The sequence below is a fragment of the Streptomyces sp. NPDC097595 genome (assembly GCF_044761525.1).
In the GTDB taxonomy this organism is placed as follows: Bacteria; Actinomycetota; Actinomycetes; order Streptomycetales; family Streptomycetaceae; genus Streptomyces; species Streptomyces drozdowiczii_A.
Genome location: NZ_JBIWCN010000019.1, coordinates 57,084 through 169,655, shown reverse-complemented (window position 1 = coordinate 169,655; position 112,572 = coordinate 57,084). Strand labels below are relative to the sequence as shown.

At 71.0% G+C, this 112,572-nt stretch carries 101 protein-coding genes, 4 tRNA genes and 4 pseudogenes (2 of these 109 running past the window's edge); 53 read left to right on the top strand and 56 right to left on the bottom strand.

Going from position 1 to position 112,572, the window contains the following annotated elements; genetic code table 11:
- Together ACIQZN_RS26990 and ACIQZN_RS26985 are read left to right on the top strand one after the other, a co-directional pair.
- A protein-coding gene (locus ACIQZN_RS26990) for a helix-turn-helix domain-containing protein (protein ID WP_403998892.1) crosses the window boundary here: on the top strand, positions 1 to 648 show its 3' portion. It extends 471 nt beyond the left edge of the window; only the last 648 of its 1,119 coding nucleotides appear in the window; its start codon lies beyond the left edge, outside the window; the stop codon is at positions 646 to 648.
- A 12-nt stretch (positions 649 to 660) separates the two neighbouring features.
- Positions 661 to 1,242 (top strand): HD family hydrolase, encoded by a 582-nt coding sequence (locus ACIQZN_RS26985; RefSeq protein ID WP_403998889.1) that lies wholly within the window; start codon positions 661 to 663, stop codon positions 1,240 to 1,242.
- A 474-nt stretch (positions 1,243 to 1,716) separates the two neighbouring features.
- Here the strand turns inward: ACIQZN_RS26985 and ACIQZN_RS26980 are convergent, their stop codons facing one another.
- On the bottom strand, positions 1,717 to 3,501 hold the full coding sequence (locus ACIQZN_RS26980; protein ID WP_403998886.1) for an AAA family ATPase: 1,785 nt from the start codon (positions 3,499 to 3,501) through the stop codon (positions 1,717 to 1,719).
- A 33-nt stretch (positions 3,502 to 3,534) separates the two neighbouring features.
- Positions 3,535 to 4,184, bottom strand: a pseudogene (locus tag ACIQZN_RS26975) (class I SAM-dependent methyltransferase); the annotation flags it as partial.
- A 2-nt stretch (positions 4,185 to 4,186) separates the two neighbouring features.
- On the opposite strand from ACIQZN_RS26975, the pseudogene ACIQZN_RS26970 reads away from it, so the two are divergent.
- The 4 genes and pseudogenes from ACIQZN_RS26970 to ACIQZN_RS26955 all read left to right on the top strand — a co-directional run.
- Positions 4,187 to 5,100 (top strand): annotated as a pseudogene (locus ACIQZN_RS26970) (hypothetical protein); the annotation flags it as partial.
- Positions 5,101 to 5,530: 430 nt separating this feature from the next.
- Positions 5,531 to 5,728, top strand: coding sequence for a helix-turn-helix domain-containing protein (locus tag ACIQZN_RS26965; RefSeq protein WP_403998883.1), 198 nt, complete (start codon positions 5,531 to 5,533; stop codon positions 5,726 to 5,728).
- Entirely contained in the window at positions 5,728 to 6,870 is a 1,143-nt protein-coding gene (locus ACIQZN_RS26960; protein ID WP_403998880.1) for a tyrosine-type recombinase/integrase, read from the top strand. The genes ACIQZN_RS26965 and ACIQZN_RS26960 overlap by 1 nt, the downstream gene beginning before the upstream one ends.
- A 146-nt stretch (positions 6,871 to 7,016) precedes the next feature.
- Positions 7,017 to 7,976 (top strand): hypothetical protein, encoded by a 960-nt coding sequence (locus ACIQZN_RS26955; protein ID WP_403998877.1) that lies wholly within the window; start codon positions 7,017 to 7,019, stop codon positions 7,974 to 7,976.
- Between the two features lie 197 nt (positions 7,977 to 8,173).
- Here ACIQZN_RS26955 and ACIQZN_RS26950 read toward each other — a convergent pair.
- Positions 8,174 to 8,248 (bottom strand) — tRNA-Val (locus ACIQZN_RS26950).
- A gap of 173 nt (positions 8,249 to 8,421) precedes the next feature.
- Here ACIQZN_RS26950 and ACIQZN_RS26945 point away from each other — a divergent pair.
- The 3 genes from ACIQZN_RS26945 (at position 8,422) to ACIQZN_RS26935 (ending at position 11,111) form a co-directional block, all read left to right on the top strand.
- Positions 8,422 to 9,189, top strand: a complete 768-nt coding sequence (locus ACIQZN_RS26945) for a DUF4097 family beta strand repeat-containing protein (protein ID WP_403998874.1) — start codon at positions 8,422 to 8,424, stop codon at positions 9,187 to 9,189.
- A gap of 107 nt (positions 9,190 to 9,296) precedes the next feature.
- Positions 9,297 to 10,811, top strand: a complete 1,515-nt coding sequence (locus ACIQZN_RS26940) for a hypothetical protein (RefSeq protein WP_403998871.1) — start codon at positions 9,297 to 9,299, stop codon at positions 10,809 to 10,811.
- Positions 10,812 to 10,886: 75 nt separating this feature from the next.
- Positions 10,887 to 11,111 (top strand): zinc ribbon domain-containing protein, encoded by a 225-nt coding sequence (locus tag ACIQZN_RS26935; protein WP_403998868.1) that lies wholly within the window; start codon positions 10,887 to 10,889, stop codon positions 11,109 to 11,111.
- Between the two features lie 52 nt (positions 11,112 to 11,163).
- Here ACIQZN_RS26935 and ACIQZN_RS26930 read toward each other — a convergent pair whose 3' ends face one another.
- From ACIQZN_RS26930 to ACIQZN_RS26915, 4 genes are all read right to left on the bottom strand, one after another.
- Entirely contained in the window at positions 11,164 to 11,823 is a 660-nt protein-coding gene (locus ACIQZN_RS26930; RefSeq protein WP_403998865.1) for an O-methyltransferase, read from the bottom strand.
- Between the two features lie 28 nt (positions 11,824 to 11,851).
- Positions 11,852 to 12,679, bottom strand: coding sequence for an HAD family hydrolase (locus ACIQZN_RS26925; RefSeq protein ID WP_403998863.1), 828 nt, complete (start codon positions 12,677 to 12,679; stop codon positions 11,852 to 11,854).
- A complete protein-coding gene (locus tag ACIQZN_RS26920) occupies positions 12,676 to 15,153 on the bottom strand; it encodes a phosphoribosyltransferase (protein ID WP_403998860.1) in 2,478 nt (825 codons plus the stop codon). Before ACIQZN_RS26920 ends, ACIQZN_RS26925 begins: the two co-directional genes overlap by 4 nt.
- 66 nt (positions 15,154 to 15,219) lie before the next feature.
- Complete coding sequence (locus ACIQZN_RS26915) at positions 15,220 to 16,383, bottom strand: HpcH/HpaI aldolase/citrate lyase family protein (protein ID WP_403998857.1); 1,164 nt, start codon at positions 16,381 to 16,383, stop codon at positions 15,220 to 15,222.
- 220 nt (positions 16,384 to 16,603) lie between these two features.
- Here ACIQZN_RS26915 and ACIQZN_RS26910 point away from each other — a divergent pair, with 220 nt between their 5' ends.
- Positions 16,604 to 17,416 (top strand): TerD family protein, encoded by an 813-nt coding sequence (locus ACIQZN_RS26910; protein WP_403998854.1) that lies wholly within the window; start codon positions 16,604 to 16,606, stop codon positions 17,414 to 17,416.
- A 6-nt stretch (positions 17,417 to 17,422) separates the two neighbouring features.
- On the opposite strand, the gene ACIQZN_RS26905 is transcribed toward ACIQZN_RS26910, so the two are convergent.
- The 6 genes from ACIQZN_RS26905 to ACIQZN_RS26880 all read right to left on the bottom strand — a co-directional run bounded on the left by ACIQZN_RS26905 (position 17,423) and on the right by ACIQZN_RS26880 (position 22,105).
- On the bottom strand, positions 17,423 to 18,157 hold the full coding sequence (locus tag ACIQZN_RS26905; RefSeq protein WP_328900031.1) for a Tellurium resistance: 735 nt from the start codon (positions 18,155 to 18,157) through the stop codon (positions 17,423 to 17,425).
- 154 nt (positions 18,158 to 18,311) lie between these two features.
- On the bottom strand, positions 18,312 to 19,439 hold the full coding sequence (locus ACIQZN_RS26900) for a DUF475 domain-containing protein (RefSeq protein ID WP_018103348.1): 1,128 nt from the start codon (positions 19,437 to 19,439) through the stop codon (positions 18,312 to 18,314).
- Positions 19,440 to 19,509: 70 nt separating this feature from the next.
- A complete protein-coding gene (locus ACIQZN_RS26895) occupies positions 19,510 to 20,085 on the bottom strand; it encodes a TerD family protein (protein ID WP_018103347.1) in 576 nt (191 codons plus the stop codon).
- A gap of 158 nt (positions 20,086 to 20,243) precedes the next feature.
- Positions 20,244 to 20,819 carry a TerD family protein gene (locus ACIQZN_RS26890; RefSeq protein ID WP_026171553.1) on the bottom strand — a complete coding sequence of 192 codons (576 nt, stop codon included), beginning with the start codon at positions 20,817 to 20,819 and terminating at the stop codon, positions 20,244 to 20,246.
- 149 nt (positions 20,820 to 20,968) lie between these two features.
- Positions 20,969 to 21,427: a peroxiredoxin gene (locus ACIQZN_RS26885; protein ID WP_403998849.1), complete on the bottom strand. Its 459-nt coding sequence runs from the start codon at positions 21,425 to 21,427 to the stop codon at positions 20,969 to 20,971.
- A gap of 240 nt (positions 21,428 to 21,667) precedes the next feature.
- A complete protein-coding gene (locus ACIQZN_RS26880; protein ID WP_403998973.1) occupies positions 21,668 to 22,105 on the bottom strand; it encodes a DUF3052 domain-containing protein in 438 nt (145 codons plus the stop codon).
- A gap of 540 nt (positions 22,106 to 22,645) precedes the next feature.
- Here ACIQZN_RS26880 and aceE point away from each other — a divergent pair.
- On the top strand, positions 22,646 to 25,387 hold the full coding sequence (aceE, locus tag ACIQZN_RS26875; RefSeq protein ID WP_403998846.1) for a pyruvate dehydrogenase (acetyl-transferring), homodimeric type: 2,742 nt from the start codon (positions 22,646 to 22,648) through the stop codon (positions 25,385 to 25,387).
- A gap of 80 nt (positions 25,388 to 25,467) precedes the next feature.
- Here the strand turns inward: aceE and ACIQZN_RS26870 are convergent, their stop codons facing one another.
- Positions 25,468 to 25,860, bottom strand: a complete 393-nt coding sequence (locus ACIQZN_RS26870; protein ID WP_403998843.1) for a peptidase inhibitor family I36 protein — start codon at positions 25,858 to 25,860, stop codon at positions 25,468 to 25,470.
- Positions 25,861 to 26,173: 313 nt separating this feature from the next.
- Here ACIQZN_RS26870 and ACIQZN_RS26865 point away from each other — a divergent pair, with 313 nt between their 5' ends.
- The 5 genes from ACIQZN_RS26865 to ACIQZN_RS26845 all read left to right on the top strand — a co-directional run bounded on the left by ACIQZN_RS26865 (position 26,174) and on the right by ACIQZN_RS26845 (position 31,545).
- Positions 26,174 to 27,385, top strand: a complete 1,212-nt coding sequence (locus ACIQZN_RS26865) for an alpha/beta hydrolase (RefSeq protein ID WP_403998840.1) — start codon at positions 26,174 to 26,176, stop codon at positions 27,383 to 27,385.
- 86 nt (positions 27,386 to 27,471) lie between these two features.
- Positions 27,472 to 28,410 carry a DUF4429 domain-containing protein gene (locus ACIQZN_RS26860; RefSeq protein WP_403998837.1) on the top strand — a complete coding sequence of 313 codons (939 nt, stop codon included), beginning with the start codon at positions 27,472 to 27,474 and terminating at the stop codon, positions 28,408 to 28,410.
- Between the two features lie 16 nt (positions 28,411 to 28,426).
- Positions 28,427 to 29,644, top strand: a complete 1,218-nt coding sequence (locus tag ACIQZN_RS26855) for a sensor histidine kinase (protein WP_403998834.1) — start codon at positions 28,427 to 28,429, stop codon at positions 29,642 to 29,644.
- A 13-nt stretch (positions 29,645 to 29,657) separates the two neighbouring features.
- Positions 29,658 to 30,341, top strand: coding sequence for a response regulator (locus tag ACIQZN_RS26850; RefSeq protein ID WP_403998831.1), 684 nt, complete (start codon positions 29,658 to 29,660; stop codon positions 30,339 to 30,341).
- Between the two features lie 151 nt (positions 30,342 to 30,492).
- Positions 30,493 to 31,545 carry an alpha/beta hydrolase gene (locus ACIQZN_RS26845; protein ID WP_403998828.1) on the top strand — a complete coding sequence of 351 codons (1,053 nt, stop codon included), beginning with the start codon at positions 30,493 to 30,495 and terminating at the stop codon, positions 31,543 to 31,545.
- Positions 31,546 to 31,550: 5 nt separating this feature from the next.
- Here ACIQZN_RS26845 and ACIQZN_RS26840 read toward each other — a convergent pair whose 3' ends face one another.
- The 3 genes from ACIQZN_RS26840 to ACIQZN_RS26830 are packed head-to-tail and all read right to left on the bottom strand — an operon-like array spanning position 31,551 to position 33,520.
- Complete coding sequence (locus tag ACIQZN_RS26840) at positions 31,551 to 31,997, bottom strand: VOC family protein (RefSeq protein WP_403998825.1); 447 nt, start codon at positions 31,995 to 31,997, stop codon at positions 31,551 to 31,553.
- Positions 31,998 to 32,042: 45 nt separating this feature from the next.
- On the bottom strand, positions 32,043 to 33,059 hold the full coding sequence (locus tag ACIQZN_RS26835; protein WP_403998822.1) for an aldo/keto reductase: 1,017 nt from the start codon (positions 33,057 to 33,059) through the stop codon (positions 32,043 to 32,045).
- Positions 33,059 to 33,520, bottom strand: a complete 462-nt coding sequence (locus ACIQZN_RS26830; RefSeq protein ID WP_391265077.1) for a MerR family transcriptional regulator — start codon at positions 33,518 to 33,520, stop codon at positions 33,059 to 33,061. The genes ACIQZN_RS26835 and ACIQZN_RS26830 overlap by 1 nt, the downstream gene beginning before the upstream one ends.
- Before the next feature lie 91 nt (positions 33,521 to 33,611).
- Between ACIQZN_RS26830 and ACIQZN_RS26825 the strand changes: the two genes are divergently transcribed.
- Positions 33,612 to 34,427: a serine hydrolase domain-containing protein gene (locus ACIQZN_RS26825; protein WP_403998818.1), complete on the top strand. Its 816-nt coding sequence runs from the start codon at positions 33,612 to 33,614 to the stop codon at positions 34,425 to 34,427.
- A 90-nt stretch (positions 34,428 to 34,517) separates the two neighbouring features.
- A complete protein-coding gene (locus tag ACIQZN_RS26820; protein WP_403998815.1) occupies positions 34,518 to 38,252 on the top strand; it encodes a S8 family peptidase in 3,735 nt (1,244 codons plus the stop codon).
- Positions 38,253 to 38,291: 39 nt separating this feature from the next.
- Here ACIQZN_RS26820 and ACIQZN_RS26815 read toward each other — a convergent pair whose 3' ends face one another.
- The gene (locus ACIQZN_RS26815) at positions 38,292 to 40,370 is read right to left on the bottom strand and encodes an alkaline phosphatase family protein (RefSeq protein WP_403998812.1); all 2,079 of its coding nucleotides are present in this window, start codon (positions 40,368 to 40,370) and stop codon (positions 38,292 to 38,294) included.
- Positions 40,371 to 40,620: 250 nt separating this feature from the next.
- Here ACIQZN_RS26815 and ACIQZN_RS26810 point away from each other — a divergent pair, with 250 nt between their 5' ends.
- Complete coding sequence (locus tag ACIQZN_RS26810) at positions 40,621 to 41,202, top strand: GNAT family N-acetyltransferase (protein WP_403998809.1); 582 nt, start codon at positions 40,621 to 40,623, stop codon at positions 41,200 to 41,202.
- A 103-nt stretch (positions 41,203 to 41,305) separates the two neighbouring features.
- A complete protein-coding gene (locus ACIQZN_RS26805; protein WP_403998806.1) occupies positions 41,306 to 41,497 on the top strand; it encodes a hypothetical protein in 192 nt (63 codons plus the stop codon).
- Positions 41,498 to 41,524: 27 nt separating this feature from the next.
- Here the strand turns inward: ACIQZN_RS26805 and ACIQZN_RS26800 are convergent, their stop codons facing one another.
- Positions 41,525 to 42,181 carry a pirin family protein gene (locus ACIQZN_RS26800; RefSeq protein ID WP_403998803.1) on the bottom strand — a complete coding sequence of 219 codons (657 nt, stop codon included), beginning with the start codon at positions 42,179 to 42,181 and terminating at the stop codon, positions 41,525 to 41,527.
- A gap of 160 nt (positions 42,182 to 42,341) precedes the next feature.
- On the opposite strand from ACIQZN_RS26800, the gene ACIQZN_RS26795 reads away from it, so the two are divergent.
- From ACIQZN_RS26795 to fabF, 5 genes are all read left to right on the top strand, one after another.
- A complete protein-coding gene (locus ACIQZN_RS26795; protein ID WP_026171552.1) occupies positions 42,342 to 43,541 on the top strand; it encodes a CdaR family transcriptional regulator in 1,200 nt (399 codons plus the stop codon).
- Between the two features lie 89 nt (positions 43,542 to 43,630).
- On the top strand, positions 43,631 to 44,545 hold the full coding sequence (locus tag ACIQZN_RS26790; protein ID WP_403998970.1) for an ACP S-malonyltransferase: 915 nt from the start codon (positions 43,631 to 43,633) through the stop codon (positions 44,543 to 44,545).
- A 13-nt stretch (positions 44,546 to 44,558) separates the two neighbouring features.
- Complete coding sequence (locus ACIQZN_RS26785) at positions 44,559 to 45,590, top strand: ketoacyl-ACP synthase III (RefSeq protein WP_403998799.1); 1,032 nt, start codon at positions 44,559 to 44,561, stop codon at positions 45,588 to 45,590.
- A 62-nt stretch (positions 45,591 to 45,652) separates the two neighbouring features.
- Entirely contained in the window at positions 45,653 to 45,901 is a 249-nt protein-coding gene (locus tag ACIQZN_RS26780) for an acyl carrier protein (protein WP_010987188.1), read from the top strand.
- Between the two features lie 77 nt (positions 45,902 to 45,978).
- Positions 45,979 to 47,241, top strand: coding sequence for a beta-ketoacyl-ACP synthase II (fabF, locus tag ACIQZN_RS26775; protein WP_403998796.1), 1,263 nt, complete (start codon positions 45,979 to 45,981; stop codon positions 47,239 to 47,241).
- Positions 47,242 to 47,357: 116 nt separating this feature from the next.
- On the opposite strand, the gene ACIQZN_RS26770 is transcribed toward fabF, so the two are convergent.
- Positions 47,358 to 47,852 (bottom strand): DUF3145 domain-containing protein, encoded by a 495-nt coding sequence (locus ACIQZN_RS26770; protein ID WP_073965313.1) that lies wholly within the window; start codon positions 47,850 to 47,852, stop codon positions 47,358 to 47,360.
- 278 nt (positions 47,853 to 48,130) lie between these two features.
- Here ACIQZN_RS26770 and ACIQZN_RS26765 point away from each other — a divergent pair, with 278 nt between their 5' ends.
- Complete coding sequence (locus ACIQZN_RS26765; protein ID WP_403998793.1) at positions 48,131 to 49,045, top strand: SGNH/GDSL hydrolase family protein; 915 nt, start codon at positions 48,131 to 48,133, stop codon at positions 49,043 to 49,045.
- Positions 49,046 to 49,056: 11 nt separating this feature from the next.
- On the top strand, positions 49,057 to 50,049 hold the full coding sequence (locus ACIQZN_RS26760) for an aldose epimerase family protein (RefSeq protein WP_403998790.1): 993 nt from the start codon (positions 49,057 to 49,059) through the stop codon (positions 50,047 to 50,049).
- A 6-nt stretch (positions 50,050 to 50,055) separates the two neighbouring features.
- Here the strand turns inward: ACIQZN_RS26760 and ACIQZN_RS26755 are convergent, their stop codons facing one another.
- The 3 genes from ACIQZN_RS26755 to ACIQZN_RS26745 form a co-directional block, all read right to left on the bottom strand.
- A complete protein-coding gene (locus ACIQZN_RS26755) occupies positions 50,056 to 50,841 on the bottom strand; it encodes an EI24 domain-containing protein (RefSeq protein WP_403998788.1) in 786 nt (261 codons plus the stop codon).
- A gap of 53 nt (positions 50,842 to 50,894) precedes the next feature.
- The gene (locus tag ACIQZN_RS26750; RefSeq protein ID WP_265544505.1) at positions 50,895 to 51,323 is read right to left on the bottom strand and encodes an organic hydroperoxide resistance protein; all 429 of its coding nucleotides are present in this window, start codon (positions 51,321 to 51,323) and stop codon (positions 50,895 to 50,897) included.
- 90 nt (positions 51,324 to 51,413) lie between these two features.
- Positions 51,414 to 52,433, bottom strand: a complete 1,020-nt coding sequence (locus ACIQZN_RS26745; RefSeq protein WP_403998784.1) for an NADP-dependent oxidoreductase — start codon at positions 52,431 to 52,433, stop codon at positions 51,414 to 51,416.
- Between the two features lie 130 nt (positions 52,434 to 52,563).
- Here ACIQZN_RS26745 and ACIQZN_RS26740 point away from each other — a divergent pair, with 130 nt between their 5' ends.
- The 4 genes from ACIQZN_RS26740 (at position 52,564) to ACIQZN_RS26725 (ending at position 56,578) form a co-directional block, all read left to right on the top strand.
- Positions 52,564 to 52,992, top strand: coding sequence for a MarR family winged helix-turn-helix transcriptional regulator (locus tag ACIQZN_RS26740; RefSeq protein WP_403998781.1), 429 nt, complete (start codon positions 52,564 to 52,566; stop codon positions 52,990 to 52,992).
- Positions 52,993 to 53,057: 65 nt separating this feature from the next.
- The gene (locus tag ACIQZN_RS26735; protein ID WP_403998967.1) at positions 53,058 to 53,564 is read left to right on the top strand and encodes a hypothetical protein; all 507 of its coding nucleotides are present in this window, start codon (positions 53,058 to 53,060) and stop codon (positions 53,562 to 53,564) included.
- Positions 53,565 to 53,961: 397 nt separating this feature from the next.
- On the top strand, positions 53,962 to 54,999 hold the full coding sequence (locus ACIQZN_RS26730; RefSeq protein ID WP_403998778.1) for a rod shape-determining protein: 1,038 nt from the start codon (positions 53,962 to 53,964) through the stop codon (positions 54,997 to 54,999).
- Between the two features lie 19 nt (positions 55,000 to 55,018).
- Positions 55,019 to 56,578: a GAF domain-containing sensor histidine kinase gene (locus ACIQZN_RS26725; RefSeq protein WP_403998775.1), complete on the top strand. Its 1,560-nt coding sequence runs from the start codon at positions 55,019 to 55,021 to the stop codon at positions 56,576 to 56,578.
- A gap of 12 nt (positions 56,579 to 56,590) precedes the next feature.
- Here ACIQZN_RS26725 and ACIQZN_RS26720 read toward each other — a convergent pair whose 3' ends face one another.
- The gene (locus tag ACIQZN_RS26720) at positions 56,591 to 57,022 is read right to left on the bottom strand and encodes an Lrp/AsnC family transcriptional regulator (protein WP_026171549.1); all 432 of its coding nucleotides are present in this window, start codon (positions 57,020 to 57,022) and stop codon (positions 56,591 to 56,593) included.
- Positions 57,023 to 57,128: 106 nt separating this feature from the next.
- On the opposite strand from ACIQZN_RS26720, the gene ACIQZN_RS26715 reads away from it, so the two are divergent.
- The 4 genes from ACIQZN_RS26715 (at position 57,129) to ACIQZN_RS26700 (ending at position 62,121) form a co-directional block, all read left to right on the top strand.
- On the top strand, positions 57,129 to 58,340 hold the full coding sequence (locus tag ACIQZN_RS26715) for a nitrate/nitrite transporter (protein ID WP_403998771.1): 1,212 nt from the start codon (positions 57,129 to 57,131) through the stop codon (positions 58,338 to 58,340).
- 118 nt (positions 58,341 to 58,458) lie between these two features.
- The gene (locus ACIQZN_RS26710; RefSeq protein ID WP_403998964.1) at positions 58,459 to 59,919 is read left to right on the top strand and encodes an acyl-CoA synthetase; all 1,461 of its coding nucleotides are present in this window, start codon (positions 58,459 to 58,461) and stop codon (positions 59,917 to 59,919) included.
- Positions 59,912 to 61,270, top strand: a complete 1,359-nt coding sequence (locus tag ACIQZN_RS26705; protein ID WP_403998768.1) for a carboxyl transferase domain-containing protein — start codon at positions 59,912 to 59,914, stop codon at positions 61,268 to 61,270. Before ACIQZN_RS26710 ends, ACIQZN_RS26705 begins: the two co-directional genes overlap by 8 nt.
- A gap of 44 nt (positions 61,271 to 61,314) precedes the next feature.
- Entirely contained in the window at positions 61,315 to 62,121 is an 807-nt protein-coding gene (locus ACIQZN_RS26700) for a VOC family protein (protein WP_403998961.1), read from the top strand.
- A gap of 15 nt (positions 62,122 to 62,136) precedes the next feature.
- Here ACIQZN_RS26700 and ACIQZN_RS26695 read toward each other — a convergent pair whose 3' ends face one another.
- The 5 genes from ACIQZN_RS26695 to ACIQZN_RS26675 all read right to left on the bottom strand — a co-directional run bounded on the left by ACIQZN_RS26695 (position 62,137) and on the right by ACIQZN_RS26675 (position 66,908).
- Positions 62,137 to 63,423, bottom strand: a complete 1,287-nt coding sequence (locus tag ACIQZN_RS26695) for an MFS transporter (RefSeq protein WP_403998765.1) — start codon at positions 63,421 to 63,423, stop codon at positions 62,137 to 62,139.
- A gap of 75 nt (positions 63,424 to 63,498) precedes the next feature.
- Positions 63,499 to 65,418 (bottom strand): ABC transporter ATP-binding protein, encoded by a 1,920-nt coding sequence (locus ACIQZN_RS26690; protein ID WP_403998762.1) that lies wholly within the window; start codon positions 65,416 to 65,418, stop codon positions 63,499 to 63,501.
- 5 nt (positions 65,419 to 65,423) lie between these two features.
- On the bottom strand, positions 65,424 to 65,957 hold the full coding sequence (locus ACIQZN_RS26685; protein ID WP_403998759.1) for a TlpA family protein disulfide reductase: 534 nt from the start codon (positions 65,955 to 65,957) through the stop codon (positions 65,424 to 65,426).
- A gap of 66 nt (positions 65,958 to 66,023) precedes the next feature.
- Complete coding sequence (locus ACIQZN_RS26680; protein ID WP_403998756.1) at positions 66,024 to 66,578, bottom strand: MauE/DoxX family redox-associated membrane protein; 555 nt, start codon at positions 66,576 to 66,578, stop codon at positions 66,024 to 66,026.
- 120 nt (positions 66,579 to 66,698) lie between these two features.
- A complete protein-coding gene (locus tag ACIQZN_RS26675; RefSeq protein ID WP_403998753.1) occupies positions 66,699 to 66,908 on the bottom strand; it encodes a hypothetical protein in 210 nt (69 codons plus the stop codon).
- A 345-nt stretch (positions 66,909 to 67,253) separates the two neighbouring features.
- On the opposite strand from ACIQZN_RS26675, the gene ACIQZN_RS26670 reads away from it, so the two are divergent.
- The 3 genes from ACIQZN_RS26670 (at position 67,254) to ACIQZN_RS26660 (ending at position 71,348) form a co-directional block, all read left to right on the top strand.
- Positions 67,254 to 70,037, top strand: coding sequence for an FtsX-like permease family protein (locus ACIQZN_RS26670; RefSeq protein ID WP_403998750.1), 2,784 nt, complete (start codon positions 67,254 to 67,256; stop codon positions 70,035 to 70,037).
- A 103-nt stretch (positions 70,038 to 70,140) separates the two neighbouring features.
- Positions 70,141 to 70,893, top strand: coding sequence for an ABC transporter ATP-binding protein (locus tag ACIQZN_RS26665; RefSeq protein ID WP_393767670.1), 753 nt, complete (start codon positions 70,141 to 70,143; stop codon positions 70,891 to 70,893).
- Positions 70,890 to 71,348: a S26 family signal peptidase gene (locus tag ACIQZN_RS26660; RefSeq protein ID WP_403998747.1), complete on the top strand. Its 459-nt coding sequence runs from the start codon at positions 70,890 to 70,892 to the stop codon at positions 71,346 to 71,348. Before ACIQZN_RS26665 ends, ACIQZN_RS26660 begins: the two co-directional genes overlap by 4 nt.
- 248 nt (positions 71,349 to 71,596) lie before the next feature.
- On the opposite strand, the gene ACIQZN_RS26655 is transcribed toward ACIQZN_RS26660, so the two are convergent.
- The 6 genes from ACIQZN_RS26655 to ACIQZN_RS26630 form a co-directional block, all read right to left on the bottom strand.
- Positions 71,597 to 71,830, bottom strand: coding sequence for a hypothetical protein (locus tag ACIQZN_RS26655; protein WP_403998745.1), 234 nt, complete (start codon positions 71,828 to 71,830; stop codon positions 71,597 to 71,599).
- 216 nt (positions 71,831 to 72,046) lie between these two features.
- Entirely contained in the window at positions 72,047 to 72,676 is a 630-nt protein-coding gene (locus tag ACIQZN_RS26650) for a sigma-70 family RNA polymerase sigma factor (protein ID WP_403998742.1), read from the bottom strand.
- Positions 72,677 to 72,902: 226 nt separating this feature from the next.
- Positions 72,903 to 73,640 carry a hypothetical protein gene (locus tag ACIQZN_RS26645; protein ID WP_403998740.1) on the bottom strand — a complete coding sequence of 246 codons (738 nt, stop codon included), beginning with the start codon at positions 73,638 to 73,640 and terminating at the stop codon, positions 72,903 to 72,905.
- 136 nt (positions 73,641 to 73,776) lie between these two features.
- A complete protein-coding gene (locus ACIQZN_RS26640; protein ID WP_403998737.1) occupies positions 73,777 to 74,076 on the bottom strand; it encodes a hypothetical protein in 300 nt (99 codons plus the stop codon).
- Between the two features lie 23 nt (positions 74,077 to 74,099).
- Positions 74,100 to 74,759, bottom strand: coding sequence for a DUF5134 domain-containing protein (locus ACIQZN_RS26635; protein ID WP_403998734.1), 660 nt, complete (start codon positions 74,757 to 74,759; stop codon positions 74,100 to 74,102).
- On the bottom strand, positions 74,756 to 76,228 hold the full coding sequence (locus tag ACIQZN_RS26630; RefSeq protein WP_403998731.1) for a PepSY-associated TM helix domain-containing protein: 1,473 nt from the start codon (positions 76,226 to 76,228) through the stop codon (positions 74,756 to 74,758). Before ACIQZN_RS26630 ends, ACIQZN_RS26635 begins: the two co-directional genes overlap by 4 nt.
- 222 nt (positions 76,229 to 76,450) lie before the next feature.
- On the opposite strand from ACIQZN_RS26630, the gene tsaD reads away from it, so the two are divergent.
- Positions 76,451 to 77,506 (top strand): tRNA (adenosine(37)-N6)-threonylcarbamoyltransferase complex transferase subunit TsaD, encoded by a 1,056-nt coding sequence (gene tsaD / locus ACIQZN_RS26625; RefSeq protein ID WP_403998958.1) that lies wholly within the window; start codon positions 76,451 to 76,453, stop codon positions 77,504 to 77,506.
- Positions 77,507 to 77,698: 192 nt separating this feature from the next.
- Entirely contained in the window at positions 77,699 to 78,301 is a 603-nt protein-coding gene (locus tag ACIQZN_RS26620; RefSeq protein ID WP_403998728.1) for a DUF4328 domain-containing protein, read from the top strand.
- 111 nt (positions 78,302 to 78,412) lie between these two features.
- Here the strand turns inward: ACIQZN_RS26620 and ACIQZN_RS26615 are convergent, their stop codons facing one another.
- The gene (locus tag ACIQZN_RS26615; protein WP_403998725.1) at positions 78,413 to 78,925 is read right to left on the bottom strand and encodes a hypothetical protein; all 513 of its coding nucleotides are present in this window, start codon (positions 78,923 to 78,925) and stop codon (positions 78,413 to 78,415) included.
- Between the two features lie 100 nt (positions 78,926 to 79,025).
- Between ACIQZN_RS26615 and ACIQZN_RS26610 the strand changes: the two genes are divergently transcribed.
- The gene (locus ACIQZN_RS26610) at positions 79,026 to 79,322 is read left to right on the top strand and encodes a hypothetical protein (protein ID WP_403998722.1); all 297 of its coding nucleotides are present in this window, start codon (positions 79,026 to 79,028) and stop codon (positions 79,320 to 79,322) included.
- Between the two features lie 5 nt (positions 79,323 to 79,327).
- Here ACIQZN_RS26610 and ACIQZN_RS26605 read toward each other — a convergent pair.
- The 5 genes and pseudogenes from ACIQZN_RS26605 to ACIQZN_RS26585 all read right to left on the bottom strand — a co-directional run.
- A pseudogene (locus ACIQZN_RS26605) lies at positions 79,328 to 79,684 on the bottom strand (transposase family protein); the annotation flags it as partial.
- The gene (locus ACIQZN_RS26600) at positions 79,615 to 79,851 is read right to left on the bottom strand and encodes a hypothetical protein (protein ID WP_403998719.1); all 237 of its coding nucleotides are present in this window, start codon (positions 79,849 to 79,851) and stop codon (positions 79,615 to 79,617) included. The pseudogene ACIQZN_RS26605 and the gene ACIQZN_RS26600, both read right to left, overlap by 70 nt.
- A 67-nt stretch (positions 79,852 to 79,918) precedes the next feature.
- Positions 79,919 to 80,785: an RNA polymerase sigma-70 factor gene (locus tag ACIQZN_RS26595; RefSeq protein ID WP_403998955.1), complete on the bottom strand. Its 867-nt coding sequence runs from the start codon at positions 80,783 to 80,785 to the stop codon at positions 79,919 to 79,921.
- 27 nt (positions 80,786 to 80,812) lie between these two features.
- The gene (locus ACIQZN_RS26590; protein ID WP_403998716.1) at positions 80,813 to 81,382 is read right to left on the bottom strand and encodes a carboxymuconolactone decarboxylase family protein; all 570 of its coding nucleotides are present in this window, start codon (positions 81,380 to 81,382) and stop codon (positions 80,813 to 80,815) included.
- A 224-nt stretch (positions 81,383 to 81,606) separates the two neighbouring features.
- Positions 81,607 to 83,121, bottom strand: coding sequence for an MFS transporter (locus tag ACIQZN_RS26585; protein WP_403998713.1), 1,515 nt, complete (start codon positions 83,119 to 83,121; stop codon positions 81,607 to 81,609).
- A 183-nt stretch (positions 83,122 to 83,304) separates the two neighbouring features.
- On the opposite strand from ACIQZN_RS26585, the gene ACIQZN_RS26580 reads away from it, so the two are divergent.
- On the top strand, positions 83,305 to 83,919 hold the full coding sequence (locus ACIQZN_RS26580; RefSeq protein ID WP_403998710.1) for a TetR/AcrR family transcriptional regulator: 615 nt from the start codon (positions 83,305 to 83,307) through the stop codon (positions 83,917 to 83,919).
- A gap of 51 nt (positions 83,920 to 83,970) precedes the next feature.
- Positions 83,971 to 84,311, top strand: a pseudogene (locus ACIQZN_RS26575) (helicase DnaB); the annotation flags it as partial.
- Between the two features lie 844 nt (positions 84,312 to 85,155).
- Here the strand turns inward: ACIQZN_RS26575 and ACIQZN_RS26570 are convergent.
- The 7 genes from ACIQZN_RS26570 to ACIQZN_RS26540 form a co-directional block, all read right to left on the bottom strand.
- Positions 85,156 to 86,805 carry a hypothetical protein gene (locus ACIQZN_RS26570; protein ID WP_403998707.1) on the bottom strand — a complete coding sequence of 550 codons (1,650 nt, stop codon included), beginning with the start codon at positions 86,803 to 86,805 and terminating at the stop codon, positions 85,156 to 85,158.
- 772 nt (positions 86,806 to 87,577) lie between these two features.
- A complete protein-coding gene (locus tag ACIQZN_RS26565) occupies positions 87,578 to 89,368 on the bottom strand; it encodes a hypothetical protein (RefSeq protein WP_403998704.1) in 1,791 nt (596 codons plus the stop codon).
- Between the two features lie 66 nt (positions 89,369 to 89,434).
- Positions 89,435 to 89,842: a PIN domain-containing protein gene (locus tag ACIQZN_RS26560; RefSeq protein WP_403998701.1), complete on the bottom strand. Its 408-nt coding sequence runs from the start codon at positions 89,840 to 89,842 to the stop codon at positions 89,435 to 89,437.
- Positions 89,839 to 90,072 carry a type II toxin-antitoxin system VapB family antitoxin gene (locus tag ACIQZN_RS26555; RefSeq protein WP_018961649.1) on the bottom strand — a complete coding sequence of 78 codons (234 nt, stop codon included), beginning with the start codon at positions 90,070 to 90,072 and terminating at the stop codon, positions 89,839 to 89,841. The genes ACIQZN_RS26560 and ACIQZN_RS26555 overlap by 4 nt, the downstream gene beginning before the upstream one ends.
- A gap of 347 nt (positions 90,073 to 90,419) precedes the next feature.
- A tRNA-Ile gene (locus ACIQZN_RS26550) sits at positions 90,420 to 90,493 on the bottom strand.
- Positions 90,494 to 90,659: 166 nt separating this feature from the next.
- Positions 90,660 to 90,732, bottom strand: a tRNA-Asn gene (locus ACIQZN_RS26545).
- 5 nt (positions 90,733 to 90,737) lie between these two features.
- Positions 90,738 to 90,810 (bottom strand) — tRNA-Asn (locus ACIQZN_RS26540).
- Between the two features lie 180 nt (positions 90,811 to 90,990).
- Between ACIQZN_RS26540 and ACIQZN_RS26535 the strand changes: the two genes are divergently transcribed.
- The 4 genes from ACIQZN_RS26535 (at position 90,991) to ACIQZN_RS26520 (ending at position 96,611) form a co-directional block, all read left to right on the top strand.
- The gene (locus ACIQZN_RS26535; protein ID WP_403998952.1) at positions 90,991 to 91,296 is read left to right on the top strand and encodes a YtxH domain-containing protein; all 306 of its coding nucleotides are present in this window, start codon (positions 90,991 to 90,993) and stop codon (positions 91,294 to 91,296) included.
- 69 nt (positions 91,297 to 91,365) lie between these two features.
- Positions 91,366 to 92,811 (top strand): FGGY family carbohydrate kinase, encoded by a 1,446-nt coding sequence (locus ACIQZN_RS26530; RefSeq protein ID WP_403998698.1) that lies wholly within the window; start codon positions 91,366 to 91,368, stop codon positions 92,809 to 92,811.
- Between the two features lie 135 nt (positions 92,812 to 92,946).
- Complete coding sequence (locus ACIQZN_RS26525; RefSeq protein ID WP_403998694.1) at positions 92,947 to 94,680, top strand: ABC transporter ATP-binding protein; 1,734 nt, start codon at positions 92,947 to 92,949, stop codon at positions 94,678 to 94,680.
- Complete coding sequence (locus ACIQZN_RS26520; RefSeq protein WP_403998691.1) at positions 94,680 to 96,611, top strand: ABC transporter ATP-binding protein; 1,932 nt, start codon at positions 94,680 to 94,682, stop codon at positions 96,609 to 96,611. The genes ACIQZN_RS26525 and ACIQZN_RS26520 overlap by 1 nt, the downstream gene beginning before the upstream one ends.
- Positions 96,612 to 96,652: 41 nt before the next feature.
- Here the strand turns inward: ACIQZN_RS26520 and ACIQZN_RS26515 are convergent, their stop codons facing one another.
- The 6 genes from ACIQZN_RS26515 to ACIQZN_RS26490 form a co-directional block, all read right to left on the bottom strand.
- A complete protein-coding gene (locus ACIQZN_RS26515; RefSeq protein WP_403998688.1) occupies positions 96,653 to 97,696 on the bottom strand; it encodes an RNA polymerase sigma factor in 1,044 nt (347 codons plus the stop codon).
- A gap of 153 nt (positions 97,697 to 97,849) precedes the next feature.
- Positions 97,850 to 99,757: a DNA primase gene (gene dnaG / locus ACIQZN_RS26510; protein WP_403998686.1), complete on the bottom strand. Its 1,908-nt coding sequence runs from the start codon at positions 99,755 to 99,757 to the stop codon at positions 97,850 to 97,852.
- A gap of 106 nt (positions 99,758 to 99,863) precedes the next feature.
- Complete coding sequence (locus ACIQZN_RS26505; RefSeq protein ID WP_403998683.1) at positions 99,864 to 101,123, bottom strand: NAD(P)/FAD-dependent oxidoreductase; 1,260 nt, start codon at positions 101,121 to 101,123, stop codon at positions 99,864 to 99,866.
- Between the two features lie 89 nt (positions 101,124 to 101,212).
- Positions 101,213 to 102,535, bottom strand: a complete 1,323-nt coding sequence (locus ACIQZN_RS26500; RefSeq protein WP_403998680.1) for a deoxyguanosinetriphosphate triphosphohydrolase — start codon at positions 102,533 to 102,535, stop codon at positions 101,213 to 101,215.
- Positions 102,536 to 102,570: 35 nt separating this feature from the next.
- On the bottom strand, positions 102,571 to 103,368 hold the full coding sequence (locus ACIQZN_RS26495) for a sirohydrochlorin chelatase (protein WP_403998677.1): 798 nt from the start codon (positions 103,366 to 103,368) through the stop codon (positions 102,571 to 102,573).
- A 98-nt stretch (positions 103,369 to 103,466) separates the two neighbouring features.
- Positions 103,467 to 104,270: a Cof-type HAD-IIB family hydrolase gene (locus ACIQZN_RS26490; protein ID WP_403998950.1), complete on the bottom strand. Its 804-nt coding sequence runs from the start codon at positions 104,268 to 104,270 to the stop codon at positions 103,467 to 103,469.
- A 132-nt stretch (positions 104,271 to 104,402) separates the two neighbouring features.
- Here ACIQZN_RS26490 and ACIQZN_RS26485 point away from each other — a divergent pair, with 132 nt between their 5' ends.
- Positions 104,403 to 105,131 (top strand): vancomycin high temperature exclusion protein, encoded by a 729-nt coding sequence (locus tag ACIQZN_RS26485; RefSeq protein WP_403998674.1) that lies wholly within the window; start codon positions 104,403 to 104,405, stop codon positions 105,129 to 105,131.
- A 94-nt stretch (positions 105,132 to 105,225) separates the two neighbouring features.
- Here ACIQZN_RS26485 and ACIQZN_RS26480 read toward each other — a convergent pair whose 3' ends face one another.
- Positions 105,226 to 105,849, bottom strand: coding sequence for an NADPH-dependent FMN reductase (locus tag ACIQZN_RS26480; protein WP_403998671.1), 624 nt, complete (start codon positions 105,847 to 105,849; stop codon positions 105,226 to 105,228).
- Between the two features lie 93 nt (positions 105,850 to 105,942).
- On the opposite strand from ACIQZN_RS26480, the gene ACIQZN_RS26475 reads away from it, so the two are divergent.
- The 4 genes from ACIQZN_RS26475 to ACIQZN_RS26460 all read left to right on the top strand — a co-directional run bounded on the left by ACIQZN_RS26475 (position 105,943) and on the right by ACIQZN_RS26460 (position 109,152).
- Positions 105,943 to 106,743 (top strand): aminotransferase class IV, encoded by an 801-nt coding sequence (locus ACIQZN_RS26475; protein ID WP_403998668.1) that lies wholly within the window; start codon positions 105,943 to 105,945, stop codon positions 106,741 to 106,743.
- 2 nt (positions 106,744 to 106,745) lie between these two features.
- Positions 106,746 to 107,225 (top strand): DUF5990 family protein, encoded by a 480-nt coding sequence (locus tag ACIQZN_RS26470; protein ID WP_403998665.1) that lies wholly within the window; start codon positions 106,746 to 106,748, stop codon positions 107,223 to 107,225.
- A gap of 361 nt (positions 107,226 to 107,586) precedes the next feature.
- A complete protein-coding gene (locus ACIQZN_RS26465) occupies positions 107,587 to 108,429 on the top strand; it encodes a hypothetical protein (RefSeq protein ID WP_403998662.1) in 843 nt (280 codons plus the stop codon).
- A 99-nt stretch (positions 108,430 to 108,528) separates the two neighbouring features.
- Positions 108,529 to 109,152 carry a class F sortase gene (locus ACIQZN_RS26460; RefSeq protein ID WP_403998659.1) on the top strand — a complete coding sequence of 208 codons (624 nt, stop codon included), beginning with the start codon at positions 108,529 to 108,531 and terminating at the stop codon, positions 109,150 to 109,152.
- Between the two features lie 3 nt (positions 109,153 to 109,155).
- Here the strand turns inward: ACIQZN_RS26460 and ACIQZN_RS26455 are convergent, their stop codons facing one another.
- Positions 109,156 to 109,944 (bottom strand): sulfite exporter TauE/SafE family protein, encoded by a 789-nt coding sequence (locus ACIQZN_RS26455; RefSeq protein WP_403998656.1) that lies wholly within the window; start codon positions 109,942 to 109,944, stop codon positions 109,156 to 109,158.
- A 282-nt stretch (positions 109,945 to 110,226) separates the two neighbouring features.
- Here ACIQZN_RS26455 and nirB point away from each other — a divergent pair, with 282 nt between their 5' ends.
- Positions 110,227 to 112,572, top strand: the 5' portion of a protein-coding gene (nirB, locus tag ACIQZN_RS26450) for a nitrite reductase large subunit NirB (protein ID WP_403998947.1). Its footprint extends 249 nt past the window's final position; only the first 2,346 of its 2,595 coding nucleotides appear in the window; its start codon is at positions 110,227 to 110,229; the stop codon falls past the right edge of the window.

Here is a 112,572-nt window from a genome sequence, read left to right as displayed (position 1 = left end):
CGCGGACCCGAACTCCCCGCTGACGACCGTCGTCGCTTCTTTTCCCGTATGCGCCGAACCGCCGAACAGGCGCGAGGCGACGACGACTTCCTGCTCCGCCGCCAAGCCCTCTATCTGGCCGGTTACGACGACGCACCGGACACCTCCGCATGGCTGGCCCGGCAGCAACGCATGGAGCGCCCGGACGGGTGGCTCACCGGCTGGCTCAACTCCCGCTCCGTTGCCGCCGTCGCCGCCAGGCAGGGCGACCGTGATCGCATGGAGTACTTCATCCGGACGAGCCTCACAGACAACGACGCGGGTGAGGCGGCAAACCTCAACTACTGGGCGTACTGGCTCGGCGAGGCTCCACACCTCCAACTGTCCGACGACTTCATTGCCGAAACGAACCCTGGCCCATGGCCGGGCGACAAGCTCATGCGTCACCTAGTGCGAGGCATGACCCCGAGCCAGGGCTTCTTCGACCTGAACGTCCACACCCTGTGGGCCCTGCTCTCTGTCCGCGCCAACCTGCTTCGCCCAGGAAGCGCGACTATCAATGAGCTACGCGCAGCGCTCCCCGTGATGTTGGATGACCGAGAGCTCTCGGCGCAGGCACGCCGGGAGCTCGAAGGAATCCGGTACGCGATCCGCCTTGCCGAGGCGTGAGAGGAGACGGGCATGACTGACGATCTGTCCGCAGTGGGGCGCTTCCTGTTCGAGGCCGGGACGCTGAAGCACACCCGCCGAACCGGCTGGTGGATGGCAGGCGTCAAAGACCCGGAGAGCGTGGCCGAGCACTCGTGGCGCACCTCGCTGATCGCCTCGCTCATCGCCAAGCTCGAAGGCGCCGACCCGGCCAAGGCCGCGCTTCTCGCCGTATGGCATGACACCCAGGAGACCCGTACCGGCGACGTGAACTACGTAGGGAAGAAGTACGCCCCGGCCGGCGACCCACAAGCAGTCACCGCCGACCAGACGACGGGGATGCCCGAAGCCCTGGCGTCAGCGATCCAAGATGTCGTCGCCGAGTACGAAGCCAAGGAATCACCGGAGGCCATCTGCGCCCGCGATGCCGACAAGCTGGAGTGCCTGCTCCAAGGCATTGAGTACAAGGCCCAGGGCTACGAGAACGCCCAACGCTGGATCGACAACAGCCGAGCCCGCCTCGTCACCAAAACCGGCCAGCGCCTCGCCGCCGAACTCCTGGACCAGGACTCACTGGATTGGCTCCGCACAGCCCTCGGCGAACCGAAGTCTTGACCCATGGCGTAGCAGAGCACCACTCCAGTGTCCGACCAAATACTCTGCGCCAGAGGGGGCATTGAGGTGGGACGGCAGTCGAAGGGAGCGCGTCCATAGCCGAGCAAGCAGCCTGCCCCCACCACGCGAGGTCGATGGGGGCCGAGATGCGCCAGGCTGATGAAGCCGCGACAGCAGATTCCAGCCCAGGCCAATGCTGGTGCCACGCCGAACGCAGACGGCCTCGAACCGCCGACAACTGCTTTGTAAGTTCGGCCGACCAGCGGCAAGACCACAGCTCTGCGCCTTCTGCGCCGACACCGGGCGCCGCCACGACCATCCGTGGTCTGCCGTCGTGCGGCAACGTTGCCGTCAACTGTTGCCGTCACCACCGAGCCCGCTGGCTGGGTCAACCTTTGACCGGAGACGGTTCGTCAGCGGACACGGGTCCTGACGTTCTACGCAATCTAGGTTCTTGTATTAGAACCCGGCGCCCTACACAGACCCGATGCACCCTTGGAGGGCGCCTGCATCATTGTGCCCACATGGCCAATCAATTGCCCTCTCCCTCTTGACATAAACTTGGGCGATCGACTGACCGCAGGTCGCATAGTGGACGCGCTCCCAAAGATCGATAACAAATGAAGCGAAATTCTCCACTTCCATTCTCGACATTGACTCGGCCCAAGTCGAGTAGTGCGCACCGTAAATATTGCGCAGGGCGTAGATCTCATTTACCTTCCTGGCCGCCTCCTTCAAGCCCTCAGGTAGTGCGGACTTATTGATTCCCTTAAAAACTCCAGGCCAGAGGTCTTCAAGAGTGTAGCGGTCACCCGGTGCACGAGGAACTGATACGCGCATCGCCATAGACAGCCTGTTTGCCAACTCCTCCAGCGATCTCCCAGCATAAGCACAGAGTGACTCAGGGGCGGACTTAAGCAACATCTCCTTTAGCTGTGAGACTGTGGACAAAGATGTGTCAGTTAGCACCGGACCATATTCGGCGGACCAACTAGAAATCTCGACGGTCTTGATCGGGAAGTTGCGCTTTCTAGCCTTCTCTTCCACCAATCGCGCCCACAGGCGATCGTGCACCGTTATTACCAACTGCCAGTCCTTGAATCTTTTCTCAAAAATGAAGTCAAGGATGGAGTTCCGGTGGACCGCGTCAACGCTTTGCCACACATCGTCCAGAATCACAAAACGACTCTGACCTCGCTTCGCACATTCAAGAGTGACACCCAACATGATTAGCAGAGCGAGGAGATCTAGCGCACCTTCACTCAGGACCTGCACCGGGTCCACCTTCCTCCCAGAAGGGAGGATGCAGAAGATGTCGAGGCCATCCCCTTGCTTCGAAGTGGAGACTTGCACTCTCTTGATATGCGCAAGCCCAGAAATCTCAGAAAAATCATCCGAGACTTGACTCGTGATATTTCTCAGAAGTTCCGGGATGTCAGCAGAGAGGACGGGGGGCGCCAGGTCGCCAGATCCAGCTTGCCGCTTCTGAGAAGCGATGTGCTGCCTGATTTTGGCGGTCAGCTTGATTTGCGTTTCAAGCTCGTCTAGCGCAGCCTGAATTCGCTTCTGCGTCCGCATTCTGCGGCGCTCCCGCTCAGGCTGTCGGGGAAATTCCTTATTCCGCCAGCGCTGAAACCCGATAAGGGTTCGAGTGCGGATTCCCGATACAGGAATTTTCGCCGCAACTGCGAGCCCGATCTGCGCCTCCAGCAGATCCGCTCGCACGTCCCTCAACTCTTGCTGATTCCGCTCGATATCCAGGGCGATATACCCGGCATGAGATGCACTGTCCCGCAGATAGTCAAAGAAGAACCGCATTCTTTCCCCAGGCGCTAGTTTCCAAAAAACTTCGATGTCCGAACGACTGAGAACGATAGGACACAGCGCGTACCCAGGAGCGAAGTCGCCTAGCCTTTCACCGAATGCCGATTCTAGATTATCCTGCCCTCCAGAAAACTGTTTCTGCCCTCGAAAAAATTTCTTCCCATTGTCTAGCTCGACACTTACCAGAGGGGCCTTACCTGGAAGCAACAAGTTCCGCGCCTCCCGACGCTCCTTAACACCAGCGTTACCTCTCCTACTGATTCTCCCCCGCAAGCAAAACTCAAAAGCGTCAGCCAAAGAAGATTTTCCGGAGCCGTTGTCTCCGAGAATCAACACCGAGACCGGCTTTCCCTGGCTGGATGTCAGACTCAGATCCACTCTCGTCGAGATGCCCCGAAAGTTTCGCAATGTAAGATTCTTAATTTTAGACACCATGCACTCCCCCCTAGTTCACAGTTCGCCAATAGATCACATGCTAATGCCAACTGGAGCCTTGCCAACAGCCAGTAGGTGAGAGCTGGCAGCAAGCAACTCTGGGTACGGCTCTGCCATCCGCGCTGCAGCCATCGCAGAGGCGATCAGGTCATCCGTGGGCCCGTCACCCGGCTGTTGTTCAGCCGCCTTGACGAGGGACCACGCAGGTCCCTCGATACCGAAGACCTGCACATCCTGGAGACCTGCGGCGACCAGCTCCGTCACGAGCTCTTCGGCTCGGTGGAAGTACGACAGGTGAATCCCCGCACGCCGTCGTAAACAGCCGTCTCCAAGATCTCGGTGACGGACGCCTGGATTCGTTCCGTGTGCAGGTGAGCGTACGTAACATGCTCGAAGAGCGACGCATAGCGGTTGATCGCGGCGGCAGCGAACAGTCCGCCGGGCTTGGCGACACGAGAAGCTTCCGCCAGCGCCTGTTGCCTGTCAGCGGGGTCGGGCAAGTGGTAGAGCGGCCCGAGGAGCTGCACGGCGTCGAAGCTGTCGTCTGGCTCGCACAGGGCACGCGCGTCCCCTACGACCGCTGGGCAGACCGCCGACGCGGCCTCAACGTGACGGGGCACCGGGTCTACCAGAGCGACGTCGTAGCCGTCCTTCACCAGCCACTCAGCGTGAATCCCGGTCCCCCGGCGTCGAAGTCGACGTCACCCTGCCCTCGGGGGTGGCGACGAACGAGGTACACAACCGGCGTCGGAAGCTCGCCGAGAACCTTGCCCGTCACGAGCACGAGGTGTTCATCACGATCCCGCAGGCCGCCCGCACCGTCCGGCTCTGGATCGCCGACAGCGGCGCCCTGGACCAGCCCATCGGGCCGTCCCCGCTGGTCACCGACGACACCCTGACCGCCGACTACGCCAAGGGAAAAGCCCCCTGGGGTCAGGATCTGCGCGGGGACGCCGCAGCGCTGAGCCTGTATCAGCGCCACCTCCTCATCGCGGGCCTGTCCAACCAGGGCAAGACCGCCGCTCTGCGCGCCCTCGCGTTGTGGCTGGCGCTGGACAAGTCGGTGGAGTACCGGATCGCGGATCTGTAGGGGCCGGGGACTGGGCCATGTTCGACGGCCTGGCCACGGTCCTGATCCAGGGGCCGACCGATGACCATGTCGTCCAGGCCACCGAGATGGTGGAGAGCGGCGTCACGGAGATGGAGCGCCGTCTCCAGGCCCCGGCCGGCACTGTGTTCCCGCCGCTGGTCCTGCTCGTGGACGACGACCTGAACGACGACGTCATCGAAGGTGACCTACTCGCGCAAACCGTCCTCAAGCACGCCGAGGACATCACCCCCGGCAGTGAGCAGCGGATGACGTCCACCGAGTGGCTGCACCACCTCAGCCGCCTCTACAGCGGCGACGGACTCCGCCCCCTGCCCAAGGGGTGGCCGACCACCGGCAAGGTGCTCTCCGACCGGCTCAAGCGCCTTCAGCCCACCCTCGCCGCCCGGGGCGTCCTCATCGACTCCGGACGCACCCGGGAGGGCCGCTACCTCGAAATGGCCCGGCCGGCCGCTGCGCCGCCCGAGTACGAGCAGCCGGAGATGAACTGACCGCACCGCCGCTTCGCTGGACAAGCAAGAAGAGCACGCCCGCCCGGGTGCTCTTCTTGCTGTTCGGCGGAACGCCGCCCAAAGGTCGCGCCGCGAAGCGGCCCCTCATTCAAGCCCTGAGAGCCACCGCCACCACTACAGAACCCCTTCCCTTTTCCTAAGTAGGGAAGCTCTGCGTCACAGCGTCACGCGGACGGCAAAAACACCCCCTGGCCTGCGGCTAAGGGCGTGACGCAGACGGCAAAGCTCTGCGTCACCTGCATCACGCCGTGACGCACCCCGTGACGCACCGATGACGCACACCCACACCCCCGCGTCACACAAAACAGCAGGTCAGCAGCCCGCGTGACGCTCGTGACGCTGTGACGCAGAAATCCGCACCTAGGACAGATGCGCCTATGGCCGCCGCCACCCCCTTCTTGGAGCCGCAGTGAGTTCCGCCCTGCCCACCACGCATCAAGCCCTCACCGTTCCCGAGGTCATGGAGGCCCTGCGCCTCAGCCGCTTCAAGGTCTACGACCTCATCCGCTCCCGCGAACTAAAGAGCATCACGATCGGCCGCTGCCGCAGGGTGCCCGCCGAAGCTCTCCGCACCTACATGGAAACCCAGTTGGAGGAAGCCACCTAATGGCAAGCAAGAGGAACCCGAACGGCGCCGGCAGCATCTGGCAGCGCAAGGACGGGCGATACGAAGCCCGCGTCTACGTCCCCCAGCCCGACGGCACCCGAAAGCGCAAGACCGTCTACGGCGGCACCTGGGATGAGTGCGACACCAAGAGGCAGGAACTGGTCCTGCGTGACCGTCAGGGCATCCCGACTCCCACCCGATCCGCCAAGCTCTCCGAGTGGCTGCCGTACTGGCTGGAGGAGTTCGTCAAGGACGACCGCAAGAAGACGACGTACGCCAAGTACGAGACGCATGTGCGCCGATACCTGATCCCGCATATCGGCTCCAAACGGCTGGAGACCCTCGGTGCGGCCGACGTACGCCGCATGCTCACAGCCGTGACGGCACAGGCGTCAGCTGCGACAGCCAAGGAGTCCCACCGCGTTCTCCGCAGTGCTCTTACGGCCGCATGCCGCGAGGAGCTGATCAGCAGAAACGTGGTCAAGCTCGTTCCTGCACCTCGGGTTCAATCGCGGGAACTGAAGCCGTGGGACCTGAAAGAGACGACGACCTTCCTGGAGGCCGCGAGGAAGGACCCGCTGTACGCGGCGTTCGTGCTCGCCGTGGCTTTGGGGCTGCGGCGAGGAGAAATCCTCGGGCTCCGCTGGTCGGACATCGACCTGGAGCGCCGCACGCTCACCGTGCGGAACCAAATCCAGCGGGTGCAGAAGGAGCTGTACGCAGACTCCACGAAGAACCGCCGCACGCGCGCCATCCCCGTACCGCTCATGTGCGTGGCGCCGCTGCGCTGGCAGCGTCTCCGTCAAACCGCGCAGCGCCACGACGCGGGGCATGCCTGGCGCGACAGCGACTACGTGTTCACGACCAGGACCGGGCGAACGATCGAGCCGAGGAATCTCAGCCGGTCGTTCGAACGCATCACTGAGAACGCCGGACTGCGCCGCATCCGCCTACACGACGCTCGGCATGGATGCGCCACGCTCCTGTTCGCCGCCGGTGTGCCGGCGCGCGTCGTGATGGAGATCCTGGGCCACTCGCAGATCGCCGTCACGATGAACATCTACACCCACGTCTCTGACGACAACCGACGGGAGGCGATGGGTCACATGGACCGGCTGCTGCGGCGGCGCCGACCGGAGTGAGGAACTACCTCAACGCCCTCGCAGCAGCTCACTGCGAGGGCGTTTCCCCTGGCCGCAGGACATAGAACTGCTCGCGGCTAGTGCCCACAGCTGGGCGAATCAGGGAAAGGTCGCCAACTGGCTAGCCGTGGTGACACAATGCCGCCATGGCTGAGATCAAGCAATTGGAAGAACGGCAGATCCGAGACTACGTAAGCTCCCAAACGCTTTCAGAATCCGGAGACAAAGTCACCGTCGTACAAAAAGTTGGTCGCCGTAGAGTGACGCGCGAAAATTATGACCTTTTCGACGTTCGGATGGCGAGCGGTAAACGCTGGTGGGTCATTACAAACATGACCAACCTCTACCCGCAAGACGAATTCAAAAGCCTAGATCAGGCTTTCACCTACCACCTCGGCCTCAACGCAGTTCTTCGCGAACAGTTCGCGGTACAGCCGGACGAAGAGCAAGTAGAGACCATCGGGAAGCCCTGGCGCCGCTACGCTGGAGCCGTTGAAGCCCTCGCTACCGCCGAGGAGGCGGAAGACTTCCAGGCGGTAGGAATCAGATGCCGTGAGTCACTACTGGCTCTGGTGCGAGACAACATCGAAGCACCTTGGGTTAGAATCCACGAAGAAAAGCCGCAAGTAGCTAACGCCAAAGCATGGTTTACCATCTTCGCTAATAGCCTCAGCACTAATAGCAAGCCCCGCGCATATTTCAAGTCTCTCGGCGAGCGGACTTGGGATCTCACCGTATGGCTGCAGCACTACGTCGACGCCTCGGAAATTGATGCAGAGATCGTGCTGGGAGCAACACGCGAAGTACTCCGCACTTTCTCCCTGTTGCAGGTCGATTACAGTCAGCCAGCAGAGCAGCGCTGCCCCAAGTGTGACTCATATCAGATCGTCAAAGAAAGCAGTGAGGTAATCGAGAAGGAGGGCGCCTTCGGCACGCTGCTACATGACGAATGTGCGTCCTGCGGCTGGAGGTCCGCGCAGTCGTTTGACGAGTGGCCTCGGGAACGACTGCAGAGGCTGATCGACTACAAGACTGGTGCGTGGAGCCCTCCCCGGAAAACGATGGAAGACCTTGAAGTCCGCAACGCGGATGAGGCGCCGTCATAGAGAAGGCCGACGAGCGGCTTCAAGCTGGGGCGCGGGACGAGGGGTCGCACCTCCGTACGCTGATGGCGAGGCGGACGGTGGGTGGATCCGCCTGATGCAGAGGTTACTGCTCGCCCCCAGAACGACCCTGGCGTCGAACTGCCGTCACCAACTGCCGTCAACGCCCCCGCAGCGGCTCGCTGCGGGGGCGTTGTGGCTGGTGGGCGCGGACGGTTTCGAACCGCCGACATCTGCTTTGTAAGAGCAGCGCTCTACCCCTGAGCTACGCACCCGTGGATGAAGGAACAGGGTACATGGCTCGCGGGGCGTGTCGACAATCGGTTCGGGTGGGCTTACGGGGGATAGCCCCACCCCGGAGACGGTAGCCGTCCGGATCGTCCGGGTGGGGCGGTGCTGCCTACCGTAGGGGCACATCGCAGCGCCGGCCCAGGGGGACCTGATCACCATGACCATCCGTAATCGCAGCGCGTTCGTGGCCGTCGGGGGCACCGTTCTACTCGTGGCGGCGCTCGCCGGGTGCGGGAGCACGGACGCGGAGGACGCGCCCGCCGAGCACAAGTCGTTCGCGTTCGGGGGGAAGGCCCTCACCATCGAAGCGGAGAACTCCGTGGTGGACGTCGTCCCGGCCGACGTGGACGAGGTCCAGGTGACCCGGCGGGTCGACGGGTGGGTCGTCCTCGGGAGCGGGCCGGACCCCGTCTGGAAGCTGGAGGGGGACACGCTCACCCTCCGCGTGAAGTGCAAGGCGATGATCAGCAACTGCGAGGCGCGCCACACGGTGAAGGTGCCTCGTGGGCTCGCGCTGACCGTGGACGCGGACAACGGGAAGGTCACCGCGTCCAAGTTCACCACCCCCCTCAAGCTGTACTCCGACAACGGCGGCGTCGTCGTCCGGGACTCCAGCGGGCCCCTCGACCTGAAGAGCGACAACGGGTCCGTACGCGCCGAGCGGATCTCCTCGCGGTCCGTGGTGGCCCGGTCGGACAACGGGTCCGTGGATCTCGATCTCACCCGGGTCCCCGACCTCGTGGACACCGTCAGCGACAACGGGCGCATCGCCATCGACCTGCCCGCCGGCAAGACCTCGTACGCCGTTTCCGCGTCGGCCGACAACGGGCACGTCGACGTGAAGGTGCCCCGCAGTGACAGCAGCCAGCACGTGGTGAAGGCCCACAGCGACAACGGCGGGGTCGCCGTCCGGCACGCCGGCTGAGAGATCGGCGCGGTCGTCGCGCCCGCCGTGAACTAACCGGCACCTGTGTTCGTCCCTACTGGTGGGAGAATGTATCCGGCAGGGGCGGAACGGCACGGGAGAGGCATGTGACGGCGACAGACGCGCAGCCGCAGGCGGGAATCGCCGGAGCGGTCCGGGAGCGGAGTCGGCGTCGTGCGGTGGGGGCGGATCCGGGCGCCCGGCCCGTTCCCGGCCCAGGTGAGCGGCACGCCGCTGACCCGAGTGAGCCGCGCTCCCCGGACCCCCATGAGCGGCGCACCCCCGCCCCGCGCGCCACCGGCCTGCGTGACCTGTGCCTTCTCGTCCTCGCGCCCCTCCCCCTCCTCGCCGTCGCCCTCCCCCTCGCCGTCACCGGCGGCGGGACCCGGCGGTGGTTCGGTGGGCGCGGTGAGGGGCAGCGGGCCGAAGCCCAGGCGGCGAAGGACGCCGCCGCCGAGGCGTTCTACGAGCTGGACACCGCCCAGCGCGACCTCAAGATCTCCATCGAGACCATCACCGCGGTCGACAGTTCGCCGGCCGCCCGCAAGGCCGTGGACGACTTCGCCGCGCTCGGCCGGCGCATCGACGAGGCGAGTCACGCGTACATCACCGCCGTCGACGCCCATGACCTCGACCGCGACGATCTCGAACCGTCCGTCGCGGCCCGGGCCCGGGCCGAGCTGACCTCCGCGAAGGAGCAGCTGATACGGGTCAAGGGGGAGCTCGACCGGTTCGGCGCCGGGCTCGGGCCGCTCCTCGGGAGCGCCGAGACGCAGCTCGCCCGGCTCGCCCCCGCCGTCGAGCGCGCGCGACAAGCGCTCCTCGGCGCGAGCAATGCTCTCGATTCGGTGCGGGCGTCCGGGCTGCGGGCGGACGATCTCGCCGCCCGCCTCGCCGCCCTCGCCCCCGAGCTGACCAAGCTCAACCAGGGCGCCGGGCGCCACGGCGTGCCCGAGACGCTGCAACGCGCCGACCGCGTGCTGCGCGACGCCGAAGCCGTACGGGCCGAGGCCGAGAAGCTGCCCGAGCGCGCCGCCGAGATCGACCGCCGGCTGGTCACCCTGCGCACCCGCGCCCAGGCACTGACCACCCGGTCCGCATCCGTCGAGCCCGTCCTCAGCGAGCTGCGGCGCCGGTTCTCCGCCGCCTGCTGGCAGGACCTCCAGCCCGTGCCGGAGCAGGCCGCGGTCAATGTGCGCCGGGCCGAGGAGAAGCTGAAGGAGGCGGCCCAGGCCCGTGACGAGCAGCGCTGGGCCGACGCCACGTCCCGGCTGAGCACCGTGCGGGCCCTGCTCAACACCACCGACGAGGCGGTGTCCGCCGCCGGTGACCGTCTGCGCCGGCTCGACGACGTCGCCAAGGACCCGCAGCAGGAGATCCAGCGCACCCGGTTCGCCATCCGCGACGCCCAGCGCCTCGCGATGGCCGGGCGCCAGACGCCCGAGCCGCGGCACGCCCGGCCGCTGGACGACGCGGTGGCCCGCCTGGACCAGGCGGTCACGGCCCTGGAGAACCGCCACCCCGACTATTGGCACTTCCTCACCGTGACGGAGGGCCTGCGCCGGATCGCCGCCGATGTCGTCGCCGACATCCGCGAGGAACGCGGCGCCGGGAGTCACTGACGCCGTCCGCCTCGGACGGTCCTGGGTCGCTCGCACTGTGGACAGCCCGGGGCCCGGCGCCGATAACCTGGCGTCATGCCTCGTTACGAGTACCGCTGCCGCTCCTGCGGAGACACCTTCGAGCTCAGCCGCCCCATGGCCGAGTCGTCCGCTCCCGCCTCCTGCCCCGCCGGGCACGAGGACACCGTGAAGCTGCTCTCGACCGTCGCCGTCGGCGGCACGGCAGGCGGCTCCCGCCCCGCGCCCTCTACGGGAGGCGGGGGCGGCGGCTGCTGCGGCGGCGGAGGCTGCTGCGGCTGAACCAGCACCGCCGGACGCGCCGACGCCCGGGAGCCCCGCCGCCCCCGGGCGGCTACCGCTTGCGCGACAGCGTCAGCCCGTCCGACACCGTCAGCAGTACGCTGTCCATCCGCGCGTCCGCCGAGACGTGGTCGTTGAACTCCTGGATGGCCTTCGCCGCGCCCGTCGCGTCCGAGTCCGTCACGCGGCCGTGGAACAGCACGTTGTCCGTGGTGATGACCCCGCCCGGGCGCAGCCTCGGCACCAGTTCCTCCCAGTACGCGATGTAGTTGCCCTTGTCCGCGTCCAGGTAGGCGAAGTCGATGTGGGGCTCCTCCGGCATCGCGCGCAGGGTGTCCAGGGCGGGGGCGATGCGCAGGTCGATGCGGTCGGCGACGCCCGCCTTCCGCCACGCCTCGCGGCCGTACGCCGTCCACTCCTCCGAGACGTCGCAGGCGATCAGCCGGCCGTCCGCCGGAAGCGCCTGGGCCATCGCGAGGGCGGAGAAGCCGGTGAAGGTGCCGACCTCCACGATGTGCCGGGCGCCGGTCAGCCGGACGAGGAAGGCGAGCAGCGGGCCCTGCTCCTCGGCCGACTGCATGCCCGCGTGCTCGGGCAGCCGCGCGTAGGTCGTCTCGACCAGTTCGCGCTGTACGGCGTCCAGGGGCGGGTTGTGCGCCAGCATGTACGCGTACAGCTCATCGGTGATCTTGGTGGAGTTTCCCTTGGTCATCGCACAACTCTACGGTCGCCCGCGTGATTTACCCGGCCTCCGAGGCCCGCAGGAAGCGGCGCAGGATCTCCTCGCCCGCCGCCACGCCCCGTTCGGCGGTGGCCTCGACGTGGTCGGCGTTCCAGCCCGCGTCGGCGAGTTCGCCGTGGCCGGGGCGCCAGCCCTGGTCGGCGGCGAGCAGGAGGTCCGCGTCCAGGAGGGAGTCACCGGCGGCGAGGGTCTGCGTGGCGCCGGTGCGCCGGGCGACCTCGCGCATGGCCGCGCTCTTGGTGAGCGGGCGCGGTACGGCGTAGATCTTGCGGCCCTGGAGCGATACGGTCCAGCCGCGCGCCTCCGCCCAGGCGGCGAGCTCCTTCGTCCATTCCGGGGGCAGTTCGGCGCGGTCGACCACGAGATACGCGAACAGGTCCTCGGCGACGCGCTCCTTGACCAGCCACGCGGGATCGGCGGTGGCGACGAGGTGGGCGCGGACCTCGGCGAGCGGGGCGCACTCGTCGGCGAGCCGGTCGGCCACGGTCCGCTGCCAGTCCGGGTCGGACTCGCCCTTCACCAGGATGTGGCCGCCGTTGGCGCAGATCGCGAACTCGGCCGGGGCGCCCGGGAGCCGGATGCGGTGGTACTGGTCGCGGGTACGGGTGGTCGTCGGGACGAACACCGTGGAGTCGGCGGCGGTCAGGTCGGCCAGCAGACCGGCCGCGGTCTCGGTGACGTACGAGAGGGGCTTGTGGTCGTAGACCTCGACGCACAGCAGACGCGGCGCCCGTTCGTCCTCCATGGTGAGCTGGAGGGCGGCCGAGGAATAGATGAGGGTGCGGTCGAGGTCGCTGGCGACGAGGGTGACCGGGGAGGCCGTCACGCGGACTCCACCGCCTTGCCGTCGGCGCCGGTCGCCCCGCGCGTGTACTTGGGGTGGATGAGCCCGACACAGGTGTACGGGAGCGAGTCGACCTCCTCGACGGGTACGCCGCGCTGCTCGGCCAGGAGCCTGATGTGGTCGAGGTCCGGGCCGGCGCCGCGCCGGGCGAGGATCTTCCAGGGGACGCGGCGCAGCAGGACCCGGGTGGTCTCGCCGACGCCGGGCTTCACGAGGTTGACGTCGTGGATGCCGTACTCCTCGCTGATGCGCTCCACGGCCGCCCAGCCCTCCCAGGTGGGGGCCCGGTCGGCGGCGAGGAGCTCCTTCACCTCGGCGTCCACGGCGTCCGCGACCTCGTCGAAGCGTGCGGCGACCGTGTCGAGGAAGAGGCCGGAGACATCGGCGCCGGCCAGCTCGCGGTAGAACTTCGCGCCGTGGAAGTCGTCCGGGCCGACCAGGTCGGCGCGCAGGACCGTACGGGAAATGAGGCCGGACACCGTGGAGTTGAGGCAGGCGGAGGGGATGAGGAAGTCCTCGCGGGTGCCGTACGTCCGCACGCAGCCGCCCGGGTCCGCCAGCACCGCGATCTCCGGGTTGAAGCCCGCCACTCCCCCGGCTTTCTCGAACTCGGCGACTGCGGCGGCCAGTTCGCGGGTGATCGCGCCCTTGCCGGTCCAGCCGTCCACGAAGACGACGTCGGCCGGGTCGTGGTGCTCGGCCAGCCAGCGCAGCGCGTTGGCGTCGATGCCGCGTCCGCGCACGATGGAGACGGCGTAGTGCGGCAGGTCGATGCCGTGCCGCGCCTGGGCCCAGCGGCGCATCAGCACGCCGACCGGCGTACCGGCCCGGGCGAGCGAGACGAGGACCGGGCGCGGGCCGCGCTCGGCGAGGACGGTCTCTGTGACGGTGCCCACGGCGCGGGCGATGCGGGCGGCCGACACCGCGAGGGCGCTCTTGAACAGTTCCTGGTACGCGGCGGAGGGCTGGTACTCGACGGGGAGCGATTCCGCGTAGTGCGCGCCCCCGCTCTGTATCGCCTCCTCGCGCTCCTCCGTGGGCGCTTCGAGGCGGGTGTCCGAGAGGTCCTGGAGCAGCCAGCCGACCTCGTCCGGCGCGTACGAGGAGAACGCGGGGCCGCGCAGGGGCTCGGGCAGCTGCATGGGGGCTTCTTCCTGGCGTTCGGAGGCGGGCGCCCCCGGTACGTACGAGGGGATCACCGCGAGCAGGACCTGCGCGGTGTGCGGGGCGAGGCGGTCGAGGAGGCCGCCGGGGGCGTGCAGGGCCGGGGTGTCGGCGGTGGAGTCGACCACGAGGACGACGGCGTCGAAGCCGGCGCCGGCCACGTTGTACGCGTAGCGCTCGCCGGGGCCGTCGGACGGGTCGTCGTGGGCCGGGAAGACCAGCCGGGTGCGTATCGCGTAGCCGGGGTCGTCCACGGCGAGGACCGGGGAGCGAGTGGTCGTGGAGTAGCGGACCTCGGCGTCGGTGCGCTCCTCCAGGGCGGTGGCCAGGCGCAGCGGCGCGTACATCAGCTCCTCGAAGCCGAGGACGAGGACGCGGCGGGGCCCGTCGCCGAGCGCCTGGGCGACGCGGTCGGCGAGGGCGGGGAGGGCGGGCTCCAGGAGGGCGCGGTGGGCCTCGGTGAAGCCGTGCCGCCCGCCGTCGGGGACACCGGCGGGCCAGGGGAGGTCGAGGCGGGTGTGGGGGCGCGGGTGCGGGGGCCCGTCCTGGGGGGCTTCCGCTCGGGCCTCCCGCTCCGCGACGAGGGCCTGGCCCTTCTCCAGGACGCCGTCCGGGAGGGTGACCGTGCCGGTGTTGCGGGCGATGAGGTCGACGCGGGCGCCGATCTCGGCCGCGAATGCGGTGAGGCGGCCCCGGTCGGCCGGTGAGCGCATGTCGACCAGGGCGACGATGACGTAGTGGTCGCGGGGGTAGCGCGCGTGGAGGTCGCGGATCGTGTTGAGGACGGTGTTGCCGGTGGAGAACTCGTCGTCCACCAGGACCAGCGCCGAGCCGGGCCCGGCCGCCGCCAGGAGCTCCGGGTCCTCGGGGAGCAGCAGGTGCGAGGTGGCGTGCGAGTGGGCCTCCTCGAAGCCGCCCGCCCGGGCCACGCCGGGCACGGGCCTGCGGGTCGAGTGGAGGTAGGGTGCCGCGCCGAGGCCGTCGGCGACCGAGTGGCCGAGGCCGGTGGCGGTCTCCGCGTAGCCGACGACGACCGCGCGCCGGGCGCCGTCCTCGCCGAGGAGGGCCCGCACCCGGCGGCCCAGCTCGACGCCGGCTCCGTAGACCACGGAGGGGCGCTGCGGCACGTGCTTGCCGAGGACGTTGGACACGAGCAGGTGTGCCCGCTTGGGGTTGCGCCGCAGGGCGAGGCCCAGCAGCTCGCGCAGCTCCGCGTCGCCCACCAGCCCGACGCCCAGTCGCTCCGCCACCCAGCTACCCGACCACACCACGTCCGCAGTCCCTCTTTCCACTCGCCTGTCGGACCCGGTGCCGTGCTCGGCGCCGGTGTCCCTCTCCGATCGTCCCGCCGGTCCCGCTCACTCCGCGAGGCAGGCCGCCAGCAGGTCCACGAAGCCGACGTCCTCCCGGGCCACGCCGAAGACCTCGGCGCGCAGCAGGGTGCGCTCGGCCCAGGCCCGGTGGGGCTTCACCTCGTTCATCTTGTTCGTGTACGCGGAGCGCAGCACCCCGCCGCCGTTGCTCTCGGGCCGCAGGATGTCCTGGGCGTCGCTGAACTCTTCGTGGCTGACCACGGACAGCGCGTGCACGGGGGCGACGTGCGAGGGGTGGATGCAGGTCTTGCCGAGCAGCCCGTTGGCCCGGTCGAGGTCGATCTCGCGCAGCAGTCCGTCCAGGTCGTGCGCGATGAGCGCGGTACGCAGCGACTCGGCCCGGTTCTCCTGGAAGGGGCTGTTCCGGAGCTGCGGCTTGAACATGCGCTCCTGGCGGGGGAAGTACTCCCAGACGGGGCCGGTGACCGTGAAGCCCGTCCCGTCGGCCCGGCCGAGCACATTGACGACGTCCGCGATGACGTGGGCGACGATGCGGACGTCGTACGCCGTCATGTCGGGCGAGCGCCGCAGCCCGTAGGCGGAGCAGAAGTCGGTGACGCCGAGGCGGAGGGCGAGGACCCGGTCGCGGTGCGCGGTGACGGTCTCGGCGATGCCCCGGAGGGTTTCGCGGCGGGTCTCCAGGTGCAGGAGCTCGGGCGATTCGAGGACGGGCATGGCGAAGAGGCGGCGGCCCGCGGCGGCCTCGGCCTTGGTCAGGGCCTCCATGAAGGGCACGCCCCGGGCGCGCGTGAACTTGGGGAGCACGAAGCCGGACAGCAGCCGGACGGTCGCGCCGAGGCGGCGCACCAGGTCGGTGATCTGTTCCGGTTCGCGGACCCGGATGAACAGCAGCGGCAGCTCGATGGAGCGCGCGTCCAGGTCGGCGAACTGCCGGACCAGGTTCTCCTCGGCCCCGGCGACCTCGGAGTCGTCGATCGAGTCCTCCAGGCACAGCACCATCGAGACGACTCCGCGCCCGGCCAGCTTGACGATGTCGTCGGCGAGCCGGGGGCGGGTGGCGGGGCTGTAGAGCGTGGCGCCGAGGGCGGCGGAGAGGAGGGGGGCCGGCGAGTCCGCGTCGAACGCACAGGGTTCCTGGAAGAAGAGCCCGTCCTTCGCAGCCGCTGCAATATGCCCGAAATGACGCATGCAATTCCCCCCGTACTCTCTGACCGACCGGACAACGTGTGGCCGGTAATAGTACGTACGAACGGGTGTCGGCAGTTCCCAGCCTGGGTGAATTCCGGGTGTCATGACCGTTTCGCACGAATTTCAAAGGTGGCGGAGTGGGTGAATCCGCCCGGCGCCGGGGACACGGACCTCGCCCCCGCGTTGTCCGCGCGGGCCGCCAGCAGGCAGGATGACCGGCATGACGCACGCGATGGTGAAAGGCTCGAACGTCCCCCTCGACGCCATGGCCGTACGGGCCGTGCTGCGCTGGACGCCGGGCGCCGGGGTCCCCGATGTGGACGCCTCGGCCCTGCTGCTCGGCGCCGGCGGGCGCGTGCGCTCGGACGAGGACTTCGTCTTCTACAACCAGCCGCGCCACCCCTCGGGCCTGGTGCGCAGGCTGCCCAAGCGCAGCCTGCCCGAGGGCCTGACGGACACCATCGAGGCCGACCTGAACGCGCTCGACCCCTCGGTCGACCAGGTGGTCATCGCCGCGTCCTCGGACGGAGCGGCCTTCGGAGCCGTACGCGATCTGCGCATCCTGGTCTACGACGCCGCAGGGGCCGGCGGCGAACCGCTCGCCGTGTTCGACGTGCGCGCGGAGACCGGCGAGGAGACCGCGATCATCTGCGGCGAGCTGTACCGGCGCGGCGACGGCTGGAAGTTCCGGGCGGTCGGGCAGGGCTACCCGACGGGGCTCATCGGCCTCGCGACCGCGTTCGGCATCTCGGTCGACGAAGCCGAGCCCGAGCCCCGGCAGCCCGCCCCGGCGCCGCCCTCGGTCCCGCCCGCCCCCGTACCGGACTCGCAGGCGACCGTGCTGCACCAGCAGCCCTCGTACGGCTATCCGCAGCCCACCGCGGCCCCGGCAGCGCAGCCCGCGTACGGCTATCCCCAGCCGGCCTCGGCGCAGCCCGCCTACGGCTACCCCCAGCCCGCACCGGCGGCGGCGCCCGCTCCCGACCCGAATTTCGTGCTGCCCCCGCAGGGCCCGCAGTTCATACGGCCCTGAGGACACCTAGGCGCGACTCTTGTAGCCGCGCCCCCACTGCATGCCGAAGCCGTACATCCGGTCCAGCTCGGACTGGAAGCCGTAGACGAACTTCACCTCGCGGCGCACGATCAGCTCGTCCTTGATGTTCTCCACCGTGAACACCGCGCAGGAGCGGGCCTGCGGGGCGCGCTCGTCCAGCTCGATCTCGATGCGCGGCCCGTTGCCGGGGTAGAGCGTCACCTTGGCGTGCGTGCGGTCGAACGCGGGCGTCTGGTCGTAGATGTAGACGAAGAACAGCAGCCGCTTGATGTGCTCGCGCTGATCGAGGTTGACGTACAGCGTCTCGCCGGAGGGGGCGCCGAAGCGGTCGTCGCCGCTGAGCCTGATGTAGGGCGGCCCGTTCAGATCGCCGAGCAGATTGCCCAGGGGCTGCACGACCCCCCGGGTGCCGTCCGCCAGCTCGTACATGCAGCCGAGGTCCAGGTCGACGTTGACCATCCCCTGGGTGTGGGCCTGGACGGCCTCCGGCTGGAAGAGCTTGAAGGGGCGCAGCAGCCGGCCGCTCTGCCGGGAGCGGCCCCCGATGTCCGAGGTGCGCATGCGCCAGGAGAGGTTGACGCGGAGGTTGCCGCTCAGCGCCCCCTGCTTGGTCAGCGAGACCGTGGCGTGCCGCCGGGTGAGCACGATGGAGTTGGTGGCCGCGCTGCCCGACTCGAACTGTGACTCCCGCCCCGGCCACAGGCTGTTCCAGAACGCCATCCCCGACCCCGCCCTCTCGGTCCCTCACCCGTCGCACGCGGCGCATACGACGCACGCACCACTGCGGGGCGGCTCCGGGCCGCCTCCGGGTGTGTCCCGGAGCCGTTGCCGTACGAGCCGCCCCGCAGAGAGCGTTCCCTCAATTCCTACCGGGTCACACCCCGGCGGTCACTTCGCTCTTGCCTTCTTCCGCCTCCAGCGCCTTGTTGCGGCGGACGGAGGACCAGAAGGACCAGGCGATCAGGACGACGCCGACGAGACCGGTGATGATCTCGTTGATCTCGTACTGGATCGTGATGAGCAGGATGGCGGCGAGCGCGCCGATCGCGTAGTGCGCGCCGTGCTCCAGGTAGACGTAGTCGTCCAGGGTGCCCTGGCGGACCAGGTAGACCGTGAGCGAACGGACGTACATGGCGCCGATGCCGAGGCCGAGCGCCATGAGCACGATCTCGTTGGTGATGGCGAAGGCGCCGATCACGCCGTCGAACGAGAAGGACGCGTCGAGGACTTCCAGGTAGAGGAACATGAAGAAGGCGGCCTTGCCGGAAAGGGCGACCGCGGAGATCTTCTTGCCGCTCCGCTTGGCCTCTTCCTCCTCCTCGTGCTCGCGCTCCTCCTCCTCTTCGAGTTTGTCCTCGAAGTAGCCGGAGAGCCCGCCGACGATGAGATACGTGATCAGACCGGCGATACCGGCGAGCAGGACGGTCTCCGCCTTGTCCACATGTCCGCCGCCGTGCTGGTGGGCGTGGGTGGCGACGGTCATCGCGGAGATCAGCAGGACGATGAGCGCGATGCAGACCGACAGCATGTCGACCTTGCCGAGCTTGGCCAGCGGGCGCTCGATCCAGCGGAGCCACTGGATGTCACGGTCCTCGAAGATGAAGTCGAGGAAGATCATGAGCAGGAACATGCCACCGAACGCGGCGATCGCCGGGTGGGCGTCGGTCACCAGTTCCTTGTAGCGGTCCGGGTCGTTGAACGAGAGATCGATGGCGTCGATCGGGTTCAGACTCGCGGTAATGGCCACGATCACGACGGGGAAGACCAGCCGCATACCGAAGACCGCGATGATCACGCCGATGGTGAGGAAGATCTTCTGCCAGAAGGCGGACATCTTCTTCAGGATTCCGGCGTTGACCACGGCGTTGTCGAAGGACAGCGAGATCTCCAGGACGGAAAGGATCGCCACCACACCGAAGGCTTCCCACCCCCCGTAGAACCACGCGGCCACAAGGCCGATCACGGTGATCGCGAACGACCACCCGAAGGTTTTCAGAAGCACTGGCTACCCCATCATGTATGTAACGGGTCTCCCCCGATGTGCACGGGGCTCCCCCGCGCCGTGCGCGGCTTTACGAAACGTTGACCCCGAAGTCTAGAGCGATGCCCCGGAGCCCCGATGCGTACCCCTGACCAACTGCACGGAACTTCCACTCGCCGTTGTAGCGGTAGAGCTCGCCGAAGATCATCGCGGTCTCCGTGGAGGCGTCCTCGGTGAGGTCGTAGCGCGCGAGTTCCTGACCGTCGGCCTGATTGACGACGCGAATGAAAGCGTTGCTGACCTGGCCGAATGTCTGGCCGCGATTGTCGGCCTCATGAATCGAGACCGGAAAGACGATCTTGTCGCAATGGGCCGGCACCTGCGTGAGGTTCACGATGATCGACTCGTCGTCGCCCTCGCCCTCACCCGTGAGGTTGTCACCGGTGTGCTCCACGGAACCGTCGGGGCTCGTGAGGTTGTTGTAGAACACGAACCACTCGTCGCCGAGGACCCGGCCCGACTGGCACAGCAGCGCGCTGGCGTCCAGGTCGAAGTCGGCCCCCGTCGTGGATCGTGCGTCCCAGCCGAGCCCGACCAGCACCTGGGTGAGATTGGGTGCGGCCTTGGAGAGGGAGACATTGCCTCCCTTGGCGAGCGTGACGCCCATGGTGTGTCCTCCCCGAGTCTATGAACCGTCTTTGTACCGGACGGAGCGGCCGGCCGAACCCGTACGGCCGGAAGAACTGTCCGTCGAGCACGTCCGGCGCCGCACGTGGTGCGGCGCCGGACGGAGATGCTGGTGCCGGGGCCGGGGCCCCGGGCAGGTCAGACGTTGACGCCGAAGTCCTGCGCGATGCCGCGCAGACCGGAGGCGTACCCCTGGCCGATGGCGCGGAACTTCCACTCCGCGCCGTTGCGGTACAGCTCGCCGAAGACCATGGCGGTCTCGGTCGAGGCGTCCTCGGACAGGTCGTAGCGCGCGAGCTCGCTGTTGTCGGCCTGGTTGACGACGCGGATGTACGCGTTGCGGACCTGGCCGAAGCTCTGCTGGCGGGTCTCGGCCTCGTAGATCGAGACCGGGAAGACGATCTTGTCGACGTCGGCCGGCACCGTGGCCAGGTTGACGTTGATGACCTCGTCGTCGCCCTCGCCCTCACCGGTGAGGTTGTCACCGGTGTGCTCGACGGAGCCGTCGGGGCTCTTGAGGTTGTTGAAGAAGACGAAGTTGCCGTCGTTGGCGACCTTGCCCTCGGCGTTCGTCAGCAGAGCACTGGCGTCGAGGTCGAAGTCCCCGCCGGTGGTGGTACGGGCGTCCCAGCCGAGACCCACGATGACCGCGGTCAGGTTGGGCGCTGCCTTGGTCAGCGAGACGTTGCCGCCCTTGCTGAGGCTGACTCCCACGAGTCCTCCCATTGGTTTCTTGGGGGCCGGCCGGTGCCGGCGCCTCCACGTCGTGTTGACATCCGATCAACGAGTGGATCCTAGTGACCGGTTCCCGGCCGAAACAGGCTTTCCGCCCCGGTTCGGCCCGCGATCCGCCCGGAGCCGGATCAGAGCGCGCCGAGCGCCTTGATGTACTCGTTGAGGTCGCGCGCGTCGGGCAGGCCGTTGACGACCGTCCAGCGCACCACGCCCTCCTTGTCGATGATGAAGGTGCCGCGCACCGCGCAGCCCTTCTCCTCGTCGAAGACGCCGTAGGCCCGCGAGGTCTCGCCGTGCGGCCAGAAGTCGGAGAGCAGCGGGTACTCCAGGCCCTCCTGCTCGGCGAAGACGCGCAGGGTGTGGATCGAGTCGTTGGACACGGCCAGCAGCTGCGTGTCGTCGTTCTCGAACGTGGGCAGCTCGTCACGGAGCGCGCACAGCTCACCCGTGCAGACGCCGGTGAAGGCGAACGGGTAGAACAGCAGCACCACGTTCTTCTGGCCACGGAATTCAGACAGCTTCACGGTCCGGCCGTGGTTGTCCTTCAGCTCGAAATCCGGGGCCTGGGTGCCGACCTCGATCGCCATGAAACGCGTCCCTTCGCTACGTCACCGGGCTGGGCTGTCCGGGTGACCCCCACCCTACGCAGACCCCCCGGGCGCCCGTGCGGCACCCGGGAAAGCTTCCCGCGTACGAGCGGATCAAGCCAGTGAGTAACCGGGACACGCGTGTGCGAGGCGGCGGAGTACGAAGGGGATGTACGAAGCGGATGTACGAAGGCCCCCGGCCGGCGCGATGCCGTCGGGGGCCTTCAGGGGTTGGTGGGGTCAGCGCTTGGCCTTGGCCGCTTTGGGCGTGACGAGGCGGCTTCCCGACCAGTCCTTGCCCGCGTTGACGCTCTTGGTCTGGGCAAGCCCGGCGGTCTGGGCGGCCTCGTTGATGTCGCTCGGCTCGACGTATCCGTCGCGGCCGGTCTTGGGCGTCATCAGCCAGACCACGCCGCCGTCCTCGACCAGACCAATGGCATCCACCAGCGCGTCCGTAAGGTCGCCGTCCTCGTCGCGGAACCACAGCAGGACGACGTCAGCGATGTCGTCGTAGTCCTCGTCGACGAGATCCTGGCCGGTAATGGCCTCAATGCCCTCACGGAGCTCCAGCTCGACGTCGTCGTCGTAGCCGATCTCCTGGACCACCTGTCCGGGCTCGAACCCCAGGCGTGCCGCCGGGTTGGTCCGCTCCTCCGCGTGGTCCGCGGTCGCGCTCACGGGTTGCCTCCTGATCATGTTTCGGAAAATGCTTCAGCCACGCGCGTGCGCGGGGCGTTGGCCGTAGTCCACACGGGAGTGGCGGATCGCGCAAGTACCCAGCGTACGAGACCGCCTAAACGGTGACGTTTCCTGTCACGTCGCCGTCCTTCAGGCAGCCTCACTGCGAGGGGCCGCGTCCTCCTCCACTCCTGTCGCGTCCTACGTCCTTGGACAGCTTATGCCGTTTCGGTCCGGCATTCGGAGCCGAGCAGCTTTTGGGAACACTTGCACGCCTTGGGCGTATGGTTGCGTTCCGTCCCCTCTCATCCTGCCTGCCCCACCCTGTCCGACACCTTCTGCCTGCACCGATACCCACTCGGCGGCCGTCCATCCGCCCCGGCGGAACCGGGTCGGGGACGCGTTCGCGGTTACCTCTCGGTAGAGATGACGTACGCGTTTCGGCGGTACACGATGGGGTTGGCGTACACATCCTCATGTCCGGGGGCAGGACTCCCGTAACAGGCCCCGAAGCGCAGCACCGAACAGCGAAGGAACAGCGTGGCTTCCGGATCCGATCGCAACCCGATCATCATTGGCGGCCTTCCGAGTCAGGTCCCGGATTTTGATCCCGAAGAGACCCAGGAATGGCTCGACTCCCTCGACGCCGCCGTCGACGAGCGAGGCCGTGAGCGGGCCCGCTATCTCATGCTCCGGCTCATCGAGCGAGCGCGCGAGAAGCGCGTCGCCGTGCCGGAGATGCGCAGCACGGACTACGTCAACACGATCGCCACGAAGGACGAGCCGTTCTTCCCCGGCGACGAGGAGATCGAACGCAAGATCCTCAACGCGACCCGCTGGAACGCGGCCGTGATGGTCTCGCGCGCCCAGCGTCCGGGGATCGGCGTGGGCGGCCACATCGCCACGTTCGCCTCCTCGGCCTCGCTGTACGACGTCGGCTTCAACCACTTCTTCCGCGGCAAGGACGACGGTCTGGGCGGCGACCAGATCTTCTTCCAGGGGCACGCGTCGCCCGGGATCTACGCCCGCGCCTTCCTGCTGGACCGGCTGAGCGAGGCGCAGCTCGACGCGTTCCGCCAGGAGAAGTCGAAGGCGCCGAACGGGCTCTCCAGCTATCCGCACCCGCGGCTGATGCCGGACTTCTGGGAGTTCCCGACGGTGTCGATGGGCCTCGGCCCGCTCGGCGCGATCTACCAGGCGCGGATGAACCGCTACATGGAGGCGCGCGGCATCGCCGACACGTCGGACTCGCATGTGTGGGCGTATCTCGGTGACGGCGAGATGGACGAGCCCGAGTCGCTCGGCCAGCTGTCCATCGCCGCCCGCGAGGGCCTGGACAACCTGACCTTCGTCGTCAACTGCAACCTCCAGCGCCTCGACGGCCCGGTGCGCGGCAACGGCAAGGTCATCCAGGAGCTGGAGTCGCAGTTCCGGGGCGCCGGGTGGAACGTGATCAAGCTGGTCTGGGACCGCTCCTGGGACCCGCTGCTGGCGCAGGACCGCACGGGCATCCTGGTCAACAAGCTGAACACGACGCCGGACGGGCAGTTCCAGACGTACGCCACGGAGACCGGCGCGTACATCCGGGAGCACTTCTTCGGGGACGACCCGAGGCTGCGCGAGATGGTCAAGGACATGTCCGACCAGCAGATCCTGCACCTGGGGCGCGGCGGTCACGACCACCGCAAGGTGTACGCGGCCTATGCGGCGGCCAAGGCCCACAAGGGCCAGCCGACGGTGATCCTGGCGCAGACGGTCAAGGGCTGGACCCTCGGGCCGAACTTCGAGGGCCGCAACGCGACCCACCAGATGAAGAAGCTGACCGCCGAGGACCTGAAGCGGTTCCGGGACCGGCTGCACATCCCGATCGCGGACAAGGAGCTGGAGGACGGCAACCCGCCGTACTACCACCCGGGCCGCGAATCGGAGGAGATCCAGTACATGCACGACCGCCGCAAGGGCCTGGGCGGTTACGTCCCGACCCGTGTGGTGCGCGCGAAGCCCCTGCCGCTCCCCGAGGACAAGACGTACGCGGCGGCGAAGAAGGGCTCGGGTCAGCAGTCGATCGCCACCACCATGGCGTTCGTCCGCATCCTGAAGGACCTCATGCGGGACAAGGAGATCGGCAAGCGCTTCGTGCTGATCGCGCCCGACGAGTACCGCACGTTCGGCATGGACGCCTTCTTCCCGAGCGCGAAGATCTACAACCCGCTCGGGCAGCAGTACGAGTCGGTGGACCGCGATCTGCTGCTCGCGTACAAGGAGTCGCCGACCGGGCAGATGCTGCACGACGGCATCTCGGAGGCGGGCTGCACGGCCTCGCTGATCGCCGCGGGCTCCGCCTACGCGACGCACGGCGAGCCGCTGATCCCGGTCTACGTCTTCTACTCGATGTTCGGCTTCCAGCGCACCGGTGACCAGTTCTGGCAGATGGCGGACCAGCTGGCGCGCGGCTTCGTGCTGGGCGCGACGGCCGGCCGGACGACGCTGACCGGCGAGGGGCTCCAGCACGCCGACGGGCACTCGCAGCTGCTGGCGTCGACCAACCCGGCGTGCGTGGCCTATGACCCGGCGTTCGGGTACGAGATCGCGCACATCGTGCAGGACGGTCTGCGCCGGATGTACGGCGGGAGCCCCGAGGAGAACGAGGACGTCTTCTACTACCTCACCGTCTACAACGAGCCGATCCAGCACCCGGCGGAGCCCGCCGAGGTCGACGTCGAGGGCATCCTGAAGGGCGTCTACCGCTACAGCGGCGGGGAGAAGGGCGAGATCCCGGCCCAGATCCTGGCGTCCGGTGTGGCGGTGCCGTGGGCGGTCGAGGCGCAGCGCATCCTCGCCGACGAGTGGAATGTGAAGGCGGACGTCTGGTCGGCGACCTCCTGGAACGAGCTGCGGCGCGATGCCGTGGACGTGGAGCGGTACAACCTGCTGCACCCGGAGGAGGAGCAGCGCGTGCCGTACGTGACGCGCAAGCTGTCCGGGGCGCAGGGGCCGTTCGTGGCGGTGTCGGACTGGATGCGGTCCGTGCCGGACCAGATCGCCCGCTGGGTGCCCGGCACCTACCAGTCGCTGGGCGCGGACGGATTCGGGTTCGCGGACACGCGGGGCGCGGCGCGGCGGTACTTCCACATCGACGCGCAGTCGATCGTGCTCGGCGTGCTCACGGAGCTGGCGAAGGAGGGGAAGGTCGACCGGTCGGCGCTGAAGACGGCGGTCGACCGCTACGACCTGCTGGACGTGTCCTCGGCCGATCCGGGGGCCGCGGGCGGCGACGCGTAACGCGGGCGCGGAGACTCGCCCGGTGCGGGGCGGCGGGACCCGGGAAGGGTGTCGCCGCCCCGCGGCGCGTCCGGGCCCGGTCAGTTCTCCCACACCTTGAAGGCGCGCACCTGGTACGGCGAGCGGGGCAGCCAGGTCCCGCCGCCCGGGTACGTCTCGAACTCGCCGGTCTCCTGGCACTCGGCGGACTGGTAGGTGGTGACGGGCCGGCCGGTGCGGTTGGCCAGGGCCTGGGCGGTGGTGCCCGGTTTCAGCGGGACGCAGCTCTCGATGTCGATGGTGGACAGCTCATGGGTCTGCCGGGCGCCGGTGAAGTCGGGCTTGGCCCAGAGGCAGAGCTGCCCGCTCGCGCAGTTCCCCAGGGAGACGGCAGCGGCGGGCGCGGCGGCCTCGGCGGGCGCGGTGGTCCCGGTGGGTGCGAGCAGGAACAGGGCGGTGACGGCCAGGAAGGCCGCGGCGACGGTCGTACGCATGCGAGTTGAACCCCCGTGATGATGAAACTGCCGTGGCGGAACCGCCGATGCGACGGAACCAGCTGATGCGGGGCGTCCACCGGTGTGGATCTCCCGACATCCACCCTGCGCCGTCACGGAGAGTAATCGGAAGGGTTGGGGCCCAGGTCCACCCCGAAAGGTGACAGTCCGCACAGAGTTGACGCGAAAGGCGCGGAGCGTGCCGCAAGGCCGTACGCAGGGTGAGGCAATCACCGTGTCCTTCCGCACAGTCGGGTGATGTACGTCACCCCGCTCCCGAACCGGCTCCACCCGTCTCCTAGGGTGGTCCGGAGTGACTTCCTTCGACTCCTCCCCCACGCTCACCGCCTGGCGCGCCCTGCTCGCCGTCGCGGTCGTCTTCGTGATGCTCGCGACGACCGGCTGGACCGCCGTGCACCACCAGCGCTCCGGCGACTCCCGCGCGCTCGCGCTGGCCGCCTGGGCCAAGGGGTCGATAGCGGGACAGCCGCTGCCGGACGCCGACACCGCGCCGTACAAGCTGGCCCACTTCTTCGCCACGCTGACGCCGGCGCAGCGCGCACACCTCGCCGACCGGTACCCGCTCGTCGTGGGGAACCTCAACGGCGCCCCGGTCACCACCCGTTACCGCGCGAACAAGCGGGCGATCGGGCAGGCGAGCGCGGTCGAGCGCAAACGCGTCCACGACACCAGACTCTCCGCGTCCGGCCGTGCCGAGGCCCAGCACCGCCTGGACCGCTTCCGCTCGATGCTCGCCCGGGACCGCCACTTCCTGGCGTTCGACCCGTCGGGGCGCGGGCTCGCCGCCGAGGTCTTCGGCGACCTGGACCGGGCGCAACGCATCTCGCTCGTCGTGCCCGGCGTCGACACGAATCTGCTGACCCTGGAACGCACCGGGGCCAAGACCAACGCCGCGCCCGTCGGCATGGCCAAGTCGCTGTACGCCGCCGAGCGCGCCGCGAGCCCCGAGACGCGCACCGCGGTCGTCGCCTGGGCCGACTACACCACGCCCGTCGGCATCGGCATGGACGCCGCCCTCGGCAACCTCGCCGAGCGCGGGGCGGTCCGGCTCGACGCGCTCGTCCGGGCCCTCCCGGGACCGGCGCCCGTCTCGCTGTTCTGCCACAGCTACGGCTCCGTCCTGTGCGGGGTCGCCGCGAGCAGGCTGCCCGGCCGGGTCGAGGACATCGCGGTCGCCGGCAGCCCAGGGATGCGGGCGGACAACGCCGGTCAGCTGCACACCAGGGCGCACGTGTGGGCGATGCGGGACAGCGGCGACTGGATCGAGGACGTGCCGAACCTGGAGTTCGGGGGCCTCGGACACGGCGCGGATCCGGTGGACCACGGCTTCGGCGCCCGGGTCGTCTCGGCGGACAGGGCGGTCGGTCACGGCGGCTACTTCGAGCCGGGCACGGAGAGTCTGGACAACTTCGCCGCGATCGGAGTTGGCGCGTACACATCGGTGACCTGCGCGCCGGCCGATAGCACCTGCAACGACGGGGTGTACGCCAACTCGACAGCCTGACGCGCGTAGAGACACCGCCTCCGGCCCCGGAAGCGGTCGACTCCGAGAGGGGACGGGGCGGGCAAGTGCCGCATACGATGAGGCGCATGGGTGATGTGCTGGCCGGAATTCATGCCACCTGGGAGTTCGACGCCGACTCCGTGCTCGTCCGCTACGAACGGGGTATCCGCACGCCGAGACTCCTCCAGAGCCTCCGTGAGCGCCGCGTCCCGCACGCGGCGCTGTCGTCGGTGACGCTGACCCCGGGCAAGCGGGGCACGGTGGTGCTGCGCGCCGTCCCGCGCCCCGGGGCCGATCCGCTCCTCGAAGCCGCCGCCGGGCAGCTGAAGGACGGCTGCGACCCGTACCGCCTGGTGCTCCCCGCCGCCCGCGAGACCCTCGCCGAGTACTACGCGGACGAGCTGCGGGCCTGTATCGGCGCGGACGCGGGCGAGCCCGCCGACCGCTTCCTGGTCGCGGCCCCCGAGGCCCCGATGCAGTTCAAGGCGTACGACGGGCGGGCCGGCTTCGACGGTGAGCGGATCTCCTTCCGCTGGTTCTGGACGGGCGCCTCGTCGGAGAAGTGGAAGGCCGGCGACCAGACGTTCCCGGTCACGGATCTGTGCGGGGTCGAGTGGCGCTCGCCGGAGGGCCTGGAGGGCTATCTGCGGCTGCTGCCCAAGGGCTCGGACGCCGTGGTCCACGCGTCCGGCGGGCTCACCGGTCCCGGGACGGGCGGGACGGCCACGGGCGTGCAGCCGGTGATACCCCGGCCCGCCCGGGCCGACCAGGACCCCGCGGCGGTGATCTTCGGGCTCGGCTACGGCCCGGTCCACGAGTCGCTGCCCTTCGCGGCGGCCGTCCTCGAATCCGTACGCAGGAAGCAGTCCGCGCCCCCGGCCGCCGCTCCCCTCACCGCCGCCGCCCGGCGCGATCCGGCCGACATCGCGGAGCGCATCCACCACCTCGGGGAGCTGCACCAAGCGGGCCTGGTGACCGACGAGGAGTTCAGCGCCAAGAAGGCGCAGCTCCTGGCCGAGCTGTAGCCGCCGGCCGCCCGGGATGACCGAGCCGATACCCGCTGCCGCCCCCGTTTCGCGGCGTTGGACGAGATTCCTGCCGCAGACCGCCGCCGTCGCGCTGACGGTGCTCTTCCTCCCCGTCACCCTGGCCAATCTCCGCGATCAGTACGGGCTGGGCGGCGCGGCCGCCACCACCCTCGCCGTCACCCAGGCCGGGCCCCTGCTGCTGATGGCGCACCGGCCGCTGTGGGCCTGGTGGATCGTCTTCCCGGCGGACATCGCGGGCGCGCTGGTGATCATGGGGCAGCCGGCCCGCGAGTACGACGTGTGGCCGTGGCCGCCCGCGCCGCTGATCGCGTACCTCTTCCTGCTCCTCGCGCTGGCTCTGCGCAGGTCCCGGCGGGTGCTCGTCGCCGTCTGGCTGGCGACCGGGGCGGCGAGCCTCTTCCTCCATCTGGTCCTCGCGGACCGCAGCAACGGCTCCGCGCTGCTGCTGCCGCTGTTCTCGGCCGTGGTGCTGGTGATCGGCGCGGCCGTACGGGAACGGCGCGTCGCGCAGCGCCGGCTCGCCGAGCAGGAGACCGTCAGCGAGGCGGAGCGCGCCCGGCGGACGCTGCTGGAGGAGCGGGCCCGGATCGCCCGGGAGCTGCACGACGTGGTCGCCCACCACATGTCCGTGATCACCGTCCAGGCGGACTCCGCGCCCTACCGGCTCGCCGAGCTGTCGGACGAGGCGCGCGAGGAGTTCGGGACGATCGCGGCGAGCGCGCGGGAGTCGCTGGCCGAGATGCGGCGGCTGCTCGTGGTGCTGCGCGGTGACGGCGCGGAGGGCGAGCGGGCCCCGCAGCCGGGGATCGACCGCTTGCAGCAGCTGGTGGAGGCGACGGTGCGGTCGGGGCTTCCCGCCGAACTGTCGCTGGCCGCCGATATGGGTGACGTACCGCCGGCCGTTGACTTGTCTGCGTACCGGATCGTTCAAGAGGCGCTGGCGAATGTGGTGCGGCACGCGCCCGGCGCACGGACGCGGGTCTCGGTCACTTCGGACGGCGGGCAGTTGACGGTGCTGGTGGTCAACGAACCTCCGGAGCAGCCGGTTTCACCGCTGGAGTCGGCGGGAACGGGCCACGGCCTGGTCGGGATGCGGGAGCGCGTACGGTTGACGGGCGGCTCACTGGACGCCGGGCCGCTGCCGGACGGGGGGTTCCGGGTCGCCGCGCGGCTGCCGCTGTCCCCCGCCGGGCCCGACGACGCCCCCTGAGTCCGGAGGAACCGTGCCCATCCGTGTGATCATCGTCGACGACCAGGCCATGGTGCGGGCGGGTTTCGCGGCCCTGCTGGCGGCGCAGGCGGACATCGACGTGGTCGGCGAGGCGCCGGACGGCCGCCAGGGCGTCGAGGTCAGCCGCCGGGTCCACCCGGACGTGGTCCTGATGGACGTCCGGATGCCCGAGATGGACGGCCTCGCGGCGGCCCGTGAGCTGCTCGACCCGCCGCCGGGCGTGGTCCATGTGCCCAGGGTGCTGATGCTGACCACGTTCGACGTGGACGACTACGTGTACGAGGCGCTGCGGGCCGGGGCGTCCGGCTTCCTGCTGAAGGACGCGCCACCGGCGGACCTGATCGCGGCGGTCCGGGTGGTGGCGGCGGGTGACGCGCTGCTCGCGCCGTCCGTGACGCGCCGTCTGATCGCCGACTTCGCGAAGCAGGGGCCCTCGGCGGCGGCCCGGGGCGGCGCCGCGCTGCGGCTCAACGGGCTGACGCCGCGCGAGACGGAGGTCCTGGAACTCATCGCGCGCGGCCTGTCGAACCGGGAGATCGCCGGGAAGCTGGTGCTCGCCGAGCAGACGGTGAAGACGCACATCGGGCGCGTCCTGGCGAAGCTGTCCCTGCGCGACCGGGCGCAGGCGGTGATCTTCGCGTACGAGGCGGGGCTCGTCGTGCCCGGCTCCGCCTGACGCACCCGGCACACCCCCTACCCGGGTAGCACAGGGCAGTTGGCTCCCCGGTGTGACGCCCGCGCGCCCACCGCGTTCCTACCCTCCTCCCGTCGCGCCGAACGGCGTGCGGGGACCGGCCGGTTTGGGCCGGAGAGGGAGGGCGGGGCGGATGCGCCGTTACGCGAGGAGCCTGGTCGCGGCCGCGCTGGCGGTCACCGTGGTGTCGGGGACGGCGGGCTGGGTGGCGGGCAACACCCAGCAGGCGGTCACCGGCCCGCCGCCGGGCACGGCCTCCTGGCGGGCCGACCGCACGCTGGGCCGCGAACTGCCCGACCCGGAGCGGGACTCGCCCGCCGAGGCGGCCCGGTTCTTCGCGCGTCTCACGGACACCGAGCAACAGACCCTGGCCGTAAGGCACCCGCTCGTCGTCGGCAACCTCGACGGCGCCCCCGTGGAAGTGCGCTACCGCGCCAACGCCCTTGCCCTGAAGGCGTCCCACGACCCCCGCTACGCCCACCTCGCCGAGGACCCGGCCCGCCGCTTCCTGGCGTTCGACCCGCGCGGCCGGGGCCAGGTCGCGGAGGTCTTCGGCGACCTGGCGAGCGCCCGGCGGGTGTCCGTGGTGGTGCCCGGGTCCGACATCGACGCCGGAACCTTCGACCGTACGACCGATGTGTACGGCACCCCGGCCGGCATGGCCAGGTCGCTGTACGCCCGTACGGGTCCGGGCACCGCCGTGATCGCCTGGGCCGGGTACACCACACCGGTGGGCCTCGGGCTCGACGCGGCGCGGGGGACGCTGGCGGAGGCCGGTTCCGCGCGGCTGACCCGGTTCACGGACGGGTTGGAGGCGGCCGGGGTGCCCGTCGGCACGGTGTTCTGCCACAGCTACGGCTCGGTCGTCTGCGGCCTGGCCGCGCACCGGCTGCGCGTCGCCGACCTGGTGGTCCTCGGCTCCCCCGGGATGCGCGCGGACAGCGTGGCCGGGCTGCGCACCGGGGCGCGGGTGTGGGCGGCGAAGGACCCCGGCGACTGGATCGGCAAGGTCCCGCACGTCGAGTTCGCCGGGCTCGGCCACGGCGCGGACCCCGCGTCGCCGGGGTTCGGCGCCCGCCGGGTCCCCGCCGGCGACGCGGAGGGGCACACCGGCTACTTCGCTCCGGGCACCCAGTCGCTCAGCGCCTTCGCGGCGATCGCCGAAGGCGCGTACGCCCGGCGCTGAAGGACCTAGCTCTTCCCGCCCAGCTCCTCCGCCAACCCGACGATGACGCCGTCCGGGCCGCGCAGGTAGCAGAGCAGGTAGGTGTCCTCGAACCGGGCGATGGAGCCGACAACTTCGCCGCCGAGCGGGCGCAGCCGGGCGACCGTGTCCTCGATGTCGTCCACGGCGAACATGACGCGGTGCGTGCCGAGCACGTTGTGCGGCCGGTCGCGCGGGGCGTCGATCAGCGCGGGGCTGAGGTACTTCGCCAGCTCCAGGCGGCTGTGCCCGTCCGGGGTGCGCAGCATGGCGATCTCGCAGTGGGTGCCTTCGAGGCCGGTGCACTGGTCGGCGAAGCCGCCCTGGACCTCGCCCTTGCCCTCCAGCTCCATACCGAGTTCCTGGAAGAACGCGACGGCCGCGTCCAGGTCCTCGACCACGATGCCTACGTTGTCCATCCGCTTGATCGCCATGCGATTGCCTCCTCTGTCGCTTCCTCGTACGGACGCTACTCCGCGCTACTCGCGTGCGAGGGAGGTCAGGCTCATGTCCTGGTAGCGGTCGCCGGCGACCTGCCCGGCGACCGGTTCGAGGAGGGCCAGCTCGTCGTCGGTGAGCGTGAGGCGGGTCGCGCCCACGTTCTCCAGGAGGCGGTGGCTCTTGCGCGTGCCCGGGATCGGCACGACGGTGATGCCGTGGACCTGGGCGCGCTGCTGGACCCAGGCGAGCGCGACCTGCCCCGCGGTCGCCCCGTGCGCGGCGGCGATCTTGTGGACGGGCTCCAGGAGCGCCGCGTTGGTCTTCGCGTTCTCGCCGGTCATGCGGGGCTGCGAGGCGCGGAAGTCGCCCGCGGCCAGCTCCTTGCCGGCGTCCGCGAAGGACCCGGTGAGGAAGCCCCGGCCGAGCGGCGAGTACGGCACGACCGTGACGCCCAGTTCGGCGGCCGCGGCCACCGCGCTGCGCTCCACGTCCCGGCTGAAGAGGGACCACTCGGACTGGAGGGCGGCGATCGGGTGCACGGCGTGCGCCTCGCGCAGTTCGGCGCCGGTGACCTCGCTGAGCCCGAGCTGCTTGACCTTGCCCTCCCGGACCAGCTCGGCCATGGCGCCGACGGACTCCGCGAACGGGACGGCGGTGTCGTGGCGGTGCATGTAGTACAGGTCGATGACGTCGGTGTTCAGGCGGCGCAGGCTCGCCTCGACGGCCTTGCGGATGTAGGCGGGGCTGTTGTTGACGCCCCGGTAGTCGGGGTCGTCCTCGCGCCGCTCGATGCCGAACTTCGTGGCGAGGGTGATCTCGTCGCGGTGCGCCCCGACGAACGGCGCGAGGAAGGTCTCGTTGGCGCCGCTGCCGTAGATGTCGGCGGTGTCGAACAGGGTGACGCCCGCCGCCAGCGCCGTTTCCAGCGTCTCGCGGGCCGAAACCTCGTCGGTGTCGCCGTAGAACTCGCTGATGCCCATGCAGCCGAGGCCTTGGACCCCGACGCGGGGGCCGCCCCGGCCGAGTTCGACGGTGGCGATCTTGTTGTCAGTCATCAGGCACTGGGCCCTTCCGGCGCCCTACGGGCGCCCGCATAGAAGTCGATCTTGTAGTCCAGTACGGCCAGGGTGTCCTGGAGCTCCGCGATCCGCGTCTTCACGTCGCGGCGGGTCGCCTCCAGCAGTTCCTGCCGTTCCTCGAAGGTGTGGTCGCCCTCGCGTATGAGCTCGGCGTACCGGACCATGTGGGCGACCGGCATCCCGGTCAGCCGCAGCTTGGTGACGAAGGCGAGCCAGTCGAGGTCCCGGTTGCTGAAGCGGCGCTGGCCGGTGTGCGACCGGTCGACGTGCGGCATGAGCCCGATCCGCTCGTACCAGCGCAGGGTGTGGGCGGTCAGGCCGGTGAACGCGGCGACCTCGCTGATCGTGTAGCGGTCCTGCCCGTCGGGGCGCGGGTGCCCCGAGGGGGCGGAGGCGCAGAGGTCGGTCCGGCTCGCGGTGGTCTCCATCACGGTCATGCCCCCACGCTAAGACCTTGGAGTGCACTCGAAGCAAGCATGACCGGGTGCGGTTTCCGACAGGTGGGACCTGGAATCTACTCTCGTACGCATGCAGAGCCTGGCGATGATCGAGAACTGGCCCGTCCCCACCGCCGCGGCGGCCGTCGTACGAGCGGACGGCGCGGTCGCCGGTACGCACGGCCCGACCGCGCACCGCTTCCCGCTCGCCTCCGTCACCAAACCGCTCGCGGCCTACGCGGCGCTGGTGGCGTACGAGGAGGGCGCCGTGGAGCTGGACGAACCGGCGGGCCCCGACGGCTCGACCGTGCGCCACCTCCTCGCCCACACCAGCGGCCTGGCGTTCGACGAGCACCGGGTGATGGCCCCGCCCGGCAACCGGCGCCTCTACTCCAACGCGGGCTTCGAGGTGCTGGGCGACCACATCGCGAAGGCCACCGAGATCCCGTTCCCGGAATACGTTCGACTGGCGGTCCTGGAACCGCTCGGGATGACCGCGACCACCCTGGACGGCTCCCCCGCCAAGGACGGCGTCTCCACGGTCGCCGACCTCGCGCGCTTCGCCGCCGAGGTGCAGGCCCCCCGCCTCCTCGACCCGCGCACGGTCGCCGCCGCGCAGACCGTGGTCCACCCGGGCCTGAAGGGCGTCCTTCCCGGCTACGGCCACCAGAACCCCAACGACTGGGGCCTCGGCTTCGAGATCCGCGACTCCAAGTCCCCGCACTGGACGGGGGCCTCCTCCTCCCCCGCGACCTTCGGCCACTTCGGGCAGTCGGGCACCTTCCTCTGGGTCGACCCGGCGGCGGGCGCGGCCTGCGTCGCGCTCACCGACCGGGCCTTCGGCCCGTGGGCGGTCGAGGTGTGGCCGGCGTTCACGGACGCGGTCCTGGCGGAGCTGGCAGGCTGACGGCCCCGTGCCTTGACGAGCTCACGCCATGACGCAGTCCCGCCAGCGGGACCGTGATTGCCGGGGTCCGCGGCCGCGCAGACCCCCTCCATGACGCGACCCAGACACAGACTCCGGTATCTCCCGGCGGCGACCGCGACCGCGCTGGCGCTCAGCGGCGCGCTGCTGGTCTCCCCGCCGGCCTCCGCGCACGGCACGGCGACGGCGGCCCCCGCGCCGGCCCGGCAGGCCGCCCACGACATCACCCTGGTCACCGGGGATGTGGTCCACTACACGGACCGGCCCGGTGACCAGGACGACGTCACCGTCGACCGGGCCCCGGGCGGCCACGGCGGCGTGAGCGTGCAGAGCTACGGCCACCACACCTATGTGATCCCGACCGAGGCGATGGGGCTCATCGCCTCCGGGAAGCTGGACGCGCAGCTGTTCGACGTCACCGGTCTGGTGGCCATGGGCTACGACGACGCCCGCTCCGGCGGCATCCCGGTGATCGCCACCGCGCCGCAGGGGCGCACCGCCGAGCCGCCCGCCGCACCGGCCGGGACCTCGAAGGTGCGCAGGTTCGACGCGGTGGACGCCACGGCGATGAAGGCCGAGGCCGGGCACGGGCGCACGTTCTGGAAGGACATCGCCCCGGCCGCCGCCCCCTCCGCCCCGGCGAAGGCGCGCGGGTTCGACGCGGGCAGCGGCATTGGCAAGCTGTGGCTCGACGCCAAGGTGGAGGCGGCGCTCAGCGATTCGGTCGCCCAGGTGCGCGCCCCCGAGGCCTGGGCGAAGGGGTTCGACGGGACGGGCACCAAGGTGGCCGTCCTGGACACCGGGATCGACGCCACCCACCCGGACCTCAAGGACGCGATCGCCGCCGAGAAGAGCTTCGTACCGGGTGAGACCGCCGACGACCGGCACGGCCACGGTACGCATGTGGCGTCCACGATCGCCGGATCGGGAGCGGCGTCCGGCGGCAAGGAGAAGGGCGTCGCGCCCGGCGCGAAGCTGTACGTCGGCAAGGTGCTGTCCGACGCCGGCGAAGGCAGCCAGTCGGGCATCCTCGCCGGGATGGAGTGGGCCGCGGAGCAGGGTGTCGACGTGGTGTCGATGAGCCTGGGCACCAACAGCGCGTCCGACGGGACCGACCCGCTCTCGCAGGCCGTCGACCGGCTGTCCGCCGACGGCGGCCCGCTCTTCGTGATCGCCGCCGGGAACAACATCTCGGTGGGCACGATCGGTTCGCCGGGAGCCGCGGCCGCCGCGCTCACGGTGGGCGCGGTCGACCAGCGCGACGCCCGGGCGGGCTTCTCCAGCCAGGGGCCGGTCGCGCGCTCGTACGCCATCAAGCCGGACATCTCCGCACCGGGCGTGGGCATCAGCGCGGCGGCGGCGCATCCGGCCGAGGGCGCGTCGATGTACCAGTCGATGAGCGGCACCTCCATGGCCACGCCGCACGTGGCGGGCGGGGCCGCGATCCTGCACCAGGCGCACCCGGACTGGGACGCGAACCGGATCAAGAACGCCCTGATGTCCACCTCGAAGAAGCTCGACGGCCTGAGGCCCTACCAGCAGGGCACCGGCCGCATGGACGTGACGGCGGCCGTGGAGTCCACGATCGAGGCGCCCGGCTCCGTGGCGGCCGCGGCCTTCAAGTGGCCGAACGCGGACGCGGCACCGGTCGACCGGACGATCACGTACCGCAACACGGGAACGGCCGGCGTCACCCTGGATCTGAGCACGGACACCACCGGCTCGACCGCGACCCTGTCCGACTCGTCGGTGACCGTCCCGGCGGGCGGGTCCGCCGATGTCACGCTCCGGATCGACCCGACGGGCCTGCCCGTCTCCACGCCTACGACGCTGCTGTCCGGCCTGGTCACCGCGGTGGACCACGCGACCGGCGCACCCGTCGCGCACACCTCGTACGCGCTCTTCAAGGAGCCCGAGGCGTACGACTACACCATCGAGCTGACCGGCCGGGACGGGAAGCCCGCCACCGGCACGGTCGCGCTGACCTTCCCCGGCAACCCGGTCCCCGGCTTCGTGGAGGTCTACGGGAAGACCACGCTGCGCCTCCCCGCCCGCACGTACAGCGCGTTCGGCTTCCTGGACGTGAACGGTGACGATCCGGACGCCCTCGGGATGGCCGTGCTCGTCGCCCCGGACGTCGTCGTCGGCCCCGGCCACAGCGACGCGACGGCCCGCCTCGACGCCACGAAGGCCCGCCGGGTGAGCGCGGTCGCGCCGCGCGAGACGGAGAACGCGCAGACAGTCGTCCAGTACCGCCGCAGCCTCACCGGCGGGGGCGCCATCGGTTCGGCGTTCGTCCTGGACAGGGCGTACACGGAGCTGTATATCTCACCCAACTCGCAGTCCGAGGGCGGCGTCCAGGACCTGATGGTCCACTGGCAGTTGAGGCAGAAGTCCCTCGACGCCACCACGCTCACCGGCCACTCCGTCGAGCTGACCGCGCAGGACGGCTCCGCCCACCACGACGGCTTCCGGCTGCTGCGGACCGTCTACGCGGGCGCCGGCACGCCGGCCGACTACGCCCGGCTGCACGCGAAGGGCCGCGCGGTCGTCGTGGACCGCGGCACGTCGAGCCCCGACGAGCGGGCGCAGGCCGCAGCCGACGCGGGCGCGGCCATGCTGATCACCGTGGACGACCAGCTGGGGCGGCTGTACGAGACGTACGGCGACAACCACGGCCTGACGCTGGCCAGTACGGGCAGCGCGGACGGGGCGCGCCTGATCAAGGAGGCGAAGACCGGCTTCGGCGTCCTGAGCCTGAACCAGCACAGCTACCCGGAGTATCAGTACGACCTGCTGCAGTACCAGAAGGGCTCGATTCCGGACCGGGACCTGGTCTACCGCCCCGACAGCGGTCAACTCGCCCGCGTGGACACGTCGTTCTACGCACTCCGCAAGGAGGCCGGAACGCGAGAGGGCACCGGCCACCGCATCTTCTCCCCGGCCTGGGGCCAGGGCGTCGGCAGTACGCAGAAGGAGGGCTACCCCGCCACGCGTACCGACTACCTCACGCCCGCGCCCACCGGGCTCGGTGTGTGGAACGAGGACCACCGCTTCACGCTGAGCTCGCTCGGCGCCGACTCCGTTCTGGAGGTCGCGCCGGGGCAGACGTACAGCGCGGGCAAGCGCTACCCCGGTGACTGGTTCAAGCCGGTCAACGCGCCCCGCTTCGGCGAGGGGTTGTGGCGGCCGAGCCGTACCAGCAACGGGATCTCCTGGAGCGTGCCCGCCTGGTCCGGCGGCTCGGACGGCCACATCGCCCGGTCGCCCGGCGGCACCGCGGCCTCCGAACTCCGGCAGGGCGGCACGGTGGTGGCCAAGGGCAGCTACGCGGGCTACTCCACCGGTCTGACGGGAGCCGAGCAGGAGTACACGCTCTCGCTCAGGATGGACCGCGACAACGGCACCTGGGCCGCGTCCACGGCGACGGACACCACGTGGACGTTCCGCTCGAAGGCCCCGCCGCAGGGCACTCCGAAGCAGGAGATCCCGGTCCTCGACCTCGGCTACGACGTCGACACCGACCTCCTCGGCCAGGTCCGCGCGGGCAGCCGGGTGGAGCTGGGGCTGAGCTCGTCCAGCTACACCAGCGGGGTCGCGGCGACCGGGGCGACGCTCCAGGTGTCGTACGACGACGGGAAGACCTGGCGGCCGGTGACGCTGAAGCGGTCCGGCGACGGGCAGTGGCGGACGACCCTCGACACCCCGCGCCACCGGGGCGGCTGGGTGTCGTTGCGGGCCACCGCCCAGGGGCCGGACGGGCTGAAGGTCAGCCAGGACGTCATCCGGGCGTTCGGTCTGAAGTAGCGCCGAGGGGCGGGCCCCTGGCCGGGCCCGCCCCTTCCGTCAGCGGTCGTTCACCGTCGCCACCCGGCCCGCGTACCGCTGGGTCCAGCCGGTGCCGGTGTCGGCGGTGAGGACCACGTCGTAGTAGCCGTGCTCGGTGGGCCAGTCCACGACCGCGGAGTGGCCGCCGGGCACGGTGACCTTGCGGGTGCCGCCCGCGTAGTCGTTGGCCTCCAGGGTGTAGCGGACCGGGTGGCGGCCGTCGTTGTGCAGCGCCAGGCGGACCACTGGCCGCCAGCCCCGGACCAGGCGCGGCTCCACGCGCGGCAGGCCGATGTGGCGGGTGCTCGCGTCCTCGGGGAGCAGCTGCCCGGCGAAGGAGCGCAGGAACCCGTCGGGGCCGTACACCGAGAAGGCGTACCGGCCGTCGGTGGCGGTCGTGTCCCAGGTGTAGGTGCGCGGGGCCGCCGCGCTCACCGTGTGCGGGGTGTTGTCGAACGGGAGGTACCGGTCGGGGAAGACCTGGAGGCTCACCGCCTTGCCCTCCGGACCGCCGGTGAGCGTCATGGCGGCGGTCACCGTGCCGGCGGCCCGGTCCTCGGTGAGCACGGCGTGCGGGTGGTAGGAGAGGCCGCGCGGCTCCATCCGGTCGCGGGGCGGCCGCGGCGGGGTGCCGGTGACCGGGTCGGCGATGACGACGGGGCCGGGGCGCGGGTGCGCGAAGTCGATCGCGCTGGTCAGGTCGCCGGCGATGGAGCGGCGCCACGGGGTGATGTTCGGGCAGGTGAACGGCTTGCCCAGGTGCGCGGCCCAGGTCTCCAGGAACTTCACGGTCGAGGTGTGGTCGAAGACCTCCGAGGCGACGTAGCCGCCGCGCGTCCACGGGGAGACCAGCACCATCGGGACGCGGGGCCCGAAGCCGTACGGGGTGGTGCCGGAGAATTCGCCGGGGGTGCCGGCCTCCGGGCGGGGCGGCAGGACGTGGTCGAACTTTCCGTCGTTCTCGTCGTACGTGATGATCACCAGGGTGTGGTTCCAGATGTCCTCGTTGCTCTGGAGGGTCTTCAGCACCTTGTTCATGTACCGCTCGCCGTGCACCGTGTCGAAGCCCGGGTGCTCGCTCCAGGCGGCGGGCATGACCACCCAGGACACCTCGGGCAGCGGGTGTTCGGCGCCGGGTTCGCAGGCGGCGATCAGGTCGCGCAGGACGGCGTCCAGGTTGGCGTCGGAGTCGTCGTTGGGCGTGGTGGCGCCCGCGTACACGAAGGAGTTGGCCTTCCAGACCTTGCCGGTGCCCGGTTCGAGCTCGGCCGGGTCGGCGGTGCGGGGGTCGAAGGCGGCGAAGCTGTTGGTGACGTTGCAGCCGTACTCGCCGACGTACCCGCTCTGGAGGCTGCCACCGACGCCGTTGCCGCTGTTGTCGGAGTAGACCCGCCAGTCGATGCCGGCCTGCTGGAGCTGTTCGGGGACGGTGGTCCAGCGGCGGGTGTAGTCGTTCTGGCCCGCGTTGGTCGTCTCGCCGCCCGCCGCGCCGCTCATCAGGTAGTAGCGGTTGGGGATGGTGGGCCCGTGCAGCGAGCAGAAGTTCATGTCGCAGACGGTGTACTGCGAGGCGAGCGAGTACATCCACGGCATGTAGTCGGGCGTGTAGTACCACATGCAGTGGTCGCCCTTGTCCTGCACCCAGGTGTTCCAGCGCCCGCCGTTGGCACCGTAGAAGTTGTGCTTGTCGCTCCAGGTGGCGGTCGAGACGGCGGGCGCCACGATCGCGCCGGTGGCGTCGCGCTGCTGGAAGACGCTGGTGCCGTCCTGGAACGTCAGGACCTGCTTGTCGTCGTGGCCGCGCACCCCCTTCAGCTGGCCGAGGTAGTGATCGAAGGAACGGTTCTCCTGCATGAGGATCACCACGTGCTTCAGGTCGGAGATATCGCCCTTGAAGCCTCTGGGCAGGCGGTATCCGGCCGCCTCGGCCTGCGCCCCGCCGACCGCTTCCGCGACCGGTCCCGCGGCGAGGGCGCCGAGCGAGACGGCGGCCGTCTGAAGCATCCGGCGGCGGCTGATGCGCATCTCATTCGTGAGCTCGCCGGTGTCGTCGGCCGCGGTGTCCGAACACGGGGTCTCGCTGATCTGAAGGGTCATCGGGGCACCTCTGGGGGGAGAGTCGTTCACAAGGGGGAGGGACGTCTGCGCGCCTGCGAAAACTAGGCCGCCGGTACGAACGGCGGGCGAACCGAGGACGTATTCCTGAGGCACCGGCAGATTTACATGGCCCCGGCACGCAGTCGAGATCCCGCACGGTGATAGCCGAAAGTCGTGCCCCGTTGGCCGGTCGGCCGGTCTTGCCGGGACGCTGGCCGCCGGTCCCGGACCGCCGCTACGCTCCCCGGCCATGACCGACGACATAGTCCGCGCCACCGCGTCCGACGTCCCCGCGCTGGCAGGCGTGCTGGCCAGTGCGTACGCCGAGGACCCGGTCTGGTCCTGGCTGATGCCCCGGGACCGCGACCGGCGGCTGCGGCTGCTGTTCACCGCGCACCTGGCGCAGCAGATCCCGGCGGGCCGGGTGTGGACCGACCGGGACCGCACGGTGGCGGCCGTCTGGGTGGAGCCCGGCGCGTGGAAGCTCCCGGCGGCCTACCTGCTGCGCAACGCGGGCACGCTGCTGCGGGCGTCCCGAGCCCAACTCCCCCGTACCGCAGGACGGTTGCTCGCCCTGGAGCACCGGCACCCGGCCCGCCCCGCGCACTGGTACGTGGAGTACATCGGCACCCACGCCGACGCACGCGGTACGGGACGCGGCTCGGTGGTCCTCGGGGGTCTGCTGGAACGTGCGGACGCGGACGGGCGCCCGGTCTTCCTGGAGTCGAGCAACAGCCGCAACCTCACGTTCTACCGCCGCCACGGCTTCGAGGTCCGGGAGGAGATGACGTTCCGGTCGGGGCCGCCGATGTGGTCGATGTGGCGCCGGTAGCCCACCCGCGCAACAGATCTTCGTCACCCATCGTGTTTACGGGGCCGATTTCCGGTTACGACAAGTAGTGACAGACCATCAGTGCCGGACGGAAGGCAGGAACATGAATGTCGTCATCGTGCTGATCCTCGTCGCGGTCCTCGCCCCGCTCGCCTTCGTGGCCCTGGCCCCGAAGGTGCCCGCGCGGCGCAATGCGTTCCCCGGCCGGAGCACCCGCCGGAACCGCCGGCGCGCGGCGCCCATGCGGCTGAGCGAGATCCCGCCGCAGCAGGTCCACCGGCACCACGCCCGCTGACGCGCGGGCGGCGGCCGGGGCGCGCGGTCAGTGACCCAGCTCCCAGACCAGCGCCTCGGCCGCCTCCGCCGCGACCAGTTCGAGGCCCGTCTCCCCGGTGACGCGGGCCGCGTCCCCCGCCCCCAGCTCCTCGGCGCCGATGCGTATCGTGCCGCGCACCACGTGCACGTACGCCCGGGGGGCGTCGGGGACCGCCGCGCGCTCGCCCTCCGCGAGGCGGCGCACATGCAGCATGGCGCCCGCCTCGGGGAGGGCGTACGGGGTGGAGTCGGCGATACCCGGGACGGTCGTGTACGAGGGCTCGCCGCCGGGCTCCAGGGGCGCGAGCCACATCTGAAGGAACGTCAGCGGGCGGTCACCGTCGTTGCGTTCGACGTGGCGGACGCCGGAGGCGGCGCTGAGGTGCTGGACGTCACCGGCCCGGACCACCGTGGCGTGACCGGCCGAGTCACGGTGCGTCAGCTCGCCCTCCACGACCCAGGTGACGATCTCCGTGTGGCTGTGCGGGTGCTCCTCGAAGCCCGCGCCGGGCGCGAGGCGCTCCTCGTTGCAGGCCAGGACCGGGCCGAAGCGGAGGTTGTCGGGGTCGTAGAAGGCGCCGAAGGAGAACGCGTGCCGGGACGCGATGCCGGCCGCCGCGTCCCCGCCCTCGAACCGGTCGCCCGCGCGGTGTACGGAAATCACGCCTCCACGGTAGCCCGCCGGCGACGAGCGAGTGTCCTATACATTTGCGACTCTAGTAACGTGATCTTGCGCCGTCGGCAGTAGCCCGCCGGCCCCCGGGCCCGGCCGCCACCGGCCCCGGCCATCCGGGCGCGCGTCCGGATAAGGCAGTCTTGTCTACGTGCCCCGACCCGATCCTGAGCAGCCCGCTGCGAACGACGCCCATCTCCATGCCGCGACCCTGAAGCGGCTTGAGCAGTCCTCCGGCCGGCTGGCCGCGAACGCGATCGCCCGCATGGACGAGTCGCTGCCGTGGTACCGGGCGATGCCTCCGGAGAACCGGTCCTGGATCGGCCTGGTCGCCCAGGCCGGTATCGCCGCGTTCACCGAGTGGTTCCGGCATCCGGAGACCCCGCAGGCGATCTCGACCGACGTCTTCGGGACCGCCCCTCGCGAGCTCACCCGGGCGATCACACTGCGGCAGACCGTCGAGATGGTGCGCACCACCATCGAGGTCATGGAGGCCGCGATCGACGAGGTCGCCGCTCCCGGCGACGAATCGGTGCTCCGGGAGGCGCTGCTCGTCTACGCCCGCGAGATCGCGTTCGCGACCGCCCAGGTGTACGCGCAGGCGGCCGAGGCCCGGGGCGCCTGGGACGCCCGCCTCGAATCGCTCGTGGTCAACGCGGTGCTGTCCGGCGAGGCCGACGAGGGCGCCGTCTCGCGGGCAGCCGCCCTCGGCTGGAACTCCCCCGAGCACGTCTGCGTACTGCTCGGCACCGCCCCGGACGGGGACAGCGAGCTCACCGTGGAGGCGATCCGGCGCGCCGCCCGGCACGCCAAGCTCCAGGTCCTCACGGGGGTGCTCGGGAACCGCCTGGTCGTCATCGCGGGCGGCAGCGACAACCCGCTCCAGGTCGCGAAGGCCCTGATCGGGCCGTACGCGGCGGGCCCCGTGGTGGCCGGGCCCGTGGTGGCGGACCTGCTGGCCGCGACCCGGTCCGCGCAGGCCGCGGCCGCCGGGCTGAAGGCGTGCGGCGCCTGGCAGGACGCGCCGAGGCCGGTGCTCGCGGACGATCTGCTGCCGGAGCGCGCGATGGCGGGCGACCCCGCCGCGCGCGAGCAATTGGTGGAGGAGATCTACAGACCGCTGGAAGAGGCGGGCTCCGCGCTCCTGGAGACGCTGAGTGTGTATCTGGAACAGGCGAGCAGCCTGGAGGGCGCGGCCAGGATGCTCTTCGTGCATCCCAACACCGTGCGCTACCGGCTTCGACGTGTGACAGACGTCACCGGCTGGTCACCTTCCGATGTGCGCTCGGCGTTCACTCTGCGAATCGCCCTGATCCTGGGGCGTCTGGCCGACCGGGATACGCAGTCCTAGACTTTTGTCGGACATCAACAATTCCCCCTACGGTTCTTCGTCCCTGTCCCCACGGGTGTTCCGGACCGTTCACAAGAGAGAGTGTGAGGGTGCTCGTACTCGTCGCTCCCGGCCAAGGCGCTCAGACGCCCGGCTTCCTGACTCCCTGGCTCGACCTCCCCGGTGCCACCGACCGCATCGCGGCCTGGTCCGACGCCATCGGGCTCGACCTCCTGCGCTACGGCACCGAGGCGGACGCGGAGGAGATCCGCGACACCGCGGTGGCCCAGCCGCTGCTGGTCGCCGCCGGTCTGCTGTCGGCCGCCGCGCTCGACGCCTCGCCGGACGTCGTCGCCGGCCACAGCGTCGGTGAGATCACCGCCGCCTCGTTCGCCGGTGTCATCGGCGAGGAGGCCGCGCTCCGCTTCGTCCGTACGCGCGGGCTCGCCATGGCCGACGCCGCGGCGGTCACCGAGACCGGGATGGCGGCGCTGCTCGGCGGCGACCCCGAGGTCACGGTGGTCCACCTGGAGAAGCTCGGGCTGACCCCGGCGAACGTCAACGGGGGCGGCCAGATCGTCGCCGCGGGCACCGCCGCGCAGATCGCCGCGCTGACCGAGGACAAGCCGGAGGGTGTGCGCCGCGTGGTGCCCCTGAAGGTGGCCGGCGCCTTCCACACGCACCACATGGCGCCCGCCGTCGAGCGGCTGCGCGCGGCGGCCGGGGACCTGGACGTCTCCGACCCCTCGGTGACGTACGTCTCGAACGCCGACGGCAAGACCGTCGCCACCGGCCACGAGGTCATCACCCGGCTCGTCGGCCAGGTCGCCAACCCGGTCCGCTGGGACCTGTGCATGGAGACCTTCAAGGCGATGGGCGTCACCGCCCTCATCGAGGTCTGCCCCGGCGGCACGCTCACCGGCCTGGCCAAGCGGGCGCTGCCCGGCGTCCCGACCCTCGCGCTCAAGACCCCCGACGACCTCGACGCGGCCCGCGCGCTCATCGCTGAGCACGCGGGCGCCTAAGGAGCCCGAGAGCATGTCGAAGATCAAGCCCAGCCAGGGCGCTCCGTACGCTCGGATCATGGGGGTCGGCGGCTACCGCCCGACCCGGGTGGTGCCCAACGAGGTCATCCTGGAGACGATCGACTCGTCCGACGAGTGGATCCGCTCCCGCTCCGGCATCGCCACCCGCCACTGGGCCTCCGAGGAGGAGACCGTGGCCGCGATGTCCGTCGAGGCGTCCGGCAAGGCCATCGCGGATGCCGGGATCGCCCCGGAGCAGATCGGCGCGGTCATCGTCTCCACCGTCTCGCACTTCAAGCAGACCCCGGCCATCGCGACCGAGATCGCCCACAAGGTCGGCGCCGGCAAGCCCGCCGCCTTCGACATCTCGGCCGGCTGCGCGGGCTTCGGCTACGGGCTGACCCTCGCCAAGGGCATGATCGTCGAGGGCTCGGCGGAGTACGTACTCGTCATCGGTGTCGAGCGGCTGAGCGACCTCACCGACCTGACGGACCGGGCCACGGCCTTCCTGTTCGGCGACGGCGCCGGAGCGGTCATCGTCGGCCCCTCCAAGGTGCCCGCCATAGGCCCGACCGTCTGGGGCTCCGAGGGCGACAAGTCCGAGACGATCAAGCAGACCGTGGCGTGGAACGACTTCCAGGTCGGCGATGTCACGAAGCTGCCCCTCAACGACCGCGGCGAGATCAAGTTCCCCGCCATCACGCAGGAGGGCCAGGCGGTGTTCCGCTGGGCCGTCTTCGAGATGGCGAAGGTCGCCCAGCAGGCGCTGGACGCGGCCGGGATCGCCCCGGAAGACCTGGACGTCTTCATTCCGCACCAGGCCAACATGCGGATCATCGACTCGATGGTGAAGACGCTGAAGCTGCCGGAGAGCGTCACGGTCGCCCGTGACGTGGAGACCACCGGCAACACCTCCGCCGCCTCGATCCCGCTCGCCATGGAGCGGCTCCTGGCGACCGGTCAGGCCAAGAGCGGCGACACCGCGCTCGTCATCGGCTTCGGGGCGGGTCTCGTCTACGCCGCGACGGTCGTTACTCTCCCCTAGGCACACCGGGCTTTTCGCCCGGACGCCCGAACCCAGCAGAAATACATCGAAGGAGCGCCGAAATGGCCGCCACGCAGGAAGAGATCGTCGAAGGTCTCGCCGAGATCGTCAACGAGATCGCCGGGATCCCGACCGAGGACGTCCAGCTGGACAAGTCCTTCACGGACGACCTGGACGTCGACTCGCTGTCCATGGTCGAGGTCGTCGTCGCCGCCGAGGAGCGCTTCGACGTGAAGATCCCCGACGAGGACGTCAAGAACCTCAAGACCGTCGGCGACGCCGCGGACTACATCCTCAAGCACCAGGCCTGATCCAGCCGGTTCGTGTGTCGCCACCCGGCGGTGGCGCCGCTGATTCACGATCCCCTACACGTGGAGAAGATTTTCCAGTGAACTCGACCAATCGCACCGTGGTCGTCACCGGTATCGGCGCAACCACTCCGCTGGGTGGCGATTCCGCATCGACCTGGGAAGGCCTGATGGCCGGGCGTTCCGGCGTCAAGCCTCTTGAGGGCGAACGTTTCGCCGAACTGCCTGTCCGGATCGCGGCCCTGGCGGCCGTCGATCCCGCTGAGGTCCTGCCCCGTCCGCTCGCCCGCCGACTGGACCGCTCGGCGCAGTTCGCGCTGATCGCTGCCCGTGAGGCGTGGGCGGACGCGGGTTTCACCGGCAAGGCCGGTGAGGACGAAACGATCCAGCCCGAGCGGCTGGGTTCGGTGATCGCCTCCGGCATCGGCGGAGTGATCACCCTGCTCGACCAGTACGACGTGCTGAAGGAGAAGGGCGTACGCCGCGTCTCCCCGCACACCGTGCCCATGCTCATGCCCAACGGCCCGGCCGCGAACGTGGGCATCGAGGTGAACGCCCAGGCGGGCGTCCACACCCCGGTCTCCGCCTGCGCCTCGGGTGCCGAGGCCATCGGGTACGCCGTCGAGATGATCCGCACCGGCCGCGCCGATGTGGTCCTCGCCGGCGGCACCGAGGCGGCGATCCACCCGCTGCCGATCGCCGCGTTCGCCAACATGATGGCGATGTCCAAGAGCAACGACGAGCCGGAGAAGGCTTCCCGCCCGTACGACGTGGGCCGCGACGGCTTCGTCCTCGGCGAGGGTGCCGGTGTCGTCGTCCTGGAGTCCGCGGAGCACGCGGCGAAGCGTGGTGCCCGGGTCTACTGCGAGGTGCTGGGCCAGGGCCTCTCGGCCGACGCCCACCACATCGCGCAGCCGGAGCCGACGGGTCGCGGTATCGCCGCGGCGATGCAGAACCTGCTGGACCAGACGGACCTCAAGCCGTCGGAGATCGCCCACCTGAACGCCCACGCGACGTCCACCCCGCAGGGTGACCTCGCGGAGGTCAAGGCGCTGCGTGCGGTGCTGGGCGACGACCTGGACCACGTCGCGATCTCCGCGACGAAGTCGATGACGGGTCACCTGCTCGGCGGTGCGGGCGGCATCGAGACCGTGGCGACGGTCCTGGCGCTGCACCACCGGATGGCTCCGCCGACGATCAACGTGGACAACCTGGACGAGGAGATCGAGGCGGACGTCGTCCGGGACGCGCCGCGGGCGCTGCCGGAGGGGCCGATCGCGGCGATCAACAACTCGTTCGGCTTCGGTGGCCACAACGTGGTGCTGGCGTTCCGTAGCGTCTGACGCGCGAAGCGCGTCGCTTGTGCGTGAAGCCCGTGCCCCTCGTGTGGGGGTGCGGGCCTCCGCATACCCAGCCCCTCCGGCGATCGAGGAGCGGGGTCCGGGGCGGAGCCCCGGGATCAGACGACCTGGTGCAGCCAGCGGACCGGGGCGCCCTCGCCCGCGTGGCGGAAGGACTCCAGCTCGTCGTCCCAGGGCTTGCCCAGGAGCTTGGCGATCTCCGCCGCGAGGTCCGTCTCACCGCCCGCGGAGCGGGCCAGCGCGGCGCGGAGGCGGTCCTCGGGGACCAGGATGTCGCCGTGCATGCCGGTGACGGCGTGGAAGATGCCCAGCGCGGGCGTCGAGCTGTAGCGCTCGCCCTCAGCGGTGGGCGACGGCTCCGCCGTCACCTCGAAGCGCAGCAGGTCCCAGCCGCGCAGCGCGGACGCCAGCTTGGACGCCGTGCCGGGCCGTGCCTGCCAGGAGAATTCGGAGCGCCAGGTGCCCGGCGCGGCCGGCTGTCTGATCCAGTCGAGCTGCACCCGCCCGCCGAGGACTCCCGCCACCGCCCATTCGACATGTGGGCAGAGCGCGCGCGGTGCGGAGTGAACGTACAGGACTCCACGTGTCGTCACCGGGACCTCCAGTGTGGGACGAGGTTCGCCTTCCCCAGCGGCCTGCCATCAGTAAACAGCATCGGGAGTTATTCTCCGGAAAAGCGACAGTATGTGACGCGGTGTGATGTTCGGATGCCACCCGAGTGGAGCCGGGCGCCGCGAAAGCCACTGGCTCGACGGGGAAAAGCTACCGCGCCCCGGTGTCGGAGGTGTGACGTACCGTCGGTCCCGAAGCCCTTCTTCGCTCAGTCTTCACCCGGCGGAGCGGCGGGGCACGAACAGGAGGAGACCAGGCAATGCCGGATCGGTCCGTACGCCACCGCTCGCGCACCGCACTGGCGGGGCTGGCCGCGCTGGCCTGCCTCGGCTCGGCGGCGCTGGCCGGCTGCGGCTCGGGGTCGGACGGGACGACGAAGGGCTCGGCGGCCGCGCGCCATCCGTCCCCGGCGGCGGGTCCGGTCTGGGACCCGCGCCCGAAGTCGATCGCGGCGGTCGGGGACTCCATCACGCGCGGCTTCGACGCGTGTTCGGTGCTGGCCGACTGCCCGGAGGTCTCCTGGTCGACCGGTACGGACAGCTCGGTCCGCAGTCTGGCGGTACGGCTCCTGGGCGCGTCCGGCGCGGTGGACCACAGCTGGAACCACGCGGTGACGGGCGCCCGGATGGCGCAACTGCCGGAGCAGATGGCGGCGGCGGCGGACGAGGACCCGGATCTGGTGACCGTGATGATCGGCGCCAACGACGCCTGCCGGGACTCGGTGCGGTCGATGACCCCGGTGGCGGACTTCCGGAGGTCGTTCGAGACGTCGCTGCGCGAGCTGCGCGCCGGGGCGCCGAAGGCACAGGTGTACGTGTCGAGCGTGCCGGACCTGAAGCGGCTCTGGTCGCAGGGGCGCGGCAATCCGCTGGGCAAGCAGATCTGGAAGCTGGGCATCTGCAAGTCGATGCTGTCCGACGCGGACGACATGGGCGAGGCGGCGGTGGCCCGGCGCACCGCGGTCCAGGAGCGGGTCGTGGCGTACAACGAGGTGCTGCGCGAGGTGTGCGCGAAGGACCGCCGCTGCCGGTACGACGGCGGGGCGGTGTTCGACTACCGGTTCACGGGCAAGCAGCTCAGCCAGTGGGACTGGTTCCACCCCGGCCGCAACGGGCAGGCGAGGCTCGCCGAGATCGCGTACCGCAACGTCACGGCGGTCCGGCCGCCCGCGTAGAGTCGCTGATCATGCAGACGGGTTCGGGCACGGTGATCGGTACGGAGCACTTCGGCACCCTCGCGGACGGCACCGCGGTGCGCCGCTGGACGCTGGAGCGGGACGGCACACGGGTGCGCGTCCTGACGTACGGCGGCATCGTGCAGTCGGCCGAGGTGCCGGACCGGGACGGTGTGCGGGCCGGGATCGCGCTCGGGCTGCCGGACCTGGCCTCGTACCAGGAGTACACCGGGCCGCACTTCGGCGCGCTCGTCGGCCGGTACGCGAACCGGATCGGCGGGGCCTCCTTCGAGCTGGACGGCCGTACGCACCACCTCACGCGCAACGAGGGCCGCAACCACATCCACGGCGGGGCCTGCGGCTTCGCCGAGCGGGTGTGGGACGCGCGGGCGATCCCGGACGGGGTGGAGCTGTCCCTCGTCTCGGCGGACGGCGAGGAGGGCTTCCCGGGGCGCGTCGAGCTGACGGCGGCGTACACGCTGGACGAGGGCGGGGCGCTGCGCATCGCGTACCGGGCGGTGACGGACGCGCCGACCGTGCTGAACCTGACGAACCACACCTACTGGAACCTCGCGGGCGCCGACAGCGGCAGCGCGCTCGGTCAGCGGCTGCGCATCGCGGCGGGGGCGGTCACCCCGGTGGACGCGGAGTCGCTGCCGACCGGTGAGCTCCTGCCGGTGGAGGGCACGCGTTTCGACTTCCGCGAGCCGCGGCCGGTGACCAAGGAGTACGACCACAACTTCGTGCTCGACGGCACGGACCCGGCGGCGGAGCTGTACGACGAGGGGTCCGGGCGCGTGCTGACGGTGACGACGACGGAGCCCGGGCTCCAGCTGTACACGGCGGACCACTTCGACGGGCGGCCGTTCGGCCCGTGCGCCGGGATCGCCCTGGAGACCCAGCACTTCCCGGACTCGCCGAACCGGCCGGAGTTCCCGAGCACGGTGCTGCGGCCGGGCGAGGAGTTCGCGTCCACGACGGTGTACGGGTTCTCGGTGCGCTGAGCCCGCTCAGTCCTCGGAGACCGTCTCGCCCTTGCCGGGGCCGGCCGCGGGCTCCTCGTCGCCCACCAGGCTTCGTGCCAGCAGGGTCGCCCCCGCGACGGCCCCGGGCATGAGGAACACGGCGACGAACGGCAGCATGAAGGCCAGCCCCAGCGGCACGCCGAAGCCGAGGGTGCGCAGGCGGTGGCCGCGCAGCAGGGCGAGGCGGTCCTTGAGCACCATGCCCCGGCGCTGGAGCGCGACGGCGGTCAGCTCCTCGGCCAGGAAGTACCCGGTGACGCAGAAGCCGAGGACGGGGACGACGGTCTGCCCGGCGACGGGCACGAATCCGAGGGCGAAGAGCAGGATCGCGTACAGCCCGACCCGCACCAGGATGCGCACGCTGTCGCGGGCGGAGATCCACAGCTCCCGCCAGAGCGGCAGTCCTGATTCGGGGACCGTGCCGCCCTCGGTGCGCTCGACCTCCTCGGACAGCGACTCGTAGAAGGGCTGCCCGACCAGCAGGGTCACGGCGGTGAAGGTGATCACGGCCAGGAACAGGCCGAGGACGAAGACCAGCACGGTCAGGGTGTTGCGGAGCAGGCCGAGCCAGGGCGACGACCAGTCGTCGGCGAACGGCGTCGCCCACGCCACCATGTCGTCGGCGCCGTAGCCGAGGCCGACGAGGGCGCCGGCGTACAGCACGAGGGTGATCAGGCCGGGCAGCAGCCCTATGCCGAACCACTTGCCGTGGCCGAACACCCAGCGCTGGCCCTTGATCAGAAAACCGAGCCCCGCCCCGAGATCACGCATGGCGTCAGCCTAACGGGACCGGGGCGGGGCTCGGTTCAGTGGTGCGGGGGCGGTCAGGCGACCGCGAGCTCCACCTTGATGTTGCCGCGCGTGGCGTTCGAGTACGGGCAGACCTGGTGGGCCTTCTCGATGAGCGCCTGCGCGGTCGCCTTGTCGACGTTCGGGATGGTCGCGGTGATGGCGACCTCCAGGCCGAAGCCGCCGGCCTCGGTCTTGCCGATGGAGACCGCCGCGGTCACCGTGGAGCCGGAGATGTCGGCCTTCTCCTGGCGGGCGACGACGCCCAGCGCGCCCTGGAAGCAGGCGCTGTAGCCGGCGGCGAAGAGCTGCTCCGGGTTGGTGCCGGCGCCGCTGCCGCCCATCTCCTTCGGCGGGTTGACGACGACGTCGAGCTTGCCGTCGTCCGAGGCGACGCGGCCGTCACGGCCGTTCTCGGCGGTGGCGACGGCGGTGTACGCGACGGCGATGTTCTGAATGGTCATGCTGAGGATTCCTCCTGCTGATGCGCCGCGACTCGCGCCCACGATCGCGACGGCCTGGGGTTGAGCCTAACGGGTGCGGGGAAGGGCGGTTCAGCCGAGGGAGACGATCATCTTCCCGGTGTTCTCGCCGCGCAGCAGGCCGAGGAAGGCGCCGACGCCGTTCTCGATGCCCTCGACGACCGTCTCGCGGTACTTGAGCTCGCCCGAGGCCAGCCAGCCGGCCACGTCCTGGACGAACTGCTGCTGGAGGTCGGCGTGGTCGCCGACGAGCATGCCCTGGAGGCGCAGCCGCTTGCCGATGACGAGCGCGAGGTTGCGCGGGGCGGGGGTGGGCTCGGTGGCGTTGTACTGGGCGATCATGCCGCAGATGGTGGCGCGGCCGTGCACGTTGAACGAGGAGAGCGCGGCCTCCAGGTGCTCGCCGCCGACGTTGTCGAAATAGACGTCGATGCCGTCGGGGGCGGCCGCCGCGAGCTGCTCCTTGACCGGGCCGTTCTTGTAGTTGAACGCGGCGTCGAAGCCGTACTCCTCGGTGAGGAGCTTGACCTTCTCGTCGGAGCCGGCGGAGCCGATGACGCGGGAAGCGCCCTTGATCTTCGCCATCTGGCCGACCTGGCTGCCGACCGCGCCGGCGGCGCCGGAGACGAAGACCGCGTCGCCCTCCTTGAAGGACGCCACGTCGAACAGGCCGGCGTAGGCGGTGAGCCCGGGCATGCCGAGCACACCGAGGTAGGCGGAGAGCGGGGCGAGGGAGCCGTCGACCTTCACGGCGTGCTTGGCCGGGACGCTCGCGTACTCGCGCCAGCCGAGGCCGTGCAGGACGTGGTCGCCGACCTGGAAGCCCTCGGCGTTCGAGGCGACGACCTCGCCGACGGCGCCGCCGTCCATGGGGTGGTCGAGCTTGAACGGCGGGGTGTACGACTTCACGTCGTTCATCCGGCCGCGCATGTACGGGTCCACGGAGAAGTGCAGGTTGCGCACGAGGACCCGGCCCTCGGCGGGGGCGGCGACCGGGGCCTCACGCAGCGCGAAGTCCTCGGCCTTCGGCCAGCCGTGCGGGCGGGCCGTGAGGTGCCATTCGCGGCCGGACGCGGGAAGAGCTGCAGACATGGGCTCGGGGTCTCCTCGGTGTGGGGGTGTCGGTCTCGAAGTGGTGGAGAAGCCGGAAAAGCTTCACTACCTGAAACAACCATGCTCCTGGATATTTCACGTTGTCAAGCAACTGGGTATCCTGGGTGTCATGGCCACCTCGCGCACAGATCCCCTGACTCTCGAAGTCATCGAGCTCATCGGCAGCGTCGTCGCGCGTTATTACGAGGAGTACGAGCAGGCCGCCGCCGCGCACAGCCTCACGGGCGCGCAGGCCCGCGTCCTGGGACTGCTGTCCGTCGAGCCGCTGCCCATGCGCCGGATCGCCCAGAAGCTGAAGTGCGAGCCGTCCAATGTGACCGGGATCGTGGACCGGCTGGAGGCGCGTGACCTGGTGGAACGGCGGCCCGACCCGGCCGACCGCCGGGTGAAGCTGGCCGCGCCGACCGAGCGGGGCGCGGCGACGGCCGCGCAGCTGCGGGATGCGCTGCACTTCGCGCGGGAGCCGCTGGCAGGGCTGTCCGCGGCGGACCGGACGGTGCTGCGGGATCTGCTGCGGCGGATGCTGGGCGTGGTGTGAGCGGCGCCGCGCCTGCCGGGGCGGGCTTCGGGCCCCGCGAGTTCCAGCTCGTCCTGTTGCGCCGGATGGCGGACCACCAGCCGGGGCTCGTGGAGGACGCGCGGCAGGAGTTGAGCGCGACGCTCGCGGAGATGCGGGAGGCGAACCGGCGGTGGCAGGCCATGGTCCGGGCGCCGCGCGGGCGGGGCGCGCTGCGGCGCTACCGGTCGGTGCTCGGTGAGCCGGAGTCGACGGGGCGCCGGGTCATCGGTGACCTGGAGTGCGACGTGCTGCTGTGGCCGGTGCCGCTCTGGCCGGACCTGCGGTTCGAGGTGATGGTGGCGCCGGGCGGGGCGGTGTGGAACGAGTGGCTGGTACGGGCGCGGGGCGCTGTCGCGCCGGTGCTGCGGACGGTGGAGGACCTGGTGCCGTGGTCGTGCACGGTGGACGAGGTCGCCCTTGCCTTCGCTCCGGTCCGGCCGATGGAGGGGAGCGCGCCGACGCGGTTTGCGCTGGGGGTGGGGGCCGGGGCGGGGGCGTGTGTCGTGGAGTTCACGTGGGGGTTGTTGCAGCGGGTGGTTCCGGGGGGCTGAGGGGGCCTCAATCGCCGGCGGGCTTGTTGGCCTTGCCGGCCGGGCGTCCTCAAGCGCCGGACGGGCTGGGTTTGCGGCGCGGGCCGTGGGCCCTGCGGGTTCCGGATGTCCTCAAACGCCGGACCGGCTGAGCTTGCCGCGCGGGCCGTGGACCCTGCGGGTTCCAGTCGTCCTCAAACGCCGGACAGGCTGGGTTTGCTGCGCGGGGACCGGCAGCGCCGCACGGTTCGTGCGGGTGGGCGCGGTTCGCGCGCATCGCGCGTGGCGCGCTCGACACGCCGTCAGGTTGTCCCTCCTCCGGACCAGCCCAGCGGGCGGGGCGTCCCCGAACGGCGCAGGCTTTCAGGTGAGCCGGCTGTTCGTCGGTCGCCCTCAACGCTCTCGGGAGGAATCCGCCGTGACCGTCAGCCTTGAGCAGTTGCGCCGTTGCCATGTCGCCGTCGACCTGGGGGCCGCCCGCACCCGGGTGTACGTCAAGGGCCCCGGGCTCGTCGTGGACGAGCCGAGTGTCGCCGCCGTCAACACCCGTACCGGCTCACTGATCGCCGTGGGCGCGCTCGCCGAGCAGATGACGGGGCGCACCCCTGACTACATCCGGGTGGCCCGGCCCGTGTCCGGCGGGACCGTCGTGGACATCGAGATGGCCCAGCGGATGCTGCGCCACCTGCTCGGCGAGAAGCTCCGGCGCCAGCTGCGCCGCAAGCCCTGGCTGCGCGCCGCGGCCTGCACCCCGCACGACAGCGACCCACTGGCGCGCCGCGCCTCCGTGGAGACCCTGGTCGGCCTCGGCGCCCGGCGGGTGGAGCTGGTCGACACCCTGATCGCGGCGGCCGTCGGCTGCGGGCTGCCGGTCGAGCAGCCGACCGCGACCATGATCATGGTGTGCGGGGCGGCGACGACGCAGATCGCGGTGCTGTCGCTCGGTTCGATCGTGACGGCGGTGCGCCTCCCGGTCGGCGGCGACGCCATCGACCACGCGGTCATCCAGCACCTGCGCCAGCACCACGAACTGATGCTGCCGAGCCAGTCCGTGCGCCCCCTCCAGCTCGCCCTGCACGGCAACGGGCTGACCACGCAGGGCCCCTCGGTCACCGAGATCCACGGCCGCGACGTCGCCACCGGCCTCGCCCGGTCCGTCGAGGTCGACACCGCCGCGATCCGGCAGGCGATCCACCGCCCGCTCACCGCCGTCCTGGACGGCGTCGGCAAGGTGCTGCGGGACTGCCCGCCCGACCTGGTCGCCGACCTCGCGGACTGCGGGATCACGATGGTCGGCGGGAGCGCCCTGCTGCCCGGTCTCGACCAGATGCTGCGCGACGCGACCGGCGTTCCGGTGCACATCGCGGAGCGGCCCGACACCTGCTCGATCCTCGGCCTGGGCGCCATGATGGAGGGCGAGATCAGCCCCCTGGTGCTCGACCCGCTGGCGAGCTGACCCCGGCGGGAGCGGTGGGATGACGGACCGCGGCCTGCCCAGGTCGCCGCTGCTGCCCCGGCTCCTGGAAGCCGTGCTGAGCGTCGGCTCGGACCTCGGACTCCGGGCCACGCTCCAGCAGATCATCGACACCGCGACCGCCCTGACCGACGCGAGGTACGGGGCGCTGGGCGTACTCGACCCCGCGCGCGGCACGATCCGCGAGCTGTACGTATGCGGGATGACCGAGGACGAGCAGGCGGCGATCGGTGACTTCCCGGACGGGCACACCGGGATGCTCGGCGCGCTCGTGGACGCGCCGGGCCCGCTGCGCTCCGACGACCTGCCGGCCGATCCGCGCGCCACCGGCATCCCGCCCGGGCATCCCCCGATGCGCTCGTTCCTCGGCGCCCCGATCCGGGTGCGCCACGAGGTCTTCGGCAACATCTACCTCGCCGAGAAGCACACCGGGCACTTCACGGAGACCGACTCGGGGCTGCTGAAGGTCCTCTCCGCGCAGGCGGGCATCGCGATCGGCAACGCCCGGCTGTACGAGAGCGCCCGCCAGCGGGAACGCTGGATCGAGGGCGCCGCGGCCGTCACCAACACCCTGCTGACCGGCGAGAACCTGTCCGACGCGCTGACGACCGTGGCGGAGCGCGCGCGGCTGCTCAGCGACGCGTCGGCCGGGGTGATCCTCCAGCCCACCGACGCGGGCGGGATGGAGATCGTGGTCGCCTCGACGCACGAGGACCCGGCCGGTCTGGTGGGCACGGCGATCGCCCCCGGCTCCCCGGTCCTGGAGCAGCTGCTCGGCGGCGAGGCCGTGTTCATCGAGGACTCGGCGACCGATCCCCGGATGACGACGCCGGTACGGTCGCGGTTCGGGCCGAGCATGATGCTGCCGTTGCAGAGCGGGGGCCGGCTCATCGGGACGCTCGCCCTGCCCCGGCGGCGCGGAGCCCGCCCGTACACCGGTCTGGACCGGCTGCTGGCCGCGCAGTTCGCCTCGCAGGCCGCGCTGGCGCTGGTGCTGGCGGACTCGCAGCAGGACCGGGAGCGGCTGGCGGTGTACGAGGACCGCGACCGGATCGCGCGGGACCTGCACGATCTGGTCGTCCAGCGGCTGTTCGCCACCGAGATGATGCTGGAGTCGACGCGCCGCAGGGCCGGTGCCGGGGAGACGGGCGAGCTGCTCGGGACGGCCGTGGACGAGCTGGACTCCACGATCCAGGAGGTGCGGACGGCCATCTTCGCGCTCCAGCAGCCGCCCGCCGAGGCCCCCGCCACCTTCCGGGGCCAGGTGCTCCGGGAGACCGGGGGCGCGGCGGCGGTGCTCGGCTTCCAGCCGTCGGTGCGGTTCGCCGGGGCGGTGGACGCGCTGATCGCGGAGCCGGTCGGCAAGCGGCTGCTCGCGGCGCTGCGGGGCGCGCTGGCGGCGGCGCACCGGCGGGCTGGGGTCTCGGCGATCGAGGTGGAGGTGGACGCGACGGCGACCCTGCCGGACGGGCGGGGCGCGGTCCGCCTCACGGTGGCGGACGACGGGCACGAGCCGGACGGTGCGCGGGCGGAGACGGTGACCTGGGAGGCGCCGCTGTGAGGGCGCCGGGCGTCACGGGCCCGGCGCGGCCCGCAGGGCGACCCGGGTGTTGGAGTGCGCGACGCCCGCCTCGCGCTTGAGGCGGCGCAGGAGGGTGTCGAGCGCGGCGGTGTCGGCGGCGGTGGCGCGTACGAGATAGTCGTGGCCGCCCGTCACATGCACGACCTCGGTGATGCCGGGCAGGGTCAGCACCGCCCGTTCGAACGTCTCGTTGGTGGTGTCCATCCGCAGGGTCACGTCGATGAAGACGACGAGCCCGGTGCGGGTGTCGGCGGCCGGGTCCACGATCACCGTGAAGCCGCGGATGACGCCGTCCTTGCGCAGCCGCCGGACCCGGTCGGCCGCCGCGTTGGCGCTGAGTCCGACCCGTACACCCAGGTCGCGGTACGAGATCCGGGCGTCCTCCTGGAGGACACCGAGGATTTCCCTGTCCAGACGATCCATGGTCCCCATTGTGGCAGTTTCAGCGCATATGAGAAGAACGAGGAGGCGTCCCCCGTACGGAGCAGGCCGACGGGCCCACGGCCCGTGGCCGTCCTTGACTGGCGGTGTGGACACAGCCGCGAAGCAGTCACCCGCACCCGTGGACGCCCCGGGCTCCGCCGCCTATCGCAACCTGATCGTCGCCACGATCGGGTTCACCCTCACCTTCTGGGCGTGGAACCTGATCGCGCCCATGTCGGCTGACTACAAGGACCGGCTCGGCCTGAGCTCGTTCCAGCAGTCGCTGCTGGTGGCGGTGCCGGTACTGGTCGGTTCGCTGGGCCGGATCCCGGCGGGTGCGCTGACCGACAAGTTCGGTGCGCGGCTGATGTTCCCGGCGACCTCGGCGCTGACCATCCTGCCGGTGCTGCTGCTGATCCCGGCGAAGAACTCGTACGGGGCGATGCTCGCCGTGGGGTTCCTGCTGGGGATCGGCGGCACGACGTTCGCGATCGGCATTCCGCTGGTCAACTCGTGGTTCCCGCCCGCCAAACGCGGTCTCGCGCTCGGCGTCTTCGGCATGGGCATGGGCGGCGTCGCGCTGTCCGGCTACTTCACACCGCGCATCGCCAAACACGGCGACAACCTGCCGTTCTACGTGGTCGCGGGCGCCCTGGTGGTGTTCGCCGCGCTCTCGACGGTGCTCATCAACGACCACCCGGGCCGCAAGGTGCCGACCGATTCGCTGGCGCACCGGCTGGGCTCGGCGGGGCGGCTGCGGGTCACCTGGGAGCTGTCCGCGCTGTACGCGATCGGCTTCGGCGGCATCGTGGCGTTCGGCGTGTACCTGCCGACGTACCTCAAGACGTGGTACGAGCTGACGCCGACCGATGCCGGTACGAAGGCGGCCGGGTTCGCCCTGGTCACGGTCATCTTCCGGCCGATCGGCGGCTGGCTCTCGGACCGGGTCCACCCGGCGCTGGTCACGTCCGTGGCGCTGGGGGTGGCCGCCCTGATGGCGATCGTCCAGGCGTTCGACCCGCGGCTCGACCCGACCGGCACGATCGCGCTGCTGGTCATGGCGGCGGGCCTGGGCACCGCGAGCGGCAGCGTCTTCGCGCTGGTCTCGCAGGTCACCCCGCAGGCGAAGGTGGGCAGCGTGACCGGCATCGTCGGCGCGATGGGCGGGCTCGGCGGCTTCGTGCCGCCGCTGGTGATGGGTGCGATCTACAGCGCGAAGGACTCGTACTCGATCGGCTTCATGCTCCTGTCCGACCTGGCGCTGGCGGGCTGCGTGTACGCGTACGGGCGCATGCGGAACGTGCGGCGGGACGAGTGAAGGGCGCGGTGGCCACGGGGATGTGAGCCGGGCGGTGCACGCCGGGGCGTGAGGCGGGCCTCATTCGCGCCGGTTCCCGGGGCCGGGGTGGGCGTGCCGCTCTAGGGTGCGCAGGGTGATGCCACTTCTGCCCGCACTCCAGGACGTGTCCGGTCCGGCAGCCGCCCGCGAGGCCCTCCGGTTCGACGACGTCGCCCTCACCTACTCCGGGCTGGCCCGGACCACCGACGCCCTGGCGGCCCGCCTCGCCGGCGCGGGCCGGGTCGCCGTCTGGGCCACACCGACCGCGCACACCGTCGTCGCGGTGGTCGCCGCGCTCCGGGCCGGGGTGCCGGCCGTCCCGCTGAATCCGAAGACCGGGGAACGGGAGCTGGCGCACATCGTGGCGGACAGCGCCCCCTCGCTGGTGCTCGCTGCGCCCGACGACGTGCTCCCGCCCGCCCTGGCCGGCCTGGCACGCCTGGACCTCACCACCGCGCCCCCGGACCCCGCGCCCGCCGCCGGCCTCCCCGAACCGGACCCGGAGGCCCCCGCGCTCGTCGTGTACACCTCCGGGACGACCGGCCCGCCGAAGGGCGCCGTCCTCCCCCGCCGGGCGCTCGCCGCGTCGCTGGACGCGCTGGAGGACGCCTGGGGGTGGACCGCCGACGACGTCCTGGTGCACGCGCTCCCCCTCTTCCACGTGCACGGGCTGATCCTCGGCGTCCTGGGCCCCCTGCGCCGGGGCGGCTCCGTGCGCCACCTCGGCCGGTTCTCGCCGGAGGGCGTGGCCCGGGAGCTGGGCGCGGGCGGCACGATGCTGTTCGGCGTCCCGACGATGTACCACCGGCTGGCGGAGGCGCTGGCGGACCCGGACGCGTCGGCCGGGCTCGCGAAGGCCCTGGCGGGCGCCCGGCTGCTGGTCTCCGGGTCGGCCGCGCTGCCGGTCCACGACCACGAGCGCATCGCGGCGGCGACCGGGCGCCGGGTCATCGAGCGGTACGGCATGACGGAGACCCTGATGAACACGGGCGTACGGGCCGATGCGGCTCCGCGCCCCGGCACGGTCGGGCCGCCCCTGCGCGGGGTGGAGCTGCGCCTGGTCGAGGAGGACGGCACCCCGCTCACCGGCGCGGAGGCGATCGGCGAGATCCAGGTGCGCGGCCCGAACCTGTTCACCGGCTATCTGAACCGGCCCGACGCGACGGCCGCCGCGCTCACCGCCGATGGCTGGTTCCGGACCGGCGACATGGCCACGCTCGACCCGGACGGCTATGTCCGCATCGTCGGCCGCAAGGCCACGGACCTGATCAAGAGCGGCGGCTACAAGATCGGCGCCGGTGAGATCGAGAACGCGCTGCTGGACCACCCCGGCGTGCGGGAGGCGGCGGTCACCGGCGAGCCCGACGCGGACCTGGGCGAGCGGATCGTGGCCTGGGTGGTGCCCGCCGACCCGGCCGCCCCGCCCACCGCCGAGCAGCTGGCCGACCATGTCGCCGCCCAGCTGGCCCCGCACAAGCGCCCGCGCACCGTCCGCTACCTGGACGCGCTGCCGCGCAACGACCTGGGCAAGATCATGAAGCGGGCGCTCCATGGCTGAGCGGCTGACGGCACGCGAGGCGATCGCCGCGCTCGCCGACGGCTTCACCGAGCTGCCCGCCCCCGCCGGGGGCACCGACGGCGACGGCCCGCTCGGCTGGACCGGCTACGCGGATTCGCGGGCCCGGGCCACCGCCCGTACCGGCGAGCAGGAGTCCGTCGTGCACGGCACCGCCACGGTCGGCGGGCACCCGTGCGTGCTGCTCTCCTTCGAGTTCGGGTTCCTGGGCGGGTCGCTCGGACAGCGCACCGGGGACCGGCTCGAAGCGGCGTACGAAGAGGCCGTCACGCGGCGGCTGCCGCTGGTCTCGCTCATCGCCACGGGCGGCAGCCGGATGCAGGAGGGCATGATCGCGCTGACCCAGCTCCAGCGGGTGGCCGGCGCCTCGGCCCGGCTGCGGGCGGCGGGCCCGGCGCAGCTCGCGGTCCTGCGCGACCCGACGACCGGAGGCGGCTGGGCCACGCTGGGCGCGGGCGCGGATGTGATCCTGGCGGTGCCCGGGGCGCAGATCGGGTTCGCCGGATCGCGGGTGCGTCCGGTGGACGCCGACCCCGCCGCGTACACCGCCGAGGGCCAGCTCGCGGCCGGTGCGGTCGACGCGGTCGTGGCGCCCGGGGAGCTGCCGGCCGTGGTCGGCCGCTGGCTCGGCCTGCTCGCCCACCGGGACACCCCGCCCTCCCCCGCCCCGGTCCCGGCGGCGCTCGCGGCGACGGACCCGCCGGAGACCGGCTGGGACGCGGTGCTGCGCGCGCGGGCGGCGGACCGGCCGCGCGCCGGGGCCTATCTGGACGCCTACTTCGACGCGCGCCTGCCGCTGAGCGGCGACCGCTGCGGCGGCACGGACCCGGGGCTGCTCTGCGGCTTCGGGGTGCGCGAGGGGCGTGCGGTGGCGTACGTGGCGCAGTGCGGTACGGCGACGCGCCCGGCTGGTTACCGCACGGCGGCCCGGGTGATCCGGCTCGCGGACCGGCTCGGCGTCCCGGTCCTCACGCTGGTCGACACTCCGGGCGCGGCCAACGACGCGGAGGCGGAGCGGGCGGGCGCGGGGGCGGCCATCGCGGACGCCTTCGCGGCGGTGGCCTCGGCCCGGGTCCCGGTCACGACGCTGGTGATCGGCGAGGGCGGTTCGGGCGGGGCGCTGGCGCTGGCCGCGCCGGACCACACGCACGTCACCCCGGACAGCTACTTCTCGGTCATCGCGCCGGAGCTCGCGGCCGCGATCCTGAAGCGCTCCCCGGACCGGGTCCGGGAAACGGCCGGCCAGCTGCGGCTGCGCCCCCAGGACCTGGTGGAGCTGGGCGTGACCCGCTCGGTGGTCGCCGGCCCGCGAGCCGACGGGCAGGGGACGTGAAGGCTGGCTAGCGTGAACAAGGGGGCATGCACTCGTACGAGGAGATGACCACGATGCCCGCAGAAGCGACCGAGGGCACACCGTGCTGGGCCGACGCGACGTTCACCGATCTGGAGGGCGCGAAACGCTTCTACGGTGAGCTGCTGGGCTGGACGTTCGGTGACTCGCTGCCGGAGTACGGCAATTACACCCAGGCCCAGGTGGACGGCAAGGCGGTCGCCGCGCTGATGCCGCCGGGGCCCGGCGGGATGCCGACCGGCTGGTGCCTGTACCTGGCCTCGCCGGACGCGGCGGCCACCGCGTCGAAGATCCGCGCCAACGGCGGCACCGTCCTGGTGGAACCCATGCAGGTGGGCGACTTCGGCACGATGGTGCTGGCCACCGACCCGGGCGGGGTGACCTTCGGCGTATGGCAGCCCGGCAGCCACCGGGGCTTCGAGGCCGACATGGTCCCCGGCGCGTTCACCTGGGCCGAGGTCTTCACCCGCGCCCCGGAGAAGGCGGACAGCTTCTTCCCGGCGGTCTTCGGGTACGGCGTGCAGCGCATGGTGGACGACGGGGCCGACTTCACGCTCTACGACCTGGGCGCCGACCCGGTCCTGGGCCGCATGCGGATGACGGACGACTTCCCGCCGGAGGTCCCCGCGTACATCAACGTGTACTTCGCGGTGGACGACTGCGACGCGGCGGTGGAGAAGGCGAAGTCGCTGGGCGCTACGCTGCGGTTCGGCCCGATGACCATGCCGTTCGGCAGGTTCGCCGCGCTCACGGACCCGCAGGGCGCGCCGTTCTCGCTGTTCGACAGCGGCACGACGGGCGGCGAGGTGCCGAAGCTGGAGCGGGAGGTGTAGGCCCCTTACGCCTCGTTACGCCTCGGGGTGGCGCGCGTCGTACCGGGCGAATCCGGGCCACCGCAGCGCGAGCAGCCCCACGGCGACGGCACACGCGATCCCGCCCCCGGTGACGGCGAGACCGGGCGAGGTCAGGTCGGCGGCGGACCCGGCGAGGAAGTCCCCCAGCCGGGGCCCGCCGGCCACCACCACGATGAAGACGCCTTGGAGCCGGCCGCGCAGCTCGTCCGGCACGGCCGCCTGGAGCATGGTGTTGCGGAAGACCATGGACGTGGTGTCGGCGGCCCCGGCGAGCGCGAGGAACAGGATCCCCAGCCAGAGCTGCCGGGTCAGCCCGAAGACGGCGACGGCGGCGCCCCAGCAGGCGACGGCGACCAGGACCGCGAGACCGTGCCGCCGTACGCTCCCGAGCCACCCGGAGAACACCCCGCCGAGCAGCGCCCCCAGCGCCGGTGCGGCGACGAGCAGTCCGGTGGTCTTCGCGTCGCCCCCGTACCAGAGGACGGCGACGACGGGGAAGAGCGCGCGGGGCTGGGCGAGCACCATGGCGCACAGGTCGCTGAGGAACGTCATCCGCAGATTGGGCCGGGTCCCGAGGAACCGCAGCCCGTCCAGCACGGAGGCGCGCTTCCGGTCCGCCGTGCCGTCCCGCTCGGGCAGCATGGCCGGCAGCCGCCACATCGCGTAGAGGGAGGCCGTGAAGGTGACGGCGTCGACCCCGTACGCGGCGCGGTAGCCCCACCAGCCGACGATGAGGCCGCCGAGCATGGGCCCGACGAGCGTGCCGGTGGTGCTGGTCATCGAGTTCAGCGCGTTGGCGGCGGGCAGCTGCTCGGCCGGCAGCAGCCGGGCGATCATGGAGCTGCGGGCGGGTGAGTTGAGCGCGAAGCAGACGGCCTGGAGCGCCACGACCCCGTACAGCACCCCCACCTGCTCGACCCCGGCCACGGTCACCCCGACGAGCGCCACCGACAGCAGGAACGAGCCGAACGCGCTGACCAGCCCCAGCTTCCGCCGGTCCACGGTGTCCGCGACGGCACCGCCGTACAGCCCGAACACCACGAGCGGCACCAGCGAGCACGCCCCGATGAGCCCCACGGAGAACGCCGACCCGGTCAGGTCGTACACCTGCAACGAGACCGCGAGCGCGGTCATCCCCTGCCCGATCCAGGACACGGTGTTCCCGAACCAGAGCCGCCGGTAGTCGGGCGAGATACGCAAAGGGGTCAGATCGGCGAGTATCCGCCCACGGGGTGCCGGTTCATCGGCGCTCTCGGCGGATTCGGTCAGGGATTCGGTCACGCGGAATGGTATCGACCACCCACCGGCGCCGTATGCGCCGGTCTGATCGATTGGCGTGCGGACCCCTTGCTTCCGCTATTCGTCCACAAGTTGGTAGCCGTCCGCCTGAGAGCGGAACATACGGGCGTACTTTCCGTCCAGGTCGAGAAGGGCCGCGTGCGTGCCTTCCTCCACCACCCGGCCCTGTTCCAGGACCAGGATCCTGTCCGCGTCGCGGACGGTGTTGAGCCGGTGGGAGATGAGCAGGCTGCTCCGGCCTCGCCGGTGTTCCCGGAGTCCTAGGTGGATCTCGCGCTCGGCAACCGGGTCGAGGCCGGACGAGGGTTCGTCGAGGATCAGGAGGTCGGCGTCGGTCCGCAGAAGTGCCCTGGCCAGGGCGACGCGCTGCCATTGGCCTCCGGACAGGAGCACACCGGTCCGGTCGGGTGCCGGGTCCGGGTCCGGGGGTGCGGAGCGTGACAGGCGTCGTCGCCCGCGGCCCGGCACCGTGGTGGTCGGGGCGGGCTCGGGCAGGTGCGTCCGGCTGAGCCAGGTGTCGTAACCGTGGGGCAGTCCGTGCAGGACGGCGTCGATGCCGGCCCGGTCGGCCGCGCCGCGCAGCCGCGGCCGGTCCGCCGCCGCACCGAGGTCGCCGATCGCGATGTTGTCGGCGGCGGACATGTCGTACGCCATGAAGTCCTGGAACACCACGCCGATGCGGCGGCGCAGGGAGGTCAGGTCGACGGCCGACAGGTCGGTGCCGTTCCAGGTGACCTCGCCCCGCGTCGGCCGGTAGAGACCGGCGATGAGTTTGACGAGGGTGGACTTGCCCGCGCCGTTCAGGCCCACGAGCGCCACGGACTCGCCGGGGCGGATCTCCAGGTCCACTCCCCGCAGGACCCATTCATGGCCGGGGTGGTAGCGGAACCAGACATCGCGAAGGGCGATGCCCTCGGTGAGGGGCGGCGCCTCGCACAGCTCACCGGTCGGTGCCGGGCTCGGAGCGACCAGCTCGCTGTAGTGGCCGAAGAGTGTCAGGGACTGGCTGATGGTGCCGTAGACCCCGGTCAGGGAGGTGATGGTCAGCTGGACGGTGGCGAGTGCCGCGGTGACGATCGCCAGCTGCCCGATGCTGCCTCGCCCCGTATCGATCAGGTGCACGGCGATGGCGATCGAGGCCCCGGCAAGCACCGCCGACATCAGGCCGAGGGCGGATTCGACCCGGAGGACGGTCCGGTCCACGCGACGGTCCCCCGCTTGAGCCGAGCGCAGGTCGCCGAGCATCCGCTCCCGGAAGAACCGGCCGAGTCCGTACAGGCGGATCTCCTTCGCTGCCCGCACATCGGTCAGCAGGGCAGCGTGGAACATCTGGCGCCGGAGAAAGGGGGTGACGCGCTGCGCCATGTCGCTGCGCCGGCGGCCCAGCTTCGCCTGGGCGTAGAGCGCCGGAAGGGTGGCGGAGAGCACGAGAAAGGCGATGAGCGGGGAGAAGGCCCACAGAACGGCGACGAACCCTCCGACGGTCAGCAGGCTCTGCACCGTGCCGAGCACCATGCCGGCCACGAGCTGGGGGCTGGTCTGGCTGGCCTGTACGGCGAGTTGCAGACGGTCCTGGAAAGCGGGGTCCTCCAGCTCGGCGAGTCCTTGCGCGCGGCTGACCGCGGTGAAGAGTTCGGTCTGCGTGTGGAGGGTGACCAGCCGGTCCGCCTCCCTGTCGCCGAACTGCGCGGCCTGCGCCCCGATCGCGACCACTCCCCCGGTGACCGCGAGGACGGTGACGGACACCCAGAGCGGAGGGCCCGCGTGACGTCCCAGCTGGTCCAGGATCGCCCTGGCCGCCCAGGCGGTGACCACGGGTGCGGCGCCGGACAGCAGGGCGGTGAGGAGCAGAAGCACGGCCGGGCCGGGTGCGGCACGCAGATACAGCAGGCAGGAGCTGCGGAGCAGGCGCAGGGCGGAACGGGCGGAGGACGCGCGTGCGCGCGGGCTCGTGGCCCGGAAGTCGTGGGCGGTCAAGGGTCTCAGTCCACCCGCAGGGGCTGTGGCAGGGAGTCGAGATCCTGCAACTCCGCGACGAGAGTGCCGTCCTCACCCGTCAGCCAGTAGGTCGGGGTCGCTTCGACCTGGCAGGCGGTCATGAACGCGAGCGCGTTCTCGCCGGTCAGCAGGGTCCCGGCGGGCGAGAGCAGCTTGCGCAGGCCTCGTGCGTCCGCGCCGTCGTCCAGCAGCACCATGAGCACCTGCGTCCCGGAAGCCCCCAACCCGGCCGCACGCAGCGCCAGTTCCGGTGCGTGGGCCACGCAAGCCGAGCAGGTCGTGGAGAGGAACGCGATCAAGGTGTGCCGCCCGTGGAGGAAGTCAGGGTTCAGCGCGGTGCCGTCCTCGGCCACGACATCGAAGGCGGGCACGAGATCACCGATCGCCGGGCCGGCTCCTGGGACAGGATTCATGCGCACGCCGAGGAGGCGGAGCCGGCGTATCACCGCGGTGCTCACGGCGAGGTTGAGCAGGCAGAGCAGACCGAGTACGACGACGGCGGCCGTCAGGACAGCCATGGCGGACATCTCCTCCGGAAGGGTGCGGAACGGTCGAGGACGAAGCCGAGGGCGACCCGGCAGACATCAGGCCGGGCCCGCCAGCAGCTCCGTGAGGTCGTCCCACAGGACCACGACCCAGCTGAGCGCGGCCGCGGCCACGAGGGCGACGAGCAGGACGGGGACGGGGTGGCGAACCGCGCCGTCCGCGTACGCGCCGGCCAGACCCAGGCAGCCCATCGCCATGAGCAGTCCGTTGCGCAGGAGTTGCGCCCCGCGGACGGGCGCGCGGGAGCTGCCGAAACAGTGGCAGGCCACCTGTGCTCCCCGCCGTACGGCCCGGGCCAGCACAAGGCTGAAGAGCAGCAGCAGGGCAAGCGCTCCCAGGAGGGCCGCGGCGGCGGTGGCCGGGGCGATCAGCAGCACGGCCAGCGCGGCTTCGGCAGCCGGCACCGCCGCCAGGAGCGATGACGGACCGTAGGTGATCACCCTGGATACGAGCGGGCCACCGAGAGCCACCGCGGCTTCGCGGAACTCCCCGTACGCCCGTGGGGACCGGACCTTGGCCGCGGCGGAGAGCGCGAAGACCAGGGCGAGGACCAGGCGGGCCTCCAGCTGCGCCGAGTACCACACGGCTGACACGATGCCTCCGTTCGCGCCGGATACTGTCGAAGGCGCGTGGGGGGCGAATTGCGGTCGCCCCCCACGCACTGCCGCGTCGGCGCGGTCCCGTAACTACCGCGTCAACGTGTCAGCCGCTGCTCAGGGGCAGGTGGCCGACTGGTAGGGCGCCCCGCTGATGCTGACCCGGCACTGCCGGGCGCTGCCGGTGCAGGCGTTGCGCTGCTGCAGGACGTAGGCAGAGCTGGTGAAGATCGTCTTCCAGGGGCCCCAACAGGCCGCGGAAGCCTTCGCGGTCGGCAGGACTGCCCGCAGGATCCGGTCGCCCACCCGGTCGAACGTGCGACGCATGCAAACTCCTCAAGTCGGTTGTTCCGTGGCCCCGGTTCACACCGCGAGCGCATCACGGCAGCGGGCGAACCGGCGTTGCAGTTGCACAGTTTCCTAGGAAGCCCTGCAACCTTGCGTGTACTCGATGCAAGAAAACAAGCTCTTTATGAAAAGAGCGCTGATTTTTGTGCATCGCATTGACGCTTCCGGACTCCCGGTGTGAACATCTCCTCCCGTCAGGCACAAGCGACTGCCCGGCTTCGGCCTGCGACGGACGCGGCACCGGGGGGCGGCCGCCGATCCAGCCAGGGGGAGCGCGTGTGGCACACGGTCAGGGCACAGATCGGATTCCGGTCCGGACGGGCGGTGGCACTGCTCGTCGCACTGGTCGTGGCGGTCACTTCCTTCACCGTGCTGACCGCGACCGCGGACCGTCAGCGCCTTGAGGTCTGGGGCACGGTGGCAGCCAACTCGCGTGGCGCGTACGACCTGTTGGTGCGGCCGGCCGGAGCGCGGTCCCGGCTCGAAACGCAGCAGAAGCTGGTCTCCGCCACGGCGCTGAGCGACCTCCAGGGGGGCATCAGCGAGAAGCAGTGGCAGCGGATCCTGAAGATTCCGGGGGTGCGGGTCGCGGCGCCCGTCGCCGTCGTCGGCTACATGCCATCGACCGTCCATCTGCCGGTCGACGTATCGAAGTTCGTCCGGCCGGGCGGGAAGGCCCAGCTCTGGCGCCTGAAGCCGGAGTTGATCTCCGAGCGGGGCCTGACGAAGGTCCCGGCCGCGAACTCGTACCTCTACGTGACACCGCAGCGGCTCGATCACCCGAAGAGCGCGAGCGGAAAAGGCACGGAGCTGAGCGGGCAGATCGATCTGGTCGGTGCGGACGGCGGACGCCGCGAGGTCTGCAGCGTGGCGACGGGGAACGACCCGAAGACCAATCGGGCCGAGGGCCTGGTTCCCACCTGCGGGTCCACCCACGCCCGCAACAACGTCAACGAGCCCGGCGCGGCCAGTCCGGCAGCCACCGGGACGGACGTCCCCCCGGCCGGCATCGGCTACGTCACGTGGCGCTTCCCGTACCTGGTGGCGGCGGTGGATCCGGTTCAGGAGGCCCGCCTGGTGGGCCTGGACAAGGCGGTCGTGGACGGCTCGTACTTCGCACCGGACCAGAAGACGGCGGTCGTCGAACGCGACGGTTCGCGGTTCGCGGACATCCCGGTGCTGCTGGCCGACCGGTCACCGGTCGACGAGAAGCTGCGCGTCGAGGTCGAGGAACTCTCCCCCGAGGCGGCCGCGCACATCTCCTCGGGCGAGAACTCGGGCACCCTGGCCCGGTCGCTGCCCGGCGCTCCCGCCGTGCGCAGCCACAGCGTGGAGTTCACGTCGGACGCCGCGTACGACGCCATGACCCGCGGTCTCGGCCAGGAGGAGCCGTCGCCGGGCGAGCCGTTCGCGTGGAGCAACCTGAGCTACTACCTCAGCGCCTCCCCGGTCGCCTACGCGTCGTCCGGCGGCCGGCTGGCCGCCCGCCCCGTCCGGCAGGGCCCCCTGCTGGAACCGGACCTGGGGGAGGGCCGACTGGGCGACGGATCGGATCTCGGGGACACGGCGGTGCGGTCGCTGGACCAGCACGTCTCCCACATGTACGTGGGCAGCAACAGCACCGATGAGCCGATGCCCTTGATCAAGCCGGTCGGCCGCTTTGATCCCGACCGGCTGACGGCCGGACAGAGCCACTTCGGCGCGGTGCCGCTGGAGACGTTCTTCCCTCCGCAGGCCGAAGGAGCCGACGCGGAATCCAGGGCGGCGCTCAAGGGCAAGCCGCTGCTGCCCAACGGCAACGTGGCGGGTCTCCTGTCGGTCGCCCCCTCCATGATCACGACGCTCTCCTCCCTGCCTCTGCTCCACGACTCCGAGCAGTTCAGCGGGATCAGTCCTCAGGGGGGCGTGAACGCCGCCAAGCCGATCAGCGCGATCCGCGTCAGGCTGGACGGCACCCTCGGCACCGACGCCCTCTCCCGCGAACGGGTACGGCTGGCCGCGGAACAGATCCGGACCCGCACCGGGCTGGCCGTCGACATCACCATGGGCTCGTCGCCGTCCGCCGTCGACGTCGTCGACCCGGCCGGCAAGTTCGGACGCCCCGCACTGACTCTCCGCCAGATGTGGTCCCGCAAGGGGGTGGCCACCGCGATCGCCGACGCGGTGGACCGCAAGTCCCTCATCCTGTTCCTGCTGGTCCTCGGGGTGTGCGCACTGTTCGTCACGGGGGCCACGTCCGCGGCGGTGCGGTCCCGCCGCACCGAGCTGGGGGTGCTCGCCTGTGTGGGCTGGCCCGCCCGGAAGCTGTTCGCGCTGGTCCTGGCCGAGGTGGTCACGATCGGCGCGGCAGCCGGGCTGGCCGGAGCCGCACTGGCCGTTCCGGCAGGGGCCCTGGCAGGGGTGGACGTGCGGTGGTCGCGGGCGCTCCTCGCCCTTCCGGCGGCGGTGGCGCTGGCCGCTCTGGCCTCGCTGTGGCCGGCCCTGCAGTCCGCGCGCTCCCACCCCGGTGAGGCGATACGCCCCTCGGTGAGCGCGCGCGCCCATCGTACGAAGGTCACCGGCGTCCCGAGCCTCGCCTGGGCCAACGTACGACGGGTGCCCGGGCGGACGGCGCTCGGCGCGATGGCGCTGGCCGGCGGGGTCGCGGCGCTGGTGATGCTGATCGGGATCGGCGCCGCGTTCCAGGGAGAGGTCGCCGGCTCCCTGCTCGGGAACGCCGTCACGGTCCAGGTCCGCACGACCGACTACGTCGCCGCGGTGATCACGGCCCTCCTCGGCGCCGCGAGCGTGGCCGACGTCCTCTACACCAACATCCGTGACCGCGCGGCCGAGTACGCCCTGCTGCGGGCCACCGGCTGGCCGGACGGTTCCCTCACCCGGCTGGTGCTCGGCGAGGCGGCGCTCACGGCCACCGCCGGGGCGGTGCTCGGCGCCGGACTCGCGGTCGCCGCCTGCTCGGCGCTCACCGGCGGATACAGCCCGGTACTCGGATGGGTCGCCGCAGCCGTGGCCGGTGCCGCGATCCTGATCACCGTCGCCTGCGCGGCGCTGCCAGCGCGGACGCTCCGGACGGGTTCGACGGCGCAGACGCTGGCGGAGGAGGAGTGACCCGGTCACCGCACGGAGCCGGGGGACGGCGGGTCCGGTCCGCCACCCCCGGCGCGCGGCCGGAGACCGGGTACGAGCCACGGAGCCACCGAGGAGAACAGCGTTGAGATTCCGCATCCCGAAGACCCGGACCACTCCCCCGGCGGCCGCGAGCGCCCCGGGAACCGTGATCACCGCCGAGTCCGTCGTGAAGGTGTTCGGATCCGGCACGGCCGACCCGGTCACCGCCGTCGATCACGTCTCGCTCACGCTGGAAGCGGGCAGCAGTGTGGCGCTCATCGGCCCGAGCGGGTCGGGCAAGTCGACCCTGCTGCACCTGCTCGGCGCGATCGAAGCCGCCGACGGCGGGAGCATCACGGTCGGCGGCACCGAGATCACGGCATCCGGGCGGGCCGAACTCACCCGCTACAGGGCCGGCATCGGCTTCGTCTTCCAGCGCTTCCACCTCCTGCCCGCGCTGACCGCCCGGGACAACGTGATCGCCCCCGTACTGCCCTACCGCAGCCGCGCCTCCGCACGGGAACGGGCCGACGAACTCCTCGCCGCCGTCGGCCTGGCCGGCCGTGAGGACCGGCTGCCGTCGCAGCTCTCCGGCGGACAGCAGCAACGCGTCGCCATAGCCCGCGCCCTGATCAACCGGCCGGCCCTGCTGCTGGCCGACGAGCCCACCGGCAACCTCGACTCCGCCACGGGCAAGGAGATCATCGAACTGCTCCTGCGCCTCAACACCGAACAGGGCACGACCCTCGTCCTGGCCACCCACGACATGGGCATCGCCGAGCGCTGCGGGCGCGTCGTGACCATGCGGGACGGCCGGGTCCTGGAGGACCGCCTCACCACGGCCGTACGTCCATGACCCGGGGCGGCGCCACCCCCTGGATCCTGGGCGGGGCGATCGCCCTCCTGGCGGCGGCCCGCTCGTCACTGCTCCTGATCACGGTCGAGGGCGTCAGCATGGAGCCCTCCTACGCCGACGGCGACCTGCTGCTCATGGTGCGCCGCCCCCTGGCCAGGCCGCGGCGGGGGCAGGCGATCGTCCTGCGGGAACCACCGGGGGCCGGCAGGGCGGCGCCACGGGCAGCCGGCGGCCCGTACGCCGTCAAGCGGCTGGCCGCGACATCCGGCCAGCCGTCCCCCGCGGGAACCGCCGGTCTCCCCCACCGGACGCCCGTCCCGGCCGGACACGTGGCCGTGCTCGGCGACAACCCCGCGCGCAGCACGGACTCCCGCGAGTGGGGTCCCCTGCGGAACGACCAGGTGGTGGGCGTGATCCTGGGACGCGTACGCCGAAGCGAGGCGGCAGAGGGCTGAAAGCCCACGGAAGACCACCGCGCACATACACGTTTCCCCAGGTCAGAACGATTCTGCCTGGGGAAATAGGTGGGGCGGGTGGGACTCGAACCCGACATGAGAGACGCGTCCCACCTGCGGAAACGCGACAGAGCCGGACATTGCCATCCTGCTGCATCGCGCTCCGTCCTGCTCGATCCTCGGCAATCAGCATGCCGTGCGGTACGTACCGCACGGCCTCTGGGACCGCCTCGCCCGGCCACGAAGATCTATCTGGAAGCGACCGCGTCCAGCCGGCCCTCCTTCGCCTCGGTGACGAGGTCGGCGAACTGGGTCGCGCTCATCTGTACGTGCTGGCCGAAGTCGTCGGTGATGACGACACGGCGGTCCTCGCTCGCGGTGGGGTCGACGTAGAGCTGGGGGCAGCCGCAGTCGCAGTTCCCGCAGAACGTGGCGAGGGGTTCGAGGGAGCTGAGGTCGGGGGCCTGCTTGTCGGATGACATCGGGTGCACCTTCCGCCGGGGCCGCTTTCTGCGCGGCGGCCTTGGACAGGGCGGACATACCCACACACGGGCGGGGCCAGACAGACGGGGCACTTGTGTCATCTCTCCGCGTAACCGGGGAACTGCGGACAGTTCGGATCCGACTACCGGAGGGGGTGCGTCTTCGCTCCCGTGGTGCCGGGGCCTGCCCGCACAGAGGCGGCCCCGGCACCTGCGTCAGGCGGCCTGAGCGAGCGACTCCGGTTCATCACCTTGGAGTTGTGCGGTCAGGACGGTGCGTGCGCGGGCGACCCGGGAGCGGACGGTGCCGACCGGGCATCCCGTCAGACGGGCGGCCTCGGCATAGGAAAGCCCGAGCATCTGCGTGAGGACGAACGCCTGACGGCGTTCACGGGGAAGCGCTGCCAGGAGTTGCTGGAGGGCGACTCCGTCCTCGAATCCGGGCAGCCCGGTCGGCTGAGCGCGCTCGACGGTCGCGCACCAGTCGTCGGTATCCGCGAGCAGCGGGCGTGCCGCGGCCCGGCGGAAGTCGTCGACGACGGCACGGCGGGCGATGGTCAGGAGCCAGGTGCGGGCCGAGGAGCGGCCTTCGAAGCGGTGCAGCGTACGCAGCGCTCGCAGGAACGTGTCCTGTGCCAGGTCCTCCGCCGACTGCGGGTCGGCGGACAGGTGGGCGACGTACCGCACGACATCGCGGTGCAGACACCGGATGAAGGCGTCGGCGGCCTCACGGTCCCCGCTTCGGGCTGCCAGCGCCCAGGCGGTCGCGACGGCGTCCTCGGCCGTTCTGTCGCGTGGGGCGGAGGCACGTTGTGGCGCGCGCGGGATGGGCAGGGTGGTCTTCATCGCCAGGGATGTCCTTCACGGATCGGTCCGGCGCCGGGCGTCCGGTCCGCGCGCACGCCGCAGCCAAGGCGTGAGGCAGCGCGGACGGGACGATCCGGGTTTCCGGTGAATGGGGCACCCGGGCCCTACGGGGCCGGGTGTGCCGGAGGACTTCCGCCAGGTGCGGGTACGGCTGAGTACCGGTCGCGTGCCGGCGTCTACGTCCTCCGGAATGCCTGCCGCGTCCTCACGACGCGGCGGCCACCCCGGGCGGACCCCGCCGGTCCCGTGCTCGCGCGCACCGCAGCCCCCGGGTCGGCCGGTCGCTCAGGCCCCGACGCGGACGCAGGCGGCGGCGTGGGGCGGGCAGCGGTGCTGTGCGCAGGAGTTGGAGCGGAGCCAGCAGTCGGGCCGCGAAGGCGCGCAGGACCTGGAAGGCGGCGCGCTCGCCCCGGGCCAGCCAGATTCCGCAGACGAGCGCGGCCAGAACGTGCGCGGCCAGCATCCCCGTCGATGACATTCCGGCCATGTGGTGGCCCGCATGCGCCATGGGACCCGAGCTCATCGCTCCCACGGCGGGGGCATGCCCCATGCCCGCCATGTGATCCATACCGGCCATGTGGTGCATGCCTGCCATCGCGTCGCCCATGGGTGCGTGAAGCATGCCCGCCATGTGGTCCATGCCGCTCATGGCCGCGGTCGGCGCCCGGCCGGTGCCGGCTGTGCCCAGCGCGGACTGCGCGGCGGCGAAGGCGTTGTGCAGCACGCCCTGAGTCACGACGGCCACGGCGGTGACGAGCCAGGCACCGCGCTCGCGTGCGGCGAACCACCAGCCCGGGACCGCGAGCGCGAGGAAAGCCGTGGCCAGTACCCAGAACGGGAGCGGTGTCTCGGACATGAGGACGTGCCCGGTAGCGGCAAGGGTGACGGAGACGACGGCGAACATCGCCGCCCTCACCGCGCGTCCGACCGGTCCGGCCTCCATGGCGCCTCATCCTCCCATCGCGGGGGGCCGCACGACATGGGGCGGTGTCCGGCTTGCCGCCCATACCTGACATCTCACTGCTGAAGCGCGGAGTCGGCATATGCCGCGCGCGGGGGAAGTGGTGCGGGTCATGGCGCTACGGGCGGGGAGGAAGGTTCTTCTCGGTGCCGGGCCGCACCACGACGGCGTTGACCCGCAAGGGCTTCCCGTGGGCGAAGTGGAGGGCGAACGACACCACTTCGCCGGGGCGCAACGGACTCTTCGGCCGCACGGTCACGTCGTTCCCGTGCGGGTTCATGGTGAGCCCGTCCATCCCGCTCATGCCGCCCATGTCGTGCGGGCCCGGTTCGTCCGGCTGCGTGACTCCCCGCATATCGGGGGCGACGGGGCCGGCGAGGCAGCCGGCCCCGTACGAGACGGCGAACAGGTGCGTCACGTATCGGCCATTCGCCCGACTTCTCACACCATGACGGCGAACATCACCGCCATGCCCAGCGCCATCAGCCAGTGACACCCCAGGTCCCACGCAGCGTGTGCCGCCCCGCCCGATGACGCGTCGCCAGTCACACGGGGCGTCGTGCGGCCGGTGTCGAAGCCCTTCGCAAGCCACCCCAGCGCGAGCGCGAGCAGGAGGAGCGCGAGGAGACCCGCGCTCCAGCGGTCGCCGGTCCCGCTGAGCGTCATCGTCGCGAGCGCTCCGGGTGCGGACATGTCCATCCCCGGCATGTCGTGCGCCTGACCGCCGCCCGTCGCCCCCATGGACATGCCGGACGACATCGCGGCGGCCATCCATGCCATCGCGCCGGTCATCACGGCGTGCGGCAGCGCGCCGGCGAGGGCTCGCCCCCGTGGTCCGGGGCCCGTGGGCAGAGCGAGGGCGGCCACCACGAACCAGACCGCGGCGGCGGAGAAGAAGACCACCTGCGGGGAAGCGGGCAGGTCCATGCCCCAGGACCAGGCCATCGCGAACATGGCCAGCGCCATCACCGCGTGCAGCCCGTGCGCGAGCCGTGTGCTCCACGCATGCGAACGGGCCGCGAAGGCGCGCCACAGACCGTAGGCGGCCAGTGCGCAGAAGAGCAGCGTCAGAATCCAGCGCAGCCCGGTGGCGGCGATCATCGGGCCATCTCCTTCGGGGTCTCGGTCTGTGCTTCCGTGTGCGTGCGCCCGCGTCGGCGCAGCTCGGCGCCCGCCAGGTCCGCGAGCAGGAAGCAGACCAGGGGCAGCCCGAACAGCGGCAGGTAGTAGGCGACGACGGCGGTCACGACGACGAGCGGGGCCATGACCCTGCCCGGAATCCGCCGCCACGCCCCCCGCGCCGGCGGACGGCCGAACCGTGTCCCGCCGCCTCGGGTCGGGCGGCGCAGCCACCACATGCGGTAGCCCCAGAAGAGCATCCCGATGAGCACGAGGGCGATGACCGCGAGGGCGATCTGGTTGGCGAGGCCGAAGAGGAGGCCCATATGGGCGTCGATGCCCCAGCGGGTGAGTTTGGCGAGGACGGGGAAGTCGTCGAAGACGAGCTTGTCCGTGACCTGGCCGGTGGTGGGGTCGATGGCCACCGAGTCCTGCTGCTCCGGCCAGTGCCGGGTGTTCTCCTTGACGACGTACGCGCTCCCGCCGCCTGCGGGCGGACTGATGACGAGCTTGCCGCGCAGACCTTCGGCACGGGCGATGCGGACGGCCCCGTCGAGATCGACCTGCGAGGCGGAAGTGCCGGGCGCGGGCTGCTTCGCTCCCGCCCCGCCCAGGGTCGAGGAGACGGACGGTGTCGCCCCGCCCAGCGAGTCCTGGATCTTGCCGATGTTGACGCCCGCGTGCGCGGACCACGTCAGCCCGGTTGCCGACAGCGCGAGGAAGCCGGCCGACACCCACAAGCCCACGGCCCCGTGCCAGGACAACGTGCGCCTGCGCCCCTTCGGGCCTCGGCGCGGTACGAACAGCCGGCGCAGCCGCTCACGTCCGCGCGGCGCCCCGAGCCACAGGGCGAGCCCGCCCAGCACCTCCACCCACAGCCAGCTCGCGGCGATCTCGCTGTAGTTGCGGCCGAACTCTCCCAGGTGCAGCGTGCGGTGCAGGCTGTCGAACCACGCCCGTACGGGCAGCCACTCGCCGAAGGTACGCAGCGAGCCACGGACCTCCGCCGTGTAGGGATCGACGAACGCGGTCTGCGTGTATCCCTCGGGCAGCCCCTTCACGTCGAAGGTGACGCGCGTGGTGTCGTCGCCGCCCGCCCCCTTGGTGACGGAGACGAGTTGCCCGCCGGGTATCGCCTCGCGGGCCGAGTCGACCTGGGCGGCCAGCGGCTTCGGTGCGCCGTGCGGGGTGACCTTCAGTTCGTGGTGGTAGACGACGGACTCGATCTGCGGAGTCGCCGTGTAGAGCAGTCCGGTCACGGCGGCGACCAGCAGAAACGGGCCGATGAGGATGCCCGCGTAGAAGTGCAGGCGCAGAAGGAGGGGCCGCAGCCCGCTCCACGTGCCGCCGCTGTTCCTCGTCGTCGGCGTGGCGAAGTCCTCGGTGGGGGCGGCCTCCTCGGTCGTACGTTGCCGGAGCGGCGGTGACGCGGCAGGCGTGGTCTCGGTCATCGACTCTTCCTCATGCGTGGACCGGTGGGGACGGTGACGTGCACGTACAGGAGTCGGACCGAAGGGCGCGCGAGTTCCCGCCACCGAAGTGTGGTGTGCATCACATGCACTGAAGGCCGGGGCAACCGGCGAAGCCTCCGCGGGCCACGCGAGCGAGTACCTTATTGCACATAGATTGCAGTAACGAATCATGTGCGAAAAGGAGGGGCCGTGCGGGCTCCGGTGGTGCTGGGCATCGAGTCGTCGTGTGACGAGACGGGGGCGGGGATCGTCTCGGGCGGCAGGCTGCTCGCGCACGTCGTGGCATCGAGCATGGACGAGCACGCCCGCTTCGGTGGAGTGGTGCCGGAGATCGCCGCCCGCGCCCACCTCCAGGCGTTCACCCCCGTCGTCCAGGAGGCCCTGGCGCAGGCAGGGCTCGGCCTGCGGGACCTGGACGCCGTCGCCGTGACCACCGGCCCAGGTCTCTCCGGCGCCCTCCAAGTCGGCCTGGCCGGCGCGAAGTCCCTGGCCTACGCGGCGGAGGTACCGCTGTACGGGGTGCACCACCTGGCCGGGCACGTGGCCGCCGACACCCTGGAACACGGCCCGCTGCCCGACCCCTGCCTGGTCCTCATCGTCTCCGGCGGCCACACCTCGCTGCTGCTGGTACGCGACCTGGTGCGCGACCCGATCCTGCACCTGGGCGACACCGTGGACGACGCCGCGGGCGAGTGCTTCGACAAGGTCGCCCGCGTCTTCGGCCTCCCCTACCCGGGCGGACCGGCCATCGACCGGGCCGCCCGCGACGGCGATCCCCGCGCCGTCGCCTTCCCCCGGCCACTGCTGGGCTCGAAGGACGACCCGTACGCGTTCTCCTTCTCCGGGCTGAAGACGGCCGCCGCCCGCTGGGCCGAGCAGCACCGCCTGCGCGGCGAGGACATCCCGCTGGCCGACGGCGCCGCCTCGCTCCAGGAGGCCGTCGCGGAGGTACTGACCCGCAAGGCCCTGGCCGCCTGCCGCCGGTACGACGTCCGCACCCTGGTCGTCGTCGGCGGCGTCGCGGCGAACTCCCGGGTCAGGGCCCTGGCCGAGGAGCGGTGCGCGGCGGCGGGCGTCGAGCTGCGCGTACCGCCGCTGACCCTGTGCACCGACAACGGGGCGATGATCGCCGCCGTCGGCGACCTGTTGGTGCGGGCGGGCGCGGAGCCGGCACAGCTGAGCGTCTCCATCGACCCGTCGGCACCCCTGGAGTACGCCGCCCTGAACCCGCTCGCCGCGCCGGCGAGAGCCGCGTGAGCCCCGTGACCGTACCGCCGAGATCCGCAGCCGTCTGTGCGGTCGGGGCAGCGCGGCCCCAGGCCGCATGTCAGCCGCCGCCCGTGTCCTGGACTGGCTTGACCTGCCCTTTGCGGTGGGCGCATAGGGTGCCGGTGATTCCGGGCCGGACACCTCCGAGGACGGCCTCCCTGCCCAGAAAGGGCGTAGCCCGTGGACGGATCCCTCAGACCTTTTCCGGTTCTGGCCCGCTGCGTACAGGCGGCCATCGCCGCGACCACCGCGGCCGACGTGTACCGGGCCATCGCCACACGCGATCACGCACTCCACCGCACCCCGGAGGCCGTGGACTCCTACGACTCCGCCCTCGCGCTCTACGGCAATCTGCTGACCGTCACTGTGGCGCTGTTCCTCATGTGGCTGGTGCGAGCACGGCGCAGGGCACAGGACGTCTCCCCGCGTGCCGCGCTCCCCAGCACGGGATGGACCCTCGGCGCCTGGTTCATTCCCATCGTCAACCTGTTCGTTCCGCCACGGATCGTGCTGTCGATCGGGCGGGCCAGTACCGAGTCATGGCGGGAGCGCCGCGACACCACTCTGGTCAACCTGTGGTGGGGAGCCTGGATCGCGCACACCGTGCTGTTGCCACTGGGGCGATGGGGAGCCACCGAATCGATCACGGTGCTCGTGGCGGCGGAAGCGTTCATCATCGCCGCCGCCGTGCTGGCCGTCCTCGTCGTGGAACGCATCACCGTGCTCCAGCGGAGCCCCGCCCTCAACCCCGCGTCCGCGGCGCAGTCACCCGGGCCGAACTGACCGACGTAAACACGTTCCCGCGAGGTTGAGCGCGGAACTCTCCCTTGTCATCGAGCCCGGGAGGAAGCGCGGCGACTTCCTCCCGGACGAGTCACGGATGCGTGGCGGTGCTCACCAGTCGAGCTGAGGACGCTCACCCGGCTTCTCGAACTCCGCGGTCGACATGTACCGGCCGTGCGGGAGGAAGTCCCCCATCACGTCGCTTTCCTCGTCGATGCGGGTGACGCGCCCGACGGCCTGATCCAAGCCTTGGTCGGGAACAACGTTGCGGATGAGGAGGGTGGCGTAGTCGAAGTCACCGGCGCCGTCTGTGATCGACCAGTATCGGACCTGCTGGCCTGCCGCGAGTGTCCGCTCGCCGTTTCGGGTCCTCGGCGCCGAGGGCAGCAGGCCGCGCAGGACCAGTACCTGGCCGTGCACCCGGCCGGCGTGGGCATACACGTACCGGGTGTCGCGGTTGTCGCTGAAGCCGCCGCCCGCCTCCTGCGGAGGCTCCTCCCCTGTGTAGTCGCAGACCGGCTGCGGGTACCCCGCGAAAGGCTGCCGTTCGGGCGGGTTCTGCGCGGGAAAGCCGAGCTCCGGCGTGACGCCTCTCACCTGCGGAAACGCCAGAGAGGCGGACATTCGCATCCGGCTCGGTCGCCAACAGCGCGCTGCGGTGTGGTACGACTCGGCGCATCCAGCTCTGCTCTCTGACGCTCGGCCAGGGTGATCAACATGGGCGGTGGACACCTCTCGCCTGGACGATTCCGCCATGCTTCCTAGGGATCTGGCCGCACGCCCGACAGCGCCGGCCACACCGAGCCCAGACTTCTCCTGGACCGACATCGCTCTCAAAGTGGTGCCGATCGCCGCGATCGCCGCCGCCACCCTGATTGTGATCCTCGCTGGGTTCAACGCGCAGCGGCAGGAGCGGGGAAGGCGCCGGGCCGCCGACCTGGACATGCTCCAGCTCGTCGTTCTCGCGTTCCGCTCGCAGGCGGGCGATGCCGAGCATGGCATGGTACGCCGTCGCCCTTGAGGCGGCCTGCCGACGGCGTCCTTCGCGCCGGACAGTTCCCACGCCTTGCAGTCGTTGCGGTTGCCGGGCAACGGACGGCCGGCGGCGACGAAAAGCCGGGTGTCGGCGTCGATTACGACCTGGTGGTTGGTCGAGTACCGGCAGTTCTTCGACTGCTCGGCCACGGTGTGGTCGCGGGTGGGGGCCAGCCACCGCTTGCGCTGCTGGAGGGCTAGCGAGGGTCCGAGGTGGTCGGCGATACGCTCGGCCGCCGACTTGCACACCCCAAACAGCGGGGTCAGTTGTCGCAAGGTCAGGTTCGTGCGCCAGTACGCGGCGACCAGGAGCACGCGGTCCTCCAGCGACAGGCTCCAGGGCCGGCCCGGTGAACGGGACCGGTGCTGTCAGGCAGGCTGTGCTTGAGGTCGGCGTTGACCAGCTTGCCGGGGAGCAGCTCGGGCGAGTACCGCGGCAGGAAGTGCAGTTCGACGTCGTCGTCGCGGAGCTGTTCGAGGCCCCGGACCTGGGCGGGGCGGGCAGCGGTGTCCAAGACACTTCCTGTCTGGATATGGACTGGTCCGGGCGGTAGACACCGCCCGGACCACTCATGACGCCTCTCACCTGGACAGACGGGCCGGCTCGTCGAGACGTGTCAGCTTGTGAGGGTTCCGTACGACATAGATCCGCGTGATGAGGCCGTTCTCGATCTCGATGCTCACCGCGGCCGGCTCGCCGTCGAACTCGATGCGGCCCGCGGGGGCACCGTTGAGCCACACGGGCGTCGTCTCGAGCGCCTCGACGAGCCGCTCCACCCTGGCGAGCACCGGCGCCACCTCGGCGGCACCGCAGATCGGGACCAGAGCGGCCGACACGATCCCGCCGCCGTCGGCGATCATGACAACGTCAGGGGCCATGACGTCCAGCAGGTCCTGGAGCTTCCCGGTCCGCAGTGCGGTCAGGAACCGCTCCACCACGACCTGCTGTTCCGAGCGGTTCACCTGCATCCGTGGCCGGCGGGTCGCCACGTGCTCGCGGGCTCGCCGCGCGATCTGCCGTACGGCGGCCGCCGACTTGCCGACGGCTTCCGCAATCTCCCCGTACGGCACGTCGAAGACCTCGCGGAGCACGAAGACGGCGCGCTCGGTGGGCGCGAGTGTCTCGAGCACGGTCAGCATCGCGATCGAGACACTCTCCGCCAGCTCGACGTCCTCGGCCACATCGGGGCTGGTCAGCAGTGGCTCCGGAAGCCACTCCCCCACGTAGTCCTCGCGGCTGCGCGACAGCGAACGCAGCCGGTTGAGGGACTGGCGGGTGACGGCCCGCACCAGATACGCCCGGGGCTCGCGCACCTGGGAGTGATCGACCTCCGCCCAGCGCAGCCACGTCTCCTGCAGCACGTCCTCCGCATCGGCCGCGGAACCGAGCATGTCGTAGGCGACAGTGAACAACAGGCTGCGGTGGGCGACGAACGGGTCGTCGGTCATGTCGTCATGAGTCACACGGATCATCGTTCAGACCGCGCCGGCCGTCCGGGGCCGCTCGGCCAGCGGGATGCGGCAGGCTTCGGAGTAGCCCTGCGAGGTGATCCCGTGCGCGGTGTTGACCCGGGTGGAGAGGTTGGCGAAGCCGACGAAGACGGTGAGCTCGACCAGGCCGGCCGGGCCGAGCTGCTCGAGCAGGCTCGCCGACAGCTCGTCCGAGACGGTCGGCGGAGTGTTCGTCATGGCCTCCGAGTACTCCATCACCTCGCGCTCCAGCGGGTTGAACGCGTCGGAGTCACGCCAGTTGGGCACCTGGCTGGCCTTGGTCAGGTCGAGGGCCTGGTTCAGCGCGGCGAAGTAGTTGATGTCCAGGCACCAGCTGCAGCCGACCTGGGCCGCCACGGCCATGTGCGCGAACGTCTTGAGACCCTCGTCCACCGCGTCCCACGCGGCGGCCTTCGCCGAGAACTCCAGGTTGGAGGTGGCGACGGCGGGGTTGTTGAAGACCACCTCAACAGGCTCGGGCACGGAGCCCAGCTGCTGGATGAGAGCTTCCTTCATCTCGGCGGGGAGCTCGGCCTTGGGGATACGCAGGGTCATGGTCTTCTCCTTGTTTCAGCGGCCTTGCGGCCTGTTTCACATGAAGACACCGCCGGGCGCACGAGTGTGACAACCACTTGCGCGCCGGCGGACGACCCGGTCAGGTAGCCGGAAACTTCAGCAGCACGCCGTCCGTGTTGCTCGTGACATAGATGTCTCCCTTCTAAGCCGGAAGAGTGCCGGTCCGGGGCGCCGGCTGACGCGGCCTGGTCCAAACGAAAGCTCTAGCTGCCGGTGACGCCGACGCTCGTGGCTGTCTTCGGTGCTTTCCGCTCCGCGGGCTTGCGCGGGTCGGCGTTGATGAACACCGCCACCAGCGCGGCGGTACCGAGCATGATGCCCAGCGCCCAGGTCGCGGCGGTCGAGTAGCCGTGGACGGTGGCGTCCCGCAGGGCAGCGCCCCCGCCCGGATGCTCGCTGAGGTATGTGGCGGTGGCGTTCGCCGCGATCGTGTTGAGCAGCGCGGTGCCGACCGAAGCGCCCACCTGCTGGGCGGTGTTGACGGTCGCGGAGGCGACACCGCCGTCCTGCGGGTCGACGCCGCTGGTCGCGACGGCCACGGTCGGCACGAACAGGGTGCCGATGCCGAGTCCGAGCAGCATCTCGGCGGGCAGGATGACCGCGGCGTAGGAGCTGTCCGCGGTGAGCTGGGTGAGGATGGCGAGCGAGCCGGCCGCGGCGAGCAGACCGGGCACGATCAGCAGCCGGGGCGGCAGTTTGGGCAGCAGCCTGCTGGAGAGCTGGGTCGCGCCCGTGACATTCATCGCGACCAGAGGTAGCAGGGCTACACCGGTCTTGACCGCGGAGTACCCCATCACGGACTGCAATTGGTAGGTGAGGAACAGGAACACACCGAACAGTCCCAGCGTGGCCAGGGCGACAGTGGCGAAGGCCATTCCGCGGTTGCGGTCGGTGACGATACGCAGCGGGAGCAGCGGGCTGCGCAGCCGGGTCTGCAGGATCACGAACACGATGAGCAGTACGGCTGCCAGGACCAGCGAGACGGATACCCGGCTGGAGTGCCAGCCGCGCTCGCCGGCTTCGGAGAACCCGAAGACCAGAGCAGCGATACCGCCGCACCCCGTGATGGCGCCGAAGACGTCCATCCTGGCGTCCGCCCTGCCGGGCGGGGCAGGCAGCGTGATGACGGCACCGAAGGTGGCGAGGACGGCGATGGGGATGTTGACGTACATGCACCAGCGCCAGTCCAGGTAGCTGGTGATCAGTCCGCCGCCGACCAGGCCGAGGCCGCCGCCGGCGGTCAGCACGGCGGTGTAGATCCCGATGGCCTTGGCCCGCTCCTTCTGCTCGGGGAACATCGTGACGAGGATGGCCAGGGTGGAAGGAGCGAGCAGGGCGGCGAACATGCCCTGCCCGGCGCGCGCGCCGATCAGCATCCAGCCGGACTGGGCCATGCCCCCGAGGCCGGACACCACCGCGAATCCGATGACGCCGGTGACCAGGGTCCGCTTGCGTCCCATCCGGTCCGCGATGCGTCCGCCGAGCAGGAGCAGGCCGCCGAAGGCCAGGGTGTACGCCGTCACGACCCACTGCCGGTTCGCGTCCGACATGCCGAGGTCCTGCTGGGCGGTGGGCAGCGCGATGGTCACGATCGTCGTGTCCAGCGTGATCATTAACTGCGAGAGCGCGATGGCCGCCAGTCCCCACCAACGGCGGGCGTGCAGCCGGGCGGGGCCAACGGTCGGGGCGCCCCCCGCCGGATTGCCTGTCTTGGGCATGACAAAGAGCACCTTCTCGGAGTGGAGGGAGCGCCTGCATTCATTACCTGCCGGCAGGTAAAGTTGAAGACACCGGTAACGTAGCCCATCACCTGCCGATCGGCAAGCAATGGGTTTGATGTGCGTGCGAGGCGACACCGGACCGTAGGCTTCGCGCACGGAGAGGGCGAAGGAAGGACATCCATGGCCGGCCGCCGTACCGACACCCGTGAGCGCGCACAACGCGTCGCTCTCCAGCTCTTCGCCGAGCACGGCTACGAGGGCACGTCACTCCGCATGATCGCCGAGAGGCTGGACATCACGAAGGCCGCTCTCTACTACCACTACAAGTCCAAGGCCGAGATCCTCGCCGCCGTCCTGGGCAACTTCTCGACGTCGGTCGCCGAGCTCATCGACTGGGGCAGGCAACAGCCTGAAGGGCCCGGCACCCGGCGCGAACTGCTGAGACGGTACGCCGAGTTGACCGCGAGCGGCATCACGGCCGCAGCCCGGCTGGTACAGGAGAACGAGCCGTCGCTCCAAGAGCAGTCGCTCGCGGCCGAGGTACGGGGCCACGTCGTCACGTTCTTCGACCTGCTGGCCGGGCCCGGTGTCCTGACGGGCGGCGTGAGCGACCCCGCCGCGTCCCTGCGCGTACGACTCGCCATCGCAGCCCTGCACATGGCGGGCGACGAGGCGAAGCACGCGCAGGGAGGTGGCGAGGAGCTGCTCAGCGCGGCTCTGGACATCGCATGCGACCTGATCGACCCGCCCGTGAACTCAGCACCCGAGCACACAGCGCGATTCACCGCACCGTAGCCCGGCACGCGATCCGTCTCCACCAGGAGGCTCGGGCCGACGCAGTCCAGGCAGCGGGGGATGCGCTCCTCCGTCACCCGCACCGCCACCGCCTCCGCGCGAGCCATCCGGACCCTGGCCCAGGAAGAGGTTCTGGGGCCCGGCCGACTGATCAACCACGCCCTGCACGCGCTCGGCCCGCTCGACGAAGTACGTGCCCGCTGGGCTGCCGCGAACAGCAGTCCGGCTCCGAAGGCCACGACATCCGCGCCGCTGGCGGCCGACCGCCGCCCGGCCGAGTGGAGGCCGCCCGCGCCCGCAGCACACCCCGCCCAGGCGCGTCACCCCCAGCCACGGCCAGTTGTCTCCCCACGCTGTCAGCAGCCCGCCCACCCGCGCGCGGCCACTCGTGAGATCTCCTCACGACGCTCTCTCAGATATGCGCCGCAAAAGGCCAGGTCAGATGCACCTGAAGTGCATTGACACGCTGCGAAAGCGGGCCTGTACCGCACGCCGCGCGGCCAGTACCGCACGGAAAGCAGCCGCGAAAGCGGCGATCCCGCAGGTCAGAACGTTTCCGCAGGATAAGACTGGTGGGGCGGGTGGGACTCGAACCCGCAGGCGTGACGCCTGTCACCTGCAACGATGCCGAAACAACGGGCATAGCCACCCGTTTCCATCCGACTACGTCCCTCTCGATCCGGCTCGCGCGGAGGTCGGTTAGGCGTTCGCCACACCACCCCGCCCCCCCCCTCGGCCGGCGGCGCCGCCACCCCCTAGCGGAGCCTCATGATGCCCAGTCGCCTGACAGCGCCAGCCGTCTCACGATCAGCCCTATCAGCTCCCTCACCGCCAGAGCCATCCTTGGCAGTGACTACTCTCCGTTGTGGAGCCTTGCCGGATGAGGGCACACCTGTGTAGTCACGGATGACGTGGTTACCCCCCTGCTGCGATCAGGGTGGCAACTCTCACGGCAACGTCCGCGTGGCTGCTCGTCGTGATGCCGAACGGATGGGGGCCGGTCAGCGCCTTCTCGGCATGTGGATGAGAATCCGTTGGATCCCAGTGAGAATGCCCAGTACTGCGAAGCCAGTGCCAGCAGGCAGGCGACCAAGAGAAACCGGACGCAAAGAGACTTTCAAGCCGGTGGCCGAACAGATGACGTCCCCGCCCGGACCTGGGCGGGGACTTTTGCTAACTGGCCGCGATCAGTCGCCCGGCGCCACCGGGACTTGGGCCCCCGGGCACTCTGACTGCTCAGCACTGTGGCACGGTCACAGGCACTAGTCTCCCGTCGCCAAGGTGGAGCCATCCCCTGCCTGGCGTGATCGGCCTTCCCACGATGGAGCCACTGACCTTGACGCCGATCAGGTCGCCCGCATATCGGGCCTGCGGAGACAGAAGCAGTCCACGATGAGCGTTCCTAGCTCGTCCTGACCAGCGGAAGCCGCTCCTGAGTTCCTCCTCGTCCCCGCCGAGAACCAATGCAGTCCCGTCCGCAAAACCCTGTTGAAGCATCGCTTCCAGCAGACGTCTGGCGCCACACTCCTCCAGGCGATCCGCATCGTCCATCACGACGACGACCGGTTCCTCGCATGACGCTTCCGCCAAGACAGCTGCGAGCTCGTCGTGTTCCACGTCGTCTTGGTCGAAACAGGCAAGGACTCCGTTTCGGGAGGCCAGCTCTCGCAATGGACACGGCTTCGGTGCAACCAACACGACGCGTGCACCGGCTCCGAGGAGCGAACAGGCGATGGTGGCCAAAGTCGTGGATCGTCCCGAACCAGCCGGGCCGGCCACGGTGAAGGCCGGAACAGTCCCACGGGACAAATCTGGCCCGTAGGGGGCCAGAACGTCTCCCCCGACGCCGACAAGCGCCCACAGTTTGGAGGCCGTCGGGTCACGCAACGACCATGCCTCGTCGAAGCTGATCTGTTGAGGCAAGTCCTCGCAACGTCTCTCCACTTCCAGCGCGTCGTGGGCCGCCTCCCACAGGCCCAGGAGCAGCACATGGTCTTCCAGCATCGGGTTGATCGCGTGGGAGAAAGCGACGATTGCCTCGCGGCTGGGCAACTCGTCGTGGGTATACCAGCGGATCCAGGAGCTGGCCGGGATCCCCGTCTGGTTCTCCAGGTCTGTGAAGGACCACTTGCGCTTGACGCGTTGCTCGTCGAGGCGCCGGTGCAACGTGACCAGCTCTAGGCGCGCTGGAGAGTACTCAACCTCGAACTCTCTGCTCTTCGTGCCGTAGAAGGTCGCGTTGGCGGGCCGCTGCTCCTCTGCTGCATCAGCCAGCTTGGAGAAGCCAGGACTGCGGCGGACGACCCCCAGGAAGACTCTCAGCGCATCCTTGTCATCCCAAAGCGCTTGCGCCGCGTTGATGATCAAGCCCTTCAAAGACTCCTGCGCGTAGTTGAACTCCGCGGCTTGGTTTGCGTCCGCGTGTGAGCCCTTCGCGCCGGATTCTCCTCGCTCTTCCTCAACGCTGGGTTCCGCCGCCTCCTGGTCCGGCGCATCCTGGTCGAGTCCGCACTCGGCGCCGCCTTCAGCGTCTGCCTGTGGGCCCACTGATGCCTGAGCAACCGTCTCCGTCACAGCCTGTTTCCACAGGCTCTTGAAGCGATTGACTTCGCTGGAGACGTCGTCGCATCGGGCGGCTCCGGCCAGAGCGGCAACGATGAGCTCAAGTCGGCCAAGGTCTGGGAGGTCAGGCCGTTGAAAGGCGTTGAGGACCGACTGATGGTTCACGATCCAGTAGTCCTGTGCGTCCCGTCCGATGTGGTTTCTTATCGTTCGAGCCGAAGGAAACCCGGCTTCGAACCTCAAGGAGTGGAGCTCATCGTTCAGCTTCTTCAAGCACGGATGCCCATCCAGGTTCGGCTTCTTCCACGGTTGGGCAACTGCCATCACTTCCCCCTCAGTCACGCACTGTCAAAAGGTGTCCAGCGACTCGCCTCTATCTCCCCATGCTTAGCCGTGAGCACGCGTTAGTCATTGTTCCGTCCTGGTCTGCGCCGGCCAGTTCCGTCACGCCTTGTTCTGGATCTGTCAGGCGCTCCTGTGTCGGTCCCACGGTGGTTCCCGAACCCGTTGGCCCCACAGAGAGAAGGTTCTGGTGGACCAGATCAACCGACACCTCGTAGCCCTCCTGACAATCGGTGTCCTCGTCGCAGTTCTGTCGCTTCTGGCACCCGAAGCCGGGGCTTCCCTATCCGGTGCCGCAACGGTGGTGGCTCTGCTCGCTCAGGTCGCGCGTCGTAAGTAGCGTCACGGCGGCGCCCAAGCGGCCACCCTGGCGATGAAGTGGTGTCGTAAGCGGCCGGCCGGTCGCAACTGGGGCCGACACAGAGTGAAAGGCTTGCGGCTGGTGGAGCAGCCGCAAGCCGGGCGCACGGAGCCCGTCGCCGTCCACACCTGGGGTGGCCCTTCGTCGCGCTTGAGCCACCGAAGCTCCCACGAACAGCGCTCCCCCTTCCTCACGGAGCCCAAACGCGCCAGCTGCGGTCAGTGGCCCGGCACCATCGGGTCCCGCCGCGCAGCGCGCTCGGCCTGCACCCGCGGAGACGAAGACGGCTCCGTCAGCCGGTAGTCCCGGAACCACCTGCCAGACCGGCTCAAGTGCACCCACCGCCGGTGAGTACGTCACGCAATCGCGACGGTGATGCTTCTCCCACAACGGTCACTCATCCGAGACGTCCGGCTCCGTGTCTCCTGTCTCCTCGGCCGATGGAGCGAGGAATAGCGTGCAGAGCCTGTCGAGGATCCAGGTTCCGCTGTTCAGCGTCGTACCGTCGATCGTCACCGGGTGCATGAGCATTGGAGTGGCGGCGAAGACGGCGAGAACGGCTTCCTGCACTCCGAGGACCGGGGCAAGGCGCTCGTGGAGCCGGAGAAGCTGCGCCGCTCCCCGCGCGAGGATCTTGCCCTCGTAGTGCCACTCCGGAGAATCCTCCCGCTCCTCCGCGAGGACGCCGAGGCCGGCGGCGACGAGGTACGGGTCCCAGGCGTCGGGGTGCGAATTCAGCCAGGCGACCGTGGCCGCCAGCTCGTCGCCCTCGACCGCTGGGAGGGGATCCGCGGCTCTCGGAGCAACTAGGGGTTCCGGCAGTGCGTCCCTGAGCTGCGGGAGACCCGTCTCAATCGGGTCGCTGTCGAGGAGGTTGTAGAACAGTGCCCGCGTCATGGCTGTCGGCCCTTGCCCCGTGATCGCGGTAAAGGGTTTGAGCTCCCAGCCGGGGTCGGCGGTTGCCCGCTGCGCGTCGGTCTCGAACCGGTTGATGGCGTGCGTGGTCATGTGAGCGCGTGGAGCCCGGGGGTTCTTCTGTGCGGCCTCCGCCGCCGCACGGGTAGCACGCCAAACGAGGTTGTAGAGCTCGCCGAGCGGCCTGTGCTCGGCCACCTTGTACGCGGCCTCGGAGAGCCGGGCAGCGTGGTTTTCGGGTACAGCGGGCAGGTTGAGGTCGTCGAGCCGGTTGGTGAAGTAGCGGAGAGCCTCCTCCGCGATGAGCTCCCGGGCGACGGCCAGCAGATCCTCTTGACGACCTTCGTTCATCCCGGCGGGCGACAGAGCGGCGGCGAGATGAGCGTCGAGCTCCTCGACGGCCTTGCCCGCGCTTGTACCGTGGGGTGCGTAGTAGTGGGCGGCCAGCGGATAGAAGCTGCCTGACAGTTGAGGCGTGTCGATGGCGTCCAGATCGCCCTCGGCCTCGCGCAGGGCTTCCTCGAAGGTCGCCGGCTGCCAGACGAACACGGTCGCGGGGCTGGAGGCATGGATCCTGAGGAGATCGGCCCGGATCAACGTGCCAAGGAGCGAGCCGACCTTTCCGCTGTCCGGATGGAGCGGGTCCGGCCACGAGCCCACCGCGGTGATGGGAGAAGTCGACGGCGCGTACCGCAGTAGGGCCAGTGCGCCGACCATCTCCCGTACCCCCAAGGCCGGCACTTCCCCGTTCGAAGGGAAGACAGCGGCGTACTCCTCAGCGATGACGTCCCGCTGGAGCCGCTTCCAGCGTGCGTGGCCGGATTCGACGGCGTTCCGCTTTTCGGCCCTCGCCGTGGCGGCTTCACGCTTGGCCTTCCGCGCCGGATCGATGATGACGCGCACGGCAGAGGTCAGCGACTCGTTGCAGTCGGCGCAAGCGGGGTCGGAGCCGTCACAGACCTGCTGAAAGGCGGCTCGCGAGGTCAGGCTCAGCGAACCTCCGCACTGCGGGCACACTCGTCCGGCCACTACGGCTCGGACACCGGCTGCGGCAACGGCATAGATCTGGTGACCCCAGCCTGCGGTGTCGATGTCCTTGGCCTTCTCGCACCAGACCGGAGTGCCGAGCTCGGGCGCGAAACCGGCGAGCGCCCAATACCGCTCCCCGATCGCCACCAGTTCCGCGTCGGCTCCGTCGAGGGGGACAATCGCAGGAACGAGCTGGGCAAGATCATTTACAGCCGGTCGCGGCCTGGGAACGTCACTCACACCTCGCACCCTATGACCACCGTCGGCCGCGACGCAGCCGGTTCCGGTGGGCTGGGTGTGACGACATCAGGCGCGTACGTCTCGCTGTTGCAGTTCCTTGAGAACCGCCGCCACCGTGGCGAAGTCGTTGTCCACGTGGAGCACCGTGTGCCCGTGATGGACCGCTGTCGCACACACCACGAGGTCGATGGCTCCGGCGGCGCGGTGCTGCGCCCGCTGGGTGAGCTTGTACTGCGCGGTGTCGACCCAGCGCCAGGCGTTCTTGGGGACCGGCGAGAGATGACAGAGATTATCCAGCTCTTCAGCCAAGTCGTCCCGATGCGCCGAGCCAGTGGCCGAGTAGAGGAACTCCGCCTTCGTGGGTTCACAGACATGGAACACGCCGGCGGCGATGTGGCCTTCCCAGAGCCGCAACGCGCCCGGGGTGCGGAAGAGGTACCACAGGGCGGACGTATCGAGGAGGTACGTGATCACTCGAAGGCTGCCTGCCGTGCACGCTTGGCCGCTGTATGCGCCGCGGCCGCGGCCTCGAACTCGCCCCGCTCACCTCGCGCCGCAAGCTTCTCGGCGGCCTCCAGCCGCTTGACGCGCGCCACATAGTCCCGCAGAGCTCCGTTGACCGTCTCCTTCTTCGTCGACGCACCCATGAGCCGCATCGCCTCGGCCAGAGCCTCGTCATCGAGATCGACCTGAGTCACAGACATACCGGCCACCCCTCCACCTCTAGAAGTCCACGATGTACATAAGCATGACACTTCACCAACATTCTCGGGCGCCGACGCAAGACGCGGAGGAGGCTCGGGGGGGGGCGATGGCACGCCGATGCGGGGCGGTCGAGCGGAGCACAGCACTCCCCCGACGACCGTGGGACCGTTCCACGACGCCCCCACGGAGGCGTCGCCACAAAACACCAGACCAAAGCCACCCAGAGAACACCTTCGGCCTACGAGGGCCCGCGTTCACCACACTCCAGAGGCGATCGCCACACCCGAAAACATCCCCGGAAAACGCGTTACCCCAGGTCAGAACGATTCTGCCTGGGGATACTGGGTGGGGCGGGTGGGACTCGAACCCACGGCCGACGGATTATGAGTCCGCTGCTCTAACCGGCTGAGCTACCGCCCCGTCTCGGCGTGGCGCGTACAAGTGTGCGCCCGTCTGCCGCAGCATAGCCGGTCATACGATCTCCCGCTGCGGCTGCCCGGCTGCTGATGACCATGAAGACGGCGCTGCTCGCCGACCGGTTCCGGGCACACGAAAAAGGACCCCGAAGGGGGTCCTCTTCCGATCGCTCCCCCGACTGGACTCGAACCAGTAACCCTCCGGTTAACAGCCGAATGCTCTGCCAATTGAGCTACAGGGGATCGCGCTCCCCCGACTGGACTCGAACCAGTAACCTGCCGGTTAACAGCCGGCTGCTCTGCCAATTGAGCTACAGGGGATTGCTGCGGTGCCTCGAACGTACCTGCCTGGCGGATGCCGGGCGGCGCGCGTTCGCTGCGACACATACATTAGCGCAAGCAGGGGGGTGCTTTGCCAATCGGTATCGGCCGGGGTGATCTCGGGCGTCTGCGGGTAGGCGGGCAGCACACGTCGCACGGAGCGAAGGAAGGGTGGCAGCCATGCGGTACCGGCTCACGTTCATCGCCGGAGTGGCCCTCGGTTACGTGCTCGGCACGCGGGCCGGGCGCGAGCGTTACGAGCAGCTGAAGAAGTCCGCGCGCCAGTTCGCCCAGAACCCGGCCGTGCGCAACACCTGCGAGACCGCGGCCCAGAGCGGCCGGGAGTTCGCGGGCAAGGCGTACCACGCCGTGGGCGAGAAGGTCGGCGACAAGGTGCCGGCGTCCGTGACGGACCGGGTGCGGTCCATGCGGGGACGCGGAAACGGCAACGGCGTCGAGGACGACTGGGGGACCACCAACACCTAGCCGGCCCCGCCGTCGCTTCTGCCGCACCACCGGTACGGGAAACCTCCGGGGGTGCGGCAGAATCTGTGTATGGGCATAGTCGCCGGCTTGGACAGTTCTTCCGCGTTCACACACATCGTGGTCTGCGATACGGACACGGGCGCCGTACTGCGCGAGGGGTACGCCCCGCACCCCGTGGAGGCGAAGGCCACCGAGGCCGATCCGCAGGCGTGGCTGCTCTCCCTCGGTGAGGCCGCCACCGGCGGGCTGCTCGAAGGGGTGCAGGCCATCGGCGTGTCCGCGCAGCAGCACGGGCTCGTCCCCCTGGACCACCAGGGCAATCTCGTACGCCCGGCGCTGCTCGGCAACGACAAGCGGGCGCAGGCCGCCGCGGCCGATCTGATCGACGGGCTGGGCGGGCGGCAGGCGTGGGCCGAGGCGGTCGGCGCGGTGCCGCAGTCCGCACAGCCGGTGGCGAAGCTGCGCTGGCTGGCCCGGTCCGAGCCGGAGCAGGCGCAGCGGGTGGCGGCGGTGCTCCAGCCGCACGACTGGCTGGTGTGGCAGCTGCTGGGGCGGCCGGCCCGGCGGACCACCGACCGGGGCGCCGCTTCCGGGACCGGGTACTGGTCGGCGGGGACGGAGTCCTACCGGCCGGACCTCGTGGAGCTGGCGCTCGGGCACCAGGCCGCGCTGCCGGAGGTGCTCGGTCCGTCCGACGCCGCCGGGATGACGCCGGAGGGGCTGCTGATCTCCGCGGGGACCGGCGAGACCATGGCGGCGGCCTTCGGCCTGGGCGTCGGGGTCGGGGACGCGGTCGTGTCGCTGGGGGCCTCGGGCTCCGTGATGGCCGTGCACCACGAGGCGCTGGCCGATCCGACCGGGATGATCACGTCGTTCGCCGACGCGACGGGCATGCACCTGCCGGTGGTGCACACGTCGAACGCCGTACGCGCGCTGCGCGGGACCGCCGAGATGCTGGACGTGGAGGGGCTCGACGCGCTGTCCGCGCTGGCCCTGAAGTCGACGCCCGGCTCCTCGGGGCTCGTACTCCTGCCGTATCTGGAGGGTGAGCGCACCCCGCAGCTGCCGCACACCGCCGGGACACTGTGCGGGCTGCGGCGCGAGTCGATGAAGCCGGAGCACCTGGCGCGGGCCGCCTTCGAGGGCATGCTCTGCTCGCTCGCGGACGCGCTCGACGTGCTGCGCGGCCGGGGCGTGGAGGTGCGGCGGGTGTTCCTGCTGGGCGCGGCGGCCGAGCTGCCGGCGGTGCAGCAGCTGGCGCCCGCGCTGCTGGGGACGCAGGTGGTCGTGCCGCAGCCCGCCCAGTACGCGGCGCTGGGCGCGGCCCGGCAGGCGGCGTGGGCGCTCGGGGTCTCGCAGGGGGCGCTCGACGGGCGCACTCCCCCGGACTGGCAGGGCGCGGCGGCGCAGGTGCTGGAGCCCGGCGAGGAGCTGGCCGTGGGGCAGGCGGTGCGCCAGCAGTACATCGCGACGCGGGACCAGATTCACCCGGGAGCGTTCGACCCGCCACGGTGAGTGCGGAGGGACCGCGAAATTATGGACCGGGTCTGTTTTTTGACCTGGACTTGAATAAAAACGTTCGCGGTCCCGGTGAGCGGTGCCGGAAGATGGGTCGGCTCCCCCGACCTACGCCGACTCCGAGAGACACGCGTGCTCATAAAACTCCTGCGGGCCTATCTCGGTCCGTACAAGAAACCGATCGCGGTGCTGGTCGTCTTCCAGCTGTTGCAGACCTGCGCCACGCTCTACCTGCCGACCCTCAACGCCGACATCATCGACAACGGTGTCGTGGAGGGGGACACGGGTTACATCCTCCAGTACGGCGGCGTGATGATCGTCGTCAGCATCGCCCAGGTGGTCTGCAACATCGGGGCCGTCTACATCGGCGCCCGCACCGCGTCCGCGCTCGGGCGGGACGTGCGGGCGTCGGTCTTCGACCGGGTGCAGTCCTTCTCCTCGCGCGAGGTCGGGCGGTTCGGCGCCCCGTCGCTGATCACCCGTACGACCAATGACGTCCAGCAGATACAGATGCTGGTCCTGATGACGTTCACGCTGATGGTGTCGGCGCCGATCATGTGTGTCGGCGGCATCATCATGGCGCTGGGCCAGGACGTGCCGCTCTCGGCGGTACTGCTCGCGGTGGTGCCGGTCCTCGGGATCTCGGTCAGCCTGATCGTGCGGAAGATGCGCCCGCTGTTCCGGCAGATGCAGAAGCGGCTCGACACGGTGAACCGGGTGCTGCGCGAGCAGATCACCGGCAACCGCGTCATCCGCGCGTTCGTGCGCGACGGCTACGAGGCGGGGCGCTTCCGGGGCGCCAACACGGAGCTGACGGACGTGGCGCTGTCCACGGGCCGGCTGATGGCGCTGATGTTCCCGACGGTGATGACCGTCGTGAACGTGTCGTCCATCGCCGTGGTCTGGTTCGGTGCGCACCGCATCGACAGCGGCGGGATGGAGATCGGCGCACTGACCGCGTTCCTCGCCTATCTGATGCAGATCGTCATGTCGGTGATGATGGCGACCTTCATGTTCATGATGGTGCCGCGCGCCGAGGTGTGCGCCGAGCGCATCCAGGAGGTCCTGGAGACGGAGTCCAGTGTCGTCCCGCCGGTCGAGCCGGTGCGCGAGCTGCGCGCCCACGGGCATCTGGAGGTGCGCGGCGCGGACTTCCGCTACCCGGGCGCCGAGGAGCCGGTGCTGCGGTCGGTGGACCTGGTGGCGCGGCCGGGCGAGACGACCGCGATCATCGGGTCGACGGGCAGCGGGAAGTCGACGCTGCTCGGTCTCGTACCCCGGCTGTTCGACGTGACGGACGGCCAGGTCCTGGTCGACGGGACCGATGTGCGGACGCTGGACCCGGTGCTGCTGGCGAAGACGGTGAGCCTGGTCCCGCAGAAGCCGTACCTCTTCTCGGGGACGGTCGCGACGAACCTGCGGTACGGGAATCCGGACGCGACCGACGAGGAGCTGTGGCACGCGCTGGAGGTGGCCCAGGCGAAGGAGTTCGTCCAGGGCCTGGAGCACGGGCTCGACGCGCCGATCTCGCAGGGCGGCACCAATGTCTCCGGCGGTCAGCGCCAGCGGCTCTCGATCGCGCGGACGCTGGTGCAGCGCCCCGAGATCTTCCTCTTCGACGACTCGTTCTCGGCGCTGGACTACGCGACCGACGCGGCGCTGCGGGCGGCGCTCGGGCGGGAGACCGCCGAGGCGACGGTGGTGATCGTGGCCCAGCGGGTCTCCACCATCCGGGAGGCCGACCGGATCATCGTGCTGGACGAGGGGCGGGTCGTCGGGACCGGCACCCATCACGAGCTGATGGACGGCAATGACACGTACCGGGAGATCGTGCTCTCCCAGCTGACGGAAGCGGAGGCCGCGTAATGGCCGGGCCTGGCGGACGCATGATGGCGGGCGGGGCGCCGACCGAGCGGTCCATGGACTTCAAGGGGTCCTCGAAGCGGCTGCTGAAGCGCTTCGCCGCCGAGAAGAACACCCTGTACGCGATGCTGGTCGCGGTCGCGTGCAGCGTCGGGCTCTCCGTGGTCGGCCCGAAGATCCTCGGCAAGGCGACGGACCTGGTCTTCGCCGGGGTCATCGGCCGGTCCATGGACGCGGGGACGACCAAGGAGCAGGCCGTCGAGGGCCTGCGCAGGAGTAACAGCGGCCTGGCCGACCTGCTCTCCAAGGTGGACTTCACACCGGGCCGGGGCATCGACTTCGGCGCGGTGGGCGACGTCCTGCTGGTGGCCCTCGCGGTGTACGTCGGCGCGGGGCTGCTGATGCTGGTGTCGACGCGGCTGTCGATCCGGGTGATCAACCGGGTCGTGTTCCAGCTGCGCGAGGACATCCAGACGAAGCTGTCGCGGCTGCCGCTCTCGTACTTCGACCGCGCCAGGCGCGGCGAGGTGCTGAGCCGGGCGACGAACGACATCGACAACATCTCGCAGACGATGCAGCAGACGATGGGCCAGCTCATCAACTCCCTGCTGACGATCATCGGTGTGCTGGTGATGATGTTCTGGATCTCGCCGCTGCTTGCGCTGGTCGCGCTGGTGACCGTGCCGCTGTCGGTGGTCGTGGCGACGAAGGTCGGCAAGCGCTCGCAGCCGCAGTTCGTGCAGCAGTGGAAGGTGACGGGCAAGCTCAACGCCCACATCGAGGAGATGTACACCGGCCACACCCTGGTGAAGGTCTTCGGCCGGCAGGAGGAGTCCGCGAAGGACTTCGCCGAGCAGAACGAGGCGCTGTACGAGGCCGGGTTCAAGGCGCAGTTCAACAGCGGGATCATGCAGCCGCTGATGATGTTCGTGTCGAACCTGAACTATGTGCTGATCGCCGTGGTCGGCGGGCTCCGGGTGGCGTCCGGCGCGCTGTCGATCGGTGATGTGCAGGCGTTCATCCAGTACTCGCGGCAGTTCTCGATGCCGCTGACCCAGGTCGCCTCGATGGCCAACCTGGTGCAGTCCGGGGTCGCCTCGGCGGAGCGGATCTTCGAGCTGCTGGACGCCGAGGAGCAGGAGGCCGACCCGGCGAAGGGCGAGGGCGAGCACCCCGGCATCCTGCGCGGCAGCGTCGCGCTGGAGCACGTGTCGTTCCGCTACGACCCGGAGAAGCCGCTCATCGAGGACCTGTCGCTGAACGTCGAACCGGGCCACACGGTCGCGATCGTCGGCCCGACGGGCGCCGGCAAGACGACGCTGGTCAACCTGCTGATGCGGTTCTACGAGGTGACGGGCGGCCGGATCACGCTGGACGGCGTGGACGTCGCGAAGATGTCCCGGGCGGACCTGCGCGCGGGCATCGGCATGGTCCTCCAGGACACCTGGCTGTTCGGCGGGACCATCGCGGAGAACATCGCCTACGGGGCCTCCGGCGACGTGAGCCGGGAGCGGATCGAGGAGGCGGCGAAGGCGGCCCACGCGGACCGCTTCATCCGGACCCTGCCGGACGGTTACGACACGGTGATCGACGACGAGGGCTCCGGGGTCAGCGCGGGCGAGAAGCAGCTGATCACCATCGCCCGGGCGTTCCTGTCCGACCCGGTGATACTCGTGCTCGACGAGGCGACCAGCTCCGTCGACACCCGGACCGAGGTGCTGATCCAGAGGGCGATGGCGGGCCTGGCGCACGGCCGTACGAGCTTCGTGATCGCGCACCGGCTCTCCACCATCCGGGACGCCGACGTCATCCTGGTCATGGAGAACGGCTCGATCGTGGAGCAGGGCACGCACGACGAACTGCTGGACGCGAAGGGTGCCTACGCCCGGCTGTACGCGGCGCAGTTCGCCCAGGCGGTCGCCGAGGTCGACTGAGCGGTACGGCCGCTCCGCGGCTGCCCCGACGGGTGCATGTCCTAGTCGAGGTAGCCGCGGAGCTGGTCGGCGGAGGCGTGGTCGCGGAGCCGGGTGAGGGTCCTGGACTCGATCTGGCGGATGCGTTCGCGGGTCACGCCGAAGATGCGGCCGATCTCCTCCAGGGTGCGGGGGCGTCCGTCGACCAGCCCGTAGCGCAGCTGGACCACCTTGCGTTCGCGCTCGCCCAGGGTGGAGAGCACGTCCTCCAGGTGTCGGCGCAGCAGCAGGAAGGCCGCGGACTCCACGGGGGACGCGGCGTCCCCGTCCTCGATGAGGTCGCCGAGCGAGACGTCCTCCTCCTCGCCGACCGGGGCGTGCAGCGAGATGGGCTCCTGGGCGAGGCGCAGGATCTCGCCGACCCGTTCGGGCGTCAGGTCGAGGTGGCCGGCGACCTCTTCGGGCGTGGGTTCGTAGCCGCGTTCCTGGAGCATGCGGCGCTGGACCCGGACGACGCGGTTGATCAGCTCCACGACGTGGACCGGGACCCTTATGGTGCGCGCCTGGTCCGCGAGGGCGCGGGACATGGCCTGCCGGATCCACCAGGTCGCGTACGTCGAGAATTTGTAGCCGCGCGCGTAGTCGAACTTCTCGACGGCGCGGATCAGCCCAAGGTTGCCCTCCTGGACGAGGTCGAGCATGGTCAGGCCGCGGCCCACGTAGCGCTTGGCGACGGAGACGACGAGGCGCAGGTTGGCCTCGATGAGGCGGCGCTTGGCCATGCGGCCCATGACGACGAGCCGGTCCAGATCGACGGCGAGGCGGGTGTCGGGGTCCGGGGTGCGGGCGAGGCGTTCCTCGGCGAACAGGCCGGCCTCGATGCGCCGGGCGAGCTCCACCTCGTCGGCGGCGGTGAGCAGCGGGATGCGCCCGATCTCGCGGAGGTACTGGCGGAACAGGTCCGAGGTGGGCCCGGCCTCCGGTCTCCCGCGCGGCTCCGGGGGCTCGTCCGGCTCCTCCAGGACCCCTTCGGGGTGGTCCGCCGCCATGGCCTGTACGGGGACGGCGGGGGCGCGCTCGGCTTCGGTGACGGTCCGGGTCTGCACGGGGGCGACCTCCAGGTGATCGCTGCCGGACCGCGGGGGTGGGGCCGCGCTCCGATGACTCAGGGCACCGCCATCAGTGTGGGGTACGACACACAGCCGCCACGAGGGGCGTGCGGTGACTTTCTGAATCCGTGCCGTGACGGCCCGGTGATGTCAGAGGGCGTCGGCGCCGTGATTGCGCAGGGTCTGGGCGTACTGCTGGAGGACCCAGACCTCGTTCTGCGCGGCGGCGAGGTGGTCGGGGGCCACATTGCTGCCGAGGCGGGCCAGGCTGCTCTGGACGTCGTTGATCCGGCGGTCGACGGCGCGGAGGCGGACCTTGACCAGGTGCTCCCCGGCGTAGGTCTCGTCGATGGACTTGCCGTGGAAGACCTCGACCGCGAGCTCGGTGATCAGCTTGCGGACCGACTCGTTGGGCGTGGCGTCGAGCACCCGGACCAGGTATTCGCGGCTGTCGGCGAGGCCCTGTTCGGCGCCCCCCGCCTCCGCGATGCACTCGCGCACGGCGGTGTAGGGCGGTGCGGTGAACTCGTCGGAGCCGTAGGCGTCGAAGGCGGGCGCGACGAGCTCGGGGCGCTGGAGGGCGAGCTTGAGCAGTTCGCGCTCGGTGCGGTGGGCGGGGCTGCGGAGGTTGAGCGCGGGGCCCGAGGGGACCGGCGGGGCCTGGACCTGCTGGTGGCGGGCGCCACCGCGGGCGGCGGGGGCGGGTCCGCGCCGGTCGCCGCCCCGGCCCCGGGCCCACTGGGCGAGCTGGTTGATCCGGTGGACGACGTACTCCTGGTCCAGGATGCCGACGAAGCCGGCCAGCTGGACGGCGACCTCGCGCTGGACGCTGCCCGTCTTGATCTTGGCGACGACGGAGGCGGCCTCGTCCAGCGCGGCGGCGCGGCCGGCCGGGGTCTCCAGGTCGTACCGCCCGACGATCTGGCGCAGCGCGAACTCGAAGAGCGGGGTGCGCGGTTCGACCAGGTCGCGGACGGCGTCGTCGCCCTTGACCAGGCGCAGGTCGCACGGGTCCATGTTGTCCGGGGCGATGGCGATGTACGTCTCGGCGGCGAACTTCTGGTCGTCCTCGAAGGCGCGCAGGGCGGCCTTCTGACCGGCGGCGTCGCCGTCGAAGGTGAAGATCACGCGGGCGCTGCCGTTGTCCATGAGGAGGCGGCGGAGGATCTTGATGTGGTCGCCGCCGAAGGCGGTGCCGCAGGTGGCGATGGCGGTGGTGACCCCGGCGAGGTGGCAGGCCATCACGTCGGTGTAGCCCTCGACGACGACGGCCCGGCTGGACTTGGCGATGTCCTTCTTGGCCAGGTCGATGCCGTACAGCACCTGGGACTTCTTGTAGATCGGGGTCTCGGGGGTGTTGAGGTACTTCGGGCCGTTGTCGTCGTCGCGGAGCTTGCGGGCGCCGAAGCCGACGACGTCCCCCGCGGTGTCGCGGATGGGCCACATCAGGCGGCCCCGGAAGCGGTCGATGGGGCCGCGCCTGCCGTCCTGGGAGAGGCCGGAGGTGATCAGCTCCTTGTCGCTGAAGCCCTTGCCGCGCAGGAAGCGGGTGAGGTGGTCCCAGCCGGCCGGGCTGTATCCGACGCCGAAGTGGGCGGCGGCTGCCTGGTCGAAGCCCCGGTCCGCGAGGAACGTGCGGCCGATCTCGGCCTCGGGGCCGTTCAGCTGGTCCACGTAGAACTCGGCGGCCGCCTTGTGCGCCTCGACCAGCCTGATCCGCTCGCCGCGCTGGTGGGAGGGGTTGTAGCCGCCCTCCTCGTAGCGCAGGGTGATGCCGGCCTTGGCGGCGAGCCGCTCGACCACCTCGGCGAAGGTCAGGTGGTCGATCTTCTGCACGAAGGCGATCGTGTCGCCGCCCTCCTGGCAGCCGAAGCAGTGGAAGAGACCCTTGCTCGGACTGACCTGGAAGGAGGGGGACTTCTCGTCGTGGAAGGGGCAGAGGCCCTTGAGGTTGCCTCCGCCCGCGTTGCGCAGCTGGAGGTACTCGGAAACGACGGCGTCGATCGGGACCGCGTCCCGTACCGCCTTCACATCGTCGTCATTGATCCTGCCTGCCACGCGTTGAAGTCTACGGGTGGGCTCGGACAGGGACGGCGCGGGCGGGGGCGGTTCCGGGCCGGCGCGGGGTACTGACGGAGATGTCCGCGCACCGGCCCGGGGTCGCTCAGACCAGGGATTCCAGGGGCACCGAGGGGTCGGCCAGGGCGTCCGGGTCGACGGGGCGACCGGCCCTGATCAGCTTCTGGATGGGCTCAGTGACGTCCCACACGTTGACGTTCATCCCGGCGAGCACGGTGCGGTCCTTCAGCCAGAACGCGATGAACTGGCGCTTGCCCGCGTCGCCCCGGATGACCACCTGATCGTAGCTGCCGGGCGGGGCCCAGCCCGAGTACTCCAGGCCCAGGTCGTACTGGTCGGAGAAGAAGTAGGGCACCCGGTCGTAGGCCACGTCCTGGCCGAGCATGGCGCGGGCCGCGGCCGGGCCGCCGTTCAGCGCGTTGGCCCAGTGCTCGACCCGCAGCCGGGTCCCGAGCAGCGGATGGGCGGCGCTCGCCACGTCGCCGGCGGCGTAGATGTGCGGGTCGCTGGTGCGCAGCGAGGCGTCGACGGCGATGCCGCCGCCCTCCTCGCGCGGGGCGATCTCCAGTCCGGCCGCCTCGGCGAGGGCGGTGCGGGGGGCCGCGCCGATGGCGGCGAGGACGTCGTGGGCGGGGTGCTCCTCGCCGTCGTCGGTGCGCACCGCGAGGACCATGCCGTCCTGGCCGACGATCTCGGTGAGCCGGCCGCCGAAGTGGAAGCGGACGCCGTGGTCGCTGTGGAGCTCGGTGAAGATCTGGCCGAGCTCGGGGCCGATGACCCGGAGCAGCGGGGTGGCCTCCGGTTCGACCACGGTGACCTCGGCGCCGTAGCCGCGGGCGGCCGCCGCGACCTCCAGGCCGATCCAGCCGGCCCCGGCGATCACCAGGTGGCCGTTGTCGCGGCCGAGGGCGGCCAGCACGTTGCGCAGCCGGTCGGCGTGGGCGAGGCGGCGCAGATGGTGGACGCCGGCCAGGTCGGTGCCGGGGACGTCGAGGCGGCGGGGTTCGGAGCCGGTGGCGAGGAGCAGCTTGTCGTAGTGGATGACGGTGCCGTCACCCGTCTCCACGGTGCGCGCCTCGCGGTTCAGGTCGGTGACGGACTGGCCGAGGTGGAGCTCGATCTCGGCGCCCGCGTACCAGGCGGTCTCGTGGACGAAGACGCTGTCGCGGTCCTCCTTCCCGGTCAGGTACCCCTTGGACAGGGGCGGGCGTTCGTACGGATGGTCGCGCTCGTCGCCGATCAGGATGACCCGGCCGCTGAACCCTTCCGACCGGAGCGTCTGGGCTGCCTTCGCCCCGGCCAGCCCTCCGCCGACGATGACGAACGTCCGATGTGCGTCGACCACGTGATGCCTCCTCGGTGCTTGCTGCGCGGCGCCAACTGCGAGCGTCCCGCACGCAGCGTAATGGGGGAAGGGGGTGTGGCCCGATCAGGTCACTCCGGGTGGCGGACGCCCCCTCGGGTGAGGTGGGTGTGCAATGCGCGGGCCGAGGCGTCGGTGAGGGCGGCGATCTGGTCGACGAGGACCCGCTTGCGGGCGCGGTCGTCGGGTGCCGTCTCGTACAGCGCGCGCAGCTGCGGTTCGAGCCCTTCGGGGGCGCGGGCGGTGAGCGCGGCGGCCAGTTCGGCGATGACGATGCGCTGGTCGGCGCGGATCTCCTCCTGCTCGGCGCGCTGCATCACGTAACGGTCGGCGATGGCCTTGAGCACCGCGCACTCGTTGCGGGTGGCGCGCGGGACGACCAGTTCGGCGCCGTACCGGCTGAGGCGTCCGGTGCCGTATCCCTGGCGGGTGGCGGTCTCGGCGGCGAGGCAGAAGCGGCCGATCAGCTGGCTGGTGGCGTCCTTCAGGCGGGCCTGGGCGACGGCGGACCCGTCGTAGCCGTGCGGCCACCACTCCTGGGCGATGAGCCGGTCGAGCGCGTCGGCCAGCTCCTGCGGGTCGGTGTCGGCGGGGACGTAGCGGCCGATGGCGACGTCCCAGATGTCGCGGCGCTCCGGCTCGGCCTCCAGGCAGTTGGGGTCGATGTGGCCCGCGTGCAGCCCGTCCTCGAAGTCGTGCACGGAGTACGCCACGTCGTCGGACCAGTCCATGACCTGGGCCTCGAAGCACTTGCGGTCGCGGGGGGCGCCCTCGCGGAACCACCGGAAGACCGGCAGGTCGTCCTCGTAGACCCCGAATTTGGGCGAGCCGGGGTCGGTGGGGTGGGCGCCCCGGGGCCAGGGGTACTTGGTGGCGGCGTCGAGGGCGGCGCGGGTGAGGTTGAGGCCGACGCTGACCAGGTCGCCGGTGCGGGGGTCGGGGACGAAGCGCTTGGGTTCGAGGCGGGTGAGCAGCCGCAGCGACTGGGCGTTGCCCTCGAAGCCGCCGCAGTCGGACGCGAAGTCGTTGAGCGCCTGTTCGCCGTTGTGGCCGAAAGGCGGGTGTCCCATGTCGTGGGAGAGGCAGGCCGCCTCCACCAGGTCGGGGTCGCAGCCGAGGGCGGCGCCGAGCTCGCGGCCGACCTGGGCGCACTCCAGGGAGTGGGTGAGCCGGGTGCGCGGGCTGGCGTCCCAGGCGGGGCCGCGGGTGCCGGGCGTGACGACCTGGGTCTTCCCCGCGAGCCGGCGCAGCGCCGCGGAGTGCAGCACGCGGGCGCGGTCGCGCTGGAAGGCGGTGCGGCCGGGCCGTTTGTCCGGCTCGGGGTCCCAGCGCTCGGCGTCGAACGCGCCGTAGGGCGCCGTACCGGGATGCTGTGTGCCGTCCGTGCCGTTCATGCGTCCGAGATTAATCGGCGTGCCGACAGGAGGGGTCAGGCGGAGGCCGCGAAGCGTGTGTTCATCGGTATGTCGCACAGGGCCGCTCCGGCCGCGCGCGCCTCGTCGTACCGGTGCAGGAGCAGCCGGGCCAGTGCGGGGTGGGCGCCGAGCGGGGCCGCGGCGATCCACGGTGCGTGGGCGGCGGCGGCCGAGGCGAAGCGCCCGGGGGCGGTGAAGTACGAGGCGACGGCGATCCGGCGGTGGCCCCGGGCGGCGAGCGCACGCACGGCGGCGGGCACGGTGGGCGAGGCGGCGGAGGCGTACGCGGGCACGACGGGCACGCCGCCGAGCCGTTCCCCGAGGAGCCGTGCGGTATGCCGGGCGTCGGCGGCCGATTCGGGGTCGCGCGATCCGGCGGCGGCGAGGACGACGGCGGTGCCCCGGTCCCCCCGGCCCGACCCGTCCCAGCCGGCCTCGGCCAGCCGGTCGTGCAGCGCCTCCACCAGCAGCGGGTGCGGCCCGAGCGGCGCGGCGACCCGGGCCCGCAGGGCGGGGGCGGCGGCGACGGACGCGGGGATGTCGTGCTTGACGTGGTGCCCGCGCCCGAGCAGCAGCGGTACGAGGACGGCCTCGCCGGCACCGAGGGCGTCCAGGGCGTCCGGCAGGAGCGGCGTGTTGAGCTCTATGTGGCCGATACGGACGTCGAGCCCGGGGCGCAGTTCGCGGACCCGGTCCAGGAGGGCGGCCACGGCGTGCGGGGTGCGCGGGTCCCGGCTGCCGTGGGCGACGGCGACCAGGGCGGGGGCGGCGGACGCCGGGCGGTGCGCGGGAAGGTGCCGGATGCGGTGCATGGGGTCGATGGTGGCGGACGCACGTTGCCGGGGCGTTGCATGTCGGTCACGTGGGTTTTCCGCCGCCTCACGGGGGAAGCGCTGCGGCCGGGAGGCCCTCAGCCGCTCCCCCGTACCGCGAACAGGTGCTCGATGACCTGGGCCACCCCGTCCTCCTCGTTGGTCCGGGCGTGCGTCGGCACGGCGGCCAGGACCGCCGGGTGGGCGTTGGCCATGGCGTACCCCGTACCGGCCCAGGCGAGGACCGTGAGGTCGTTGGGCATGTCACCGAACGCGATGACGTCCGCCGCCTCGATGCCCCGTTCCGCGCAGAGCACCGCGAGCGCGCCGGCCTTGGTGACGCCGGGCGCGCTGATCTCCAGCAGCCCGCGCCCGCCGGAGTGGGTCAGCTGGACGGTGTCGCCGGCCCCCGGGCGGGCGGCGGCGAGCAGGGTGTCCGCGTCGAGCTGTTCCGTCCAGGCGAGCAGCTTGGTGACGGGGGCCTCGGTGAGCCACAGCTCGGCGAGGGAGGCGACGGGGAGTTCGGCGCCCTCGTCCTCGGACAGGCGCAGCCGGTAGGCGGGTTCGTAGAAGACCTGGTTGCCGGTCTCCAGGGCGAAGCCGACGCCGGGGACGGCGGCGGCGAGCGCGGTGGCGACCTGCCGGGCGACGGACAGGGACAGCATCTGCGAGGAGACGACGCTGCGGCTCGCCATGTCGTAGACGAGGGCCCCGTTGCTGCACACCGCCGTGCCCACGAGGCCGGTGGCCTCGGCCAGCCGGTCCACGAAGCGGGGCGGCCGGGCGGTCACGATGACGATCTCCGCCCCGGCCTCCTCGGCGGTGCGCAGGGCGCGCAGGGTGCGGGGCGAGAGCGAGCCGTCCCCGCGCAGAAGGGTGCCGTCGAGATCGGAGGCGATCAACCGTGGAAGCGACATCGCCCGATGGTACGCGGACCGCCCGGGCCGGTCCGAGAACCCATTCGGCCGCCGGATCGTCCAGTAGGGCAGGGGCGGTCGGCCCTGGGAGCAGGGGGCGGACGAGTGAGGGTACGGATGCGGCGGACACCGGGAAGCGAGCGGACGCGGGGCGTCCGGCTGCTGAGAGCCCTGCGGCCCCGGCTGCTGCCGAAGACCCGGCGGGGGCGGCGGCGGGCGGTGCAGGGGGTGATGGCCGCGTGTGTGCTGGCGCTCGCGCCGGCGGCCTGGCTGCATGTGGTGGCCGATGCCCGGATCAGGACCGTGGAGGACGTGCCCGCGCGGCAGGTCGCGGTGGTGTTCGGGGCCGGGCTGTGGGACGGGAAGCCGTCCCCGTACCTCGCGAACCGGCTGCGGACGGCCGCCGCGCTCTACCGGGAGGGCAAGGTGAAGGTCGTCCTGGTGACCGGGGACAACAGCCGCGTGGAGTACGACGAGCCGGACGCGATGCGGGCGTTCCTGGTCGGGAAGGGCGTGCCGGACGACCGGATCGTCAGCGACTTCGCGGGCTTCGACACCTGGGACTCGTGCGTGCGGGCGAAGAAGATCTTCGGCGTGGACCGGGCGGTGCTGGTGAGCCAGGGCTTCCACATCCGCCGGGCCCTCGCACTGTGCCGGGCGGCGGGGATCGACGCGTACGGGGTCGGGGTGGACGCGAAGCACGACGTCACCTGGTACTACGGCGGGACGCGGGAGGTGTTCGCAGCGGGGAAGGCGGCGCTCGACGCCCTGTTCGAGCCGGACCCGCACTTCCTGGGCCCCCGCGAACGGGGCGTGGACGACGCACTGGCGGCGGCCTCCCGCTGACCGGCCCCGAGCGGCTCGGACCGAGGTGTCGGCCTCTCCTCGCGGTGGTGGGCGGTCCCCCGTCGATTGTGGGGGACCGCCTCCCGCCGCGCCATCAGCCGCCGTACGGGTGGGTCCTCTTCGCGTCCCGCAGGGCGCGGCCCCACCAGACGAGCTGGTCGAGCAGCGTCTTCACGGCGGCGTCCGGGCCCGCCGGGTCGCGGTGCCTGCCCGCGTCGTCGAACTGGGCCCCGGCGTTGTGGAAGGAGACGGTGTCGCGGATCGAGACGGAGTGCAGCTCGGCGAAGACCTGGCGCAGGTGCTCGACCGCGCGCAGTCCGCCGGAGACCCCGCCGTAGGAGACGAACGCGACGGGCTTGGCCTGCCACTCGTCGCGGTGCCAGTCGATGAGGTTCTTCAGGGGCGCCGGGTAGGAGTGGTTGTACTCGGGGGTGACGACGACGAAGGCGTCCGCCTCGGCCAGCCGGGCCGAGACCCCGGCCAGCACCTCCCGGGCGTCGCCCTCCAGGCGGTAGGAGAGGGCGGTGGGCAGATCGAGGGCGGCGACGTCGACCACGTCCGTCGAGAGCGCGGGGTGGGCGTCGGCGTGGGCGAGGAACCAGTCGGCGATGACCGGGGCGAACCGGCCCTCGCGGTTGCTGGAGAGGATGACGGCCACCTTCAGCGGGGCGGTCTCGGGCAGGGCGGTGGCGGTGGATTCCGCGGTGGTGAGGTCCATGGCGAAGACGTTCGACCATCAACCATGGTTGAGGTCAAGCGTGATCGGGAACGCGCCTCCCGCCGGGTGCCGGCGGCCGCATACCGTGGCCGCATGACGACTCCAGCAGCGGCGGCCCTCCCGTACGCCGAGTTCGACGGCCGGCCCGCCACCGCGGACGATCTGAGCCGGGCACTGTTCTTCAACTACGGCCACTTCACCGCGATGCAGGTACGCGAGGGCCGGGTGCGGGGCCTGGATCTGCACCTGGCCCGGCTGGACGCGGCCAACCGCGAACTGTTCGAACTCCCCCTGGACGGGGAGCTGGTGCGCCGGCTGATCCGGCACGCGCTGGAGAGCGCGGGCGCGGCGGACGCCTCGGTGCGGGTGCACGCGTATCTGCCGCCGGGGAGCACCGCGACGACCGTGATGGTGGCGGTACGGGAACCGGGCGGGATGGACCCCGGGCCGAAGAGCCTCAAGTCCGTCCCGTTCGCCCGGACCGCCCCCCACCTCAAACGGCCCGGCGAGTTCGGCCAGACCTACTACGCGCACCTGGCCCGCCGCGCCGGTTACGACGACGCGCTGCTGACCCTGCCCGACGGCTCGGTGACCGAGGGGTCGGTCACCAACATCGGATTCTGGGACGGCACGGCTGTCACCTGGCCGCAGGCCCCGGCCCTGTCCGGCGTGGCCATGGGCGTCCTGGAACGCGAACTGCCGGGCGCGGGCCTGAAGTCGCTGCGCCGGCCGGTCACCCTGGACGGGCTCGGGGCGTTCCGCTCGGCGTTCCTCACCAACTCGCTGGGCATGGCCCCGGTCGCCCGGATCGACGGCACCGCGTTCACCGTCGACGCGGAGCTGATGGAGCGGCTGGCGGCGGCGTACGCGGCGGCACCGGGCGAGGAGGTCTGACCATGGAGGCCCCCCTGCTGCTCCACATCGAGGGATCACGTCTGCCCGGGCGCTCCTGCCCGGCCGGGCCCGGCTTCCCCGGCTACGAGAACATCCACGTGGGCGTCCAGCGCAAGGACAGTCCCGGCGAACTCCTCGGCCCGACCCCGGCGGACGCGCCGGGCGCCCGCTGGACCCTGGAGTGCACGGCGGCCGAGGACGCGGACGGGGTCGCGGTCCGGGGGCCGTACGTGCAGAACCGGTTCGGCGGGCGCTTCGTGTACCTGTCCTGGGGCACGGTCGACGCGGACGGCCTGTTCACGATGTTCCGGCGGGCCAAGCTGATGTTCGCCGACGTCGACCCGGCCGTCCTGGCGGCGGCCGTGCGCTCGGGGCATCTCACCGCCCGGCTTCCGCTCTCGGACGCCGAGGGACGGCCGCTCTGCGCGCGCGTCCGGCCGCCGGTGATCGAGTGGTCGGCCGAGGCACCCGGGCACCCCTGACGCAGTCCGCCCCCTCCGGACCCAGGGGGGAGAGGTCGGGAGGGGGCGTCGGCCGGGGGCGGCAGTGCGCACCGTCCCGTGGGGGGTTGTGATGCGTGTTCCCGCTCAGCCGCACCTCACGCATGTGATGTACGCCACATTGCCCGGCGGACCCGTCACCCGAACGGCACCACGGCGACACGGACCGTACCCTCTGCTCGCCAACACACCCGTGACCTGCGACGACACCCCTTGGCAAGGAGGGCGCGCCGGGCCGTACGGGTGAGAGCTGACTTGGTGTCAGCAGGCATGGGGGCCGGTCCGGCTGTTGGCTCGGAGCCAGGACACACCCGCCAGCGCCCCTTGCTCGGAGGAAACCCCCATGCGCCGTCCTGCCCGACTCGTGACCGGCACCGCCGCCGCGGCCCTGGCCGCCGCCGCGCTCGGCCTCAGCGCCGCCGCCCCGTCCGCGTACGGGGACGAGCCGACGCCACTGAGGATCACCCCCGCCAGTGCCGCGCCGGGCTCCACGGTCACCGTGGACACCACCGCCTGCGGCGCCGACAGCGCCGCGACCGGCGACGCGAGCGCGCTGGACGCCCCGGAGTTCCCGCTGGCGCCCGTCTCCCTCGAAGAGGCCCTGGCCGGTTCCTTCCGGGTGCCGGGCGGCGTCGCGCCCGGGTCCTACGGCATCGGCGTGGACTGCGCGAACGGCAAGAAGGCCACCGGTGAGATCGAGGTGAAGGCCGCGGGCTCCTCGCGCGACGAGGGCGCCGGGAACGCCGGGGACGCCGAGGACCCCGCGGGCACCACCGGCTCGCCCACGTACGACTTCTCCGACATCGAGGGGCTCGGCAGCGACGAGGACACGGAGGACCCGGACGGGCTCGACGGACTCGACGCCGAGGCCGCCGGCTCCGGCCTCGTCCCGGACGCCCCCGCCGAGGCCGGCCGCTCCACGCCCACCGAGCGCCCCGCGCCCACCGGCCGCCCGACCGGGTCATCCGACTGGGACGAGACGGGGTCCGGGCGTGAGACGCCCTCCGGGCACCGGACCTCGGCCGCGCCCACCGCCCCCTCGGGGCACGTGAAGACCGGAGTCGGCGGCAGCGTCGGCCCGGACACCACCCAGATCGCGGCGGGAGCCGGCGTACTCGCCGCTGCCGCCGTCGGCGGAGCCTGGCTCCTGCGTCGCCGGGCGAGCGGCACGCGGGACGCCGGCTGACGGAGGCATCCACCCCTCCGTACCGCCCGGTGTCCGTCCCGGTGGCCCCGCGCCACCGGGACGGGACCTCTTCCCGCTTCCGTACCCCGGAGGACCACCGTGTCCCAGAAGGCCAAGGGCTGGCTGCTCGTCGTGGTGGCGCTGGCCGGTGTCTGGCTGATCCAGAACGGCGCGGGCACCCGGCTCACCCCGCCGGGCCCGGCCGCCGCCCAGGCGTTCGCCGCCGGGCCCGCCCTGCTGCCCGGCTCCCCGGTCGCCGAGCCGCTGCGCCCCTCCGCGCCCGTACGCATCCGGATTCCCGCCATCCGGGTCGACGCGCCGATGATGCGGCTCGGGCTGGGAGCGGACGGCAGCCTGGACGTGCCGCCGGCCGGGAACACGGACATCGTCGGCTGGTACAAGGACGGCACGCCGCCGGGCGCCAAGGGCACCGCGATCGTCGCCGGCCACGTCGACAACGCGGAGGGCCCGTCGGTCTTCTACGACCTGGGCTCACTGAAGAAGGGCAGCACCGTCGAGGTGGACCGGCAGGACGGCCGTACCGCCGTCTTCACGCTCGACGCGATCGAGGTGTACGAGAGCGACGACTTCCCCGACCAGCGGGTCTACGGCGCCTCCGAGCACGCCTCGCTGCGGCTGATCACCTGCGGCGGCGGATACTCCGAGGCGACCGGCTACCGGGGGAACGTGGTGGCGTACGCCCACCTCACGAGCGTCCGCTGACGCTCAGCTCTGCCACTGGTCGAACCCCAGCTTCGCCACCAGCGAGAACACCACCACCAGCAGCACCCCGCGCACGAACTCGCTGCCCTTGCGCAGCGCCATCCGCGCGCCCAGCAGCCCGCCCGCCAGGTTGAACACCGCCATCAGCGCCGCCAGCTGCCACAGCACATTGCCCTGGTACGCGAACATCGCGAGCGCCCCGGCGTTGGTGCAGACGTTGACGATCTTCGCAGTGGCCGACGCGGTCACCAGGTCGAGGTGGAGCACGGCGGTCAGGGCGAGCACCAGGAAGGTGCCCGTACCGGGTCCGAACAGCCCGTCGTACAGGCCGATCCCGCCGCCCACCAGGACGATCGCGGTGATCCTGCGGGCCCGGGTGACCTGGGGCGGGACGCCGTCGCCGGCGGCCCGGCCGAACTGGGGCCGCAGCATCACGAACCCGGCGACCGCGATCAGCACCACCATGATCACGGGCCGCAGCACCTCGCTGCTGATCCCGGCGGCGAAGAACGCTCCGGTCATCGAACCGGCCAGGGCCGCGAGCCCGATCCGGACCGCCGTGCCCACCTTCACCGGCGCCTTGCGCGCGTAGGTGACGGCGGCGCCCGAGGTGCCGACGATGGCGACCGCCTTGTTGGTGCCGAGGATCTGCGCGGCCGGCAGGTGCGGCAGACCGAGCAGCAGCGCGGGCAGCAGGAGCAGCCCGCCGCCGCCGACCACCGCGTCGACCCAGCCCGCCGCGGCGGCGGCGAGGCACAGCACGACAAGGGTGGTCAGGGTGATGTCCGGCATGAGCACGACCCTATGGAGCGGATGCGTGCACCGTCCAACCGTTCCGGGCCCGCACCGGGAAAGTTGAGCCAACTCTGAGGTTTCCGCAGGACAAGGCCCCTTTTCCGGCCTCCGCCGGCCGCCTCACAGACCTTTTCGGCGGGTGCTGAGCGCAAGGTTCCTCCCGGGAAACAGCGGGGAACCGGCCGGGTAACACCGCCGGGACACGCTTCCGGTCATGAGCACACAGGCCCGGCGCCTGTGGCCCTGCCGAATCTGCTCACCGACGACGGAGGCCCCGAGATGCCGGTGTCCACTCCCCCGACCGCCCCCACCTCAGGTCCTGCCGCCGTGCCGACGCTCGTGGTCGTCGGGCACGGGATGGTCGGCCAGCGCTTCCTGGAGGCCCTGGCCGAGCGCGGTCTGACCGGCGCCTCCGGGACCGCCCGGGTCGTCGTCCTGTGCGAGGAGCCCCGCGCCGCCTACGACCGGGTCCAGCTGACCTCGTACTTCGCCGGGAAGACCCCGGACGACCTGTCGATGGTCGAGGACGGCTTCATGGAGCGGCACGGCTTCGAGCTGCGGCTCGGGGACCCGGCGGTGGCCGTGGACCGCTCGGCCCGTACGGTCACCGCGCGGTCCGGCGAGGTCTTCGCGTACGACACGCTGGTGCTGGCGACCGGGTCCTACCCCTTCGTGCCGCCGGTCCCCGGCAAGGACAGCACCGGCTGCTTCGTCTACCGGACGATCGAGGACCTGCTCGCCATCGAGGAGTACGCGAAGAACGCGACGACCGGCGCGGTGGTCGGCGGCGGGCTCCTCGGTCTTGAGGCGGCCGGCGCGCTGAAGGGCCTCGGCCTGGACACGCACGTGGTGGAGTTCGCGCCCCGGCTGATGCCCGTCCAGGTGGACGCGGGCGGGGGCGCGGCGCTGCTGCGCACCATCGAGGACATGGGCCTGACCGTGCACACCGGGGTCGGCACGCAGGAGGTGACCGCGGGCGAGGACGGCACGGTGACCGGGATGGCGCTCTCCGACGGGTCCGCGCTGGCCACGGACCTGGTGGTGTTCTCGGCCGGGGTGCGCCCGCGCGACCAGCTGGCCCGGGAGTGCGGGCTCGCGGTCGGGGAGCGCGGCGGGATCGTCGTGGACGAGGAGTGCCGGACCTCCGACCCGGCGGTCTTCGCGATCGGCGAGTGCGCGCTCGCCTCGGACGGCCGGGTGTACGGGCTGGTGGCGCCGGGGTACGAGATGGCGCTGACGGCCGCCGAGGTGATCGCCGGCAAGGCGGCCGCGTTCACCGGCGCGGACCTGTCGACCAAGCTGAAGCTGCTCGGCGTGGACGTGGCCTCGTTCGGCGACGCGCACGGCACCGCCGAGGGCTGCCTCGACGTCGTGTATTCGGACGCCCGCTCCGGCGTCTACAAGAAGCTGGTGGTGGCGGCGGACGGCACCCTGCTGGGCGGGGTCCTCGTGGGCGACGCCGACCAGTACGGCACGCTGCGCCCGATGACCGGGAGCGTGCTGCCCGTCGCACCGGAGCAGCTGGTGCTCCCGGCGGGCGCGGGCGGCCCGGTGGCGCTCGGGCCCTCCTCGCTGCCCGACGAGGCGGTGATCTGCTCCTGCCACAACGTCACCAAGGGCGCGATCTGCGAGCACACCACGCTGCCCGAGGTGAAGAAGTGCACCAAGGCGGGCACCGGCTGCGGCAGTTGCGTCAAGGTGATCGGCCAGCTGCTCCCGCAGAGCCAGGACGCGGGCCTGTGCGGCTGCTTCGCGTACACCCGCAGCGAGCTGTACGAGATCGTGCGCACCCTGGGGATCACCTCGTACGCGGATCTGCTGGACTCGCACGGCCGGGAGGAGGCCCGGGGCGGCGACGGCTGCGAGGTCTGCAAGCCGACGGTCGGCTCGGTCATCGCCTCGCTGGCGCCCACGGTCGGCGCGAGCGGTTACGTCCTGGACGGGGAGCAGGCGGCCCTCCAGGACACCAACGACCACTTCCTGGCCAACCTCCAGCGCAACGGCTCGTACTCGATCGTGCCGCGCATACCCGGCGGCGAGATCACCCCGGACAAGCTGATCGTGATCGGCGAGGTGGCCCGCGACTTCGGGCTCTACACCAAGATCACCGGCGGCCAGCGCATCGACCTCTTCGGCGCCCGCGTCGACCAGCTGCCGCTGATCTGGACCCGGCTCGTCGACGCGGGCTTCGAGTCCGGGCACGCCTACGGGAAGTCGCTGCGCACGGTCAAGTCCTGTGTCGGGCAGACCTGGTGCCGCTACGGCGTGCAGGACTCCGTGAAGATGGCGATCGACCTGGAGCTGCGCTACCGGGGGCTGCGCGCCCCGCACAAGCTGAAGTCGGCGGTCTCGGGGTGCGCGCGGGAGTGCGCGGAGGCCCGGGGCAAGGACTTCGGGATCATCGCCACGGCGGGCGGCTGGAACCTCTACGTGGGCGGCAACGGCGGCGCGACCCCGCGCCACGCGGACCTGCTCGCCCAGGACCTGTCCGACGCCGAACTGGTCCGGCTGATCGACCGCTTCCTGATGTTCTACATCCGCACCGCGGACCGGCTGGAGCGCACCTCGGCCTGGCTGGAGCGCATCGAGGGCGGCCTGGAGCACGTCCGGGACGTCGTCGTGCAC

What these genes read in the sequence shown, in the direction of transcription:
- ACIQZN_RS26985 (WP_403998889.1), top strand. Translation starts at nt 661, where the DNA reads ATGACTGACGATCTGTCCGCAGTGGGGCGCTTCCTGTTCGAGGCCGGG.
- ACIQZN_RS26980 (WP_403998886.1), bottom strand. Translation starts at nt 3,501, where the DNA reads ATGGTGTCTAAAATTAAGAATCTTACATTGCGAAACTTTCGGGGCATC.
- ACIQZN_RS26960 (WP_403998880.1), top strand. Translation starts at nt 5,728, where the DNA reads ATGGCAAGCAAGAGGAACCCGAACGGCGCCGGCAGCATCTGGCAGCGC.
- ACIQZN_RS26955 (WP_403998877.1), top strand. Translation starts at nt 7,017, where the DNA reads ATGGCTGAGATCAAGCAATTGGAAGAACGGCAGATCCGAGACTACGTA.
- ACIQZN_RS26945 (WP_403998874.1), top strand. Translation starts at nt 8,422, where the DNA reads ATGACCATCCGTAATCGCAGCGCGTTCGTGGCCGTCGGGGGCACCGTT.
- ACIQZN_RS26935 (WP_403998868.1), top strand. Translation starts at nt 10,887, where the DNA reads ATGCCTCGTTACGAGTACCGCTGCCGCTCCTGCGGAGACACCTTCGAG.
- ACIQZN_RS26930 (WP_403998865.1), bottom strand. Translation starts at nt 11,823, where the DNA reads ATGACCAAGGGAAACTCCACCAAGATCACCGATGAGCTGTACGCGTAC.
- ACIQZN_RS26915 (WP_403998857.1), bottom strand. Translation starts at nt 16,383, where the DNA reads ATGCGTCATTTCGGGCATATTGCAGCGGCTGCGAAGGACGGGCTCTTC.
- ACIQZN_RS26910 (WP_403998854.1), top strand. Translation starts at nt 16,604, where the DNA reads ATGACGCACGCGATGGTGAAAGGCTCGAACGTCCCCCTCGACGCCATG.
- ACIQZN_RS26905 (WP_328900031.1), bottom strand. Translation starts at nt 18,157, where the DNA reads ATGGCGTTCTGGAACAGCCTGTGGCCGGGGCGGGAGTCACAGTTCGAG.
- ACIQZN_RS26895 (WP_018103347.1), bottom strand. Translation starts at nt 20,085, where the DNA reads ATGGGCGTCACGCTCGCCAAGGGAGGCAATGTCTCCCTCTCCAAGGCC.
- ACIQZN_RS26885 (WP_403998849.1), bottom strand. Translation starts at nt 21,427, where the DNA reads ATGGCGATCGAGGTCGGCACCCAGGCCCCGGATTTCGAGCTGAAGGAC.
- ACIQZN_RS26870 (WP_403998843.1), bottom strand. Translation starts at nt 25,860, where the DNA reads ATGCGTACGACCGTCGCCGCGGCCTTCCTGGCCGTCACCGCCCTGTTC.
- ACIQZN_RS26860 (WP_403998837.1), top strand. Translation starts at nt 27,472, where the DNA reads ATGGGTGATGTGCTGGCCGGAATTCATGCCACCTGGGAGTTCGACGCC.
- ACIQZN_RS26855 (WP_403998834.1), top strand. Translation starts at nt 28,427, where the DNA reads ATGACCGAGCCGATACCCGCTGCCGCCCCCGTTTCGCGGCGTTGGACG.
- ACIQZN_RS26845 (WP_403998828.1), top strand. Translation starts at nt 30,493, where the DNA reads ATGCGCCGTTACGCGAGGAGCCTGGTCGCGGCCGCGCTGGCGGTCACC.
- ACIQZN_RS26840 (WP_403998825.1), bottom strand. Translation starts at nt 31,997, where the DNA reads ATGGCGATCAAGCGGATGGACAACGTAGGCATCGTGGTCGAGGACCTG.
- ACIQZN_RS26835 (WP_403998822.1), bottom strand. Translation starts at nt 33,059, where the DNA reads ATGACTGACAACAAGATCGCCACCGTCGAACTCGGCCGGGGCGGCCCC.
- ACIQZN_RS26830 (WP_391265077.1), bottom strand. Translation starts at nt 33,520, where the DNA reads ATGACCGTGATGGAGACCACCGCGAGCCGGACCGACCTCTGCGCCTCC.
- ACIQZN_RS26825 (WP_403998818.1), top strand. Translation starts at nt 33,612, where the DNA reads ATGCAGAGCCTGGCGATGATCGAGAACTGGCCCGTCCCCACCGCCGCG.
- ACIQZN_RS26820 (WP_403998815.1), top strand. Translation starts at nt 34,518, where the DNA reads ATGACGCGACCCAGACACAGACTCCGGTATCTCCCGGCGGCGACCGCG.
- ACIQZN_RS26815 (WP_403998812.1), bottom strand. Translation starts at nt 40,370, where the DNA reads ATGACCCTTCAGATCAGCGAGACCCCGTGTTCGGACACCGCGGCCGAC.
- ACIQZN_RS26810 (WP_403998809.1), top strand. Translation starts at nt 40,621, where the DNA reads ATGACCGACGACATAGTCCGCGCCACCGCGTCCGACGTCCCCGCGCTG.
- ACIQZN_RS26805 (WP_403998806.1), top strand. Translation starts at nt 41,306, where the DNA reads ATGAATGTCGTCATCGTGCTGATCCTCGTCGCGGTCCTCGCCCCGCTC.
- ACIQZN_RS26785 (WP_403998799.1), top strand. Translation starts at nt 44,559, where the DNA reads ATGTCGAAGATCAAGCCCAGCCAGGGCGCTCCGTACGCTCGGATCATG.
- ACIQZN_RS26780 (WP_010987188.1), top strand. Translation starts at nt 45,653, where the DNA reads ATGGCCGCCACGCAGGAAGAGATCGTCGAAGGTCTCGCCGAGATCGTC.
- ACIQZN_RS26765 (WP_403998793.1), top strand. Translation starts at nt 48,131, where the DNA reads ATGCCGGATCGGTCCGTACGCCACCGCTCGCGCACCGCACTGGCGGGG.
- ACIQZN_RS26760 (WP_403998790.1), top strand. Translation starts at nt 49,057, where the DNA reads ATGCAGACGGGTTCGGGCACGGTGATCGGTACGGAGCACTTCGGCACC.
- ACIQZN_RS26755 (WP_403998788.1), bottom strand. Translation starts at nt 50,841, where the DNA reads ATGCGTGATCTCGGGGCGGGGCTCGGTTTTCTGATCAAGGGCCAGCGC.
- ACIQZN_RS26750 (WP_265544505.1), bottom strand. Translation starts at nt 51,323, where the DNA reads ATGACCATTCAGAACATCGCCGTCGCGTACACCGCCGTCGCCACCGCC.
- ACIQZN_RS26745 (WP_403998784.1), bottom strand. Translation starts at nt 52,433, where the DNA reads ATGTCTGCAGCTCTTCCCGCGTCCGGCCGCGAATGGCACCTCACGGCC.
- ACIQZN_RS26740 (WP_403998781.1), top strand. Translation starts at nt 52,564, where the DNA reads ATGGCCACCTCGCGCACAGATCCCCTGACTCTCGAAGTCATCGAGCTC.
- ACIQZN_RS26735 (WP_403998967.1), top strand. Translation starts at nt 53,058, where the DNA reads ATGGCGGACCACCAGCCGGGGCTCGTGGAGGACGCGCGGCAGGAGTTG.
- ACIQZN_RS26725 (WP_403998775.1), top strand. Translation starts at nt 55,019, where the DNA reads ATGACGGACCGCGGCCTGCCCAGGTCGCCGCTGCTGCCCCGGCTCCTG.
- ACIQZN_RS26720 (WP_026171549.1), bottom strand. Translation starts at nt 57,022, where the DNA reads ATGGATCGTCTGGACAGGGAAATCCTCGGTGTCCTCCAGGAGGACGCC.
- ACIQZN_RS26710 (WP_403998964.1), top strand. Translation starts at nt 58,459, where the DNA reads ATGCCACTTCTGCCCGCACTCCAGGACGTGTCCGGTCCGGCAGCCGCC.
- ACIQZN_RS26705 (WP_403998768.1), top strand. Translation starts at nt 59,912, where the DNA reads ATGGCTGAGCGGCTGACGGCACGCGAGGCGATCGCCGCGCTCGCCGAC.
- ACIQZN_RS26700 (WP_403998961.1), top strand. Translation starts at nt 61,315, where the DNA reads ATGACCACGATGCCCGCAGAAGCGACCGAGGGCACACCGTGCTGGGCC.
- ACIQZN_RS26685 (WP_403998759.1), bottom strand. Translation starts at nt 65,957, where the DNA reads ATGGCTGTCCTGACGGCCGCCGTCGTCGTACTCGGTCTGCTCTGCCTG.
- ACIQZN_RS26675 (WP_403998753.1), bottom strand. Translation starts at nt 66,908, where the DNA reads ATGCGTCGCACGTTCGACCGGGTGGGCGACCGGATCCTGCGGGCAGTC.
- ACIQZN_RS26660 (WP_403998747.1), top strand. Translation starts at nt 70,890, where the DNA reads ATGACCCGGGGCGGCGCCACCCCCTGGATCCTGGGCGGGGCGATCGCC.
- ACIQZN_RS26655 (WP_403998745.1), bottom strand. Translation starts at nt 71,830, where the DNA reads ATGTCATCCGACAAGCAGGCCCCCGACCTCAGCTCCCTCGAACCCCTC.
- ACIQZN_RS26650 (WP_403998742.1), bottom strand. Translation starts at nt 72,676, where the DNA reads ATGAAGACCACCCTGCCCATCCCGCGCGCGCCACAACGTGCCTCCGCC.
- ACIQZN_RS26645 (WP_403998740.1), bottom strand. Translation starts at nt 73,640, where the DNA reads ATGGAGGCCGGACCGGTCGGACGCGCGGTGAGGGCGGCGATGTTCGCC.
- ACIQZN_RS26635 (WP_403998734.1), bottom strand. Translation starts at nt 74,759, where the DNA reads ATGATCGCCGCCACCGGGCTGCGCTGGATTCTGACGCTGCTCTTCTGC.
- ACIQZN_RS26630 (WP_403998731.1), bottom strand. Translation starts at nt 76,228, where the DNA reads ATGACCGAGACCACGCCTGCCGCGTCACCGCCGCTCCGGCAACGTACG.
- ACIQZN_RS26615 (WP_403998725.1), bottom strand. Translation starts at nt 78,925, where the DNA reads ATGTCCGCCTCTCTGGCGTTTCCGCAGGTGAGAGGCGTCACGCCGGAG.
- ACIQZN_RS26595 (WP_403998955.1), bottom strand. Translation starts at nt 80,785, where the DNA reads ATGACCGACGACCCGTTCGTCGCCCACCGCAGCCTGTTGTTCACTGTC.
- ACIQZN_RS26590 (WP_403998716.1), bottom strand. Translation starts at nt 81,382, where the DNA reads ATGACCCTGCGTATCCCCAAGGCCGAGCTCCCCGCCGAGATGAAGGAA.
- ACIQZN_RS26585 (WP_403998713.1), bottom strand. Translation starts at nt 83,121, where the DNA reads ATGCCCAAGACAGGCAATCCGGCGGGGGGCGCCCCGACCGTTGGCCCC.
- ACIQZN_RS26580 (WP_403998710.1), top strand. Translation starts at nt 83,305, where the DNA reads ATGGCCGGCCGCCGTACCGACACCCGTGAGCGCGCACAACGCGTCGCT.
- ACIQZN_RS26570 (WP_403998707.1), bottom strand. Translation starts at nt 86,805, where the DNA reads ATGGCAGTTGCCCAACCGTGGAAGAAGCCGAACCTGGATGGGCATCCG.
- ACIQZN_RS26555 (WP_018961649.1), bottom strand. Translation starts at nt 90,072, where the DNA reads ATGTCTGTGACTCAGGTCGATCTCGATGACGAGGCTCTGGCCGAGGCG.
- ACIQZN_RS26535 (WP_403998952.1), top strand. Translation starts at nt 90,991, where the DNA reads ATGCGGTACCGGCTCACGTTCATCGCCGGAGTGGCCCTCGGTTACGTG.
- ACIQZN_RS26530 (WP_403998698.1), top strand. Translation starts at nt 91,366, where the DNA reads ATGGGCATAGTCGCCGGCTTGGACAGTTCTTCCGCGTTCACACACATC.
- ACIQZN_RS26520 (WP_403998691.1), top strand. Translation starts at nt 94,680, where the DNA reads ATGGCCGGGCCTGGCGGACGCATGATGGCGGGCGGGGCGCCGACCGAG.
- ACIQZN_RS26500 (WP_403998680.1), bottom strand. Translation starts at nt 102,535, where the DNA reads ATGAACGGCACGGACGGCACACAGCATCCCGGTACGGCGCCCTACGGC.
- ACIQZN_RS26495 (WP_403998677.1), bottom strand. Translation starts at nt 103,368, where the DNA reads ATGCACCGCATCCGGCACCTTCCCGCGCACCGCCCGGCGTCCGCCGCC.
- ACIQZN_RS26485 (WP_403998674.1), top strand. Translation starts at nt 104,403, where the DNA reads ATGCGGCGGACACCGGGAAGCGAGCGGACGCGGGGCGTCCGGCTGCTG.
- ACIQZN_RS26480 (WP_403998671.1), bottom strand. Translation starts at nt 105,849, where the DNA reads ATGGACCTCACCACCGCGGAATCCACCGCCACCGCCCTGCCCGAGACC.
- ACIQZN_RS26475 (WP_403998668.1), top strand. Translation starts at nt 105,943, where the DNA reads ATGACGACTCCAGCAGCGGCGGCCCTCCCGTACGCCGAGTTCGACGGC.
- ACIQZN_RS26470 (WP_403998665.1), top strand. Translation starts at nt 106,746, where the DNA reads ATGGAGGCCCCCCTGCTGCTCCACATCGAGGGATCACGTCTGCCCGGG.
- ACIQZN_RS26465 (WP_403998662.1), top strand. Translation starts at nt 107,587, where the DNA reads ATGCGCCGTCCTGCCCGACTCGTGACCGGCACCGCCGCCGCGGCCCTG.
- ACIQZN_RS26455 (WP_403998656.1), bottom strand. Translation starts at nt 109,944, where the DNA reads ATGCCGGACATCACCCTGACCACCCTTGTCGTGCTGTGCCTCGCCGCC.